The sequence below is a fragment of the Companilactobacillus kimchiensis genome (assembly GCF_001438805.1).
Lineage (GTDB): Bacteria > Bacillota > Bacilli > Lactobacillales > Lactobacillaceae > Companilactobacillus > Companilactobacillus kimchiensis.
This window is the reverse complement of record NZ_JQCF01000002.1, coordinates 57,672-157,681: the sequence shown is the minus strand read 5'-3', so window position 1 is coordinate 157,681 and position 100,010 is coordinate 57,672. Positions and strand designations below refer to the sequence as shown.

The following is a 100,010-nucleotide window of genomic DNA, read 5'->3' as shown; positions in this document are numbered from 1 at the left end:
TTAATTTTAGAGACTTATGTCACAGCCTCTTATTTTTTTCGTATATATAGGTAGTTGACCCTTCAACTGGACCATCATTGTCAGGGACATTCTTAGAACAATGCTAGATATAAACCAAATAGTAAAATAACGACATAAAGTCCCATTTTTCCGGTTAATAATTTTGTACCAAATTGTTTAGAATTACTGATAAAACCTACAATTGCTACGATAACTAAGAGTACTAAGCCCCAACCTAAGAGTCTAATGATCATAAAGGAAACCTCCTAAATATAATTTCAGCTTTTATTGTCGTCGGATTTTGGACATTCATTTTTTAATTGTCTAAATATTGAATAGCATAATTAACTTGGTCAAGTGTAAATCTCTCATCAGTCTGTGAGGTAAGTTGTTCGTATATCCAGGAATAGACACTATACTTATTATATAATTCGGGAAGAAAAAACGCCGATATTCTTATATAATATTTATTTTTATGAAAAACTAATGGATTACTTATGTAAAATACATTAATATGTAATATTATCAGAAAATAAAATCGTTTTCTTGAAAACACTTTCTCTTTTCTGCTATAATACTTGCATTGTGAAAGAACTGCTGGGTATTTTTTCTAATCTAGCAGTTTTTAAATTGAGAGAATGAAATATCAAACGTATTTCAATGAGGGAGTTTTAATTAATGAATGCATTAAATCTATTGATTGGTCTTATGCCAATGATCGGATGGGGACTATTTCCCATTCTTACTGGTAAATTTGGCGGTAAACCAGTTAATCAAATCCTTGGAACAACTTATGGTACTTTGATTTTTGCCATAGTAGTTGCACTTGTTCGTCAGACACCAATGTTAGGTGGCAAAGAATTTCTCTTTACTTTCCTATCAGGTGCTTTTTGGTCATTAGGTCAAATCTTAGTATTTTATGCTTTTTCTGAGATGGGTGTTTCCAGAACTATGCCAATTTCAACTGGTTTCCAATTAGTCGGAGCTTCATTATGGAGTGTCCTGGTCCTTGGTGAATGGGCTAAAGGCAGTGCCAAAATGATTGGTTTCTCAGCGATTGTCCTGATTATCTTTGGTGTTTGGTTGACAACTTTTAGTGAAAAGAAGTTACCTAAAGAAGATGGTGGTTTCAATGCCGTTAAGGGAACAATCTTAGTTGCGTTTGCTGAAATTGGTTACTTAGGTTACTCAGCTTTCCCACAAGCAGTTACCGTTAATGGTTTTGAAGCATTTTTGCCTCAAGCCTTAGGTATGGCAGTGGTCGCTACGATCTTTGCAGTAGTTACGAAGAAGAATCGTTCTGAGAAGCCATTTAAGGCAAAGAGTTCATATACGAATATTATCAGTGGGTTCTTCTTTGCATTTGCGGCTTTGACATACTTGATCTCAGCTCGTCCTAATGTTAATGGATTAGCTACTGGTTTTATCCTTTCACAAATGAATGTTATCATCGCAACTTTAGGTGGTATTTATATTCTGCATGAAAGAAAGACAAAAAAAGAAATGGTCTTTATTCTATCTGGTTTAGTATTAGTTGTTATTGCCGGTAGTGTAACAACACTTCTATAATAAAAAGCAAATTAAAAACACGTTGGAAAATTAATTCCAGCGTGCTTTTTTGTTATATATCAGAGAGTTTTTAAATTGAATTGGTCTATCTTTTACTAATTATACAAAATTGGGAGGATATTTATTTGTACGTAGTATTAATGAGAAAATTATATTTTGTAATGTATATCTAAGGAGTATATTCGCCAGATATTTCTTATCTATCTGACAAGTAGAATATAACCCCAAATGAAATAGGAGTTAAATAATATGCTCAATTATTTAGTATTATAATCACGTAAAGTTGGTGGGGTATAAGTATTGATGAATTGACCAATTTCCGTTAAAGAATCACTAAACAGTAGGGTTTTACGAGTCCTCTCTTCCATGAATCCTCGATCGGTCATGGAATTAAAAAAGCTTTCTAGGTCGTCATAATAATGATTGATGTTGTAAAAGACACAAGGACTGGTACTGTCGCCAATGATTGTCCAAGAGAAGGCCTCAGAGATTTCTTCTAGTGTCCCAGGCCCTCCAGGCAGAGCGATATTTGCGACAGAGTCATTTAACATAGCTTGTTTCCTTTGCGACATATCAGAGACAATATCCAATTTGGATAGTTGATTGTGTGATAGTTCTCGACTAGCTAACTCGGTAGTAATAATCCCGTGTACGAATCCATGATTATTGAGGACACTGTCAGCAACGACACCCATTAATCCGTAACGACCACCGCCATAAGTTAATCCGTAATTATTTTTAACGATCCATTGGCCGAGCTTTTTAGCACCAGTCGTATAAATTTCTTCATTTCCTGTGGACGCACCACAATATACTGCAATGTTTTTCATGATTTTTCTTTCCTTAGATATCAAAATTTGTCTCTCGCTTGAGTCGGCGATAATACATTAGTGATGGTGTATCCAGTGCATCTAGGGCATTTTGTTGATCATCAGAAAGATTTCTCGTACTCAAAGCTAGTAAAATAAAAGTTGTGTAAAGTTTTTTGGGTGCTAGATCAAGTTTAGTTGTATCGCTATCACGTTTGAGATCACGATGTAAGGCACTCACAGTAAGCAGGGGAGTATTAGCACCACGATTACGACTTAAGAATAGATTATCATTATTCCAATATGAACGGTATGGTTCGACATACGCTTTGTATAAATTTAAGAATCTCTCCTCAGCATCATCAAATTTCATTTGCTCAAACTTTTGATAAAAATTTGGTTCCAAGGCATCTTTATAGTTAAAGCCCTTAGAGATGATCAAGATAAGCAATCTGGTGTAGATACTGAGTGGTGCGGCCAAATAATCTGGCAATTTCAAAAAGACCACGGTTGGGAAATCTGATTGTTTAGCGACCGTTACGCTGTTGATGTTAAGCGTGGGAATCTCAGGACTTTTTTTAACGCCAAAGAGGTACTTAAAGTAGACGTTGAGGTTACTGATAACCTTGTTGATAGTGCTAGGACTAAGCTGTAGGTTATCGAGCATAAAGTTTTTGAATAAGCGGACATCCATTTCATGAACATCTTTAATATCTTCCGATATTTTATAATCATTATTGTGTTGAATCGTGTAGGTAAAGAAATCATTAAGTGAATTCATATATTCTGTGTGTGCTTTGGGTGAGATCTGCCGAGTTTTTAAGTAGGCCTCAAAGCCAGATAGATAAGGAATTTTAACCATAGTAGAACCTCCGATACTTATTATACAGTTAGTCAAATTTACTCACAAAAATAAAGTAAAAAAAAGAACCAGGTTGATACCCCCAGCTCTGTTTGAGTTTTAATTAACATTTACGTCTAAAGCAGTTTCCCCAGCAGCAATATTCTTTTCTTCAAAAGTACCCATATCTTTGACCGCATCAGAATTAGTGATAATGGTCATAATTGAAGTAGCCTTTTTGGCAGCTTGAACTTGTGCTAGATCCATAGTAGCCAATTTTTGACCAGCTACAACAGTATCATTTTCTTTAACAAACATTTCAAAAGGTTTGCCATTTAATTCTACGGTATCAATACCTAAATGGAGCATTATTTCTAGTCCATGAGCAGAGGTGATCATTAAAGCATGCTTGGTTGGGAACACGGTACCGATGATACCACCGATTGGAGCAACGATTTCATCACTAGTTGGCATTATAGCAAAGCCATCGCCCATTAATTTTTGTGAGAAAACTGGATCACTGACTTTGTCCAAATGAACCAATTTACCAGTAGCGGGTGAAACAAACTCGTCAATCTTTTTTCTTGAGAATAATCCCATTTTATCTTCCTCCTTGAAATTCTTAGCAAGATACCTCTGTGATGAAATGATCGTTTTTGAAGGTTCGAGGAGAGTTCAAAGGGATCAAAAATTACAGTAAGTTAATTTCACTAATACGCTTACATTTCAAGCGTCAATATAATTATAAGGAATTTATTCTGATTTGCAAGAAACGATATTGCACTTTTTAAGTAGTGGGTAGCATATACTAAGGCTAGACAAAAAGGTGGTGCGAAAGATGCAAACAATTTATTATCATAGTTTTAAAATAGAACAGCATAATTATCTGTTGGGTGCCACCAGTAATGGATTGGCATTTGTTGGTTCTCAGGATGGGGATGTGACGGAATTAAAGCAATTTTATCCTGAGGCGGTCTTAGTTGATAGTAAGGCACAGGTCAATGATTACAGGGTACAATTAGAAGAATATCTTCAAGGTGTTAGAAAAGAGTTTACAATCAAGCAGGATATTACGGGGACTTCGTTTCAAGAGGCTGTCTGGCAACAAGTAGCACAAATTCCTTATGGTCAGGTTAGTAATTATACCAAAATTGCTCAAGCTATCAATCGGCCTCAGGCAATTCGGGCTGTCGGAACAGCAATCGGTAAAAATCCCTTGTTGATGGTAATACCATGTCATCGGGTCTTGACTAAGACGGGGAAGCTTGGTGGTTATCGGGGCGGATTGCAGATGAAACAGACATTATTAAATTTAGAAAAATAGATTTTATCCGGCATGTCTGTTTAGATCAAATGGAGATGCTTTTCTTTTGGAGAAAAAAGTTTTATACTCAATTTAAACATTTGGTGAGTAAACACTCACTCACCTATTTAACGGAGGTCATATCAAATGTATAATACAGTAATTTCATTAAATAGAATTATTAAAAAATTTGGTAAACAAACAGTTTTGAATAATATTAATTTTCAGATTCCGCAAGGACGAATCATTGGCCTGATCGGACCATCTGGAGCAGGTAAGTCGACAATCATTAAAATCATCTTAGGGATGGAGATTCCAGATTCCGGTCAGACAACCGTTTTTAACCAACAGATGCCTAATCGACTGTTACTTGGTAAAATTGGCTATATGGCGCAATCAGATGCCTTATACGAGCAGTTAACGGGGCGCGAGAACCTGCAATTCTATGCAGATATGAAAGCTATTAAGGGACGGGCAGCCAATCAACAGATTCAGCATGTTACCCAAGTGGTCGAATTGACCACAGCCTTAGATAAACGAGTTAGTGGTTATTCTGGTGGAATGAAACGGCGTTTGTCATTAGCAATTGCTCTTTTAGGATTTAATCAGATCTTGATCTTGGATGAACCGACGGTCGGAGTAGATCCAGCTTTACGAAGAAAGATTTGGACTGAGTTACAGAATTTGCGAAATCAAGGGAAAACTATTCTAGTAACCACTCATGTGATGGATGAAGCTGAATTGACTGATGATGTGGCTTTATTACTGGGTGGACAGATCATTGCGTATAATGACCCAGCTAGTTTGAAACAAGCGTATCAAGTAGATTCAATTGAAGATGTTTTTTTGAAAGCGGAGGCGCAGCAAAATGAGAAGAATCTCTATCGCTAAACGAGTTACTAAAGAATTATTACGTGATAAAAGGACCTTGGCTTTAATGTTTTTAGCACCAATTCTAGTATTATTTTTGATGAAACTAGTCTTCTCCGTGAATTCATCCACTGATGTTGATTTAGCAACGGTCAATGTTAACACTAGCTTGGTCAACACTCTTGATAAAGTCAGTCATATCTCAACTAAGCAGTATCAATCTAATCAAAAGGCGCAGCAGGCTTTGGATGACAAAAAAGTCGATGCAGTGATCAATTATCGCAATAGTGACTTTTACGTTACCTATGCTAATACAGATGCTAGTAAAACGAATCTTACAAAAGCAGCTTTGAAAAGTTCAATCATCGTCAATACTACTAAGCAGTTACAGACGACTTTACAAAAAATCCAGGCACAAGTGCCTAATGCACCGGAGAATCGGGTCCATCAGAGTAAAATTCATAATAAATATCGCTATGGGGATGCTGATACCAGTTTCTTTGATAAAATTGTTCCGATCCTAATGGGATTCTTCGTCTTTTTCTTTGTCTTTTTAATTTCGGGAATGGCATTATTGAATGAGCGGACATCAGGAACATTGAATCGTTTATTAGCAACTCCAGTTAAGAGATCAGATATCGTTTTTGGTTATATGCTCAGTTATGGCGGGTTGGCTATTATTCAAACCTTGATTATTGTTCTCTTTACGGTTTGGGCGTTAAATGTCGAAGTGGTTGGTAATATCTTTTACGTAATTTTAATTAACTTCATTCTAGCGTTGGTCGCTTTAGCCTTTGGTATCTTAATGTCGACATTTGCCAAGTCGGAGTTTCAAATGATGCAATTTATTCCCTTAGTTATTGTTCCACAGGTCTTTTTCTCCGGAATTATTCCCTTGGATACGATGGCTAATGGGGTGAAGGTGATTTCGTATATTCTACCGTTGAAGTACGCTGGAGATGCTCTGACTGGCATCGTAATGTCGGGCGATGGCTTGGTAAAAATTTTACCATCGATTGGAATCTTATTGATCTTCTTAGTTGTTTTAACGATGTTAAATATTATTGGTTTAAAAAAGTATAGAAAGGTTTAGAAAAGATGGAAAAAGCATTTGAGGATTTAAACGACTGGTTAACAACTAGTGATATGCCTAATGGTAAGAAAAAGGTTTTGCAAGCAGCTATAAAATTATTTTCGGTTCAAGGATATGATGGAACCTCTACAGCACAGATTGCCGAAAGTTCAGGTATGAGTCAGGCTACCATTTTTAAGTATTTTAAATCAAAGGATGACTTGTTGTTATTTATTATTGATCCAATTATTGAACATATCTTACCAGCTTATGGGAAAAGTTTTACCGAACAGGTCAAACAGAATAAGGCGGATCTGGCAGGAATCGTGCATTTTATCGTTACCAATCGTTTTCAATTTTTAGTACAGAATAAAGATGCGGCTATTATTTTGATCTCACAGGTTTTAATTAATGATAAAGTACGTAATATGTTAATAGATAAAATCATGACAGTTAAAGGGATGTTCCTAGATAATGTCTGGCAGTCATTACAGGACACTGGGGAGATGCGAACCGATATTGAGCCGGTAGATTTTATTAGATTAGTCGTTAGTCAGTTACTATTTTATTTTTTACAGAGTCAGAGAATCCTTGATCATGCTAATGAGCAGCAAATTCAAATGGATTTAGAACAGATCACTAAATTAGTTATTCGAGCCATCAAGAAATAATTTATCTACTAAATCGGTTGTGATATGCTTGTTCTATATTATTTTTAGACTGGAGGAGAGTACTTAAACTTGAATTTAGAAGCTATTTTAAAAGAAGAGTTTGGTTATGATACTTTCCGACCGGGCCAAAGACAACTGATCGAGAAGGTAATGGCCGGTAAGAGGGCTATGGGAATCATGCCAACCGGTGGTGGGAAATCCATTTGTTATCAATTACCGGCTACAATACTTCCAGGAATAACCCTAGTTGTTTCACCTTTGATATCTTTAATGAAAGATCAAGTTGACAGTTTGAACGAAGTTGGTATTCCAGCTACTTATCTGAACAGTACTGTGGAGTGGCACGATCGTGAAGAGAGAATGCGTTATATCGAAAGTGGTGCCGTAAAGCTATTGTTTGTTGCCCCAGAGAAGATTGTTGATGATGAATTTTATAGTTGGCTAACCGCCTTAGATATATCATTGATAGCAATTGACGAGGCACATGTTCTCTCGTCTTGGGGACATGACTTTCGAGATAGTTATCTTAAGATGATCGAACCATTAAAACAAATACCAGGAACTCCAGCTTGGTTAGCGTTGACGGCTACTGCTACCGAACAAGTTCAAGATGATTTAGCTAATATCTTGGATATTACTGATCAGAACATTATCAAAACTGGTTTTGATCGTGATAATTTGGCTTTGAAGATTGAGCGTGGTATTGATAAAACTGAATTTATTTTAAATTATGTTAAATCCCATATCGATGAATCAGGTATTATTTATGCTGGTCGTCGTGAAGATGTTGATAATATCTATAATTTTTTAAAAGATAATGAAGTTAAAGTTGGACGCTATCATGCTGGATTGAGTGATCAAGAACGCCATCAGCAGCAAGAGGATTTTCTATTTGATCGAATTAATGTTATTGTCGCGACTAATGCCTTTGGAATGGGTATCAACAAGACTAATGTGCGCTATGTCCTGCATTTTACTATTCCAGGTACAATTGAAAGCTATTATCAAGAGGTCGGCCGTGCAGGACGTGATGGTTTACCAGCCGAAGCAGTCTTATTATATGCTCCTGTCGATCTACGATTGCATCAGTTCTTTATTGATAAATCCCAGGGTGATGATCAATATAAATTTAGTCTTAAGAATAAATTATTTGAGATGAGTCGTTATGCCGAAACTGAATCTTGTCTGATGAAATTTATTTTAGATTATTTTGGTGAAACCGAGACGAATCCTTGCGGTCGTTGTTCCAATTGTTTAGATGATCGTGAAGTTGTTGATATCACTTCAGATGTTCAAAAGGCACTTAGTTGTGTCGTACGAATGAATCAAAAGTATGGTAAAAAGGTTATTACCCGTGTATTGGTTGGTAAGGATGATATGGCTGATGATTGGCGCCATTTTGAAAAATTATCGACCTTTGGAATCTTTAAAGATAAGACTTTAAAGGAGACTAGTCGTTTGATTGATTTTTTAACCGCTAATGGTTTTTTAAGAAGTAGTGGTGGGGAGTATCCAATTCTATTATTGTCCGAGAAGGGTTCCGCCGTGTTGAAGGGTAAAGTTAATGTAGCTCGTAAGCGAGAGCTTGAACGAGTACCTGCGGCTAAACCAATGGTGGCTGATGGTAGTTTTGATGTTGCACTCTTTGAAAAACTCCGATCTTTGCGCCTGAGTTTTGCACGTAAGCAGGGATTGCCACCATTTATGATCTTTTCGGATAAAACACTCAAGGATATGTGTGTTCGGATACCAACTAATAATGGTGAATTCTTAGCCGTCAGTGGTGTAGGGAAAGTAAAACTTGAACAATATGGGGCAGATTTCATTAATGAAATCAAAGAATTCCAAGAAGCTGAATAGAATTAATGATGAAAGTAGCTATAATAGCTACTTTTTTATATTCAAGGGAAGTTAAATGTTTTACGAAAACATTAAAAGAAGATAAAAACAAATCAAAAGAGAGAAGTTTAACAAAAGCTTGTTAGACTAGGGTGTATGGACCGAAAATAATTGGATGATTTGAAAAGTGGTTAAATATTGGTCTACAAATAGTTGATTTTGAAGTAGGAAGACGTCTTAGAAGGACCTTTAAACGTGATTTCGCGATGAGTTGTTACCCTGAAGATACGAAAACGTTCAATAAATGCGTTTAAAATTGATCAGTTATTAGAATAATAGTATAAATGAATTTAAATGTTTTACGAAAACATCAACAAAAAAAACAATACAAAAGAACAAAACCAACAAATAAGTATAAAATAAAAATATATGACGAAAGGGAGTAAAAAATGAAAAAAGTAGCAATAATTTCAGATATCCACGGTAACTTCACTGCTTTTAAAAACGTGATTGCAGATGCTGAATCACAAAATGTTGATGAATATTGGTTTCTTGGCGACCTTTTAATGCCTGGACCTGGTACCGATTCTATTATGGAGCTACTCAATTCGATTAATACTACCCAAATGATCCGCGGTAATTGGGACGATTTCCTATTTGAGGATATCTTGACGATTGGTCGTAAGTACATTCAAGAGCCCCAAACCACCTACATAGTTGAGCTCATCAAATATGTTTCAGATCACATTGCCCCTAAATACCTTAATCAAATGCAGCAATGGCCAATCTACTCAGAAACCAAGATTAGTGGTTTAAATATCCTTTTGACGCACAATTATCCGGCTCAAAATCATGGTCATGAGCTTTTACCATATAAAAAACAGCAAAATTTCGATAAATTGCTCTTTAATAAACCATATGACATAGCTATTTATGGTCATACACACCATCAACTATTTAGAACCAGTAGCAATGATCAATTAGTCATTAATCCTGGTTCCATTGGACAACCATATACCGCTTGGGATAATTTCAATGCTGACAGACGCGCTCAGTACACGATTATAACTTTTGATGATACTGGTTACGGTGGAATTGATTTTAGAAAAGTTGCATATTCAATTGATGATGAATTGAAATTTGCTGAAGAAAATAATTTGCCATTCTTTAAACTGTATAAAAAAATCTTTACTGATGGCAAAGCATTTACACATAACAATGAAGCTTTGAATAAACAAATTGAAAAATATGACTATAAAAAAGATGTTTTGAAATATTTAGATCAATTAGCTAGATTTAAAGAAAATAGTTCCGAAAATAGTTAGCTTCTTATAATACATATTATGTAACCCTGAATATGAAATTCTCTTTTATTCAGCAAAATCCATATTTTGATCACTACTCTATTTACCTTTCTATAGTTTGATACCCATATAATTCAGTACGCTATTTTTATTACTAGTAACACAAAAGCAATCCATTATGATTAATATCTAATGGATTGCTTTTGTGTTTTTATTAGTACGTCAGATAAAATTGATTAAAAGCAATCTTATTAAAGCTACATGTCTAAATAACAATTGATGAACAATATTACATCTATAAGTATAAAATTACCTCTAACCCGTAAAATTTTAAATATATGTGACTATGAACATATATTGCTAAAAATTCAGAATGTTACAGACTCAAATAGATAATCATTCATCTATTACTACTGATTAAATCCAAGTTGGTGTTCCATAAGTTCCTCTTAATTTCAAATGTCACATCAAAATCATTACCTACGAACTACAGAAATTATTCTGGATTTTGATACTAGAATTAATGACAAACATAATGCAGTCAAGGAAAATATGGTAATACCGATAACTTGATAGTGGAAAGAAATACTTTGAGAGTTCATTGCTTTAGAAATAATCGACAAAATTGCTAATCCAAATGCCCCACCAATTTGGAGCATGACATTGATCATACTAGAACTGACACCAGATAAATTCTGTGCTGTATTCTCCACTGCAATACTGGTAACGGGACTTAAGACTAACCCTTGACGATTCCAACTGTGATCATAGGTAGAGCTACTGCCAGCCAATAATTAAACCCTGTTTTATATAATGATAGGCTACCAAAACCAATGGTTGTTATAATTAAACCAACAGTCATTAGTGGTATACTGCCAAATTTTTTAGTTAAATAACTGACCATATCGGCAGAAATGAAATTAAAGATAGTCATTGGTAAGAACGAAACTCCAACCATGATGGGACTTAGCTTATAGTCGTTTTGCAGCATGAGCGGAGTAAAGAACCAAAAACCAGTGATTGCTGCGGAGTAAGAAAAACGAATAATATATGCCATATTACGCTTAGTTGTTTTAAACAAATTTAATGGCAAAATTGGTTTATCGGTGGTGTACTCGTGATAAATAAAATAAATCAATAATAGTAATCCGATGGTCAATGAAATCAAATGTGAACCAATGCCACTGATACCATTGATGATAAAAATCATTGCCAAACACGAAATAATTGAACCAGTTAAATCTAATCTTTCCTTTCGGATGGTTCCTTTTTGTAAGAATTTCATTGATAATCCAATTAAAATGATAACAATAGGGACATTAACCAGAAACCCCTATCTCCATGACAAAAGAGTGGTTATTCCAGCGCCTATGATAAGACCTAGACTTACACCAATTCCAGACACGGCACCGTACATAGAGATGGCCACTACCCTATTATTTCCAGTGAAGGAATCCATGATAATTGCGAGAGTTGCTGGTGCAATAATAGCTGCCCCAATTCCATGTAGGGCTCTAAAGATAATTAATAATGTGGCCGTTGGCGATAGACCGACTAGAGTCGAACTTATTCCAAAAATCATTAGTCCTAGAATGAAGAGCCTTCTTCTACCGAAAATGTCACCTAATTTTCCGCCTAATAATAAAAGGCTTCCAAAAGTTAGTGCATAGGCATTACTGATCCAAGCTGCTGAGCTTGGATTCATATGTAAAGAACTACTTATTTCTTTTGAACAGGTAAATACAAGTGATGTATCAACAAGTATGATGAAATATCCCATTAGTACAATTATCATTGTTAAAATATTTTGATTTTTTTCATAACTACATATCCTTTAATAATTTATGTAGCTATATTAGTTCTGAATCGGATAATGTGGAAGAAACTCTTTTTTATCAGAGTATTAAATACAATTTACAACCCAAAGGATATTCTTAATATGATTGAATTATCAACCTTAAATATTTTTAATACCGTCGTCGAATCAGGTAGTTTTTCTTCGGCCTCTACCAAATTATTCATGTCCTCGCCTGCTGTGTTGCATCGAATGAATGGTTTGGAAGAATCACTTGGCGTTTCAGTCTTTGTTCGTAACGCGCAAGGAATAACCTTAACCAAACCGGGTGAAGTGCTATATTCTAATTCTAAAAAACTGCTCGAACAAAGTGAACACATTGTGAATATAGTGAAAAAAAGTGCGATGGAGACCAATCTAACAATTAGAATTGGTAGCGCCATAATTAATCCTATTGGTGATTTAAATGGGCTATGGAATCGAATTGCACAACGTTTACCGCAGTATCATTTACAATTTATCCCTCTAGAAAATGAGACATTCAAATTCCCTGATACTTACAATAATATGGGTAAAAAAGTTGACATTTTATTTAGTCCATATGGTATGAATTCAGTTCAGGATAAAATTAATTTTATTGAAGTTGGACGTTACAATTTTACTATTATGATGCATGTCAACGATCCACTAGCAAATAAAAAATCAATAGAGCTTGCTGATTTAGAGGGAGCTAGTGTTAATATGATGCCCATCGGTATGTCAAAGGAGATTGATCATGAAATCAAACGACAGGATTTAAAAATAAACTTAATCAATACAGATGCTCATTACACTATTAATACTTTTAATAGATTTACTGCATCGGGAAAATATTTACTATCCTTAAGTTGCTGGAACAATGTGTTACCTGGATTAATCAACAAGCCATTAGATGTTCCATTTAGCCTGCCCTATGGTTTCATTACCACAAATAAACCTGATGAGAGCTTGAAATTGTTCATCGATATTTTAAAATCTGAAATAAAAAAATAAACATCTTCCCAGGCCTTCAATCATCTTGAGAAGATGTTTATTTTTTTAAAGATCATGTTCAATTTCTCTGATTTTATTCAACATATTGTCGGTACCTGGTTTGCTAATACCAAAGCTTTCCTTGGAATATTTATCAGGCTTGTCAATTATTTTAATTACAAAGTCGGCGATACTAGACCTTGAGATCATGGTTCCCTTAAAGGTTTCACCTTTTTTGGTCAATTCATAGTCGACTTCATCATCATTTGTCATATAGGCAGCTCGGATAATACTGTATTGTAATTGGCTATTCTCGATGATCTTGGCGGCTTTTCTTGTGTCTTCTTTGGATTCATGACCAACATAATTCTCAACCCAAGATCCAAAAGGATCGGGAACTTCGTGGTATAGTCCTGAGCCAGTGATCCAGATAAGTTTATTGGTACTTGAGTCTGACATTGCATCTACAATGTTATGGGCCCACTGTTCCATATTGCCATTCAAATTAGCATAGACGATATCTTGTCCAACAAGGACTTCTTTAAGAAGTTCCTTATCACTGACACTACCTTCAATAATATTTACATTTCGGGCATCGTGTAGCTTATTTAATCTCTGGGAATTCCTTAGAATCAAAGTTAGTTTGTAATCCATATTATTGAGTAATATTTTCTCAACGATTCTAGCAATTTTACCATTAGCACCTAAAATTAATATGTTTTTCAATGGAATTTCTCCTTTATCTAATGAATCGTATATCCACCATCAACTGAAATACCTTGTCCAATAATGTAACTTGCATCATCGCTACATAGGAACAAAACAACTTTTGCTACCTCTTCTGGGTGTGCTAATCTACCGATTGGAATTTCTTTGATAAGATCATCCATAGCGTCTTTTTCAGTGGAATCCATTCGATCGACCATTGGTGTGTGAATAATACCAGGACAAACGGCGTTGATTCTAATACCATCTTGAGCGTATTCAAGTGCACTACTCTTAGTCATTCCTAAAACACCATGCTTTGAAGCGTGATAAGCACTACGTCCCGCAATACCAACTAATCCACCCATGGATGAACAATTAACGATGGCGCCTTTTGATCCCTGTTTGCTCATTTGTTTTAATTCATATTTCATTGATAAGAAGACGCCTTTTAGATTGATGTCCAAAACTTGATTATATTCATCAAGTGAGAGATCTTCAGTTTTAGTTGCTGGACTTTGAATACCAGCATTGTTGTAAGCAAAATCAAGATGTCCAAATTTTTTAACGGTAAAGTCGACCATATTTTTTACGTCGGTTTCATTTGAAACATCGCATTGAAATGATGCAGCTTTATAGCCTTGTTGTACCAATTCTTCAGCTTCCTTTTTAGGTTCATGTCTTCCTGCTAAGACCACTGAAGCACCTGCTTTAGCAAATAAGGTTGCGGCACTCAAACCAATACCAGTTCTTGCTCCAGTAACAATTACTACTTTTCCTGTAAAGTTTTCCATCTTGTTTATCTCCTATTTAATTAATTGAAAATTCATATTTAGATTCCCTGATTTATTTAAGAATGAAAGATCAGAAGTGATGTGTCCTATTTTTTGTAGTTCGTCAATAATTTCACCAGTCTGCTTATAAAAAATCACAAAACTGTGACGTGGTGCCCAATAAGCAATATCTCCTGATTCATAGCTACTAGTTTTCGCCTTTTTTGCTGGCAACTTTTCTGGGAATCGATAAGTCATTTCTCTTGAGTAAAGATTCAACATTTCTAAATTCAATGGGAATCGAGAAATTAATTCTTTTGAAGTATCACTGTCGTTAAAATTGGCATTCAATTCTTTATTGTCTACTGTGATTTTTACTTTAGTCATTAATTTAAACTCTCCTTGTTATTTAGCCTTGTTTTGTAGGATAAACGGTAAATTCATTGATATTAACGTCTTCTGGTTGGTCAATAGCGAAGTTGACTACTCGAGCAATGGCATCTGGTGTAATACCTACTGATTTATAAAGCTTATCCATTCCTTGTTTAGCATTCTTATCAGTGATGTGTTGAAGCAATTCAGTATTGATAGCAGCTGGGTAAACCGTGGCTGTGCGAATATTAGTCTGTTCTTGAGCACTTTCCATTCTGATAACTTCCATTAGATTTCTAACGGCAAATTTAGTAGCTCCATAGACACCAGAGCCGATAAAACTCTTTAAACCAGCGACTGATGATGTAGTGATGATTTGACCATGTTTTTGAGCAGTGAAATCGGGCATTACTGCTGCTACTCCGTTAAGAACACCTTTTAAATTAACATCGATCATGGCATTCCATTCATTGGTTTTTAAGGCACTGATTGGTGAAGTTGGCATGATACCAGCATTGTTATAAATAACATCAATTGCTCCAAACTTCTCTTTGGCTAAGGCTACCAAGGCCTTCAAATCTTCTGGATCAGTAACGTCGGTCACACGATAGGCAGCCTTGCCACCATTATTGATGATATCTTGGCTGATTTGACTCAAACGTTCTTCACGTCTAGCTCCTAAAACAACGCTAGCTCCGTTACTTGCTAAGAGTTTAGCTGTTGCTTCTCCGATTCCTGATGATGCTCCGGTAATTACAACTACTTTATTTTCTACTGACATATTAAATGTTCTCCTTTTTTATTTTGATACTATTAAGTTCTAATAAAACGATGGCTTATCCCATTCAGTATTTGGTTCTACAACACCAATACTTTCTGATTTATAAAGATTGGGATCTAACACAATATCCGTTACTAGTTTCGCCACAGCTTGACGTGTTACTTGAGTACCCTTCATTGGTTGACCTTGTGGAACGACTTGATATTTATAGTTTCCATCTTGGTTATAAAGCCAACTCATTCTTAGAAAAGTATAATCTAGCTTGCTTTGATCAATAACGGCAGCGGCTTTTTTAATTCCGGCATAGTCACCCATCATTTGTGCATTCCATTGACCAAACTTTCCAGCCACTTCATCATAAATACCTAAACCACCAGCGACAATTAATCTTTGAACTTGGTTATCATTCATAGCCTTAACAATATTTTTATTTGCATCAATGAAATGTCCTGTTGCCATATAAACAATATTTTGGTTCTTAATAGCACTTTCCAAATCAGAGATATTGTTCCAATCCCCATCGACTAAGGTTATCCGGTCGTTATTTTGATAATCAGTAAGTCTTTGGCTAGCTCGTCTAGCAAATAAGGTAATCTCTGTATCGGTATTTTCCAATAGCATTGGAATTAGATATTTGGAAATATTACTGGTAGCACCTAATAAAATTATTTTTGTCATATTTTTCTCCTAAACTTTTTGTTCATATCAGATCATTTTTGCTTGACTCGTTCTTGATTACAAATACTAGTATAATAGGATTTGATAATAATAGAAGAATCCAACAATTGATATGGTATTAACTAATGGTTGATACTATCTTGGGGAGTAATAATATGGATATAACACAGTTACAAACATTCGTTAGAGTTAGCCAATATGGAAGTTTTACAAAAGCCGGTGAACAGAGCTTCATCTCAGGAACCGCAGTTATGAAACAGATCAATCGTTTGGAAAGTGAACTTAACCTACAATTGTTCACTCGGACTGCTACTGGTACAAAATTAACGATTGAAGGACAGAAATTTCTTCCTTACGTGAATCAGATATTAAGCCTATTAGATACAGCAATTGAAGAAACTAGAAGAGCTGGCCTTTCAGGACAAAATATCATCACTGTTGGGACCTCGATCCTCCACCCTGCTGATCCATTCATGGATATTTGGAAAAAAATAACTGCACAAATGTCGGATTTTCAAATCCGCATTGTACAGTTACAGGAGGATCTTCAATCGAAGAACCGTGAGTATGCAATGTTAGGTAAAAATTGTGATTTAATAGTTGGAACTTTCGATAATTCAACGTTAAAACAATCATTTAACGCTATTACATTGGGACAGTACGATTTTGGGATTGCGGTTAGAAGTGATAATCCTTTAGCCAGACTTAGTAAAATAGATTTTACTGACTTAAGAAATCAGAAATTATTAAGTGTTCCTATGGGAATCAGTGAAAAAAATGACCAGTTAAGAAAACTTATTAATAGCGAGTATCCAGATATAGAAGTGGTTGAAACAACTGGCCGTTATGATATGAATACTTTTAATCAAGCTGTTGAAGAGAATATTCCCTTAATTACAGTAACACCCTGGAAAAGAATTCATCCAAATTTAGTTTCTGTTCCATTAGAAACTGATATCCATGTGCCATATGGAATACTAACTACTAAGTTTCCTGGAAGCAATGTAGATAGATTCTTACTAGAGCTTTCTAAAATTATTAGTTCTAAAACCTCATTCGTTCACTCCCAAGATATTTCTCATTTTTGAATTTAGCGTTTTGTGATTTCTTGTAACTTTTGTAAATACTGACGTTGTAAATCAATATCATCAGCTCTTTGATCGTAGCTATCAGGTTTTAAATGATAGAAATAACTGCCTGTAATTGAATGATCATTTGTTGTGGCAAGTTTTACTTGTGAGGTATAGCCCATGGTCAAATCGTCTGTTGCCATGCTGCCACCCATTCCAGTTGGAACCCAACCGGGATCAACTGCGGTCACAATTGTATCAGGTAGTTGTTTAGCAAAAATCTTTGTTAATAATAGGACCTGAAGTTTTGATGATGAATAATCTGTTGTACGTGGTAAATTGTTGATGTCTAGTCTTGCACCTTTATGCATTCCCGAACTAACATATACTATGCGCTTGGGCCTGTTGATAAGTGTCGTCAATAAATATGGTGCAATAACGTTAACTTTAAAAGTCAAATCAGTATCAGATGTGCTTACACCAGCATTGTATATCACGGTATCAAACGTCCCTAAATCATTAACCTGATTGGCAATACTGTCCACATCTTTACGATTTGACAAATCTCCAATTACTATATGTTTTGCATTTTGGAGCTTTTTTGAAACATCATTAGCACGTTGTTGATTTCGTGCGTGCAAGGTGACATCATTTCCTGATTCAATCAAATTTTTAGCGGTTAAATATCCGAGTCCTTCTGTAGACCCAGTTATAAATATACTTGTCATTAATTATTCCTCTCTCCTATTTTTGTTTCATTTCTTTAGTTAATTTTGCAAATCGTTCCACAGTTGATGGGTCATGAGGACTAAAGAACAGTGTTTTACCGGTATCTAATTGACTAATCGCGTCCATATCTTCATTTGATAGCTTAAAATTCCAAATATCGAGATTTTGTTGCATCCGCTCCTTGTGAACCGATTTTGGAATAATGATTATCCCGTTTTGAGTTAAAAACTTTAATGCAACTTGAGGACCAGTTTTATCATATTTTGCACCAATTTTTTTCAGTGTTTCATTCGTAAAGAAGTTATTACGTCCTTCAGCAAATGGTCCCCAGGATTCTAAATGAGTCCCGAATTTCTTCAAGTATTTCTTTAGCTCATTTTGTTGATAAAAAACATGTGTTTCAGACTGATTGATTGCTGGAACAATTCTACTGAATCTAACTAAATCAACATATCGGTCCGGCATGAAATTGGCGACACCTATTGCACGAATTTTCCCTTCGTCATATAGGTCTTCAAGTGCTCGATAGGCTCCATAATAGTCACCGTAAGGTTGATGAATCAAAACTAAATCAAGGTAGTTTGTCTGTAATTTTTCCAACGAAGTTTGAATCGATTTTTTAGTGTTTTCATAACCATAATTGGCAATCCATACCTTGGTAGTTAAGAAAATATCTTTACGATCAACCGAACTTTCCTTAATTGCTGCACCGACGGCTTCTTCATTAAAATAAATCTGTGCTGTATCAATCATGCGATAGCCGATATCTAACCCATCTAGGACTGCCATTTTAACATCTTCAAATTTTCCAGCATTAAGAACGCCTAATCCCTCTTGTGGCATCTCAATACCATTATTTAATTTTATTAGCGGAATATTCTTCATTATTGATCTGACCTTTTATATTTGTATTATTTGTTATTACTCATTTACAGGGATTATGGTAACAATTAATTTAGGTATTAAGAAGTGATCAAAATGTTAAAATAGTTTTAACCTGAAGTTAAAACTATATGGAGGTAAGTTCATTGATTGTTCAAATGTATCTGACATTTTTAAGAGTTGCTGAAAGTGGTAGTTTTTCGAAGGCATCTAAAATACTTTTTATATCACCAGTTTCAGTTATGAAACAAATTAACGCATTGGAGAATCAGCTGGGAATCAAATTATTAAATCGAAGCCCGCATGGAACTAGCCTAACTCTAGCGGGTCAACGTCTATATACTGGTATCTCAGTAATTCTGCATGAATCCAATGATATGCTTGAACAGGTCAAACATATTGATAACACAGAAAAAGCAGAAATTAAAGTTGGTGCTTCTATTATGCGACCAGGGACGCCATTGATGAATATTTGGCAAAAACATAATGCCGCATTACAATCTTACAAATTTAGAATAGTTCTTTTTAGTGATGACGATGTCACATTGGATAGTCCCTCAACTCAGCTAGGTACAAACTTGGACTGTATTGTTGGACCATGTGATTCACAAGGTTGGTATGATCATTACAATGTTTTAAAACTGGGTATGGATCCATTTCGTTTAGCAATTCCGCAAAATCATCCGCTTGTAGATAAGAAAGAATTAACATTTACTGACTTACGTGGGCAAACCTTAGTGTTACCTCCAAGAAATGCATCACCCGTTCTGGATAAAATGACGACTGATCTTGAAAATAATCATTCAGATATAAATATTATTCATACATTTAACTTTTATAATACAGATGTTTTTAATCGATATGCAAACTCACGTGATTTGCTTTTAACACGTGACACCTGGAGAAACCTAAATCCATTGATGAAAACAGTTAAGGTAAAGTGGAATTATGCTTCCCCTTATGGGGTTATTTATTCGAAATCACCTTCCCAAAAATTACAATCCTTTATTCAAAAAATTCAAACGATATTATTAGCTTGATTTGGTCGAGATGAATCAAAATACCGATGGTAATATTTTGATGGGTTTGATATAAATGCCATTAAGATCAAGTACAGAATCTTCATTTGATTTTGCTATTAAATTATTTGTGGGAACAGCCATATCCGTTAGAAATTCAAAATACTTAGCTAACTCAAGTGATCATAAAAAATTTGCACTCTTTATTTAAGGTATAGTCAAAAAGACACCTGGTAAGAAATCTCTTATGAGAGTTTTTATCAAGTGTCTTTTTTAAACCAAATTCTTACCACATATTCATTTCAATTACTTCAACTTCTTCTTTCATCGCCCTTTTCATTTCTTTAGCAAAGTTAGCATCAACTAATTTTGTATCTAGTAGAAACTTATAGAGCTTACTCATACTTCTCTGAATGCGTTTAACTTCGCTTATACTACTACCATGCAAATACATCTCACCAACAGCGGCAGCTTCCCGATTAAAAACAGTTATATATCGATGGGCTAAGTATTCATTTAAATATAACTCTAACGATTTCTGATACGATTTGAGCATTTTTTCGGAGTAATCGTCTTGAATACTATCAATGAAACTGGCAATCAGTTCATTATTTAACTTTTGAAATTTTTTTATTCGGTGGTCAACTTCATCTAAGTCAGTTGTAAATAAGTCATTCTTAATTTGAACATTTAGTTGCAGTAATTCATCATGAATTCTTTGAAGCTCTGACATATCTATCTCTTTAGCTTTAGATATTACAGGCTTTTGCCATTTGAAATTATCTGACCGCATGATTTGAGAAATCTCACCTCCAGCAACATATTTTCCTGGATCTAAACCACGTGGCAATTGAGATAGTTTATTAGATAACCAGACTGGATCTGTTTCCCTGTCATTCAAATAAAGTTCTAAAATAGATCCAACATCAGTTAGATGTCCAATTTGACTACGACTAATCGTAGGACCAATTTTCCAGTCTCCAGCTGCTTTAATATATTTATCAAAACTATCTTTAGTTATACCAATATTTTGCCAAATTTCACTTAATTGAGCTTGAAATTTTTCTTCTAAATGCTTTCGGTTTTTGGCATTGATATCGGAGAGTATCACTGTCAAGGTACTGGCATCATGGGTGAAGATGACCATTTTTTTACGCCTATAGATCAAATACTTTGTATGCCAAGAGAATATTGGATTAGCTAACGCTAATTTTTTAGCTTCATCATTGGAATCAACTTTTGAAAAATCTTTAAAAAGAGGTTGTGCTTTTTGAATAGCATTAATAAACATTCTTTACGCTCCTTGATAATAGTTGCATTAATCTTATAGCCTTATTGATTCTTTTTGTGAAATTTTAGCCATTCGGCCAAGGATAGCATAATTTCTTCGTTGTCTTGACTGTTAGTGACACTTAGAATTATCTGTTCACCTTCATCGGTTGAAAAGGTCAGATTAATACCATTTATACTTAAAAATGTTAATCCAGACAATAAAGCAGTTCTCTTATTTCCATCAATAAAAATATGTTTTTTGGTTAATTTCTGAATAATGAAGGCTGCTTTGATCCAAATATTTGGATATAATTCCCGGCCAAAAACTACTTGTTGAGGCTGATTGACTACTAAGTCTAAGCCCTGGGGATATTGGATGCCGATCGATTGACTGTTTGAGCGTTTTAATACTAATTCATTTATTGAAATATACTCTTCTTTTGTCAAAAAAATCATAAGTTTTCAAGCCGTTTCATCAAATCAGCATTTTCATCATATAATTTATTGGCGGTTTTTAGAATGTTAGGACGGATTGTTTCGACTTTTCTAAAGGTTACTTCTTTGCCATCTGGAGAGACAATTTTTTCGAACTTTGTATTATTGTCAGCATCTAAAAATTCACGGTCCTTCTTAGAAATACGAAAGGCATAAGAGTTGCCATTTTTGAACATTTTTACACTTTTGTTTAATTCTTCTGGGTTAATCATTCAAATCATCTCCTTGTGTGTACATTATACGATAATATACATACGTATAGCAATTGATAGCCGTACTCAACTCAATAATGAAGATTTCAGGTAAATTAAAGTTCACAGTGATATGATAATGCTATCTATTGAGGATAAATAGGCTATTTCAAAGTAAATTAATATTAAGAAAGGAACTTTTACCTTGGCATTCAAAACACCCTTAGCTGACCAAATGAGGCCACAAGAATTAGATCAGATGGTTGGTCAACAAGAACTTTTAAAAACTGGACAACCATTGCGACAAATCATTGATCAGCATGTGAATATTCCTCTTATATTATGGGGACCACCTGGTACTGGGAAAACTAGTTTAGCTCGAATTATTGCTAAGCAGGATAACTACCCCTTTGTTTCGTTCAATGCTTCAACTGAAAACAAAGCTAAACTGACTCAAGCAATCGATACCTACCCTTATCAGTCGTTTGTGCTCTTAATTGATGAAATTCATCGGATGACCACAACTTTACAAGACTTTCTACTACCCTATTTGGAAGATGGTCATGTCATGTTGATCGGTTCTACGACCGAAAATCCTATTATGTCAATTGTTCCAGCCATCAGATCAAGATGTCAGATTTTTGAATTTAAGGCTTTAGATGATGAAGATATCAAAATTACTTTAAATCGTGCGGTTAAAGATATCTACAAATTGGACGACAAACAGGTTGAGGCGAAAGCTTTAGATTTGATAGCAATTTCAGCTGATGGTGATCTCAGAGTGGCTTTGAATATTTTGGAAACTCTCCACGCTATCAATACAGATAAAATCACTGTTAAAGACGTCAAAAACTTTGCTCAACAACAACATTTTAGCTATGACAAGCGAGCTACTAAGCATTATGACTATCTTTCTGCCTACTCTGATTCCATGGCAGGTTCTGATACGGATGCCGCACTGTACTATTTAGCCGTTCTATTAAAGAATAATGATTTACCATCCGTTGTTCGGAGATTGCGAGAGATTCCTTATACTTACATCGGTTTGGCCAATCCGGAGCAAGTTACTCAAATAGTAGTCGCCGCTAATCAAGCTGAAAAAGTTGGGATGCCCAAGGCCAAGTATTCATTGATGTTTGCAACGATGTTAATGTGTATTTCCCCTAAGTCGGGTTCATTTGATGAAACTTGGGAGAAACTAGATAAGGATACCGAGCATCCGAATGAACATCCTATGCCTAGTCAATTACGAGATGCTCACTATAAGCACTCAGAGGAAATCACTGGTGGTGGCCTGATGGATAGTCCTTTTGCTATGCCGCGTCAAATTGCCCAACAGAATTATATGCCGAAAGGTTTGGATGGCCGGCAGTATTATTATCCTAAGAATAATGCTAATGAGAAAAAACTAGGCGAACAATATTTAAAATTGCATAAATACATTTATCAAAAAGATTATCCCGAAGAACAAAAATAATAGAGTCCCAATAAGCTATGAAGTATTTGCTTATTGAGGCTCCTTTTAAATACTATTTAACTTTCAATGATTCTCTTAAAAATTCAATCGTTATATCGAATAATGGCTTAAGAATTGCTAGTGACATCAAGGCTAGATCAACAAATAATGTCTTTACCATCCAGGCAACTGACATGTTAGTTGCAAAATGTAAATAAAGTGCTAATAAACCCAGAGAGATTGCCACCAAAGCAAATATATAGATGATTACTAGCCCTATTAAATTTTCAGTCTCAGTTTCTGTACCTTTGTTTTTCATGACGCTTTTCCCCCACGTTTATCATATTTACAAACTAAGTAATTAGTTAAAATGTTAACGCTTACATTATATCATAATATAGGCTTTTACCGACTGAAACGTCACGATTTATTGCCTATTTTAACCATGATTTTTTCAGAATAATCTCTTTGTGGATTCATCACTGGTTTAATTGGTTAGCATTTTTAAGAATGAAAAGGTTTTAAAAAATAGCTTTGTTAAAAACGATGATCTATATACTAATCAGTTATTCAAATGTTGTAATTCATTGTTATACTTATAATCATGAACACATTTCATATGAGGCTTAATTAATGCAAATCAAAGAATTTAATAAGGATTTTATTAAAAATGAGATTAATGAATTTTCAGGACTAACACATATCGGCAATGGGATTAATAACGACATTGAAAACTACTACCATTCGTTTATGGATTGGCTGAATCAAAATGACGTTTTGGAAATAATCGATCAATATGCTAATGTACAGATAAACTTAGATGATGTCACTTCACATGATTTTTTGATTTGGTTATTACATTATGGCGATGTTTATGACAATCTGTTGAGACACTGTCTTGAGATTAATCCAACCCTTGATTATAAACGATATGCGATTGAGTTCTTTAATCTTAGACAGTTACATCCCAAGTTTTCTTTTACAGTTGCCTTATCATCCCAAATGACAATCAAAAAATTTTTATCTGACAATGATTTAGCCAATTTGACTAACCTATTAAATAGTATTCCCGATAATAGCCATAATAGTCACCGTGACTATCAAGCATCTATCGTTGGTAACGAACTATTTGATGCACTGATTAAGCTATCTAACTTTGCGACTGAAAGAATTGAACATATAAATAATTAAACAAGGTTTCATATTTATATTCGAATACATTTATAAAGTTTTGCCTTTTTAAAAGATAATTGTCTTAAATTCACGAGTAATAACAAATGCAATTTTATTAATTTCATTGATATAAGTAATAACTTACAATTAAAATTGCAAAATTTGATTATTATTATATAAAATAATTAGGAGATCTTAATGAGTTATTCAACGATATTATTTGATTTGGATCAAACGTTACTTGATACTGATAAAAATGCTGAAATGGCTTTAAAAAAATTAGCTCTGCCCTTTACTTTTAATTTTGACGATGAAAAGGTTCAGATGTGGCATAAAACGCAGCAAAAAATGTGGAAAGAGTTGGAACAAGGTACTTTATCAAGACAAACATTGATGAATACCCGTTTTGAGCGTTACTTTGATGTCTACAAAATGACAGTCGATAGCAAAGCTTTAGAAATTCAATTCGAGAGATTATTCTTTGCGGAACACGCCCTAATGCCATATGCCAGAGAACTTTTAACTGAACTCGCTCCCACACATGAATTGGTGGTTATTTCTAACGGTACTCGGAAGAAACAGAATCAGATCTTAAAGGATGCCGAAATTGATTCAATGTTTGACAAAGTTTATTTAGCTGAAGAAGTTGGTTATAGCAAACCAGATGTTAATTTCTTTGAAACTGTTACGGATGATTTAACATTAGCTAATTTAAAAGATGCAATTGTTATTGGAGATTCCTTAACTGCCGATATTCAAGGAGCAAATAATTTTGGCTTAGATAGTATTTGGTTCAATCCACATCATCTTAGGCAAAATACTGTTTGTCCCACGTATGAAGTTACTCAATTAAGGGAAATTTTGAATATAATATAAAAAGAAGTATCAATAAACTAATTCTCATTAGTCATTGATGCTTCTTTTTATATAACTATATTTGGTCTATTTCACTTTGCTTAACTAAATCAATATCCGAATTACAAGTATCTTCGAATGAAATATTATTTGCATAATAATTACTATTTTGATACTTTTTCCAATTAGTTTCCAGAATTGGAGATTTCATATTATGTTCTAATATGTTATTAAATTGACCAATCAATTTAGTGTCCTCACGATTTTTTAGGGTTTCAATTATAGCTGATTTTAATAATTGAAAGTCTATATCGTTTTTGTTATGTCGATCAAACATATAGAGGTCGTAATAATCTTTTAATCGTGTATTTAATTCTTGTCTTGATACAATTGTTTCCAATTTTTCAGCCAGAATAGTTTCAATGTTATAAGCCATAATTAAAACGGATTGATCATTAAAAATCATATGGTGTCTATATTCAATTTGGCTTGGGGTTATTACGTCTCCTGTAGAGACGTCAATTTTTACCTCAATTCGGCTGGCATAAACAATTCCTTCGATATGGACTCTAAATCCTGAGTATTCGGCAGATTCACGAATGTCTTCTATTCTTTTGAGTGTTAATTGTATATCGCTATTCTCATTCATATCACAAATTGATTTAAAAACTTTTGAAATTTCATCCCTAGAAACATCTAACCCCTTTATAGAAGTATCAATATCTCGAGTTGATCGTGTATCAATTCCTAACAAGGAAGCTATAAGGAAACCACCTTTTAAAATCAGATTATCTCTATAATCTGATATAGATATGCGCTCAATTAGCTCATCCGACAAAACTTCCTGCATAAGAATTTGAGGTAGAATATGTTCTTGTTGGGCTTTGTTTTTTATTTTGGCTTTGAATTGTTGACCATTAGTAAATCCAAGTATCACAATAATACCTCCATATAGTTTTGGATGGCTTTTTGGACATTAAATATTTGGGCATATTCGCTTAGCTTACCTAAGTCTTTTGATTTCATTTTAGAATACGATACCATAGCTTGCTTAATAGTTTCTGAATCAGATGAATTTCTAGTTCTGACAAGATCACATAAAGTCCGCTCAATATTATAGACCTTAACTAAATGCTGTCCAGGACTGTTGATTTCTTCGATACCTAATGAATAATATGGTTCAATTTGACGTTGAATGTTAATAGGATATTTTTTTAAGGACGAGGAATTATATCCTTGAGGAAAATTCATATCTACTCTGTCAGGAGTACGATCAATCATTCCGTGTAAAAATAGAGACGTATCCTTGTAAAAGATTCCTCGTTTAAATCGGTATTGTAAAATATATAAATCGTCTTCAAAAATGGCTGGATCAATATAAACTCCGCGAGCTACTCTCTCTAAACGTCCAGTATTAACCAGTCGTGTTAATGCCATTGTGGGAATACCTTGATGTTTGGCATCATCCCATGTAATTTGTCCGTTATTATTCTTTAAAAAATCATTAATTACTACGTCATTCATATTTTCACCACCTAGTCTGTTGCTTTCATACCTAATTGTATAATTAAATAGTGTGTATACGCAACACTAAATAAAAAAGTATCAAGAAACTAATTCTCATTAGTTCTTGATACTTTTTTTACTTCTCATTAGAATGATTTTTAAGCCATTCTTTAAAAAATTGTACTTGCCACTGATTAGCTTCAACACCATATTGAAAGGAACTATTGTCAGTTATAGATTAGTTTGTCAATTCCTTTATAGCTGAAGCCAAGTCAGTCAACGGATGACCCAAGACCTTTTCAAATTCAGAATTATCGGCCGTATCTTCCCCATTATTTCCTTTAAGTGTGTATTCCTGATAGCCTTCAGACATGGCCGCTAAATTTTGAGAGATTCCTGATAATACTAAATCAGGAATAAATTCCGACATCTCTACTTCCTTAATATCCAGATATGTTTCCAAAGCCTTTTGAGTTGCAAGTGCTATTTCTCGATAAGTTTTAGGATCACCAGCAAGATTTATAATGTGTCCATAATTTCCCGTAGCAATTACCCTAGCACCAGCTTCAGCGTATTCACGTCTCAAAGCAAATGATAATTGACCTTTTGTTGCAAAGTATGGGAATTGTTGAGTCTTTTTCGCATAATCAAACAAGGCTTGATTAACTTCCATATACCAACTATCTCGTAAAATTGTATAAGGAATGCCTGATTCCTTGATCCATTGTTCAGTTTGTTTGTGATTGATCTCTAAACCAAACTTAGAATGTTCAGGTTGAAAAATACTGGTATAGGCGATGTATTGAACATTGTTTATCTTTGCAGCATCAACTACATTTTTCTGTATCCCTGGAATTGTTGATGATACAAATAATAATCGATCAATTCCCCTTAAGGCCTTAACCATAGAATCGGCATCAGAATAATCCCCGATTCTTACATTAATGCCTTTTTTCTTTAAATTGGCTCCCTTACTTTCACTTCTAACTAATCCAAAGATGTTTGCTTCAGGTGCAAATTTTTGTAGATAGTCAATAGCATAACTACCATAGCCACCATTAGCACCAGTTACCATAATATTCATTTGATTTTGCTCCTTTTTAATTTTTAAATTTCTGTTAGTTCTTGTTTTTTATCTCTAAGAATCATCCAAAAACTAATTAGCAATCCAATTATAGCAATGATCATTAATCCACCAAAAACATTTCCTGCTCCACTAGCAATTGCACTAGAAATCTCATTAATTGAATTTGGATGTTGTGAACTTGCTAAGTAGTTACTCTTAGTACTTGATAAAACAGCCACTGAAATCGATACACCAATGGCACCGATAACTTGCAGCATGGTATTCAAAGTAGCTGAGCCATGTGCATATAGCTTGGGTGGCAATTGATTGAGAGCGTGTGTCTGAGCTCCTGTCCAAACAATAGCAGTTCCAGCCATCAAAGTCATATCCAAAATCATGATTAAAATAATACTGGAATTAGGTGTTAGAGTTTTTAGGAAGAACAGCGTTACAAGCATAATAATAAATCCAGGAATCACCAAAATTTTATAACCATATTTATCAAAGATTTTCCCGCCAAGCATTTGCAAGATTCCATTAGTAGCACTCCCTGGTAATAGAACTAAGCCTGCCAAAAGTACCGTTAAACCAGCTCCTGTTTGTAAGTACATTGGTAAAATGATCATTGTCCCTTGAAATATCAAAACGCAGATCAAAACTAGGATTGATCCTGTAACAAAAATGGGATATTTAAAGACAGATAAGTCTAAAATAGGATTTTCAGTGTTCTGCCGTTTGATGAAAAAGGCTAATGATATTATCCCAATTATTATGGGAACAATAACTATCGGACTTAATAGAGATTCTTCTGTTTGACTTAAGCCAAATACAATTCCGCCAAAGCCAAGTGTAGATGAAATCACAGACAGAAAATCGATTTTTTGTTGATGATTCTCAGTGACATTTATCAAGTTTCTGTATCCAATGAACATCCCTAAGAGAATAAATGGTAATAACAGCCAAAAAATGAAGTGCCAAGACATATATTGAATCAGGATTCCACTGATAGCTGGTCCCATAGCTGGTGCAAATGATAATACCAAACCAAGCGTTCCCATAGCCGTGCCACGTTTTTCCTTAGCAAAGATAACTAAGATGGTATTAGACATTAACGGTAGTAATATTCCCATGCCGATTGCTTGTAAGATACGTGCTATTAAAAGCATACTGAAATTAACCGACATTCCACCAACAATAGTTCCGAGCGTCAAACTGGTTGTTGAAACGAAGAATAGTCTTCTTGTTGTATATCTTTGAATCAAAAGTGCCGTAAATGGCATAATGATTCCTAATGTTAATAGATAACCGGTCGTTAACCATTGTGCGGTGGCTGCACTGATTCGAAAATCGTTCATTAACGTTGTTAAAGCAATGTTTAAGGATGTCTCACTGAACATACCCATAAAGGCACAAATGAGCATAGCAGTAAGAATTCTATTAGCGTGATATTCCCTGTTCATAAAAAAGTCCCCCGTATATTTGATATTTCTAGAATTATGGAATTATAATCCACAATTTATTTTCCAATTATTTTAGCCAAAATTGGGAAATAAGGGATTTATTTAAACTGTAGTTTAGATAGGTCCCCTGTTTTTGATATGTTAAGATTTCACAGTTAGTTAATATCTTCAAATGATGCGATAAAGTCGATGCTGGAATTTGACCCAGGTCATCACTTAGATCACTAGGACAAATTGTTCCACCGTTTATCAAATGCTCTACAATCCTAAAACGTGTTATATCACCCAAAGCTTTATAAATTTGGACTATTTGTTTTTCATTCATTATTAATAACTTTCTATTTAATATTAAGCAGTTCCTGTATTGCTACGGGTAAGTTGGTTAAGGGATGGCCTAAAACTTTTTCAAATTCTGAGGAATCAGCCTGGCTTTCTCCATTATTCCCTTTGGATGTATATTCTTGATAACCTTCAGTTATCATAGATAATTTTGTTGGGATATTAGCTTGATCCATATAATGGATAAAGTCATTCATTGAAGTTTCTTTGATATCTAATTTTTCATTTAGAGCAGTTTGAGTAGCAAGTGCTAATTGACTATATGTTTTAGGATCACCAGCAAGATTAATGATTTCTCCATAATTACCATTTGAGATAACTTGGGCTCCGGCCTCGGCATATTCCCTTTTTAAAGCAAATGATAATTGACCGTTTTTAGAAAAATAGGGAAACGTTTGAGTCTCTTTAGCATAATCAAACAACGCTTGATTGATTTCCATATACCAACTGTTACGTAAAAATGTATGAGGGATACCTGATTCGTTGATCCACTTTTCAGTTTGTTTGTGATTGATCTCTAAACCAAACTTAGAATGTTCAGGTTGAAAAATACTGGTATAAGCGATGTATTGAACATTATTTATTTTCGCAGCATCGACGACGTTTTTTTGAATTCCTGGAATTGGTGACGATACAAATAACAATCGGTCAATTCCTTTTAAAGCTTTAACCATAGAGTCGACATCAGAGTAATCGCCAATTCTTACATTAATGCCCTTTTCTTTTAATTCGACACCTTTACCTTCACTCCTAACTAATCCATAGATGTTTGCTTCAGGTGCGAATCTTTGTAGATAGTCAATGGCTTGACTACCATAACCACCATTAGCACCAGTTACCATAATATTCATATAATGACGCTCCTTTTGTAATGTGTAATGAACAATATAAGGGATGGATTGGTTTTGTACACTAGATGAAAGTGATAAAATATATAAAAACTAGAGATAAATACTTATATATATAAATAAGGAGAGAATATTGGCTCTAAAAAATCAAACTCAATTATTATTTGCTCAACAATTAGAAGAAATGCTAAAAACAATGCCGATGGATAAGGTTCGCATTACAGAGTTATGTAAAAGATGTCATACCATCCCTCAAACGTTCTATTATCACTTTCATGACAAATACGAATTAGTTGCTTGGACCTTTCTTTATGACTTTTCCCAGGTATATGTTGATCAAGCACCTAAATATTCGGTGGAAAGTATTATTGTCAATCTAAAACAGATCAATCAACGGCGGATATTTTATCAAAAGACCTACAATCAACATTCTCAGAATTCAATTGACCAATATATTCAAAAATTTAACATCCAATCGGCCACTGAGGCGGTAGAAAGTTTTTCTGGTCAAGCAATCACCCCACAACAAATAAATAATATTAAATACCATTCATATGGGATGATGGGAATATTCAAAGAGTGGATTGAGGACGAAAATTGTTTAACCATTGAAGAATTGGCTAAATTTCAATATGACCATACTCCTGAATTTTTGAGAGAGGCTTACCAAGCTTACCGTTTTAAAAATTCCAATGTCTTTCTATAGAAAATTGGGATTACACATTTTGTTTTCTATTTGGCTAGTTTTTTGTTTTTACTATTATAGAGAACAATAAAATCCCACATTAACTAATTTTAGTTAATGTGGGATTTTGATTTTAAATAAAGAATTATTCATTTGTATTTTGTCTTAATGGTTAGTCATTAGCATGAACATCAAAGGCTTTAAGCAACATATCCCCAGTACCTGGTGTATCAGGATTATGCATTCCCTTACCATTCGTATCTAAGGCTCTAATAGCATCCATTTCATCAGAAGTTAATTCAAAATCGAAAATGTTTTTGTTGGATTCAATTCGACTTTCATGGACTGATTTAGGAAAGACAATAATGCCCTCTTGGTGTTCAAAGCGAAGAATGATTTGACCAACATCTTTTTGGTATTTCTCAGCAAGTTCATTAAGAGTTGGTTCTTTAAATAATTCCTTATTACCTTGACCAAGTGGTGCCCAGGCTTCCAAGGCAACGTGAGCTTTGGCTAAGATTTGACGAAGCTCCTTTTGTTGGAAATAAGGATTAAATTCAATCTGATTGACACTAGGCATTGTAGCAAATTTTGGAACAAACTTATTCCAAAGTTTAGGTGTCATATTCGAAACACCGATCGAACGAATTTTGCCCGCTGCTTTAGCTTCTTCCAAAGCTTTCCAAGCCTCATCCACTTTACCATAAGGTTGATGGATCAAGTAAAGGTCCATATAATCTAAGCCTAATTTTTCTAGTGAAGTAGCAATTGATTTTTTAGCATCTTCATATGCGTAATCTTGTAGCCAGATCTTAGAAGTAACCCAAATTTGATCACGAGGAACACCACTTTCCTTAATGGCCTGCCCTACTTCTTGTTCATTAAAGTAAGCAACAGCGGTATCAATATGACGATAACCTAATTTCAAAGCATCACTAACGGCCTTATACGTTGAACCGTCAGCGGGAATTTGAAAAGTTCCGAAACCAAATGAAGGAATTTTATTACCATCATTTAATGTAAAGTTTGTAATTTCTGTCTTATTCATATGTTCTCCTTAACGACCTTTTGTATTGTTGAGTTTATTATAGTGCAGAAAAGAATTTAGAAAAATTACTATTTCTGTATGCTGCTATACCCCTACCGTATGCAACAGATTTATCCTAATTTAAGTTTTTTGAAAATGGTGTTCACAATATTGGTCAGATGATTTAGAACTGAATCAGCGGTCAGGAATAAAATAGCGGCGTAACCTATTGCTATTGCTGATATCTTCGTGATTCCAAAGAGATTACCAAAGAAAATAGCTGTAATGATTATTCCAACAATACAACCCCAGAGGATGATATTTCGAAATACATTCAAAGGTCGACTTAATCGGTACAAAACCAGAAATCCAACAGCTGACATTATTAAAACAGTAGCCGTAGAGATATTATCTTGTTTAAGATTGAATAGCTTTCCCGTAAAGACAATCGTTGCAACTACGACTGTATCGGTAATTCCACCAGGAATAGACTGCTGCATAATATTGCTGAGAAAATGGCCCTTAATTTGATGATGATTGGTTTCCAGAGCTAATAAGAATGAAGGGATCCCAATCGTATATAAACTTATCAAAGTAATATGTGATGGTGCTAAAGGATAATTTACGGCAAAAATCAACGTCAATAAAGTCATTGTGAGTGAGAAAATATTTTTAACTAAGAACAAACTGGCAGAACGTTCTACGTTGTTAACGACTTGCCGTCCTTCCTCAACGATCTGAGGCATCTTTGAAAAGTCAGAATCTAGTAGGACCATCTGAGCAGCATGCATTGTGGCGTCGTTTCCAGAGGCCATGGCAATACTACAATCAGCTTCTTTCATAGCCAAAATGTCATTGACACCGTCACCCGTCATCGCAACGGTTTCATCTAATTCTTGAAGCGCTTGAACAAATGATTGTTTCTGATCTGGGGTTACTCTACCAAAGACAGTATATTTTTGTAAGGCTTCTTTATAGTCAGATGGCTCTAACTTGGAAGCATCAATATAATTCTCTGCCCCTTTTATTTTGGCTTCTTTAGAAATGCTGGAAACAGTTACTGGATCATCCCCAGAAATGACTTTAATTTTAACATTTTGTTTATCAAAATATTTGAAAGTCTTTGGGGCACTTGTTCTAACTGGATTTCTAATTAAGATAAATGCGATTGGTTGGACCGGAGCAACTAACTTTGGTTCGGTTAAACTGGCACCGATATATTTACCAAAAACTAAGACTCGATAGCCTTGTTTGGGATAATCAGCAAATTCAGGTTGATATTTTTCGAAATCATCCCGTAAAACCATTTCTGGAGCACCAAAAATGTAAGTTGTGTCATTGAATTTGGCACTACTAAACTTCCAAGCTGAACTGAACGGTATGATATCATCCGCATTGGTAGTTGACTCATTAGTAAAGTAATCCTTCATAGCTTTCATCGTACTATTATCGCCAGGAAAATTATTACAGAAGTCACTAATCAAATTCAATTGAGTTTTTTCTGATAAAGAACTTGCGTGAGCTTTGATGACATCTTGAACGACCATTTTATTTTCAGTGATTGTACCGGTTTTATCAACACAAAGGACACTTACTCGAGCCAAAGTTTCAATGCTCTTTAAACTATGCAAAAGCACTTCTTTCTTGGCTAATCGCATGGCACTCAAAGCTAAGGCCACAGTTGTTAGTAAATATAGTCCTTCTGGAATCATACCAATTAAAGCAGCTTCCATAGAAACGATACTGGACTTGAGCGTATTGCCATTCATAAAGTAACTTTGATAAAACAAGGCTAATCCCAAAGGAATCAAGATAATTCCGACCAAACGAATCAACTTGTTGAGTGATTTCAGCATGGCCGACTCTTCAGTTGTTCCAATTGTTTTGGCCTTGGAAGATAGTTGAGAAATATATGATTCTGAACCAACTTTATTAAGCTGTGCGAACCCATCACCATTGACGACAAAACTACCTGATAATAGTTCAGCATCAATTTCTTTGGTTACCTCATCAGCTTCTCCGGTAAGTAAGGCCTCATTAACTCGAATCTTACCGGCAATTAGTTTAGCATCAGCAGGTATCTGTGAACCAGCATTGAGATGGATTATATCATCTAAAGCTAAATCATCAGTGGGTAATTGGATTTCAGTCCCATTTCGAATAACAGAACTTTTTTCAGCGTGCAACACTTGGAGCTTGGCTAAAGTTCTCTTAGAACGTAACTCTTGGAAAATTGATATAAAAGTATTGAGAATGATAACTGGTAGAAAAGTCAGATCCTTATAAGCTTCAACCAACACCAAGAGAATTGCCAATAGCAAAAAGATAAAGTTAAAGAAAGTAAACGAATTGCTAGTAATTATTTGCAAAGTGCTCTTAGAATTACTCTCTTTAACTTTATTAGTCTGTTTATTTTTGATTCGTTGATTCACTTGGTCTGTATTCAAACCAGATTTTATATTTAAATTATTATTTTCTACCAATTTGCATTCCCCCAACGCTTATCTTGCCTAAAGTCTACCATTATACTGCACTAGTTAGAAAGTTAATCCTTTCAAAATTCAAACGCTTGCTATGACATGTTGGATGAACCATACTTAATTAAATAACTAATATTAAGGTGGGTCTTTTATTAATGGTAAAAGTATATATTGCTGGTAAAATTCCAGCACAAGCTGACCAACTACTTCAAGCAACTGATCTAACAATTGAATCTTACAATGGTAAGGGATTGATCGATGCTAATACGTTAAAGAAAAATGTTTCTGATGCGGATTATTTGATTACTCCACTCTCGACCACTGTTGATCGTGACATTCTTGATCATGCGCCTAAATTGAAGTTGATTGCTAACTTTGGTGCTGGTACTAATAATGTGGATACTGATTATGCACGGCAATTGGGCATCCCTGTAACGAATACACCAAAAGTTTCTACAGTTTCAACCGCTGAATCGACAACAGGGTTAATCATTGCTTTATTTCATCGGATTGCTGAAGGTGACCATTTAATGAGAACAACTGGATTTAATGGTTGGGCTCCCCTATTCTTTTTAGGCCATGAATTATCAGGTAAAACTTTAGGTATTATTGGGATGGGACAAATTGGCCAAGCAGTTGCCAAAAGAATGCACGCTTTTGATATGCCAATTCTTTATACGCAAAGACATCGTTTGCCTGTCAGTTTAGAAACAGAACTGGGTGCTAAATATGTTTCGCAAGCAGAGCTTTTAGAAAAATCTGATGTAGTTTCAATTCACATCCCTTTGAACGCTGATACTAAGCATCTTTTAGGAATTAAGGAATTTGCGCAAATGAAATCAACGGCATTTTTGATCAATGCTGCCCGTGGTCCAATCATTGATGAAGTGGCTTTGGCCAATGCTTTATCTAATCACGTGATTGCTGGTGCTGCTTTGGATGTTTATGAACACGAGCCAGAAGTAGCTGATCAATTAAAGGTTATGAAGAATGTTGTTTTGACACCACATTTAGGTAATGCGACTGTCGAAGCACGCAATGCCATGGCCACTATTGTAGCTAAAAATGTTATCGCTGCCTCTAAGGGAGAAACGGTTAAATATGTCGTTAATGGTGTTTCGCCGATTAAATAATAATTTTTCAAATAAAAAAGATAGCCATTTAGCTATCTTTTTTGTCTGATCAATTCTTGGAAATGGAATTAGTATAGTTTTTAATAAATATGTTTAGTCCCTTAATATCACGGGTAGTCAATTTACCGATTTTGGTAATTTCAGTAATGAGCCCCCTATCTAAGGATACTAATTTTTCAATATCAATATATGGTTGCTGATAACAACCGGCCTCATACCAATCAGTGATCTTATAGTATAGCTTTTTGATGTTATCTGATTTGTTCTGGTATTTAGAGGTTATTTTAAATAATTGCAATTATCCTTCAAGACCAATACTGGACGTCTTTTACCACCAGAATTGTTTTCAAAGCCAATATACATTGTTGCTACATCATTTCTATTCATCTTCAGAATCACTATCTAACCATTTTAAAGCTTCTTCTTTAGAAGTTATCTTATGGACGGGTAGTTTATCAATAGTATTTAACAACTCATTGCCAGCTCTTTCTCTTTCAGTCAATGTTAAATTAACTGGATAAGAATCAGTTGCAACAATACGTTTAAACAACATTGTGATGGCAGAGGTTGGTGTCATCCCCAAATTATTCAAAACTTCTTCAGCGTTATTTTTGAGATTTTGATCGACTTGAATTTGAATGCGAGCTTTTTTAGTTGAGTCATTTTGTTTTTCCATCATAAGGACATCTCCTCAGTACAAGATACTCATTTAGTACTTATATTACAGTATTATATGAGTAGTAATTACAAATAATTAAACAAAGATGGAAAGGTATATCCTGATAAAGTTGGGTCTCCATAGCTCATTTGGTTGGAATATTTTCTATTTTCACATTACACGTGTTCCAATGACAAGCAGTATTGCAATAAGAGCTGTGGATGACAAGAGAAATGCAATAAGATTTTTCTGGGTATGATAAAATTTGTATTTTTGAAAAGTACTATTTTCCAATATTGCCAATAAAATCATCAGGAGTGTCTTATTATCGGTTAGTTCAAGTTTCCAGAAGAAATTTGTAATTGAGTTCATTATTAACCAAATAAGCATAAAAATTATTACGGATTGAAAATTATTGGAATTATCTCTAGTCTTCATATGAATCTCCCTTTATTGATTTGATTCTATTCGAATTGAATTCTAAGATCACCAATTCCCGTTGGCCCCCATTTATATCCCCCTTCTCGTGCTATCATAGTCAATCGATTATAATCTTTCCCAAATAAATCACCTAACTGTGGTTTCTTCAACAAGATTTGAATCGTTATACCATTTACGGTTTTGGCGGCCACAATTGGCGGATACATTCCTTTATTAAAGGCTTTAGCTGCTTTCAATAAAACTCTCAGTATATCAGGATCATTACTTTTATTCTTAACGTCTTCGTACATTTCATCAATTAATGAAAACACTTCATTTGAATAATCTTTCCCCATTGGGTACCTCCATAATTCATTGGCAAGTATATCAAGGCAAAGTTTTTTTAGATACAAATTAATGCAAAAAAGAGTAACAATCATTTTTTGATTGTTACTCTTGGTTTCAAAAGTAAATATTTTTATTAGAATCCACCAAATCCAGCCGGATTGATTAATCCAATATGCCCTTGAGAAAGAGCAATGTTGACCTTACAACTCCTTATTCTTAATAACTATGGTAGATGTAATAATTGTAGCTAAAAGAACTACAAAACTAACAATTACATAATTCCATAACTGACCATTAGTAACCAACTTTAAACTGATTTTCATAGCAGCACTGAAGAAATCAATATACTTCAGCCACGTCCAATTAGCGATGTTATTTAGGACACTGATAATGACTGGGAAAACCACGATAAAAATTGAACCGGCAACATTGGATGACGTTAAAAGTAAAACTAGAATCGCGATTCCAAAAACAATGCTGATGAAAAATGCAATTACAATAGAATTATTAATTGTTTGTGATAAAAGATTGCTCCAGCTAGTTCCGACACTTCTATTACATATCAGACCACTAACGATACTGGTAATAAAATAGATTAGCGTTAGGAGAAAAATATTGATCAACATAACCAGATATTTAGAGATAATAAATTGTGAACGAGTAATTCCGGAGACCAGCGTATTCTTATAAGTCTTTTGACTGAATTCATAACCAATAGTGATAACAAAAATTCCTATAAATAGATAAACTAATAAACTTGATGATAATGTTGCGGCGTTTAACCCATTCTTTAGAGTCCAAATGTCATTGGAATTCAATTTAGCCATCGAATCTCCAGTTACCATAATGCCACCCACTACGTTATTTATGACAATCATAGCAGCATAAAGAATAGTACAAGCAAAAGTTATATAAATTCCCCAAGTATGACTCAGACGATAGAAATCAGTTCTTAATTGATTAAGCATTTTCCTGACCTCCAATCAAGTTAGTATAGTAATCCTCTAGTGATCTTTCCTGTTTGGTCATGCTGATAACCGACACATTGTTCATTACTAAGTGTTTGTTTAGTTCAGAAGAATCAATGTCCAAAGAGTGAATCAGAAGTCTCTGATCATCAATAACTGTAAATTTATTTTGAAATTCAGTATCAATTATTTGAGCAGCCTTAGCAACATTGTCGACTGTTACTAAAAGTCCTGAACGATTGACTTTATCCAATTCCTCTTTAGTTATTTCTTTAATCAGGCGACCATTGTAGATGAAACCAAAGCGAGTCGAAACTTGATAAAGCTCAGTTAAAATGTGACTGGAGATCAGAATCGTGATTTGCTTTTCTTGGTTTAGTTTTAGTAGTAAACTACGGAATTCAATAATACCTGATGGATCTAATCCATTGATTGGTTCATCTAAAATTAAGAGATCTGGTTCCGGTAAAATAGCGATTGCTAAACCCAAACGTTGCTTTTGTCCTAAGGACAGATTCTTGGCTTTGGTATTAACCTTTTTAGTGAGACCAACAAATTTAATAATCTGTTTGACCTTATCTTGATTATTAATACCACGTTGGATAGCAATTAATTTAAGATTTTGTTTAACTGTCAATTTATCAAAGGCTGCTGGAGTCTCAATGACAGAACCAACGTGACGTAATGCCTGTTGATTGATGCTTTTATCAAATAAAGAAATCGTACCTACTTTTAGAGGTGATAATTGTGTAATCAAGCGCATAATAGTCGTTTTACCAGCACCATTGGAACCAATCAGACCATAAATGTCCCCTTTTTGTAAAGAAAAGCTAACGTTATCGATGGCCTTGAATTTCCCAAAATTTTTACTAATATTATTTACTGCTAAAATGTTTTTTGTCATTGTCCTCTTCCCCTCTCTTTACTTAATATTTTAGCTAACAGTTATTAATTCATCTTATAACTAAACATTAATTAATTATTAAATATACAGAACCAAAGTCAGTAATAGGATAAGATTAATTTATCAAGTGGGGTGAGGGCATGAATTCAAAAATATTGATTATTGAAGATAATGAGGATATCCAATCATTACTTTTTGATGTTTTATCGACTAACTATTTGATTTTTAAAGCTGTCGATGGAGTTACAGGGATTAATGAATACAAGAACTGTAACCCAGATTTGATCATTTTGGATTTAATGTTGCCTCAAATAAATGGTGAAAGTGTTCTAAAGTTTATTCGCCAGCAATCACAAGTACCAATCATTGTTTTAACTGCCATTCAAAGTAAAACTAAAACTGTTGATCTGTTGAATGAAGGAGCTAATGATTATTTGACTAAGCCATTTGATGTTGATGAACTACAAGCTCGAATTCAAGTACAATTGCGTAATCAGTCAACTATCAAACCTGATAATTTACTGCAATATGAAGATGTTAGTTTGAATAATCAAACCCATGAAGTCATTGCTGCCACTAAAGAACTAATTCTCTCAAAAAAGGAATTCAGATTGTTACAAATCTTATTGGCGCATCCCCATCAGGTTTTTGAAAAGAGTCAATTATTTCAAGTGGTTTGGCACGAGGAATACCTTGACGGCTCTGACAATACTCTAAACGTTCATATCAGCAATCTGCGTCACAAGTTGCTGAACGCCACTGGAAAAGACTATCTGGTTTCGATTTGGGGTATTGGAATTAGATTTGTCTGAAAGGATCTGGAAATATGTTATTATTTCTGACAATTATCAGTTTGTTCATCTTAGTAATACTGCTTTTGATTGTTCACGATATTATCCGAATCACTAAGGATCTCAACTATATCAATCAAAATGATACTAATGGTGAAGTGACTACTAGTACTAGTTTTCCTATTATTAAGCGATTAGCTTGGGCCTGTAATTTTAATCTGAATAAGATGCATCTCTTAAAAGAGCGGCAAGAAACTCAGAACAAACAATTCAATCGAATGTTAACAAATTTGACACATGATATTAAAACCCCGTTAACAGTTTCAATGGGATATGTGCAATTACTAAATCAAACTAGTACTGGTAAACAGCGCCAGGATTTACAGCGAGTCCAAAATAATCTTGATTCAGTTAATTACTATTTGCATTATTTAATGGATTTTAATTTAATTCAGGAAAAAGATAAGAATCTCAATCTGAAAAAGTTCAACTTATCAGATGTCTTGCAGGAAGAATTATTTAACTATTATGATCAACTAACCAATAAAAAAATTCACGTCAAAATGAGCATCGATCCAAAAGTCTTTGTAATCAGTGATGAAATGATGTTTCGTAGAATTTTTCAAAATCTTATTGGTAATGTTATTAAATATGCTACTGCTGAAATGACGGTTGAACTTACTAAAACTAACAAGATAATAATCATAACTTTTGAGAATATTACTTATGAAAAGATCTCTAACAGTGCCCTCTTATTAAATAGGTTTTATACTGCAGATGATTCGCGAGCCAATCAGAGTGTTGGTTTGGGCCTTAGCATCGTGCAGTCTTTAGTTACTACCTTGGGTGGACGAGTTAAATTACAAACGGATAATAATAAATTTAAAATTCAATTAGTTTTTAAACATTTATATGACATCAAAAAGGATGAAACCAATTAGTTTCATCCTTTTAAATTTTTAATTATTTTTGCTGGTACGCCACCAACTAGGACGTTATCAGGTATATCTTTGGTAACGACTGCTCCACCAGCAATAACCACATTATTACCAATCGTCACTCCAGGCATGATTGACGATTTACCACCAATCCAGACATCATTGCCAATTGTAACAGGAAAACCTTTACCCAAAGAATCACGTCTACCTTGAGCACTCATAGGATGATTTACCGTATAGATATCTACATTAGGTCCAATCATAACATCATTGCCGATATTAACTGGAGCCACGTCTAGAATTGTGAGATTATAGTTACTTAAAAAATTATCGCCAACGTGAATGTTTTGACCATAATCACAGTTAAAGCGACTTTGAACGGAAATATTTTTGCCATATGATCCAAAAATTTCTTTGATTTTATCGGTCTGTTTATCAGGATCGGTTGCCGGAATTTCATTGAATTCCTGACAAAGTTGTGCGGCGATGGCTTTTCTCTGAACTACTTCAGCATCTTTGAAACAATACCATTCACCGTTATCCAATTTTTCTAGTTCACTTTTAGTCATATAAAATTACCTCTTAGTATTTGACGTTATTAGATGCTAATCTTACTTCGACAATTCTGGAATTTTTTGGTTGAGAACAAATACTTACCATTGCTTGTCCAACGTCTTCAGGTGTTAAAAAGCCTGATTGTTTTACGCCCGCTTTTGTACGACCATATCCAACTTCAAAGTTTGTGGCACCGGCATGAGGACAGATGACACAAGTTTTAATACCATCATCAAGCAATTCACGATCTAAGGCTTGGGCTAAACCTCGTAAAGCAAATTTACTACAAGTATAGGCAGATTCGTCTGAATGTCCTTTAATTCCAGTCACTGATGATACCATAATTATTTGACCATCATGGGTTTTTTTCATTTTAGGTACTACTTGTTTTGTGAAGGCAAAGGCACCTCTAACATTGGTATTCATGACTAAGTCAAAGTCACTCATACTGGTATCTTCAATCGACAAGGTTCTACCAATCCCAGCATTATTAATCAAAATATCAATATGTCCAAAGTTTTCCATTGCTAGATCAATGGTTTTGATGGCTGTTTGTTCATCTTTAATATCGCCAGCATAAGAAACCACTTCAACTCCGAACTGTTCACATTCAAGAACTACTTGATGCAATTTTTCATCGTTAAACCCCGTTAGTATTAAGTCACATCCTGCCTTAGCGAAAGCTAAAGCTGTACCTTTACCAAAGCCGGAACTTGCTCCAGTAATAATGGCTGTTTTTCCTGATAAATTACTCATATTTATTTCTCCCTCAAATAACTTTTTGTTTCATCAAGGAATAGTATCGCAAAAACAATTAATTTTATTAATAGTTTTAGTATAAAATGGAGTTAATGTTTAAAGTAAGTTTAATAAATAGTAATTTGACAAACATAATGTTTAATTTGGGAGGAATATATGTCAGTAATTCAATTATTAAAACAAACTACTGATTTTACGGAGACCGATAAAAGAATTGTTGATTTTATTTTGAAAAATTTGGAATCAATACCGAACTTAACAATAACCGAACTAGCTGAGTCTACATATACTTCGCACTCGGCTATTATTAGATTGGCTCAAAAATTACACTTTAAGGGTTATCGAGAATTTAAAAATGCCCTTATAAAGGCGTCAATATTGAAATCAAACCAAGATCAGCAAATTGACAATAATTTTCCCTTTGACGAGAAATCAACCGATAAAGAAATTACTGAAACCTTAGCAAACTTGACTCAGAATACGATTACGGAAACAGTAGCGCAATTAGATACACAGAAGCTTTCTCAAATATGTGACTGCCTTTTAAAAGCCGATAAGATCATGATCTATGGCCAGGGTGATTCACAAATATTAGCCAGATACTTTCAAAATAAATTGGTAAAGCTAAATAAAATTGCAATTATACCAGAGGAGTATCGTGAGGAGGCCTGGAACACTACTAACTTGACCGTAAATGACTGTGCCCTGTTTATTTCCTATGGTGGAATGATGAAGCATTACACTAAGATAATGGAATATTTGAAATCACAGCATGTTCCAATAATTTTGTTAACTGGTAATCCTCAAACCGACTTATTAAGATTTGCAACATATAGTCTAATTACTGATAACAACGAATTAGACTATGCTAAGATTTCACCTTTTTCATCTCAAGTTGGTTTTGAATTTCTCTTGAATTGTATTTACGCTGGCATGTTTAAAAGAAATTTTCGGAAGAATATCGAAACTTTAAATGAACGTCAGAAGATAATTCAAAAAGGTATTTTAGCTGATAATGCATAATATAAAAATAAGACCCCTAATACTAATTGGATTTTTAATCTAATCAATTAGCATAGGAGCCTTATTATTTTACCTAGAAAGTTAAACTTTAGTGTTGCGACGTTGGAAGAACTTAACGATTTCAACGATTAGAATCATCAATAAACCAGCTCCAAGGACAATACTCCATTGTAATAGATTTAGTTCAGTTACGTGGAACAAACTGTTAAATCCAGGGATAAGAATAGTTGCGGCTACCATGATAAATGATGCAGCCACTCCAATATTAAAGACTTTGTTCCTAAAAGGATGTACTTTGAAGATTGATTGATAAGTAGATTTAACATTGAATGCGTGGAACAATTGAATCAAGGCTAAAGTTGCATAAGCCATTGTTAGAGCATCGGCGTGCATAGCGGCATTTCCAGTGTGAACTGGGAACAGAATAGCTAGGCCATAGACGCCAAGTGTGATCAAGCCTTCAAGGATTCCTTGATAGATGATGGAAGAACCAATTCCGCCACTCAAGAAACTCGATTTTCTACCACGTGGTTTACGTTTCATAATACCAGGTTCAGTTGGTTCAACTCCTAAAGCAATCGCTGGAAAAGTATCGGTTGCCAAGTTGATCCAGAGTAATTGAACTGGTAAGAGAATATCCCAACCAAGCAAAGTCATCATGAATAGAGTTAAGACTTCACCCAAGTTAGCTGATAAGAGATATTGAATCGATTTTTGAATATTTGAGAAGACTTTCCGTCCCTCTTCAACGGCCACAATGATTGTCGCAAAGTTATCGTCGGCTAATACCATATCGGAAGCACCTTTGGAAACTTCTGTTCCGGTAATACCCATTCCAATTCCAATATCAGCTGATTTCAAGGCCGGAGCATCATTAACACCGTCACCAGTCATAGCTACGACTTTACCTTTCTTTTGCCAGGCATTGACGATCCTAACTTTATGTTCTGGAGAAACACGAGCATAAACTGAATATTGACCAACCTTTTTGGCAAATTCGGCATCACTCATTTGATCCAATTGCGCGCCAGTGATAACAGCATCGTCATCACCAGGTTTAATAATTCCTAAGCGTCCAGCAATAGCTTCCGCAGTATCTTGATGATCACCAGTAATCATTAATGGTCGAATCCCTGCACTCTTAGCATCCGCCACAGCTTTGGCAGCTTCAGGACGTTCGGGGTCAATCATTCCGATCAATCCAGCAAAAGTCAAATCATGTTCGATTGTTTCAGAATTTACTTCCACTGGGATCTGATCAATTATTTTATAACCCATGGCTAGAACTCTAAGAGCCTTTGTGGCCATAGTTTTATTCTGGTGGAGAATCTCATTTTTATCGTTGTCGTTAAAATCACGAATGTCATCAGGTGTTGCTTGAATATGACTTACACGTTGTAACAACATGTCAGGAGCACCTTTGACAGCTACTAAAAATTTACCATTATTCAATTCATGAATTGTTGACATCAGTTTGCGTTCTGAATCAAAGGGAACTTCAGCTATTCGGGGTTCTTTTTTTAATTCCTCTTCAACTTGATAATTATGATCAAATCCAAACTGGACTAAGGCTGTTTCAGTTGGATCACCAAGTAAGACACCGTCATTTTGAATCTTAGTATCATTGGCGAAAGTCATGATTTGGAGAACTTTGTCAGAACCAGAAATATCAAGTGAAGCATCTTGTAACTGACCGTATTGATAAACTTTTTCAACAGTCATCTTATTTTGAGTCAAAGTACCAGTTTTATCAGAAGCTACAATATCCGTGCTACCTAATGTTTCAACAGCCGGTAATTTTCGTACTAAGGCCTTCCGTTTTGACATGCGGGTCGTTCCAAGTGCCAAGATAATAGTAACGATTGCCGGCAAACCTTCAGGAATAGCGGCGACCGCCAATGAGATAGCGACTAATAACATATTGATGACCAATTCATTCATTGGCAGTCCTTCAGGATTATTGAAAATACCCACGGCAAAGATGATGGCTGCGATGGCTAAAATTAACCAAGTTAAAACCTTACCTAGTGAGTTCAAATTATCTTGTAAAGGTGTACTAGTTTCTTCAGCGGAATTGATCATCCCGGCAATCTGTCCGACTTGAGTGTTCATTCCAGTTCCAACAACGATACCAGTACCACGGCCATAAGTTACGTTACTATTCATGTAAGCCATGTTCTTACGGTCGCCAAGAGGAATATCCTCATTGGTTAAAATGTTGGCTGATTTCTCTACCGGAACCGATTCACCAGTTAAGGCTGATTCCTCAATTTTCATTGAAGCTGAGTCCAGTAAACGAATATCGGCCGGAACTACATCTCCAGCTTCGAGTAAAACCAAATCACCAGTAACTAGATCTTCACTACTGATGGTTTCTAATTCACCGCCACGTTTGACATGTGCTTCTGGGGTCGACATTTCTTTCAAGGCGTCGATAGCTTCCTCAGCCTTGGATTCTTGGAAAACACCGAAGATAGCATTGATAATAACTACGGCCAGAATTAACCCAGCATCAGCCCACTCCTTTGCCAAGACACCTGAGACAAAGGCAGCAATCAGTAAAACAATGATCATAAAATCTTTGAATTGATAGAGAAAACGTTGGAACAGATTCTTACGTTTACCTTGAGCCAGCGTATTAGAACCGTTCTTGTCTAACCGTGCTTTCGCCTCTTGGTCGGATAACCCCTCTTTAGTAGTATCAAACTGCTTTAATAACGTTGCTTCATCTAATGCGTAATCACGTGCTTTCAATAAAAACCCTCCTCTTATTCTGGTATAAAAAAAGACCTGCACACTTAATAAGCGTACAAGTCTCACTAATTAAGACAAAACCAGACCGTTAGGTCTTGCTGACGATTTTGCCACAGGTTAACTTCTGCAAGTTACTCCCTTGTCTTTGAACAATATTATAAATGATATGGAATTTGAAAGCAATATCTTATTCCTCATCAGTCAACTTTTTCCATTCTTCCATAGAAAAAGTTTTAATTTGATTATTTTTTAGTTGCTGCAAGGATTCCTCAAGATATTTTCGGTTGGTACTATTTCCCAATACATAGAGATTCTCTTGCCAAAATCGATATTCCTGTTCTGATATGAGGACTACGTTTTGTTTATTTGGTCTGTTAATGATCAAAGCTTCTTGATTATCAATTACCTCATCTGCAAGTTTATTAAAATTCTTACTCGCATCTATTGAATCAATTTTTTTTGCTGCCATTGTTTTATCCTTATTAAATAATTGCTATTTGATTTCCAAATTATAACACCAAATATTCGATTGATGCTATCCGTAATAGTAGATTGCTCCTTAATAGTTGTGAAAACGGCTATATGCTGAGAGACGTATTCTATGAAGACGAGACTTACACTTATCCGTTTTAAAAACGAACTTGACATTAGAATCAATATTCGCAAAATTGGGCCTTTTTCATCAAAAACAGGGGTTATTTGTAAGAAATAGCCCCTGTAAAACATTGACGTATCAGTCCTAAAAAATTACAATATATTGATAGGGTCTATTTATATAATATACTAAAAAATAGTACCCACTTTGGAGGACCTATGAAACAGTTAGTTTTGCCAATAAAAGACACCAATGTGCTAAATGAAGTTAAAAATACCCTTCTTCGTAATTTTAAATACGGTCGTCGCAACTATACGATTTTCCAAACTGGTAAAGCAACCTTGTTACGAGTCTCAGATGTGATGGCTTTAAAGTATAGTGATGTTTTCGATGACTATGATGACATTAGAAAAAATGCTTATATTCACGATAAAAAAACGGGTAAACCAAATACTTTATATTTAAAGCCCATTAAACGTGATCTCTTGATTTATCAAACTTGGCTTTTAGAAAATCATATTAAATCTGAATGGCTCTTTCCATCAATGCAACGACCTGATCGCCATGTATCTGAAAAACAGTTTTACAAGGTTATGTCTAAAACTGGTGACCTACTTAATATTAATTATTTGGGGACGCACACTATGAGAAAAACTGGTGCCTATCGAGTCTATATTCAATCAAACTATAATATTGCTTTGGTTATGAGATTATTGAATCATAGTAGTCAACAAATGACTTTAGCTTACTTGGGACTAGATCAAGAGTCACGAGAACAGATGCTAGATCAAGTAGATTTTGGATAAACAAAAAGAACTAATATCATAATTTAATACGATACTAGTTCTTATTTTATTTCATTAATTTTGAGATAATTCATTTTGTTGGATCCAAGCATTAGTACCGATACGATACATTTTAATCCAAGTTGTCGGATTAGTAGCACGTCGGTCAACGACCCAATTAGAATTGGCAGTGACCGTATGTCCAGTATAATTACCATTGTTATCATAAATCTTGGCATTAGTTGTAGCTCTTACAGTTGTACCAGCTAGGAAAGTTGCCCATGGTAAAGCATCATTAGCTGAAACAAAAGTATCATTACTTACATGATAATAGAAACCGCCATCAATAATGGCAATGACATCAGCAATCCAAGATGAATTTGGTGCTAAAGACATATCGGTACGTTTGTTACCATTTCTATCATAGACGGGAGTCTGTTGATCCTTGGTAGTTACACCACCTCTAATATCAGCAACGGCGTAATTATCTCTAGAAGTATAATCATCATTAGTCCGGTTAGTATCGGCTATATCATATTTTGATACATTAGCATAGTCGTTTTCGTTAGTTAGATAATAAGCATAAATATCACTGGAATTATACTTACTGTGTGATGCTTGATCATTACCCATTTCTTGTGAGAAATAAACCATCCCATTAGAAGAAATGCTGACACCAATACCGACATAGTCAATATATGGATTCAACATGTTCTTTCTGTGACCGTAGTTGGGTTCTGGATCATACATTTCACTATAAAATTCATGAGTGATCTTTTGGGCAATAGTAGTTGGATCAGTTGTTCCTAACATTGAATAAGGCATTTGAGCAATATTTTCTTCAGCATCCAAATAATAAGGATACATATTGGCTGAATTCCAACCGGCATGGTTATCAACGCCGGTATTAGTAAAGCTGTCGGTTCTTGATTGGGCATAATTATTAAGCGCACCTACTGATGAAAGTGCTGTTAAACCATTTTGAGCACGGAGACGATTCAATTCTGTTAGCATGGCTGTCTTAACTGCACTAACGTCGATACTGTTATACGTGGACTGAGTGGTAGCAGTATTATTGTTAGTAGTATTAGTGCTATTGTTAACAGTTTTGTCAGTTGTTGAAGTAACAACTTGATTATTGGTATCACTACTATTATTAGTAGCGGTAGCTACATTAGTATCATTTTTGTTAGCGCTTGTATCAGTTGTTGAAGTAGCTGTAGAATCATTGGTATTAGCAGTTACATCAGCATACGCAATGTTCCCTCCTAAACTTGTTGCCAGAAGTGCACTTGCAGCTACTAAAATAGCTGCTCTCTTAGTTTTAGAAAACATGATACTCCCCTTTTCATATGGAAATAATGGTTATATTCATTTTAACTCATTGATATCATTAATAAAGCATTAATTATAATAAATATTTTATATTATTTCGGAAAAATAAAAAAGCCTTTCGGCTTTTATTAGGATTTATCAAAGTCTCGGATCCAGGCAATTGCCAAAGCACCCTTCCCCAAATGAACCCCAATTACTGGTCCAAAATATGAGCGATCTAAAGTCGCATCTGGATATCTTTCGTGTAATTCGTCAGCCCAACGATCACCGGCTTCAGGATCGTCAGCATCAAGCACTAACAATCTTAAAGGATGAGTCGCATTTTCCATTGCAATGGAAAGCTTTTCTTCAGCTTTTAATTTAGCTTTTTTCATTGAGCGAACTTTATCATAGGCCACAATTTTATGACTATCATTGTCAAATTCTAGTAAAGGTTTAATATTTAAGACAGTACCAATTACAGCAGAAGTATTGGATAATCTTCCACCCTTAACTAGATTCTTCAAATCATCTACAACAAATGATTCGCCAATAGAATTTCTTAAGACATCTAATCGATCAATTATTTCAGTTTCAGTTTTACCTGCTTGGGCCATTTTGGCGGCTTCTTGAGCTAAGTAACCCATCAAACGAACAGTGATATGTGAGTCGTAGACAACAACATTAATGTTATCGATCATCCGGGCAGCACTCTTTAAATTATTAACAAACCCAGAGATTGTGCTTGCCAAATGAATCGATATTACGGTATCATAGCCTTCTTTAGCCAATTTATCGTATAGATTTATCATCTCACCAACTGAAGGTTGGGCCGTTGAAGGTAATTCTGGTGCTTTTTGTAATAATTCATAGAATTCAGATGTAGTAAGATCAATATCTTCACGATATGTTTTGTTATTAAACACTACTTCTATTGGCACAACTGTTATATTATATTTATCAACTATTTCTTGTGGCAAATAAGATGTACTATCTGTTACAATGGCTATTTTCATAAGTTTATCAATTCCTTGTTTGGTTACGTATAATGATGGTATAACCATTAATTATATCATATTCAACCAATTTTAAAATTGTTACAGAATAAAAGTTTCAGAAATTATCGTGTCATTTTAGAAAGGAAACCAATTATGTCTTTTGACGGAATGTTTACCCACGCTATGGTAAACGAATTAAATCAGAACCTCAGCGGTGGTCGAATCAGTAAAATTCAACAACCATTTGCTAACGAATTGATTCTTACAATTAGAAGCAATCGTAAGAATCGTCAGTTATTGTTATCGGCTCACCCATCCTATGCTCGAGTTCAAATAACAGATCAACCCTTTGCTAACCCTGCAAAACCTTCTACCTTTGTTATGTCTTTAAGAAAGTACATTACTAGTGCTATCGTGCAGGATTTCAAACAATTAAATAATGATCGAGTAGTTTCAATCGATCTTTCGGCTAAGAATGAATTGGGTGATATTCATGATTATATTCTAACCATCGAGATCATGGCTCGTCACAGTAATATCTTCTTAATCAATAAGGAAACAGGTAAAATTGTTGACCTAATTAAACGAGTTTCACCAGAAAATAATAGTTTCCGTGGACTACTACCAGGAGATGACTACAAGTTACCGCCTGCTCAAAATAAAATCAATCCATTTTCAACGAATAATGAAAACCTTAAGGGTTTATCAGCTGGAGATATTCGTCAGAAATACGAAGGAATTGGATTAGATACTTCAGCGGAGTTAGAACAATATATTGCTAGCGGTAAAACGTTGGATGATTTCATGGATGCGTATCAAAATGGACTTCATCCTAATACAGCCACTTCGAATGACAAGCACAAATTAGGCTTTTTCCCAGTTGCTTTTGTCAACACAACTACGAAAGCAAATACTTATACCAATCTTAGTGAGCTTTTGGATAATTATTATGTTGATAAGGCTCGTTTGGATCGTATCGAACAACAAACTAAGAGTATTACCCATCGTTTAGATATTATTTTGAAGAAAGATAAGTCTAAGGTCAAAAAACTGAATAAGCAGTTGAATCAAACTGATGTGATGGCTAAATATAACCTTTATGGAGAACTTCTAACGACTTATATGTCTAAAATCGAACGTGGTTCAAGTTCAATTACATTAACCAACTACTATAATAATGAAGATGTCACGATTAAGTTAAACCCTGAGTACTCACCTTCGCTTAATGCTCAAAGTTACTACAAAAAATATCGTAAATTACAGAATTCAATTCCACATATTAAGGAACAACTGGAAATCACGACTAATGAGGTCAATTACCTTGAGTCAGTTTTAGCATCTCTGGAATATGTAGATATTGAAGATGTTGATGGAATCGTCGAAGAATTAATTGATTCTGGTTATATCAAGAAAAAGCGTAAGAATGCTCCTAAGAAGCGTAAGAAAAAGCTTGGCGAAAATTTCCAATCATCAACCGGAGTTGAAATCATTGTTGGTAAGAACAACCTTGAGAATGATCAATTGACTATGAAATTATCACAAAAGAACCATTATTGGTTCCATGTGAAAGATATTCCTGGATCACATGTTATTTTAAAAACTAGTGAACCCGACGAACAATCAATTACTGAAGCCGCAACTATTGCTGCCTATTACTCTAAGGCACGTGATTCTAGCAAAGTTCCAGTTGATTACGTACAAATCAAGAATATTCGGAAACCTAATGGAGCTAAACCTGGTTTTGTAATTTTTGAAGGTCAAAAAACAATTCTAGTTGACCCAGATCGTCAGCTAGTTGCTGGTTTGAAGGAAAATAAATAGTAGAGATTTTTATTCCAGATTAAGTAGTGCTTTGATTACTGAATTCTGTTAATGAAAAAATATATTTTTAAATCAAAAATCCCGTATTAACTGAAGTAGTGAATATCAGTTAATACGGGATTTTACTATTCTTAAATTAATGACCTTTTTTGTTATTTTTCACTTTTTCGTAATTCATCTAATTTGGTTTGAATCTCTTCTTTGTTGAGTAACTTATAACGTTTATCATCAATCGTTAACAGATAACTCTCATCAAAGTTATCAAAAATCTTCTCTAATGAAAGATCATCATCAATCTTATTACCTAGAAGCAATTTGACCAAGGTATCGATCACATGCACCGAACTGGCCAATTCATGGCGAATGATGTCCGTTGTCATACCCCGATACTTTTTAGTAACTAGCCAATGATCATGATTTTTAACCATTTCAAAGTTATAAATATCAACATGATGATCATCCTCTAATTCCTGAGTAATCAAGGATGCAATCTCTGCTCGATCTTCAGCGCTCATAAAGTTATTAACTGAACTGATCTCATAAAGATGCTTATCCCGTTTAGCTTGATAGATAACCGATGGAGCCAAGTAGTTTTTACCATCGCTGACGACCATTACTCTAACTGAGGTATCGCCTTCTAAACCAATATTTTTGATTTCTTGAGCACTGAATCGGAAAACCCGTTTATCCTCGTCATCAACCAAATTCTTAGAGAGATCAATAATGTTTAGAATACTTTCATTCTTAATAAGTCCCAAACTTTTGATTTCCATATGTGGATCATCAATTTCAACTACCTTCCGCCGCATGGATAATGGTGCATTCCATGGTTCGCGTCCAATAATGATTGGTTCCAAACCATTCTGATCAATTGATTTAGCCAGTTGGAACAAAACAAATTGTCTGATCATGATATCAGTCTTTGAAGTAATTATCGGTGTACGAACAATGATTTTCTTTCGATCACTTAACTCTAATTCATTACTAATACCACTGGTAACAAAGTAGTTATGGTTAATATATTCATTATTAGCTACTGAAACGGCGCGTTTATTCTTAACGACTGTTTTAGTAACAATGTCGGGGCTGTCCAGCAATAACTTACTGTGACCAACCCCTTTCACACCCATTTCCACCATTCGTTCGACATTTTTACCATCAATTTCGCCTTCACGAATGATCAGACTATTGTCAATGATATTTTGTAAAGCGGCCAAGTAAGGTAAATTGATGCCAGTGATCTCTGAAAGAACTGGTTTTTCAAAATTCCGCCGCATTGCTTCTAGCAAAACATCTAACATCCAGTTAGTGGGATGAATGATTTTTTCAAAGAGTTCATCATCATCTAATTTGCGAAGTTCATTGTAACGTTCAAAGTTATTATTTAATTTGTCGTTTAAAACACCCTTATTAAGAACCTCTTCTAAACTAAATCCGTTGACCATAATACTAGAATCCGAAGTTTTACTAGGTCCCAAATACTTTTGTCCAGGAGTCTTCCATTGAGGAAAACGGGAAGTTAAATGATCAACAAAGGGCTCTGTGGCACCATTAAAGGAATTCCCCGCGTCTAATTGTAATTTATCCAGGTGATAACCCAAACATAATTCGGCGACCACTGTCGCAATAGGATAACTTGTTGCGTACTCCAAGAATTTAGTTTCTTCACTCAATCGAGGAATAAATTCTGTAATATATGATTCTTTAGTTTCATGGTTATATGCAAAATGAACTGTACAAATACCAACAATATTAAATGAACGAACTAATTTAATTGAATAATTTCTTAATTTTTGTAGTTTGGAATCATTCAAGGAGATGGCCGGTGAAATTAAATTAGAATCCAAATGATGGACTCCAATGGGTTCGATATCTTCAATAGTTCCAATCAAAGATGAATTATCATAGCGGTCACGGACGATAGTGAAAGAATATTCACTAAATCCACGAATACTACGTTCGATTTCAATCTTGGTATCGGAAATATCTTCCAGTGCCATAAAATTATCTAATTCGAATAGATTATTAATATTGGTCCAACCGCTAGAATGACGATTTGAATAGCGACGACGTGCAATAATTGGGAAGCCAATAGCTCGAATAAAGTTATAAATTTCCTTTTCATCATCGGATGAAATGAACTTAATAACTGGTAAATTAGCCTTGGTTAAACGTTTGATGAATAGCTCACGTTTAAATGTTGCCAGAGAAGCCGCAAAATTAGCTCCTAAGACCCTGACACCGCCAATCTTACCATTCAGACTAGAAACAATTCCTAAAGCGTTTCGGTCCCCAACAGTGGGAAGAATAGCATCGGGATGGTTCTGTTGAATAAATTTCAAAACATTGTCACCAGTAACTTTTTCAACAACGATTTTGTCATAAAATGTCCCTGAAGATAAAAGTGAGGTTGGATCTTCAACAATAATAGAAATTTTATATCCTAATTGATGCAAAATGTCGACCGTATCATAGAGCGCTGTCGATAGGTCAACGTTTTTATCACTACTGATTGGGCCGATAATTAAAATAGAGTGAACATCATCTAATTCCATTGACTTCTAGCCCCCTCTTGCTTTTTAGCTGATTCAACTAAGTCGATAAATTCATCAAAAACATAATAACCGTCAGTTGGTCCAGGGGCAGCTTCGGGCTCAAAAAGAACACACATGATTGGCAAATACTCATGGCGGATTCCTTCAATAGTTCCATCGGCCACACAGACATTAGTCACAATAAAATCAGAAGCACCGATATATTTTTGATCAAGTGTATATGAATGGTTATGGTTGACAAAATCTATCTTGCCACTGGCAACTTCCTTAACAGCTAGTGATGATTCGTGATGTGGTTCCTTAAGTTTTTCAATTTGACAATCATTGGCTAAAGCAATCAAAAGATTTCCCAAACCTATACCCAACAATGGGTATTTTTTTTGTAAAATTTTAATAGTTTCGAGAGTTCTAGGCAAATCCTTAGGGTCACCAGGTCCATTTGAATAAATGATTCCATCCGGATGGAGACTTTCGATCTCTTCAGCTGTTGAATTGTAATTAACGATGATTGAATTACAATCACGGTAAGATAATTGGCGCAAAATTGAGTATTTTAATCCTAAATCAACGATAACGATTTTTAGTCCCATATTGGGATTTGGATATGATTGTCGCGTTGATACTCGCTTAACCAAATCAGGTGGCAAAACTAAAGCTTTGATCTGATCAATAGCATGTTCGTCGTGAGTATCCATAATACTAGCCTTCATCTCACCATGTTCAGCGATATGCTTGGACAAAGCTCTAACGTCAACATTTTTAATGCCAGGAATCTTTAAACCAGTGATCCAATCCTCAAAAGAAACTGATCTATCTACAGTTGATAAGCTGGATGATCCAATCACAACCCCTTTACATTGCGAGTTGATTGATTCATAAAAATCACGATTGATGCCCGAGTTACCAACAGCAGGTATCGTAAAAGCGAGAATCTGTCCTTCAGTATCTGGGTCTGTAACAGACTGTTCAATTCCTGTACGGTTATTTGATATTACCAACTGTCCAGTAGTAATGATAGAAGACCCAAAACCTTCACCAGGAAAGACAGTTCCATCTTCTAAAATTAAATAACGTTTCATCTACAGCAACTCCTCAAAATATTAATTATTCGATTTCGATTTTGTCTTCCCCATCGATTTCTTTCATTGATACTTTGATCTTTTCTTTTTGAGAAGTTGGGATATTTTTACCAACGAAGTCGGCTCTGATTGGTAACTCACGATGTCCACGATCGACCAATACAGCTAAAGAAATTTTCTTAGGACGTCCAGCACTCATCAAAGCATCCATGGCAGCGCGAATGGTTCTACCAGTATATAAAACATCGTCTGTCAAAATAACATGTTTATCATTTATATCAATATCTAATGGTTCCGCTTTTATTTTAGAAATATCTGTTTCATCATGTGTTTGATCATCACGATAAGGTGTAATATCCAATTCAGCAACGGGGATACTGATATTTTCTAATTGTTTTAAGCGAGATTCGATCCGATGTGCCACAAAAACTCCACGTGTTTTAATACCTACCAAAACAAGATCCTCAATTCCCTTGTTTCTTTCAATAATTTCGTAAGTGATACGAGTCAAAGCTCGAGTCATTGTTTGACCATCAATAATTTCTTTAGCCATAATATTCCCTACTTTCAAAAAAGCACTCACAAAGTGAGTGCTTAACTTTTTTTATAATCGCACACAATTCTATTTTTAGATTATAGCACGACTTTAGACGTGTCAATGACGTAAATGTGTCAAAGTATCCTGAAAATTCTTAGGTGGTTCAACTGAGAACTCCATCCACTTATGAGTTCGAGGATGTTCAAAACCTAAGGTTTCTGCATGCAAGAATTGTCCCTTACCGGGTAATGTGTGTTTAGGTCCATATAGGGGATCTCCAGCAACTGGATGTCCGATGTATTGCATATGAACTCTAATTTGATGTGTCCGACCTGTTTCTAGCTTCAACTTAAGGAGCGAGTAATTTTCAAATTGTTCTAAAACTGTAAAATGAGTCACAGCATGGCGACCACCTTCAACGACAGCTTGTTTCTTTCGGTCATTTTTTGATCGAGCCAATGGAGCTGTGATTTTACCAGATTTTTCTTTGAAGTTTCCATGAACGATTGCTAAATATTCACGGAGATTACTTTTTTCCTTTAGCTGCTTCATCAATGATTGTTTAGCTAAATTATTTTTAGCTATCATCAAAAGTCCAGAGGTATCCTTGTCGATTCGGTGAACGATACCTGGTCGAATAACATCGTCATCGTTAATCTGACAGTGATAAAGAATGGCATTGACCAAAGTTTTATCTGGATGACCGGCAGCCGGATGCACTACCATCCCTTGTGGTTTATTAACGACAATAACATCGTCATCTTCATAAACAACTTCAATAGGAATATTCTCTGGAATTGCTTTGATAGGTTTCTCTTCAGGAACATTCACAAGAATCTTATCACCAGTAGTTAATTTATAGCCATTCTTACTGACTGCTTGACCATTAACCAAAATGGCACCATCTTTAATAAAATTTTGAACTTGAGATCTAGTCAATTCCTCGACCTGCTCACTGACAAAGGCATCTAAACGTCCTTTTTTTGTTTCATTATATTCTAAATCAAAAGAATTATTTATTATTTTTCTCACCTGCTAATTGAATAATCAAGGATCCGATAATTAATACTACGCCAATGGTAATATAAGTATCGGCCAGATTAAAGATTGGGAAGTTGATGAAATCGAGATTAAACATGTCAACAACAAAATGTCTGGTAAAACGATCGATAGCATTACCAACTGTCCCCGCTAATAAGAATATCAAAGAAAATCGATAAAGATAATCTTTTTTATCAGCTTTAACAAATAAATATACTAAAACAACTACAGCAATGATTGTAACTAGATAGAAGAACAACATCTTTCCCTCTAGCATACTCCAAGCGGCACCAGTATTTGTAATATGCGTAATTGACAAAATACCGGGAATGAAGTCATGGACACTCATTGTAGCAATATTATTAGTTACATAATATTTAAGACTCTGATCACCAACAACTAGAACTGCAAAGAGCAGCCAATAAATCAACTGCACTAGAATAGTCCTCCAATAGTTCCCTCATTATCAACGTCCATTCCTAAAGCGGCTGGTTTCTTAGGTAATCCTGGCATAGTCATTACATTACCAGTTAACACGACGACAAAACCGGCTCCTAGCTTAGGTACAATATCAGTTACATGAAGTGTGAAGTCACGTGGTGAACCAAGTCTTTTAGAATCATCACTCAATGAGTATTGGGTCTTAGCGATACAAACTGGTAAATCGTCCCAAGCATTGTCTTTCAAAAGTTTAAGTTGATTACGAGCCTTTTTGCTGTATTCAACATTGTTAGCACCATAAATTTCAGAAGCAATTGTAGCAATCTTAGCCTCAGTTGTTTCTTCATCCTCGTATAGACGAGTGTAGTTAGCTTCTTTTTCAGTTGCTTTGATAACAGCTTTAGCCAAAGCTTGACCACCTTTACTACCATTATGATGAATTTCAGCTAATTGAACGTCAACACCGACTTCATCACAGAGATTCGTCAATAGTTTAATTTCATTATTAGTATCAGTAGCGAATTTGTTGATCGCAACTACAACAGGAATATGATAATAGCGCATGTTATGAATATGACGTTTTAAGTTTTTAAAACCAAGGTTTAGAGCGTTCAAGTCTTCGTTTTGAATATCAGCTAATATTTGACCACCGTTATATTTCAAAGCCCTGACGGTTGCAACAATTACAATTGCATTGGGTGCGTGGTTGAGCTTAGGAGTCACGATGTCCAAGAATTTTTCACCACCAAGGTCAGCACCAAAGCCTGCTTCAGTGACAGCATAGTCACCAAGTTTCATAGCTAATTTAGTAGCTAAGATACTGTTACATCCATGCGCAATATTAGCAAATGGACCACCGTGGATAATGGCTGGAGTATTTTCAAGCGTTTGAACTAAGTTAGGCTTCAAGGCATCCTTTAAAAGAACAGTGATAGCACCCTCAACATGTAAGTCACGAACAAAAATAGGCTTTTTATCATATGTATAAGCAATTAAGATACTAGAAATACGTTCTTTCAAGTCATCAATATCTTGTGCCAAACAAAGGACCGCCATTAATTCACTGGCAACGGTAATTTCAAAATGTTCTTCACGAGGAACAGAATTAAATGGTCCACCTAAACCAATAACGATATTTCTTAAAGCACGGTCATTAATGTCCAAAGCACGTTTCCAAACAATTCTTCTGGTATCAATGTTTAAGGCATTACCCTGGTGAATATGATTATCGATCAAAGCAGCCAAAGTATTAATAGCACTAGTTAGGGCATGCATATCCCCTGTAAAATGAAGATTGATATCTTCCATTGGGACAACTTGGGCGAATCCACCACCAGTAGCACCGCCTTTCATTCCCATAACAGGACCTAGTGAAGGTTCACGTAAAGCTAAAACAGTCTTTTTACCGAGAGATTGTAAAGAATCTGCCAAACCAATCGCAACGGTAGACTTACCCTCACCTGCTGGAGTTGGATTGATCGAAGTAACAAGAATTAATTTACCATCGTCATTTTCGTCCATAGTCTTAGTAATACTACGACCAGAGAACTTAGCTTTATAATGACCATATGGTTCAATATCATCTGGTGTTAAACCAATCTTGTTAGCAATTTCGTTAATATTTTTCATATTATCGTGCTCGTTTATTTGAGCAATTTCGATATCACTTGGAAATGACATTGCTTTCACCTGCTTCTTTTTTAATTATATTTAAAATTCCCTTTGTAGAAGTAACCTTAAATGGGAAGAAATCACGATTACTAAAATCGAATTCCATTGTCCATTTATTATTCGCCTTAATACTTACATTCGTGTTTTTGAAAACACGTGTTTTATAATATGGTTCTTTGATGATCACTTGGCCTTCTGTTATCCTAACCCAAGAGTTAGCGATAATATAAAAAACATAGATTGCATCAATGATCCAAATTAAAAAAGGAATGAAACTGAACGACATGATCTCCAGTTGTAAAATAATTCCCAAACATGCAAGACTTAACGCAATCGACCACATGATAATTCCCCATGCGCCAGCTGGTTGAACAAAATGTTTCTTTGACATAATTTCTCCTGAAAGGTTCAAAATAATATGATTAAATTGTACACCGATGCTGGATTAAATACTAATTTAAATCTAGCCGTTGTTTCCTATGTAATAAAGCTTAATAATCAAATTTATAAAGAGGCCATTCCTCAAAATAATCAAGACAATCACTACTTAGAGTTCTTGGCATTAAAAATTGCTTTACAAAAAATTATAGAAAATAACTGGAATGATGAGATTATTCTCATTCATTCAGATAGCCAAATTGTCATTGATAGTTTGGATAAAAATTATTCTAAACATTATCAACCGATATTAGACGAAATATTAACGGAATTACAGAGTTTTCCAAGTTATTTTGCTAAACACATTGCTGACAAGGATAATCGGGCGGCACATGCGTTGGTCCATCAAAAAATGTTGAATTTGCGAACGCACGGTCATAAATAGTTTCTGAATTTTCTAAATTGTGCTACGATAAAAACGTTTTCAATTCACTTGAGGAGGTTTTCTTATGTATTACGTTGTAATGAAAGATCGCGATATTCGTGATAACCTAGCCACAGAACAATATTTGATGAATAATGTTGAATTCGATGAACCATTAGTGCTCTTTTATATTGAAAAACCATGTATCATCGTTGGTCGAAATCAAAATACTATTGAAGAAATAAACAGCGATTATATTAAAGATAATAATATTACTGTAACTCGTCGTATTTCTGGTGGTGGTGCAGTCTATCAAGACCTTGGTAATCTCTGCTTCAGTTTTATGGTTGATTCAGACGATAAGAATTTTGGTGATTTTAAATCATTTACCCAACCGATTATTGATGCACTTCATAAAATGGGCGCCACTACCGCAGAAGTATCCGGTCGAAATGATCTTTTAGTTGATGGGAAGAAATTCTCCGGTAATGCCATGTATTCTAGAAATGGTAAAACATTCTCTCATGGAACTCTTTCACTTGATGTTGATCTTGATGTTCTAACTAAAGCATTACACGTACAAAAGGATAAGATCGCCTCAAAGGGTATTAAGTCGATTCGTAGTCGGGTAACTAATTTACGTCCTTATTTAGCTCCTGAATATCAAAATTTGGATACTGAAGGTTTTCGTGACAAATTACTCTTAGAATTATTCCATGCAAATAGCTTGGATGAGATTAAAGATCATGAATATGTCGTTTCAGCAGCTGAACAAGCAAAAATTGATAAGATCAAAGAACAATATTATTACAATTGGGATTGGGTCTATGGTAAATCCCCTGCTTTTACTGCTAAACAAAGAAAACATTTCGATATGGGAACTGTTGATATTCGTTATAATATTGAGAACGGTAAAGTTGGCAATATTGAAATCTATGGTGATTTCTTTGGTATGAAAGATGTTAATGATATTAAACAAAAACTATTGAATGTTAAATTCGATCGTGATGAAATATTAAAGGTTTTAAATCAATTTAATCTAGACGACTATTTCAAAGGTATTCCAGAAAAAGAATTAGGCAAATTATTCACTCCCTAACTTGAATTTTTACAAATAAAAATGAGCCGAGAAAAATAATTCTCGACCCATTTTTTATTTTTGGTATGATTATCCCTAATGAGGAGATAAAAAATGATTAATGAAATAGTATTAAACAAGAGCGTAAAGTTGATTGATGTCCATTCAACTGAGGATTTGGATGACGATGACCGGACCACCCTAATTGAAAAATATGCCTTAACCAATGAAATTCTCGATTATGCCGATGATGAAAACGAACGAGCCCGTTTTGAATACGATGAAATAACCAACACTTATTTGATAGTTTATAATGCTCAAAATGAAAATAATCAAACTACCGATATTTCACAGCGGGTTTTACCAATATCCTTCGCTATCAAAAATGATCAATTATTTCTCTTTACCAATGATGCTACACATTATATTAAAGACTATATCCTAGCTGCTAAAATTCATTTGAAAGAATCTTCTCAAAATGAAACTTGGGAATATATTTTTAATACTTTTGATCAGATATCCAGTGACTATAGTGATCAGCTTAGTGAAACTGATGTAAAACGAAATAAAATTCAAAAATCAATCAGAAAACATCACTCTTCAGAAAGTCAGATTCTTGATTTAGCTGATTTAGAAGACCTGACCACCTATATGGGTACTGCTATCAATGGTAATTTTACCGTCATTAAACAGTTGGAATTGATCTCATCAGGTAACGTTCAACCATTGCATCTGACTAAAGTTGGACGTGAACACATGCATGATTCATTGATTGAAATTGAACAAATCAAAAATCAGGCCGATTTAAGCTCCGATATTATTGATCGGATTTCTAATACTTATAACAATATTTTAAACAACCGAACAAATACGACCATGAAAGTACTGACAATTTACACAATTGTTCTCAGTATTCCCACGATCGTATCGGGTTTTTATGGGATGAATATGAAATTGCCAGTTGCTGATAAACAGTGGTCCTGGGTCTTTTCATTAATAATCACCATACTTATTATCTTAGTCATCCTCTGGGATCTGCACCGTCGAGACAGTCTCTAGTGTTTTCTTTTAGCCCAGTATTGATAAAGATCAGTTCTTAATGAACCATTATATAATTTACGTTTCTTAGTTGCGAGTTCGCCATAAGCTTTTTCGAATTCAACATCACTAGTTAGAATATATTTATTCCATGTGGGAGCAGTTGAAAAGACTTCTCCCATTTCTTTATATAATTTTCTAACTCCAGCCATATCACTCATACGTTGACCATAAGGAGGGTTGGAAATGATTGTTCCGTACTCGCCTTCGATCTTCAAATCTTTAATAGCAACTTGTTTGAATTGAATATCGTGTAGTACACCGGCATCATGGGCATTAAGTTTGGCAACGTCAATCATTGAGCCATCAATATCACTAGCACGAATATCTAAATCGATATCCTTAACACCAGCATCGGCTTCTTCTTTAAGATTATCGATGATTTGGTTATCGAACCAATCAAAACCTTCAAAAGCAAAATGACGTTTGATACCAGGAGCAATATTTTTAGCCATCCGAGCAGCTTCGATTGCAATTGTACCAGAACCAGTTGTTGGATCCATGAATGGATCAGCTTCGGGATGCCAAACAGTCAACATGATCATTGCAGCCGCAAAGTTTTCCTTCAAAGGAGCAGCACCGTGTTCAATACGGTAACCACGTTTGTAAAGAGATTCACCAGTTGTATCGAGGGTTATTTCTACGATATCTTTGTGGATTCTAGTTTCAATTTGAAAAGTTGCGCCAGTCTCAGGTAAACGTCCACGACGCATGAAGACATCAGCCATCTTATTAACGATGGCTTTTTTGGTGATGGCTTGAATATCACGTTCTGAATGCAATTGTGACTTGACAGTTCTAGCTTTAATTGGGAAAGCTGCGTTCAATGGTAACCATTTGTCCCATTGAATTTCATGAACTTTATCAAATAATTCTTCAAAAGTAGTTGCTTTGAAAGTATCAATTAAAATCTTGACACGATCAGCACTTCTCAACCAAAGATTAGCTTTCGCAATATCTTCAAATTCACCGTCAAAATAGACTTTACCATTTTCGGTCTTTGTCTCGTATCCCAAATTTTGTAGTTCTTTTGCGGTTACAGATTCAAAGCCGCTTGACATAGTCGCAATTAATTTCATATTGCCCCTCTTGAGTTTTAATTTTTTGTATAAAAAAAGGACGAACAAGTCGTCCCTCTGCCTTGATAAATTCCTATAAGCCACGTTTTGTTCATGTATTAGATTGGCCACCTAATACAGTTAGTAATCATCTATCTACAATTAAGCCTTCACAGTAGATTCATTTCTCGTTGTGAAGCGCCCCTACCAAAGTTTGGGTTGCCCGCTTGCGGGGTTTACCTCGTTCCACCATTGCAATTTCTCACAATACTACGTCTCTGTGGCACTTTCAAGCTAGTAACACATAGCCGAAGCCTTAGTGCTTTCACTGCCGTTACCAAAAGGTACCTTGGCTTATTGGGCCAAGCACAAACACTGCAAGCCTCTCAGCTCGCGCGGGCGTGGACTTTCCTCAGCCTAGATAACTAGACCGCGATTACTCGTAATTTACCAACTCAACTAGTATACACTAAAACTGATTGAAATTGTTGTTATTATTAAAATTATTTTGATTTTGATTCGAACCATTGTTCATAGGGTTTCCTTGTGGGAATCCATTTTGGTTCTGGTTAGGATTTTGATTAGGATTATTGAACCCATTATTCATGGGTCTTTGTTGTTGGTTTTGTTGATTCATGCGGGGACTACTGATTTCAGTATGACCGCTCTCAATACCATCATGGTTATTCATGTTATTAGGTACAACAGCTGAGGCAAATTGTTTAGCCTCATTATTGTCAGGAACACCATTGGCGAAATCATGACCAAAGACACGCTTTTCAAGATTTGAGATACGTCTTAAAACATCATAGTTAGTTGAAGCTTCAGCAGTAGCACTAGTAGTAGGCTTTTGTTGAGGTCTCATTCTATTATTTTGTTGTCTTGGTTGTTGAAAATTTGAGGCAGTATTACCTGCACCAGCATTACGGGCTTGCATCAAACGTTCATTCTCTGATTTCAAATCATTGATCTCATTGGAAAATGTTTCGTAGTCCTTGATAATTCCATCCAAAAATTGATCAACTTCAGTAGGATCATAACCACGCATTTTAGTTTTAAATTCTTTTTGCAAAATGTCATTGGGTTGATAATTCAAAGAAAAATCATTACCATTACCATTTACTTGCTGATTATTCATTCCATTCATATTATTCATTACTAAACACCCCAGTGTTAATTATTGTCGATTTATCTTATATCTTAACTATCATATAACATATTAGCAAAATCTTGCATAGAATCAAAATCAATTAATTCTAATTGATAGTCATTACCTCGATCTTGATAGGACTTCATTGCTTCATAATCATACTTTGGTTTACCACCGTTATCAGGGTCATAAAAAATCAAGGCGCCATCAGTATGTTTTAGCATAAAATTCTGCCAATCTTGCAGTTGCCTAGCATTATGATAACTCATATTGGAAGTTTTGTTGACATAGTCGGCATTTCTTAAAAAAACATTTAACAATCGTTGATTGTTTTCGTTCCATTTATTACCAAATTCATCAAAGGGCAACATTACTGCATGCTTAATATTATAGCCTTTTTTCTTAACTTCTTGTACAGCTTTTCCGATAATTTGTTCAACGCCCATTTGGGCTCCTGTTAAGATCCATTCAGTGCCATCTTCAGCATAATTGATAATTCTTTGTTCAAAAAAACCTTGAATTACTTTAACTTTAGGGTCATCATCTTTAAAAATACCCAACTCATAAGAGCGGTATCCAGTTACCCATAAATTTTTGATCATAAAGAATCTCCCCCATAATTAATATCTTTGCCATCATGGTATAATTTGCACAGTAGGAGTTGATATTTTGAAAATAAACTACCCCGATGGGCAAATCTTTAATCACCCATCGACTCCTTCACCTCAGTCATCTAGCGCCAAAAAGAAACTCCTTTTTGGTGATCGTGGAATGACTCTGGAGGAGGAAATTAATGAAAGTAACAAGTATTATCGTAGTCACGATATTGCCGTGATTTACAAAAAACCAACGCCAATTCAGATTGTTAAAGTCGATTATCCTAAACGTAGTCGTGCTGTTATCAAGGAAGCCTACTTTAAGCAAGCCTCTACCACAGATTACAACGGCGTTTATAATGGACAATATGTTGATTTTGAGGCTAAGGAAACTAAGAATAAAAATACTTTTCCATTAAAGAACTTTCATCAACATCAAATTGATCATCTCCAGATGTGTCAAAAGCAAGGTGGTATCTGTTTTGCTATTATAAAATATGTTACCTTAAAACGCTATTTTGTTACACCGGCTGACCTACTGATTGAACACTGGAATGCTCAAAATCATGATGGTGCCAAATCAATACAGCTCAAGGATATAATCGAGGGATCCATCGAAATCAAAGCCAATTACAATCCTACTTTACCTTATATTGATGCTATTCAACAATTAATCGAAAGTGGGAAGGAGAAATAATGAATAATAAGAATACCAGTATATTCACTTTCAAAAATATTTTTAAATGGATTCTGTCCATTATGGCTGTTTTAGTCGGAATGTTTTTGTTCGTCTTTATATATTATGCTTTTAGTGCCCCAACCGTTAGTCAAGAAAATCTCCAAAGTGGTGGTTCATCTACTATTGTTGATTCAAGTGGCAAACAAATTGCTTCATTAGGCGACAACAAAAGAAATTACGTTACTATCGATAAAGTTCCTCAAGAAATGGAGGATGCGGTCGTTTCAATCGAAGATAAAAACTTTTACAATGAACCACTTGGCATTGATCCTGTCAGAATTGCTAAGTCTGCAGTCAACAATGTTACTAGAGGTACTCTGCAAGGTGGTAGTACCCTAACCCAGCAACTGGTTAAGTTGACAGTCTTTTCGACTGATACTAAAGATCAAACTTTTAAGCGTAAGATGCAGGAAGCTTGGTTGGCAATGCGTGTCAGTCAAAAATTCTCTAAGCAACAAATTCTTGAGTTCTATATGAATAAAGTCTATTTAAACAATGGTATTTACGGGATGGAGACTGGTGCTAAGTATTATTACGGCAAGACTTTAAAACAGTTGACCCTTCCCGAAATGGCTGTGCTGGCGGGATTACCTAATGCACCTAGTAACTATGATCCCTACACACATCCAACCGAATCGAAGCAACGTCGTGATTTAGTCATTAACTCGATGTATGAAAATAATAAAATCACTAAGGCTCAGGCTAACGAAGCAATCAACACACCGATTGATTCAGGGTTACAGCCATATAAGAAAGTAACTAATAGTAATAATAATAAACGGATTATTTCTGATCCATATATTAAAGAAGCAATTACTGAAGTTAAGAAAAAAGGTTTTGATCCGTATCGAGATAATCTTAAGATTACCGTTAATATGGATTATGCTGCGCAGAAACGTCTTTATAATATCGTTAATTCTTCTAGCTATGTCCAATTTCCTGATCAGAAGATGCAAGTTGGTGCGACAATCGTTAATCCTAACAATGGTAAAGTCGTTGCTATGATTGGTGGTAGAAATCTCGGTGATATTCAATTTGGATTGGATCGTGCCGTTCAGACGACTCGTAGTAATGGTTCAACCATGAAACCTATTTTGGATTATGGCCCAGCCATTGAGTACCTCAATTGGTCAACCTATCACCAAGTCGAAGATACGCCCTACACTTATGCAGGAACAAACATTGCTTTAAAGGATTGGGATGAACAATACGAAGGCCAAATGAGTATGCGTGATGCCTTAGTAAATTCCAGAAATATTCCGGCAATTAGAACTCTATCTAATGTGGGACTTCCTCAGGCAAAGAAATTTGCTACTAGCTTGGGAGTAAATTCTGATAAGGTCAAAGTTTTATCTGATGGTATCGGATCAGAAGTTTCTTCACTTCAAGGGGCTTCTGCTTATGCGGCTTTCTCAAACGGTGGAACATATTACAAACCATATTATGTTTCTAAAATTGAAACGGCTGATGGCTTAACTCACAATTACAGTAAATCTGGTAAACGTGTCATGAAAAAGTCAACAGCTTATATGATTACCGACGTGCTTAAAGGTGTGCCAGCTACTTATGCAACATATGCTAATATCTCTGGTCTACATCAAGCCGGTAAAACTGGTACAACTAACTATGCTGATGAAGCCATTGCTGTTAACCCTGCTTTAAGTGGAACAGCTAAGGATTCATGGTATAACGGTTATACAAAGAACTATTCGATCAGTGTTTGGACCGGGTATGATACTCCGAATGAAAGTGGTATTTCTTCAACCTACCAAAGTGTTGCTGGTAAGATCTACAAAGCAGAAATGAGTTACCTTGCTAGTCAAACCAACAGTAATCCTAAGTGGAAGAAACCAAGCTCAGTTGAAGAAATGATGATTCGAAAAGGTGGCTCAACAACACCGATTGTGGCATCACCAAGTGCTAGTTCTTCAACATATACCAAGGAACTATTTGTCAAAGGACATGCGCCATCAAATCCTTATAAGACATCAGATTACACGACAAGTAGTGCATCTGGTTCAAGTAGTAATCAAGTTACAACCAATAATCATTCAAGTAGCACTTCTGAATCAAATGATTTGGAAAATGATACAACGACTGATAATACTGAATCTGGTACAGGTTCAAATAATAAACAAACGACTGACAATAATGAAACTACTAATTCTAATAACTCTACGACTATCAACAATAATGGTGGTTCAACAAGTAGTAATGAGAATAATGGTAATTCTTCATCTAACGGTAATACCAATACCGGCAATACGACTGGTAACACTGGGAGTACCGGTGGCACAACTGGAAATAATTCTGGATCAACTGGAACAACCGGTGGTGGTTCAACTGGGGGTACTGGTGGCACAACTAATGGTGGAGCAACTACCAATGGTTCTTCATCAGGTACTGCTCAATAGCAAAAAGACTATTTTAAAATTAAATTTTAAAATAGTCTTTTTTTTTGTTTAAAAACACGATTAAATGTTACTTCCATTTTCTTTGATGATTTTTTTATACCAATCAAAACTATCCTTTTTGATTCTACGCATATCTTTAATATCAGAATCAGATCGATCTACATATACAAAACCGTATCTTTTTTTATACCCTTGATGTGTAGAAACAAGATCCTCAAAGGACCAAGGACAATATCCAATGATATCAACGCCATCTGTTAGTGCTAACCTAGTCTGAAGAAAATGTTGTTTAAAATAATCAATTCTATACTTATCATGGATTTTACCGTCTTCATTCAAACTATCTTCACCTCCAATACCATTCTCAGTAATAATTATTGGCAGATTATATCGGGAATATATTCTTCTTAAGGTAGTTCGCATCCCCACAGGATCAATGATCCAATTGAACTTGGTCATCTTAAGATTATCATTTTGTGCAGATCGATAAACACCCTCTTCACCTAACATTACTTGTTGATCGCCATTACGTGGCTGGCAATCATGTCCATCGTTTTTAGCAGCTTTGACAGTAGCAGTGGCATAATAATTAATTCCTAAAAAATCAGGCTTTGATTTACTAATTATTTCCATATCACCAGGGTAGATGGTCGGAGCATAACCTTTTTCCTGTAAATAGTTCCAAACTAGAGCATTATATCTTCCATAAACAGCCATATCTAGATAAAGCCAGCATCTAATGCTTTCCCAATTATCAGCAGCAATTACATCTTCCGGTGCCGAAGTTGCTGGATAAATGGCAGTAATATTAGGAGCTGGTCCAATCTTACCGTCTAAAATCATTGAATGGCAAAGATCCATAACTTTTGCTGAAGCAACGAACATATTATGATTTTGTTGATATAATTTCTTTTTAGATGGTAATTCAGCATCAGCTGGATACACAGCATTGGGATGATTGATCATAACATTTTGTTCATTGATAGTTAGCCAGTATTTGACTCTATCACCAAATCGATTAAATAGTAATTTAGAATAATCAATAAAATCCGCAATTGTTTGTCGGTCATTCCAACCGCCTTTTTTATAAAGAGCAAGTGGGAGATCAAAATGAAACAAGGTAACAATGGGTTCAATATTATTTTTGACAAGTTCGTTGATTAAATCATCATAAAACTTAAGACCGGCTTCATTAATTTTTCCAGAACCGTTAGGTATCACTCGACTCCATGAGATAGAAAAGCGGTAAGCCTTCATTCCTAACTCATTCATCAAACGAATATCCTCTTTGTAGTGATGATACATATCACTAGCAATTTTAAAATCTGTATTCCCATTCTCGGGCAAATGTAAATCTTGTACAGAGAGCCCCTTTCCATCTGTATCGTAAGCCCCTTCAACTTGATATGCTGAAGTTGAAGATCCCCATAAGAAGTTATCAGGAAATTCTTTTAATTTTTTATAATACATATTATGTTCCTCCGATTGATTATAGAGCCGGTTCTAATAGTGAATTACCAGAATTTGGTTGATTGGAATTTATTTTAATGGTTTTGTATTTATCAGAATTAGTAATAATTACCATAGTCTCCGTTGAATATCCTGATTCTTTAATTTTGGCTATATCAAAACGAATCAATTCAGTACCAATATCAACATGGTCTCCTTGAGTAACGAAACTTTCGAAATATTTTCCATTGAGATCCACTGTATCAATTCCAATATGAATGAGAATTTCGGCTCCGCTATCACTGATAATTCCAATAGCATGTTTTGTTGGGAATAAGGTTGAAATATTTCCAGATACAGGGGAAAATACTTTTCCTTCAGATGGTTTGATGACTACGCCCTTGCCTAAGGCTCCTGAAGAAAATACATCGTCACTAGCCATGCTTAGAGGAAACACTTCTCCCTCAACAGGAGCGCTAATGATCAGTTTCTCATTATCAATTGGCAACTTAGTATCTGCATTTTTTTCATATTTGAAACTAAGAAAATATGTTAATAATCCAGTAACAACAACTGAAATCAGAATGGCAATAATGATATTAATAAAAAATGTCATAGTATTATTACCAATGTAAAGTAGAATGGCTGGTAATCCAGATGAGCCGGTGGCAAATCGATGAGTATGTGTCAGACCAGCGTATAAACCACCCAATCCACCACCAATCATAGTGGAAACTAAGGGGTACTTTTTTGGTAAACTAACTCCGTAAAGAATCGGTTCAGTAATCCCCATATAGGCAGTAATAGAACCTGAGGTTGCTAAAGTTTTAGTTTTAGGATCTTTGGTTCTCCATGCAACAATGGCACCCGCTGTAGCTTGGGCCATGTTTGAACAAACACATCCAGGTCCGAAAATACTATCGAATCCCTTGGAGGCCATTTGCATAATACCAAGAGGAGCTACAGCATTATGAAGACCGAACATAACCATAATTGGCATAAAGGCACCTACAATAACAGACGGAGCCCAACTAGCATTGGTACTCAGAAAAGTAAAGAATATAGCTAAGTAGTTACCTAAGAAACTTCCAATTGGTCCTAAAATTGAAAATGCCAGAATACCCATAATAATAAATTCCAACATTGGGACAAAGACTAATTCAACGGCTTGAGGAATAACCTTATGCAAAAATTTTTCTACATATGATTGCACGAAAATAATTAGAATAATTGGAATAACTGAGTAAGCATAGCTTGTTAATGATAAGGGAATGAAATCAAATAGATGTACTGGTTTTCCTGCAGTGACCATTTGTGTCCACGTTGGATTCAACATCATTGCAGCAATACCAATAGCCATAACTGGGTTACAGTTTAATTTTCTTGCTTCTGATGAAGCCAAAAGAATTGGCAAAAAGACAAAGACTGTATCGGCAAACATATTTAGAACGATATAGGTTTGTGATTGAACAGTTGTTATTTTGAAGACAATCATTAAAGCTAATAAAGCCTTGACCATTCCGGCTCCAGACAACGCAGGAATAATCGGTTGAAAGGTACCAGATACGAAATCAATTATCTTATTTCCCATGCTAACCTTTTCAAGTGGCTTTTTATCATTCTTGTTATCTCCAGATACATCAATGAATTTTTCCACTTCTTCAAAAACATCCGCAACATTGGTACCAATCACTACTTGATAGACGCCAGCCTTTTCAAGTGTCTGAACAACACCGTCTAAATCATTTAATTCCTCTTTCTGGACAATGGAATTATCTTTTAGATGGAAACGTAATCTAGTTTGGCAGTGATATGCATCTGATACATTTTCTTTTCCACCGATATACTTGACTATTTTTTTTGCAAGTTGATTATATTTTTTCGTCATAATTGTCTGCTCCTAAACATCTCGTTAGTTATCGAATCAACAAGGTTAAGATAGCACGAGCTAGTAACCGCTTACAATAAACCTGTGGATTATGAATCAACATTTCATAATCAAACGATAGAATATAGATATTTACGAAACAAAGCGAAACAAAAAGGAACACCACATCAATTACCTTGACGTTGGTATTCCCTTATTTTTCCAAATTATCATTGATTCTTTCTTTTTCTAATAACCTGCCGCTATTCAATCGATATTGTTTATTCTTTTCATAATCAATTTGAAAGTATAAAGAAAATAAAAGATTGAGAATATAAATAATTGATATTTCAGTAGAAAAATTTTCTATTTTAGTATATATCCGTTCATGGGATGTCATATTTATTATATAATTAGCTCTTTTACTCAAATAACTATCACTATTGCTGGTGATTGCCACTATAGGTGTTTTAGAAATACTAAATAAATTAATATGATTGACCGAGGAACTCTTAATACTGCCTGAGTAAGAAATGACAATTGCACAGTCAGATTTAGAAAGTGATCCGGCCATCAACCCCATTTCTCCATCTTCTGCAATTTCTATATGTCGTCCAATACTCAACATTTTTCTCTGAAAATTTTTGGCGATAAAATTATTGGGATTCGAAGCAAAAATAACTATTTTATTAGATTCTTTTAGTAATCTTACGATTTTTTCTAAATTCTTAACATCAAGGAATCTAACGGTATCTTTAACACTCTCTATATGTAAACTTTGAATTTGATTGATTATATTCAAAGTTGAATCTGATGGATTAAATGGATAGTTTACATCAATGTTTTGTGAAATATTATCCTCATACAATATTTCATCACTATATTTGTTTATAAATTCTCGCCATCCCTCAAAACCTAAGGCATGTGCAAAGCGAACTACGGTTGCTTTTGAGGTGAAAGTTTTCATAGCAATTTCATCAACAGTTAATGCTGCTATATTTTTGCGATTATTCAGAACAAATTGACCAATTATTTTTCTTGAGTTATTGGAATTAGAAATCATTTTTTCTATTTCAAATTTTAATGACACATTTCAAACCACGCTTTCATTTATAAATAGTTATATTATTACAATTAATAATAATCTTTAATAAATAAATTATAACTATGAAAAGCAAAAAATCATCTCCGACTATTCACTTCAGAGATGATTTTTTATTTTGATTCATTTTCTTGATTCAACTTATCACATTCGATAATTAATTGATTGGTTTCTTTACTAGCCTCTAATTTCATCGAATATTTGCGACCATATTCAATCATCGTGTGATGGGCCTGATGTAATTCTTCAGGTTTCATGACACTAACAATTTTCTTTTCTATTTGTAAGGGATTAGCCTTTTGATCAACAAAATGTAGTCGCTTGGAAATGGCTGATACGTGTGTATCAACGGCAAAGGTTGGTTGCTCGAAGACATCGCTCAAAACAACATTAGCCGTTTTCCGACCAGCTCCTGGTAAAGCCATAATGCCCTTTCGTGTTTCTGGTACAACATCATTTAGCTCTTCATGGACGATCTGAGCCGTTTTAATAATGTTTTTAGCTTTATTATGGAATAGTCCAACGCTCTTGATTATTTGTTCTACATCGCTAATATTAGCTTTCATTAGGTCCTTTGGTTCCGGATACTTGGAAAACAGTATTGGTGTTACTTTATTGACCGAAACATCGGTCGCTTGGGCACTTAAAATCACTGATACCAAGTATTGAAATGGAGTTCGTGTATCTAATGAGGGACCAACTGGTCCAATGTCTGTTTCCATCTGATGAATAGCCCAGACAATTTGTTCATCTTTTAACATTAATATCCCAGCTTCTTTCGACGGTCTTGAAGTTGCTCCGCTGACTTTATATTACTCTTTTCCCAACTGATTAAAATACGATCCATATATTTCAATGAATAAGCTTGGTTTAAGACTGATTCACGTAGAGCTAGATCGATTAACTCGATACTATAATGATCATCTTCAATCCATTGATGGATCTGTTCTTGTTCAATCGGAGATAGAGGTCGACCAAATTCAACCTCAATTTTTTTAAACAACTCTTCGGTATCAGACATCAACTTATTTTGTTGATTAGATTGACTTTCCTGATCTAACAAATTTTTGATGCGATGATAAATTGGCGTTAAGGAATATATATCCCGTTGTTGATGATGATCGATAATAGTTTTTAACTCAATGATTCCTAGTTTGATCAGACCTTGAATGATGGTGTAGATACTAGATTCATCCATCCCTGTATCATTGGCCAAATCCTTAGCCATCGGAAAAGTTATACCCTTTTGAGCATACATTGATAATGCCAAATATATAACTAAATCCTTTTCCGTCATTCCCAGTTTATGATAATTTTGCAAAATTAGATTATCGATACTTGTACTGCCACTATTGACGAAAGTATTAAATAATTCATCGTTCATATTAATTACTCCAGCGAATAAAAAAAGCCCGAGAAATTTGGTGATCTCGACTTTTTTTAAGATAAATTTTTAAATATTATTGATAATTTGAATACTCTTACCCGTTCTAAAATCAACCAGATTATAACCAATGCTACCATTTTTCTTTTGGAAAGCTACTTCCCAAGTTGGCTTGTCTTTATAAACACCTAAATTGATGTGTAAGATTTTTTTGGCATTGTATCGTTGGGCTGTCCCAGCAATAACTGTTTGACGAACGGGAGCATTGTTTTTATTGATGACTTCAGTTTTACCACTTTTAGCATTAATAATAATGTAGCGATATTTGTCACCCTTAGTTAAACCACCCACGGAATAATATTGCTTTTGACGAGTATAGTTACCAAAATAATCTGGTTCAACTATGCCCGCTTTTTCCTTAGCAATATCATTAGCTTGAGATTTGGCACTCGAATAAGGTGCAAATGACATGTTCAAATAGGTTAAGACTGAAACTATCGCTAATGCAATCAAAGATATGGTCAATAAGACTTTTGTGCTTCTACTCATAATACGTCCTTTTTTTAACTAACAAAAATAGTATAGCAATAAATCACCTAATTCAAAAACTCATTTATATCTTTTTTAATTAAATCCATCTTCTCATTGATCACAGGTAAACCCTTTGGTAATGAATCTAGAATTGTTTTACCGTAACTCTTAGTTAAAATACGATTATCTAATAATAAGATAACCCCACGATCACTTGGCGTTCTGATCAAGCGACCCAATCCCTGACGCAATTGTAAGATTGCATTGGGTAATGAGTCAACTTTGAATACATTCATATCTTGTTGTTTTAGAATGTCTTGCTTGATTTTAACATCAGGTTGTTCAGGCGATTCAAAGGGAATTCTAGTAACTATCAAGATCTCTAAAGTTTTCTTAGGGAAATCGACCCCTTCCCAAAATGAATTAGCACCTAAAAGAACTGAACGACGACCAATAGCAAAACGCTTCTTGATTTTTTCGTTCGAGCCAGTTACTCCTTGTGCTAGAATCTCCCATTTTTCCTTGACCTTAGTATCCATTAAGCGCTCATAAACCTTGCTCAAAGTATTAAGTGAGTTGAAGAGAATCATTGTCTGATGATCCAAATTATCTAGAATATCTACGATATAGGATGTCACCATGTCAAAATACTCATCGCTGTTAAGCGTTTGAATATCAGGCAAAGTAGATGGTAAATAAATCTTACTATTTTTCGAAATACTATTAGTATCAGGTAAAATGACCATCTGATTGATCTGATTTTGGCTTAATTGCGTGTCTAAAATAAAATGTGAAAAGTCTTTTTGAATTGTTATGGCTGCCCCGATGGCAAATATTTGGCTGAATCGATCAGTCGTTTCTTCAATTAAATTTTGAATGTCATATTGACGCCAACTGAGTTTCAAAGTCTTGGGATCATAGTAGTCCCGCATATCAATTTGAACGCCAAATTTATTATCGGAACTTTGAAGTGCCTGAAGCAACTCATCTAAATTTTTCAAAACAGTTTGTAACTTACTATTCTCAATCGTTAAATTAGAGATGATTTTTGACAATTCAACCGAAATAAAATTCTTTTGGAAATTGTATTGATCAAACAATGTTTCAACACGATTGGATATCAAAGACAATTCCACAATCAAATCTGACAACAGTTCAATTAAATCAGAGTTATCTTTGCCAAATTCATTGCTACTATCCAAGATTGATACAAATTCCTCACGGTCTTTGAAACGAACCTTATTGCGGACATAGTTGCCAAAAATGTTGTATTCCAAACGTTCCATCAATTCATCGACGGCTTGAAAATGAGTCTCCATTCCCTGCAGATCTTGATAGTTCCACAATTGTGTGGTTACTTCAGTAAAAGCATAGCGGAGCGTGACTCGGTTTTGATAAAGAATGTCGCTGATTTTTTTGACATATTCATTCAATTGTAAGAAATCAATGGTTGGTGAACTAGCATCCCTTAAACTACCGGCGAAGTGATTAGCCTCATCAATAACTAGATACGAGTTGCCACCCCAATATTGACTATCTAAATGACGTGATAAGAATGATTGATTAGTTACTAAGATTTTTGATTCTAAGTAACGATTTTGTTGATAGAGCCAAAAATCATCATTACTGAAAATTGTATTTTCCTTTGGCTCACCACGATGACGAATAATACTAAAAATCGGACTGTTGTAATTAGTTAAGTGTAATTCACTCAAGTCCCCGGTAGTCGTCATTGTTAACCAAACGATAATCTTCATTTTGAGGATTGCCGTATGACTATGCAACCGATAATTATCAAGTGCTTCATAGAATCGATCTAAGTCGATAAAATTATAACTACTTTTGACGATTTCAGCATGGTAATTGTTGTTGGTCACTTGATTTAACAGTGGAATGGATTGTTCAACAATTTGTTGTTGTAAGACTTTGGTCGTTGTTGCAATCACTAACTTTTGATCACTATTGACCAAATAGGACAATGGCAAGAGATAACCAAGGGTCTTACCAGCACCAGTTGGAGCTTCAATTAGATTCCACTTTTTAGTTGTATCACGGTGTTGACTAGTTTTATAAATGTTATCCATCAATTTAGATTGATTGACCCGATAATCCAAAATACCATCTAGCAACTCTTTTTTAGCATCCCGAGTTAAGGGATATTTGGTAGTATGATCAATTTGTTCACTGACATGAAAGTTTTTCTTACGTAAAACTAAACCATCCTTCTCATAGAGATAAGCTGGTAATACTTCAGTTCGAGAATTCTTTTCACGTTCTTCTAAGACCGTCTTAAAGACTAGCTCAGTTTCGCGGAGAGTATTTTTCCCAAATTTGGATAACATTCGTAAGGTTTCCAGTGGTAACTGTTGAACCCTCTTCAGAATGATTAAAAATAATTCGGCAGTTACATGAGCATCACTATTCGCGCTATGCGGATTTTTGTGAACAATGCTTAGATAATGCGTTAAATCTTGCAGTTTATAACTGCTAATGGTTGGAAAGAGAATCTGCGATAATTCAACAGTATCGATAGCTTTGACATTAAGTTGATTCATGCCGATACGTTTAAGTTCTCGATTTAAAAAGGTCAAATCAAAATTCACATTATGTGCAATAAAAATTCGATTTTTTAAAAGTTTAAAAATATCAGGTGCAACTTCTTCAAATGTTGGTGAATCCTTGACATCTTCATCACTCAACCCTGTTAGAGCGGTAATTCTACCAGGAATTGGTACTTTAGGATTAATCTTTTGGTCATAAATATGTGTAATTTCACCATTTTCGATAAGGGCACAGCCGAATTGAATTATACGCCCGTTGTCGTGCCAATTAGAATTGGTCGTTTCCAAATCAACAACAGCGTAAGAATTTTTCAAATCATTCACCTCTCATCTTTTAATTTGCGAGAAGATCAACAGCTTTGTCCATCTTCAAGAAATAAAGATATTTACCCACTACAGGTTTGTTCTTAATTACAGAAATAGCTTCTGCATATAAATTGACTTGTCCGGAATATTTGGTTTTTAATTCCTCCAAATTTTGACTAGTAGCATGATCTGTTTTGTAGTCAAAAATAATTATTCCATGATCTAATTCAATTACACCATCAATAATACCATGAACTAATATTTTATCGTTAGTGGAATAGTCTTTTGCAGTGTTTTTAAACAATCTTTTAGCTGGCATGAGGATCGAACAAGGAAATTCACGGCTAACACTCTCGTGATTAGTAATAATTATCTGTCCCAATTCACTTTGATAAAAATTGACAAGACTTTGACAATCAATTTTTTCAGCTAATTCAGCAGTTAATAATTTTTCATTCACCAAATCTTGAACAAGTTCTTCAACATCAGTTAACTCTGGGGTTTTAGTCAGATTCATTTTTTGTAAAACTAGATGGGTTGCACTACCAACCTCGGCATTAGTGATCTTCTTTGATTTAGTTAGAAATTGTGGTTTAGCAAAAGATCCTAAATTATAACGAGCTTTGTCATCAATCAAATCTTCAGCCATACTTTCTTCATCTGGATCGGCAAACAACCCCTTGATTTCAGAAACAGACTGATAGGCAGTCGTGTCAACAGCTTCCTGATGTTGATACTTGAAATCTAAAATACTGTTCACAGTTTCCTTAAATCGTTCATTTAATTCAACTGGAGTTGTTTTAGGAATAATAATGTTGGTTGTTTCTAAACTGCCCGCTTGGATTGGAATTAGTTTGAAGCGTAGTTGTAAATTTTTGTCATAATATTCTTCAGCATCAATTTTGGATAAGGTACTCATTCCCACTAGATCTTGGAAATTTTTAGCCTTAGTTCGGGCTGATTCATTGATCAAGTTTTTATCATCTAATTTGATATCATCCCAGCGTTTGAACATAGCTTCTTGGTCGTTAGTGAAACCTAACATGATCAACTTTTGTTTAGCCCGTGTTAAGGCAACATATAATAAGCGCATTTCTTCTGAAATAGTAGCTAATTTCTTTTGGTTACTGATGATTCCTCTTTGAATAGTTCGATATTGTAGTCTGGTATCAGTGTCCGCAAGAGTGATACCAATACCCTTTTGAGCGTCAAAAACGGTCCCTGAATTAACATCCAACATATTAAAACCATTAGCCATATCCAAATAAATAACAATTGGGAATTCCAAACCTTTGGAACCATGGACAGTCATTACTTTAACCGTATCATCATTAGCTTCGATACTATTAGGTTGTGATAGATCCTTATCAAGCTCTTGCATTCTTTGAATAAAAGCAATGAATTGGTGCAAACCTTTAAAATTATTTTCTTCATAAGAATTGGCACGTTGATAAAGAGCATGTAAATTGGCAGCCCGTTGTTTACCCCCAGGCATTCCCGAAACATATTCCAAAAGTCCAGTTTCTTGGTAAATTTTCCAAATTAAACGAGCAATACTGTTTTTATTGGAAAAATCACGATAGTTTTCCAATTGTAATAAGAAGGACTTGAGTTTGTTTTGAAGGTGTTCGTCGGAATCTTCGGAAACTAAATAGGCTTGAACAGCGGTGTAATAGGTATTACGTTTGTCGGCTAAACGAATCTCAGCTAACTCTTCTTCGTTCATTCCGACAATTGGTGAACGGAGGACCGCAACTAGTGGAATATCTTGATATGGATTATCAACAATATTCAACATGGCCATCATAATTTGTAATTCGGTCGTTTGGAAATAGTTTTTAGCATCAGTCACCATTACGGGGATGTTGTCTTTGGAGAAGTAAGAAACGATATCCGTATTATTACTACGTGTTCTTGATAGGATTGCAATATCGGAATATTTTAAAGGTCTTATTTTATCAGCATCATCTTCAGCATCCATCTTGCTATCATAAATGTTAAATCCAGAATCAATCAATTCGTGAATTCTTTTAGCCGCAGCGCTGATCAAGGTTTGACGTTTGGTTAATTCTTCCTGGGAACCTTCAGTTTCATTGGTGATCTCAGTATCATTTGAAAAACTAGTAGAAGCATCTTTAGGTAAGGAATAAATATTAAATTCATTCTCTGTATCAACTGTTTTGGGAAACTTAGTTCCCGTAACTAATTGGGCCTTCTCATCGTAATCAATATCACCAATTTTTTTATCAAAAATTCGTGTGAATATTTGGTTAACAAACTTGTCAATGGCACTAGATGACCGGAAGTTCATTGATAATTGAACTAATTCATTGGGATTATCGGACTTTTGAAATTGATCGTATTTTTCCGTAAAGAGTCGTGGTGCTGCTTGTCGAAAACCATAAATTGATTGTTTGATATCACCAACCATGAAACGATGATTGGTTTCACAAGATAGCAGATCAACAATTCTTTCCTGCATTTCATTAACATCTTGGTATTCATCGATCATTAACTCATCAAATTTACCTTGGTAATATTCTTGAGCAATTTTATGACCATCAACTTCACCAGTTAAAATATCAACGGCTTTGTGTTCGAGATCATTAAAATCAAGTACATGACTACTAGCTTTTAAGTCCGCAAATTTTTGCATAAACTTACGTTCAACTTCAACTAATTTGAGAATCAATTGTTGTGCTATCAATAATGATTGATTAACTTCGTCCTCTGATTTCAAGAAATAATCTTCATATAATTTATTCCGTTTAGCATTGAATTTAGTCCCATTATCTTTAGCAGCTTCCATCAAATCGGTATTTTCACCTTCTAGGTCAGCCTTTTTGATAGAGATTTTTTTCACTTTTTTACCATCATCATCAAGTAATTCAAATTTATTCAAATCTTCTCTGATATCCTGATAACTCATAACCTGCAAATTAACTTCTAAATCATCAAGCTTACTAGCTCGTGTTTTAAATACTGGCATATAAGTTTGTGCGAAGCTATCCTCATTGGCTAAGTCAATCCCTGCATCATTGATCTCTTGTAATTCTTGTAGGCGTTGCTTAATTTGAGGTAAAAAGTCAACTTTATAAAAATCAGATGTGACAAAAGAATCTTCAAATTGATATTTTGTTACTAAACCATCTAACCAGGTTTCAGTATCACGGTTGGTAATAGCAAAATCATAGGTTTTGAAGATAACGTCCTTTAGGCCATCATCAGACCGATCATTGGTAAAATTACCCGTCAAATTGATAAAATCGTCATCATTTTTACTGTAGTAATCATCCCGAACTAAACTATAAGCTTGTTCTTGAATAATTGATTTTTCAGTATCATCGCTCAACAGTCTAAAGTTAGGATCTAAATCAATCACATAGTAGAATTTTTTGATCACGCTCAAGCAAAAGGCATGTAGAGTGCTGATATTAGCCATCGGCACCCGAAAAATTTGTTTTTGCAGATGCTTTTTGATTGCTGGATCTGTAGCTTGATTGGCAGCTTTTTTCAAAGCAATCAAGAGTCGTTCTTTCATTTCTTGAGCAGCAGCTTCAGTGAAGGTTGCTACCAATAAATTATCAATATCTTCTGGGTCATGGTCAGCATCACCTTTTAATTCACGAAGAATTCGTTCGATCAAAATAGTTGTTTTACCAGAACCAGCAGCCGCAGATACTAAAATGTCGCGTCCACGAGTCTCAATTGCTTTAACTTGATCATCAGTCCATTTAGGCATTATTCTTCACCCCCCAAAACCTTTTCAATTTTATCTAATACATCATTTTTATTGTAATTAATAATATCGTGGTATTCATTTTCTGGTAACATCGCATCAAATTCAAAAATCGAACGATAGTCACTGTATTGCAAGGCCGTCAATTTTTGATAACGGTAAGGATTCAGATTTAATTTACCAGAGTAAATTTTTTCACCTGCGTTACGAATCAAATGATCATTATATTTGAGGATCATGGCCATTTGCTTATCATCGATTACGTCATTTTTACCGAAACTGACTACGGGGGATCTAGCGGTCCTTATATCCTTGGCAGTTCGGGCATCTTTGTCGAAGTTATCTAATAATTCTTCATCATTCAACAGAAGTCCTTGTAGTTTAAATTTATTGAGGATTTTTTGTTCCACAGGCACGCTGGATTTTGTTAGACGAACAAAGGGATTAACAATATGTTCATAGAGTGCCCCACCGATCTTAATATCGGTTTCAGGAGTTTTAAATAACTCTAAGTTTTGATTCAAATCTTGAATATAAGTTGGCATTTGCATGGTAATTCCGTCTAGAAACTGTGGGAAACTGAAATTACGTTCACTGGACTTATAATCAATAATAGCTAAATAAGTCATATCGGCTAAAGTCATTTCATCAATACGATCGATTTTTCCACGAACGTTGATATCATGGCCCAATGCCACATCTTTATAGACCAATCCCTTCAAATCAACTTGTTCCATGCGACCAAATGTAACTTCGGATTTCTTCGGTACAAATTTATTACGACGATATTGAATTTTCATATTTTTAACTAATTGAACTAAGGTACTTTGTAGTTTAGTTGAAATATAGAGCATTCTGGCTGATGAGTTGAAAATTTTATTCTCTGGTAAACTAACTTGCTCCTTGAATAAATCAACTACCAAATTGGTAATTTCTGTATCATCAAAATCGACGAGTTTTTGGTCATTTGTATTCAAATACTTAACTAAACCATCCAAAACAGCATGGAAAATTGAACCGGTTTGGGCAGGAGTAATCTCAAATAATTGTCGAGGGTGTATTCGCAAACCGTACTTCAAAAAGTATTCATATTCATTCATATAGAAAGTCTCTAATTGTGAAATAGAAATATTCAAGTTCTTTTCATATAGAGCATCGACTGTTTCCGGTCTGAGATCATAAGGCTTATTTTGATAATCTAAGGAACCCAAAGCAAAGTCAGTTGTTTCTGGTGCCTGTTGTGTTAAACGATTTTTAACATAATTCCAAGTAGCAGGAATATCTTGTTTTCGATCAATCGCTGCTCGTGAGACTCGAATCAAGTAATTTAGGGTTGAAGTTTTGGAACCAACATACTCTAAAACATGACTATAATTTTGATCGTCATCCGGATCATCAACCAAAGGACTGGCTAATTTATCCTCAATGTTCAAAGCAAAGTGTTCTTGAATTCGTTTGACATAACTAGAAATCTCAAGTTTTTTATTGTCCTCAGTTAAATTAGGATATGTAAAAATCAATCTCTTTGAACCAGTAGTGAAGGTAATGTCATGTAAGAATGGTTCAGAATTATTAACGATTTCGTCTGACTCCTTCAAGAACTTACCTTCGCTCAAATTCTCATTCAAGAAACCTCTTTCGTCGTCAGTGACCAGATTATTAGAAACGGTTGCCCCAGGCATATTGTTGGTCGTTGAGCCTAAAATAAAGGTAATCTTTCGGTTATTAGGTTGAATCATCCCGATTTCGGAAATACTGACCGCATCTAAGGTTGAAGGAATTTGCGAATAAGTGGCACTTTCAAAGGCTGCATCCAAAATCCCAATAAAGTCATTAGAATCAAATTGTTGGTTGCCAAAAACAGTGACGTATTCGTCTAAAATTTGATTAAAAAGACTAACAATCTGTTCCGGTTGGTTAGCCAAAGTTAGATTTTTTTGAATGGTAGCTTGTTGTTGCCACTTTAGTAAGACTTCAAAAACGCCATTCTTTGTTAAAAATTCATAGAGTGCAGTGGCACTGTCAGTTGAGGTGGCGCTATCGTCAAGAAATTTGTCCAATTTTTGAGAAATTGTTTTTACAAAATTCTTAATAAGGTTAATCTGTTGATACTCTTGAATCCGAACTTGATCTTGCTTTTGGTCGAATTTAACATTTGGTTTAAAGTTATCCCCTAACCAATTATGCTTAGTGAGTCCATTAGCTAAAGCGTAGTTTTCGGTTAAATCGACTGCCTGTCGGAAACCAATAATGTCATCTTTAAATTCAACTGGAATCAATAATTCAGTACGTAACATTCCGATGACATCGTCTTCTTGCATCCCTTTGTCATGAATCGCAAATAATAAATCAATCAGACGTTTGAAAGGATGATTAGCCATTTTCTTTTGTAGATCAATAAAATACGGAACTTCATTGTTTTTCATAAATGACTCAATGAAAGAACCATATTCCGATAAGTTACGAGCCACAATTAAGAAATCGTTATACCGATAATCTTTTCGGGCCACCATTCGACGAATATAAGAGCTGACTGCTGAAACTTCAGTTTGTTTGTCAGTCGCTTTCCAAATTTGAACGTTATTCTTATCATCTAAAACTGATTTTTTAATAGCACCAACACCGCTGGATTGAATCCAATAATCCTCTAATATGGCTAAATCACTATTAATTCGCAATTTGTCAGCAAAATAACTATGAGTTGCCAGCTGTTGTTGTGTGGCGAAGTCATGTAATTGTTGATATGTGGAGATTGGTCGATAAAAAAAGTCTGACTTATCAGTTGAATTCAAACTGGACTTCTCTAACACTAAAGAAACGTTTAAATTACCACTATTTAAAATCATAGTTTTAACCAGATTCAATTCCGTAGCGGTAAAAGTTGAAAAACCTTCAATATAAAAATGATATTCGGAAGTTTTAATTTTTTGATTAAGAAAATCAGCTAAGGAATTCAATTGAAAGTCATTAGTATTGTATGCTTGAATTTTTTGTAAATAATCACTATAGATCAGATTAAGCTCTTGGATCTTGTCGGCAAAAATTCCATCACCGTTGTTATCCAAAACAGCTTCAATATCATCTGGTTGAACTGCCCCGTTCAAAAATTCATTGAATTGAGAAATCATTTGATCAATAAAGCCTGGTTTGTCGATCATTCCACGGAAGATTTTTAAATCTGCTTTGTGTGACTGAACAATTTCCTTCAGTAACATGGCCGATTTAGTTTGCGTTAAGGTTTCAACGTTATAATCGCTACTGCTCCGTAAAAAATACCAAGCCAAACGTGAAAACGAAAATGTTTGAACGTTGTTGGTAGCAATCAATTTATCCCCACCTTTATCAAAGGATTTGAGAATATTAATTTCTGATTCGAATTTTATATGATTCGGCACCAAAAAGAAGAACTGACCATTTGGATCTTTCTGATAATCCTCTTGGAACAGTTCCATCATTTTTTGATGATGATCAAATTGGTTTTTACCCAGTACAAAATTTAATGTCATTTTTCTTCACCCGCAAAAATTCTATCATAGTTAATAGTCATAAAGTGGAAATCGAGACGATAGATGTATAAAATAAGAGATTAGAGAAACTGAGGTGAGCATGTGCTTAAAGGAATAGGTAAAAGTCACGGAAAAACTATTATTATGGGAGAACATGCGGTAGTTTATGGCTACCCTGCTTTTGCAATTCCCCTGCTTAGTACACCCGTAATCGTCAAAATGAAACAGAGTTCTGAGAACTCATTAATTTCTAAATATTATGCTGGAAAAATCACTAAAATTCCGAACTCTTTATCAGGTGTTCAGAACTTAATTGATCTCTTAGACCAAAGATTAAATCAGCAACAAGCAAAATATATGATCAGTATCGACAGTGGGTTGCCAATTGAACGTGGTATGGGTTCGTCAGCGGCGATTGCAGCCGCCATTACTCGAGCATTTTTTGATTTTTTTGAACAAAAACTAGATCATCAAACTTTGCTTGATTATGTTAACCATTCGGAAACTATTACCCATGGAAAAGCCAGTGGTTTAGATGCTTTGACTGTTAGTTCAGAATATCCCATCAAATTTGGTAAGAACGTTGCTCCAAAACACTTTACGTTTAATTCGGATGGCTTTATTGTCATTGCTGATTCTGGTGTCAAGGGTCGAACCAAAGAAACCGTTGCTGATGTTCGACAAATGTTTGATCAAGATCAGGTAAAAATTGGTGCCTACCTTAAACAACTTGGTGATTATGCTACTCAAGCTAGTAACTATCTGACTGAAGGTAATCTCAAACAATTAGGATTGGTCTTCTCCTTAGCAAATGAAATTTTGACTAAATTAAATTTAGCAATACCAAAAACAGACAAATTAATTGAAGCAGCCAATAATGCTGGTTCACTCGGTAGTAAAATTACTGGTGGTGGACGTGGCGGTTGTATTATCTGTTTAGCCAGGAATTTAAAAAATGCACAAATGATTCAAAAAGCACTGATTAAAGCTGGTGCCGAACAGACTTGGATTCAACCATTATCCATTTATGCGGAGGATACAGAAATTGACTAGGACGGCACGTGCATTTACTAATATTGCTTTAATAAAATACTGGGGTAAAAAGAACCAACAATTAAAGCTTCCCTACACAAATAGTCTGTCGTTGACTTTGGACAGATTCTATACGGACACTAAGGCAACTATCATTACTGCTGATAAAGACATTATCTATTTAAATAATCAGCTATTGGATGATCAACAAAATAAACGAATTTCGAATTATTTGGATGCGGTCAGAGAATTCTATTCATTTAAGGATCATTTTCAAATCAATTCCATTAACCACGTTCCAACTTCAGCTGGTTTTGCTTCTTCAGCTTCGGGGTTTGCTGCTTTAGCCGCTGCAATTAATGAAACCAAACAATTAGACTTGAATCGTCGAGAATTATCGATTTTAGCCCGTAATGGTTCAGGATCTGCCAGCCGTTCGATCTATGGTGGTTTTGTTGAATGGATTGCAGGACATGATAATAAATCATCATATGCAGTCCCGATTGACGAAACGCCAGATATTGATTTAACATTACTATCAGTGGTTATAAACAAGCACAGTAAGAAAATTTCCTCAACCATTGGAATGGAAAGTAGCGTCAAAAGCTCCCCTTTTTATCCAAATTGGGTTACACTAGTGACTTCAGAGATAGAAGAAATTAAGCAAGCAATTGCTATAAAAGATGTTCAAAAAATTGGTGAAATTGCCGAACACAATGCGATGAGTATGCATGCTTTGACACTTTCGGCTGATCCTTCATTTACATATTTTGAACCAGAGACCATTCAAATCATCCAATTGATTCAAGAATTACGTCAAAAAGGAATTTTTGCGTATGCTACAATTGATGCCGGTCCCAATGTTAAAATAATATGTACGAAGGAATCGCTTTTAAAGGTTCAAACATACATTGAACAACAATTATCGAATGTTACTACCGTTGTGGCCAACATTGGCTCGGGTATCCAATACATCTGATATAAATTGAAAGGTATGATATTTTTGTCTACAGGAAAAGCACCTGGAAAATTATATTTGGCAGGAGAATATGCTGTTGTTGAAACAGGATTCCCCGCTGTCCTTACTTCAGTAAATAAATACGTTACTGTTACCGTCAATCAGACTCAAAATGGCGGTACGATCCAATCCAAAAATTTGAATAAAGAATTGATTCATTGGAATCGCCAAGGAACTCAATTGGTTTTTGATGATTCCGAAAGTCAATTACAATATATTTTGGCCGCTATCAAGTTCGTTGAAAAATACGCTCTTGAATGTGATGTCAAATTAAAATATTACGATCTTTTAGTAACTAGTGAACTGGATTCTCAAGATGGTAAAAAATACGGGCTGGGTTCATCGGCTGCAGTCACAGTTGCTGTGGTAAAAACCCTAGGTGATTTTTATCAATTAAATCTTTCGGCGATGGATATTTATAAAATATCCGCTATCTCCCACTTATCTGTCCAAGGGAATGGTAGTTTGGGCGATATTGCTGCCAGTGCCTTCGGTGGAATCGTTGCTTATTATTCGCCTGATCGTAACTGGATCTTTAATATGATCAGAAATCACAGTATTACCGAAATCCTATCTCTAGATTGGCCTCAATTAAGAATTCAAAGCCTTAATTTACCAGATAATTTAGAACTTACCGTTGGTTGGACCGGTTCGCCGGCTTCAACTTCTATTTTGGTGGACCGAATTGCTTTGACTAAGGCCCAGAAAGTTGATAAATATCAAAACTTTTTACGTGCTAGTCGCCAAAATGTTGAACATTTAATTACTGGATTTAAAACTAATAACTCTACATTGATTAAAGAAATGTTCAGTAAATATCGTGATCTTTTAGCTGATTTAGCCGATTTTAGTGATGTCCATATTGAAACTGAACTATTAACGAAGCTCTGTGATATTGCTGAAAAATTAGGTGGCTCTGCAAAGACCTCAGGTGCCGGTGGCGGTGACTGTGGTATTGTTTTGAGTGATAAAACACTTGATATTACTGAATTAAAAAAAGAATGGCAAAAAGTTGGAATTACACCCTTAACCTTAAAAATTGGAGACACGATTGCCCATGCCTAAACAGGATGAACAAATGCAACGTAAGGTCGAACACCTTTTCTTGGCTGAAAAGTTTTTTACTGATGAAGCTTATGCTGATTTTGATAACATTCGACTCCTGCATAATGCCCTACCTGAATTGAGTTTGAACGAGATTGATCTGTCAACAGATTTTCTGGGACGAAAGATGGCACTGCCAATTTATTTCAATGCTATTACTGGTGGGTCTAATCCATCAACAAAATTTAATACGGAACTTTCTAAGTTGGCTCGTCAGCTGGATATTCCTGTTTCTAGTGGTTCAATGGGTGTCTTTTTGCGGCTTCCTAATGAAACCAGCGATTCATTTACCGTCCTCCGAACTAATAATCCTGATGGGTTCGTCATCGCAAATGTTTCCGCTAAGGTCAATGCTCAACAAGCACAGTCAGCTATTGATCTATTAAATGCTAATGCTCTGCAAATTCATCTTAACGGGATTCAAGAATTGGCCATGCCTGAAGGTGATCAAGAATTTTACTGGTTAGATAATATCAAAGAGATTGTTGCTAAGGTCAATGTTCCGGTAATCGTTAAAGAAGTTGGTTTTGGTATTTCACAAAACAATCTAGCTGACCTATATAAAATTGGCGTGAGGAATGTTGATATTTCTGGATTCGGTGGTACCGACTTCGCTCAAATTGAAAGTGCCAGAAATCATGAATTGGATTTAACTTATTTAGATCAATTCTCACTTTCAACAGTAGAATCATTGTTGGAATCATTGCCCTATCAAAATAGACTGACTATCTTTGCCTCAGGTGGTATTAGAACACCAATGGATGTTATCAAAGCATTGCGTCTTGGCGCTAGTGCTGTCGGTATGTCAGGATTAGTGCTTCATCATCTGCAAAAGTATTCACTCAGTGAGACTGAAATTTTCTTTGCTGAGTTTATCAAACAGCTTAAATTGATTATGGCTGTTATTGGTGCCAAATCAATCGCAGACATCAAAAAAGCCCCCATCATTTTCGATGAGCGCTTAATAAATTATGCTAATCAACGTAACATTACTCTAACGTCTTAATCCTTTGGGATAGACGTTTTTTATTTGCTGATTACTGTAACGTCCCCAACTGAATAATTTACCTTGATATGATAAGCCAATCCATTTGTTATCAAAATTAGGACGATCAGTCAGAATTACGGATTCACCATGTAAGTATATTTCAAACTGGGCTTGATCAAGTTCGAAATCAGTCTTTAATTCCTCAGGTTTGAGTGCCAATATCCAAGCGATATCGGGCTCAAACCTATTTTTTTTGAATTCGCCTAATTTCAAACCATTTCTCAAAATATGTAATCCCTTAAAGCGACTATCTAAACTAGCTGCCTGGTATAAGAAATCGCTGATTTTAAGCCAATTATTCTGTGACAAGTTAGCTAGATTTGCCTGGGCAAATTTTTGAACATATTGAAAGTCATCCTTCTTCAAACCATCACTGATTTGTCGTTCTTTTGGTTCTTCTAATTCTCCATCTTTGACTAGTTTACACATAAAATGTCCTTCGCCATTAAAACGATCGGGAAACATTCGTAAAGTCTTAGTCAGCTCAGAATTATTATTGCCCCATTCTGGTCGACCATCTTCCATTCCTGGATATTTCTTTATTTCTTCCAAATGCATGTCAGGATATTTTTCTAAGAACCAGGCAATATTTTGTTCATTTTCTTCAGGTGAAAAGGTACAAGTTGAATAAACCAAGGTTCCCCCATTATTCAACAACTTATAGGTTGAATCTAAGATATGTTTTTGACGATTAGCACATTGTTCCACATAGTCTAACGACCAATATTTGACAGATTCAGGATCTTTACGAAACATTCCCTCACCGGAACAAGGAGCATCAACTAAAATCTTATCAAAGAACTGCTCAAATTTCTTTTCAAAATCTTTGGGTGAATTATTAGTTACGACTGTGTTAGTGATCCCCATTCTTTCAATGTTTGAAGACAATACTTTAGCACGCTTAGCATTTATCTCATTGCTAACTAAAAGTCCCTGAGAAGCCATTTTTGAAGCTATATAGGTCGTTTTGCTTCCAGGTGCAGCACAAAGATCTAATATTTTATCATTTCCAGTTGCATCCAATAGCTCCGTTACATACATCGCACTTGGTTCCTGACTATAAACGTAACCTGACAAATGATCAATTGAATTACCATTGATATCACCATAGTAACCGATATTACTATACGGAATAGGATTATCCAATCCATACGAGACATTTTTATAGTTAGCTTTTAAAGGGTTCAAGCGAAAGGCTTCTTGACTATTTTCTTGAATAGCTGCAAACAACTCATCTGCGCGTTCTCCCATTAAATTACGATACTTTTCCTTAAAGTCATTGCTTAAATCGACTTTCATTAAATTACTCACTCCGTTTAACAAAGAATATTTGTGATAATCCAATTAACATAGTCGTTAAAATGGAAATTATCATGAATAGATTGAAAGTACTGTGACTGATAATCGCAATCTTCCAATTTACTGCTGCGAAACCTGCTGCGAATGGTACCAAAGTATAAATTAAATATCTGATCATTAATCCATTACGATAATTATTCTTTAAATCACCAGTCAGATTTGATCGAGAAAGATCAAATTTTAATGGTACCAGAATATAAAAATCTACGGCCATGATCAAGAAGAACAATAAGACGATTCCAACTAGGTAAAGTTCCCCATTGTTGCTAGTTTCAACGTTAGCAAAGTCATCAGTTTGTGGAATGTACTTATGCATCGACTTAACATGTAAAACCTTTTTGATTTTATTCAAACTTTCCTTGTTGTAAGTTGCCCGACCATCCAATACTGTTGTGACCTGATTCAAATGATATTTAGATTGTGGCTGATTGGGTGACAGTGATACTAAAGTTTGAGAATTCAAGATATCTGCTCCGTCAAAACCAACGTTTCCAATAACTGAAATATAACGGTTATCCACTTTAATGTAAGGTTGGCTCTGCGGTTTGTATGGTTCAATTTCTGAAGTCTTACCTTGAATTGCAAATGGTATCTGTGACGTAAAATCATCAGTTGAGAAATAACGTCCTGAAGTGATTGGCAATTTATTAATCTTACCATGGCTATAAATATAACCAATATCACTATTACTTTTCTCAAAAAAGATCAATTGATAACTCGAAATTTTTTTCGTATTATCAAGCTTTTTAACGACGTTCACCAAATTCTTTTTAGATTTAGTCCGTAGTACGACTGCTTCTTCACTCATACCTAAACGATTCATTGTATTGTTGTACTTAATAGAGTCACTCTTAGAGATAGCAACTCCTGTCAACAAAACGACTAGGAAAATGACAATACTTGAAATTATTTTTTTCATAAAAAATTCACCTATAATTTTGTCTTACTGCTATCTCATTTTACACTAAAGCACCAAACAAGGCTGAAACAATTTTGCTTGTTTCAGCCTTGTTCTCTATTTAACCAAATATAGTTGATCGTGTACTAAGTCATAACGAGAGTAAACTTGATTAACCCGTTGGATTCTTGGGTCATCGACCAATTGGGCCGCATCCCAGAATTCTTTACTATTGGTGGCGCCATATTTTTCGCCGATCACCAAAAAATTAATATCCATTTCTCGAATTTTTTGTAAAACTTTGTAGTCAATGTCTTCTCGATCAGGACTCCATGCTAATAGCACATTATCGACTTTTGAGCCATACTTCTCTAGGGCTGAAATAGCATCTAAAGATTCCACAGCAGTTGTTTTTAAATTACCAGTTTGATTATACTGTGACCAACTTAAATCGTCTGTACAATATGTTTCAACGTCTAAATCACGCAATCCTTTGGAAAGGTAGCCATTTCCCGCCATCAATTCTAAAAAGCTCTGTTCAGGAAAGGCCAAACTAAGTTCCTGTACAAAATCTTGAGTAATGGTTGCCCAATAACCAAAACGTGTCTGTAAATAACTTCTAAAGTCACCTAAATTCTGATCAAATTTTTCTAAATGAGTCGTCATTGCTTGAAATTCTATCTCATTAAGTGCCGTATTATTTTCCATAAAAGAAGTGATTTCTTTTTCAGACAGCTGAAATTGAGGAAAATGATATTTTGGTAATTGATTATCCGTTAAAGCCAAACAAATTCGTTCCATAAATTTGATTCGAGCATTAAAAGCCATTCCATTTGGTAAAACACTTGTATCTTGTCGTAATCCATCTATATAATTCATACTTTACTCCCAGAAAAAATTTACCGATATTTAGATATCTCTCGAGAATTATCTTACTAGAATTTATTCTAAACTTAAAGCTATTCCACCCGCTGTTGAGCTAGAAATCGATTATTTTTAAGATTCCTTAAAATTTTTCTCTGTAAAATAAGACTATTATTTCCAATAATTCCGAAAAAGTGTAATATCTTAGTTAGTACATGTACGAGGTGAAATATGGCAGAAAATAATAGAAGACGACAACCCCAAAAGGATGAAGAAAGTGGCTGGCAATTCTGGTTACAAACCATTGCGTTAACAGTCGCAATCTATGCAGTTTTCTTTCTTGGGTTTAAGTTTATTCTCTCGAATGATAAGGTTTCAGGACCATCAATGCAACCAACTTTCGAAAATGGAGATAAAGTAATTGCCGCTAGACATTCAAATATTACTCGTGGCGATGTAATCGTTTTGAAAGCACCTGATGAACCTGGATCATTTTATATCAAGAGAGTTATCGGATTACCTGGTGACACAGTCGTTTCTAAGAACAACAAGATTTATGTTAATGGTAAACTGTTCAAAGAAGACTTCCTCAAAGCTGGTAACAAAGTTAAGGAACCTGATACTAGTCTTTATGCGGGTAAGCCTTACAGCTATACGTATAATTTCACTTTAAGTCTTTTAGCAAAGAACTCGCCTGAGTGGCAACAACGATACAAGAGTTCTTATCTAAAGAAAGTCGAAAAGACTAATAAAGTTCCTGCTGGTACCTATTTTGTAATGGGAGATCACAGAACAGTTTCTAAGGACAGTCGTATTATTGGTTTCATTGATAAGAAGAGTGTTATTGGTGAAGTCAAGTGGCGCTACTGGCCATTAAATAGATGGACGATCTTTTAGAATTTGAGTTATACATAACTTATTGGAGGGTATTTTCATGGAGAAACCAAATATCGCAGAAATGATAATTCAGTACGAAAAAACTAAGGATATGACTGATACACAATTTGCTTTTGAGAGTCATCTTCCAGTAGAACGAGTTCACAATTTGAAGTCTGGTGATTATGAACCCACTGCTGCAGAAGAAAAAGCAGTTTTAGAATATCTAAAACTACATCAATAAGCCTTATTGATAATTTGTCATAAAATTAATAGAGTCCTATCTGAAGAGAATTTAGACAGGACTCTATTTTTTAATTATTTTTTTAAATATTCATAAATGGCTGGATCATGAAAATAAATAAAGCAGCCCTTAATACCGCGCTTGAGCAAAACATTGATCGAATTTAAAATAATTTGTTTCTTTGATGTTGTCAAATTGGCGATATCATTATCATGCCGCTTTTTAAAGGCTTCTTGATCTTCATATTTATCAATATCAACCTGAATTTTATTTGAACCTGCATATGTTACCGATGGTCCAATTATTACAGCCACATACTGTAGATCAAATCCTTGAACCGTATAAATCGAGCCAATCTCATTGATAGTCTCTGGCTTTTGCGCCCAAGTTATGTTGGAATAGTTATACTGATCCCAAGGTAGATGAAATTTTCCTTCGGTGACATAATGTTTCTTACCATCAAGCGTCGAAGGATAATCAGCTGTGGAAACAATCCGTGACTCTCCTAGTTCTTTATTTTTGGACTTTAAAGTTTGGTACATTGTTTCGGCATTCTGATAGACTCGAAAATCGTATTTGGTATTAAGCGTTAAATATTCCGGATTGATTTTCTCAATTGAATCCAATTCTTGTTTGTTAGTTAAATCATTGATCCAATTAAGAATCCGTTGGGGCGCCTGCATTCGCATTTGAGTTTTTAAGGTGGACTTTGTATAAACTACATTTAGTTTATTAATTATTTGATCTAGCAAGGATTGAGACCAGTAGCTCTTCATCTTCAGGACTTGATGTTCGTCAAAGACTAATATAACGACTTTGCTGAGTTTAATAATTTCTTCTAATTGGTTTTTCTGTGTGAAATTATTATAATGGTCACTTTCACTTAACAGTAAATGTGCTTCATCAATTACAACAACATCAGCTGTTTTATTTAATTTATGGAGTCGATTGATAAAAGTTGTTGGACGTAGAAACCGATTTTTACGCAGACTATCAAACTGCCCAGCGTTCTCCCGATAAACTTTTAATAGTTCTGGATGATTGACTAAAAAATAATTATCCAATGAATCCTTTTGAGCATCTTTTTCAAGTGCTAGAAATAGTTTTGTTAAAATAACACTTTTTCCAGTACCAGCATCACCATTTAATTGAAAAACTGATTTTTGTTTGTTGATTAATCCCTGTGTACTAAAAGATAGAATTTTATCAAAAATCTCCTGTTGTTCTTTTGTTAGGTCCTTATTGGGAAAAACTGATTCTAACATATTTTTTATCTCCAAACTAAGTTTTGCTGTGAATATTGTATCAGTTGTAGTTTCATGTTTTTTTTGTTTGTTTTTATATGTTTTCGTAAAACATATATTATTACTAAAGCCTGCTACTGATCCAATAAAAAAAAGCCTATCGGCTTCAATTATTTTTCGTCGCTTTTTAAAACCCCACCAACAGCATAGTGTTCTTTAGCCATTTCATTCAAAACAACGTGAACATGTTCAGCTGGAGCGCCTGTATTCTTAACAATGGCTGCAGTTACATCCTTGACCATACCTCTTAATTGTTCTTCTGAACGGCCAGCAATTAAATCAATGTGTACTAATGGCATAATAATTCTCCTAACTACATTTTAATATCATTATTATACCAAAACTATCTTTCCATAATATCAATTCACTAGGATTTTATTGAAAACATTGCTTATACTTAGGTTAGATTTTATTTTTGTTTTTATTAAATAAAGTTTTCGTAAAACATTTATATACACGAAAGAAGCTAATAACATGAAAAAACTAATTATGATTGGTGGCCCTACTGGTGCTGGAAAATCCACATTGGCACACGCTTTAACTCTAAAATTACCTAATTCAGCAATCTTAAATGGCGATTGGTTGTGGCAGCTCTCTCCCCTAACAGTCAATTATGAAAATAAAAAAATGATTTTAACGAATATACAGTTTATCTTAAATTCATTCATAAATAATTCTCAAATCGATCATATTATCTTCTACTGGCTCCTAGATGAACAAAAAACAATTGATGATATTACGGCCGATTTAAACTTGAAAAATGTAAAGACCATTCCAATTTCACTACTACCATCAATGAAAAACCTAATTGTCGATAAAGAACCTACTGAAATTCAAGCAACATTGGATCATTTATTGAAATTTCAAGGTTTATCAACCATCAAATATGACAGTTCGGATAAATCCGCTGAAAATATTGCTGATGAAATAATTGAACAGCTTTAAATTTAATCAAGTGCCCTTTTTATAATCGGATTAAGTATTCGATTTACTCCTTAGGTTACATAACTTTTTTTATCGGAATATAGTTCTGATTAGTCCTGATATCGTTCTGATGAATTTTTTCTCTTAATAAAAAACATTTAATCATCAAATAACTGTAAAATGTAAGAGTAATAACTAAAAATAATTGAGGTGTACTATGGTTGAAATATATATTGTAAGACATGGTGAAACTGACACTAACTATGAGGGGAAAATCAATGGCTCTGCAACTGATCTAGACCTAAACAAACGTGGCCAAACACAAGTTGAATATCTGAAGAATTATATTAATATTGAACAATTTGATGAAATTTTTTCAAGCCCTTTAAAACGTGCCTATCAAACGGCCGAAATATTAAATCAGCAAACTCATAAAATCAATATTGACAATCGACTCAAAGAAATTAATTATGGTTCTTGGGACGGACTTCCTGCCGATAAAACTAAAGCCGAACATCCCGATGGATTTGATGAAAATAATTATATTGCCGAAAACTACATCAAATATGCTGTTAATGGTGAATCCTATGATCACGTTTATCAAAGAATCAACGATTTTTTGACTGATATGGCTAAAAAAGGTGGTAAAAAAATCATGGTCGTCTGTCATGGTTTTATCACACGCTCGTTCGTTAAACTCGTAACCAATACTCCCGATATTACCGATATTGTTGAACCAGACAATGCCAGTGTCACCAAACTCGAAATCAAACCCAGTGGACATTCCTACTTGAAATATTACGGACGTTTAGACAATATTTAATTCACTTAACAAAAAATGCTTAATCACTCAGAAAAGTGATTAAGCATTTTTACTTTATTCCAAATTATTATATGCATCAGTTGCGTCAGTATCTAAGGTCATTTCTTCACCACTGTTAGCTTCATAAACTTTGCCATCATTACCTAAAATGATAATGTGCGTAATTGAGCCGTCATCAACATCCCAAGAAACTTGATATTTTGCTGAGACAGTTCTATCAGAATCACTTATTTCGAAGTTATGACCATTCCCTTCTTCGACATGATACTCACGGTCCGAATCGAGATCAATCATATTTTGATCAGCTAGAAAACTTTCAAAATCATCGGCCGAATCTAGATAAAATTTAAAATCCGAATCATCATCTGAATCTTTTACTGAAATTCCACGATTATGTTCCTTAGCATTATCTGAATCAGAATTAGTATCAACTATATTTGATAAATCGCTTTGTTGCATTGTTGATTCAATGGTACCGACATTATATTTTTTAATCCATTCATCATAATTAGGCGTACCCGTGACAGTTCCATAATCTAACATATCAGTCATCGTTAAATATTGGCTGTTCGTCAATAAATGTAATTTGTTATTCTTAGTAAATTTAAATACAAACTTATTCGGCAAAGAGTTTGCAGCAATATAACTTTGATAATGTTTTTTACCTAAATTAAAAATTGTACCTTCGTATAGATTTGTTTTCTCATAAACAAATAGGGTCAGCTTTTGATTTTCAAGTTTGTACGTCCCCGTAAAAACAGCTAAACTTCCGCCCTGGTCCAATCCATTATTATAATCTGAAGACCCACCATACTTCCAAATAAAGTTACTGCCTTTAAAAGCAATCCCGTTTCCCATCAAATCGGTTGCTGGACTCATAAAACTACGCCTAGATAACTTAGCATATTTATGATCATATCTTTTTTGATCATTATTAAGAAAACTATTATAATCGTTGATTTTCACTTTAGTAGTTGGTCGTAGTTTATTTGTTGAATTGCTCATCAAATATTTTTTCTGAATCTTCAATTCCAGATTGGGATTCTTAACAACTGTTTTAACCATCTTGGTAGGAATAGCATTGTTATTCATGTCCTTTTTAGTTACAAATCCCTCATCCATAGCCTTTTTGACTTGAATCAAAATCTTCCTTTTGCTAATCGTATAATCTCCTGACATGACCTCTCTCATCCACAAATGTTCTTCACCAGAATACCAACTTGTCGCTACAACTGCCCTATTGTCATTAGTAAAGTGTACCGACATTGTTTGCATTTTATTATCGTCAGAAGTAACAAATTTTCCCGAAAAACTGTTATTTTTAATTACTAAATCCCCTTTATTATCAGTCGAGCTTTTTTGACTACATCCTACTAAAATAAGGCAGCATAATAATATTACCCCTAAAACTTTTATAACTTTCTTCATATCTATCCCCTTAAGCCATGTGTCTATATAAATAATTTTATAATAAAAATTATATCATTGATTTTTAAATTCAATCAAAAAAAACACTGAACCAAAATAGATTCAGTGTTTTTGATTATTACTTACTAAACGATACATAATATGTTTTACCATCTTGGTTATTTTCGCCTAATGATATGTTCCAATAACCATTAATTAACTTAACTTTCATACCAGTAGCCATAGACATCAGTTTATAACCATTATCTTTAACTCTAAATGACGACTTAGCTTCTTTATCTTGACTTGGATCAGCAATTCCAAATAATACTTGATTACCATTATTTATTCTTGTTACCGAAATTGGATTATCAAATTCCATATCCATTATTTTAACTTCACTTTTCTTGAAAATATTAACTCCAATATTATTATCAAAACTTACCGCCTGTGCAACATCATCATTTTTAATAATTGACGGATTAATCGACATATTAAATTCGTTAAAGTTTGTATTAGGATATGTTACATAATTATAAGTATCATTATCATCTACATGATTTTTATAAATTTCCAAATACTTTCTCAGATATTCATTTTCACTCTGTGCTTTATTAATTTCTGACCATGCACCTTTACGTTCGACCAAATCAAGATTAATATTCTGTGGAGTTAAAAATTTATACCCCATTGATTCACCTGGCTTACTAGATTCTAAAAAGATTGATTTTACATCATTTAATTGATTAGCCTGATTCAGTTTAGGATCAAATACTTTTCCGTTAACATACACAGTAAATTGTGCGTCATTTGATAGCTTGCGATTATCAATAATCGTACGTGCATTGAATTTTGATTTATTTTTAATTGAACTTCCCAAAGAAACTACTGAATCCTTAGTAATGAACCATGACTTGTGGGCAAATAAATTACCATCATTATTACTAAAGTCCATTGCAATAGAACCAACATTTCCTATGGATCCAATATTCCCAATGGTAGAACCACCAACAAAACTTGTTGATGCTGCTTTTGCGCCTGAACCATCCTTTTGAATTGCATCTGTTTCAGTTGTACCTGGCATTTTATATGGATCAACAGTTGCCCAATAATCATCATTAAACTGATTTAAATCATTATTATAAATATATAGCATTCCATCACCAGTATACCAACCATGAATATTCTCACTATTAAGTGATTCATAACGTTTTATTCGTTTTGATGACAGATTGATTGCCACTGCATAATCCTTTGTACTGTTTTTCAAAAGTATTTTATCCATTACTGAAAAATTAGTCAGTACATCTGGTTGATAATCATTTGCCACAATTGCATCGTCATTCATTATCTTTTCAATCAGAGCAATGTCACGATAATTGGTAACTTGTTTGATATATGTATCATAATTACTTCCAAAACTTAACCAATACTTTATCAAGCTTTGATATTTCATTTTTTCAGCCTTTGGCAAAGTATCCGTAACTCTTACGATTGATGCTATTAAATCATCGGCCGACACATTGGATTGGAAAACTCCTCTAGAAATGGCACGACCTCTAACATAATCCATCGTATTGCCTTTATAAATAAATGGGGAAAATCCCTTATCTATCCAAAAGTTAACTGATTCCATTGACTCATTACTCAAAGCGTAAGGTGTACCTTGAACTACTGAAATCAATTGAGAAACTCCATCCATTAATACATTACCATACGATCCGTTATACCCCACATTTTCATGTTGAATGAACGATCCATCAGCATAAAAGCCTTCACCATTATTAACTATAGGGAAAACACGATCCAATGCAGACAAAGCCTTTCTCAATCCAGCGTCATCTTTTTCTAATAAGGCCTGAATAATTTTCACTTTACTAATATCTACTTGATTGGCACCAGTAACCTCTCCTTTAGACTTAGAGTTAACACTACCTCTAAAGAAATAGGGATCTGGAACAAACTTTGAAATTGCATCCATTGGACCCTTGATTTGTTCCTCTGTTAGATAAGGATACATTATTGTTACAATATTATTTATAAATTCTGGTGACCCTATCTCCCAATCCCACCAATTGCCATAAGCCTTAATATTAGCGTTATATTTATTTTCAGTCATCCAATTAAAACCAGTGACAACATCATTGATCATTGTTTTATTTTGATAATACTTTGAACCTGGATTAGCAGTAGCTATTGCTAATGCCTGTAAATTCCTATAATCGGTCGTCACATTAGCCGAGGCAGTCAATTCCTGTGCACCACTCCATAAATTGTCCTTAGTACCACCAGTTTTATTCATATTATTCCATAATTGTGTAACCTGTTCATCCTGTTGAAAGCTAATTTCATTCATTGCATGATTTGAACTATCGTAATAATCCTCACCTACAACCATATCTTTCCAAGTCTGTAACATTTGATCATATGAATCATTATCAGTTGATTTGGTTTGTAAAGGTGTCTTATCTGCTGACTGATTATCATTTCTAGTAACCTTAGAAGCTTGAATATCAGTCGTAGTAATTGGGTTAATTTTTGAATTATTGACAGAATAACTAGATGCAGTTTGTAATGATCTATTCTGAACATTGTTTTGCTGATTTTTATTCAAATCTTCATTTTGGTTACTACTTACTGTGTTCAAATTATTATTAGTTGATATTTGATTATCGCTATTTTGAATTACTTCCT

Annotated in this window: 94 protein-coding genes, 1 other RNA gene and 1 pseudogene (1 of these 96 only partly in view); 33 read left to right on the top strand and 63 right to left on the bottom strand. The window is 34.7% G+C overall.

Annotated features, from left to right (window positions below; all coding sequences use genetic code 11):
• Window positions 1-92: 92 nt before the first annotated feature.
• Entirely contained in the window at window positions 93-254 is a 162-nt protein-coding gene (locus IV57_RS13110) for a hypothetical protein (protein ID WP_157051885.1), read from the bottom strand.
• Window positions 255-678: 424 nt separating this feature from the next.
• Here IV57_RS13110 and rbsU point away from each other — a divergent pair, with 424 nt between their 5' ends.
• Complete coding sequence (rbsU, locus tag IV57_RS02350) at window positions 679-1,569, top strand: ribose/proton symporter RbsU (protein WP_057879883.1); 891 nt, start codon at window positions 679-681, stop codon at window positions 1,567-1,569.
• A 257-nt stretch (window positions 1,570-1,826) separates the two neighbouring features.
• Here rbsU and IV57_RS02345 read toward each other — a convergent pair whose 3' ends face one another.
• The 3 genes from IV57_RS02345 to IV57_RS02335 all read right to left on the bottom strand — a co-directional run bounded on the left by IV57_RS02345 (window position 1,827) and on the right by IV57_RS02335 (window position 3,819).
• Window positions 1,827-2,399: an LOG family protein gene (locus tag IV57_RS02345; protein ID WP_057879882.1), complete on the bottom strand. Its 573-nt coding sequence runs from the start codon at window positions 2,397-2,399 to the stop codon at window positions 1,827-1,829.
• A 13-nt stretch (window positions 2,400-2,412) separates the two neighbouring features.
• Complete coding sequence (locus IV57_RS02340; protein ID WP_057879881.1) at window positions 2,413-3,240, bottom strand: site-specific integrase; 828 nt, start codon at window positions 3,238-3,240, stop codon at window positions 2,413-2,415.
• Between the two features lie 99 nt (window positions 3,241-3,339).
• Window positions 3,340-3,819 (bottom strand): PTS sugar transporter subunit IIA, encoded by a 480-nt coding sequence (locus IV57_RS02335; protein ID WP_057879880.1) that lies wholly within the window; start codon window positions 3,817-3,819, stop codon window positions 3,340-3,342.
• A gap of 238 nt (window positions 3,820-4,057) precedes the next feature.
• Between IV57_RS02335 and IV57_RS02330 the strand changes: the two genes are divergently transcribed.
• From IV57_RS02330 to IV57_RS02305, 6 genes are all read left to right on the top strand, one after another.
• On the top strand, window positions 4,058-4,543 hold the full coding sequence (locus tag IV57_RS02330) for a methylated-DNA--[protein]-cysteine S-methyltransferase (RefSeq protein WP_083488868.1): 486 nt from the start codon (window positions 4,058-4,060) through the stop codon (window positions 4,541-4,543).
• Between the two features lie 126 nt (window positions 4,544-4,669).
• On the top strand, window positions 4,670-5,413 hold the full coding sequence (locus IV57_RS02325) for an ABC transporter ATP-binding protein (RefSeq protein WP_057879878.1): 744 nt from the start codon (window positions 4,670-4,672) through the stop codon (window positions 5,411-5,413).
• Entirely contained in the window at window positions 5,391-6,485 is a 1,095-nt protein-coding gene (locus IV57_RS02320) for an ABC transporter permease (protein ID WP_057879877.1), read from the top strand. Before IV57_RS02325 ends, IV57_RS02320 begins: the two co-directional genes overlap by 23 nt.
• A gap of 5 nt (window positions 6,486-6,490) precedes the next feature.
• Window positions 6,491-7,135 (top strand): TetR/AcrR family transcriptional regulator, encoded by a 645-nt coding sequence (locus tag IV57_RS02315; protein WP_057879876.1) that lies wholly within the window; start codon window positions 6,491-6,493, stop codon window positions 7,133-7,135.
• 69 nt (window positions 7,136-7,204) lie between these two features.
• A complete protein-coding gene (recQ, locus tag IV57_RS02310) occupies window positions 7,205-8,995 on the top strand; it encodes a DNA helicase RecQ (protein WP_057879875.1) in 1,791 nt (596 codons plus the stop codon).
• A gap of 428 nt (window positions 8,996-9,423) precedes the next feature.
• Window positions 9,424-10,299: a metallophosphoesterase family protein gene (locus IV57_RS02305; RefSeq protein ID WP_057879874.1), complete on the top strand. Its 876-nt coding sequence runs from the start codon at window positions 9,424-9,426 to the stop codon at window positions 10,297-10,299.
• A gap of 455 nt (window positions 10,300-10,754) precedes the next feature.
• Here IV57_RS02305 and IV57_RS13105 read toward each other — a convergent pair whose 3' ends face one another.
• Genes IV57_RS13105 through IV57_RS02295 form a run of 3 tightly spaced genes read right to left on the bottom strand, consistent with a single transcriptional unit; the run spans window position 10,755 to window position 12,058 of the window.
• Window positions 10,755-11,069 (bottom strand): MFS transporter, encoded by a 315-nt coding sequence (locus tag IV57_RS13105; protein ID WP_157051884.1) that lies wholly within the window; start codon window positions 11,067-11,069, stop codon window positions 10,755-10,757.
• The gene (locus IV57_RS02300; RefSeq protein ID WP_057879873.1) at window positions 11,018-11,563 is read right to left on the bottom strand and encodes an MFS transporter; all 546 of its coding nucleotides are present in this window, start codon (window positions 11,561-11,563) and stop codon (window positions 11,018-11,020) included. Before IV57_RS02300 ends, IV57_RS13105 begins: the two co-directional genes overlap by 52 nt.
• 48 nt (window positions 11,564-11,611) lie before the next feature.
• Window positions 11,612-12,058: an MFS transporter gene (locus IV57_RS02295; protein WP_162261206.1), complete on the bottom strand. Its 447-nt coding sequence runs from the start codon at window positions 12,056-12,058 to the stop codon at window positions 11,612-11,614.
• Window positions 12,059-12,217: 159 nt separating this feature from the next.
• Here IV57_RS02295 and IV57_RS02290 point away from each other — a divergent pair, with 159 nt between their 5' ends.
• Entirely contained in the window at window positions 12,218-13,105 is an 888-nt protein-coding gene (locus tag IV57_RS02290; RefSeq protein WP_057879871.1) for a LysR family transcriptional regulator, read from the top strand.
• A 45-nt stretch (window positions 13,106-13,150) separates the two neighbouring features.
• Here the strand turns inward: IV57_RS02290 and IV57_RS02285 are convergent, their stop codons facing one another.
• From IV57_RS02285 to IV57_RS02265, 5 genes are read right to left on the bottom strand one after another with little or no spacing between them, the layout of a single operon-like run.
• Window positions 13,151-13,810, bottom strand: a complete 660-nt coding sequence (locus IV57_RS02285) for an NAD(P)H-binding protein (RefSeq protein ID WP_057879870.1) — start codon at window positions 13,808-13,810, stop codon at window positions 13,151-13,153.
• Window positions 13,811-13,827: 17 nt separating this feature from the next.
• On the bottom strand, window positions 13,828-14,583 hold the full coding sequence (locus IV57_RS02280) for an SDR family NAD(P)-dependent oxidoreductase (protein WP_057879869.1): 756 nt from the start codon (window positions 14,581-14,583) through the stop codon (window positions 13,828-13,830).
• 12 nt (window positions 14,584-14,595) lie between these two features.
• Entirely contained in the window at window positions 14,596-14,949 is a 354-nt protein-coding gene (locus IV57_RS02275; protein WP_057879868.1) for a cyclophilin-like fold protein, read from the bottom strand.
• Window positions 14,950-14,971: 22 nt separating this feature from the next.
• Window positions 14,972-15,715 carry an SDR family oxidoreductase gene (locus IV57_RS02270; RefSeq protein ID WP_057879867.1) on the bottom strand — a complete coding sequence of 248 codons (744 nt, stop codon included), beginning with the start codon at window positions 15,713-15,715 and terminating at the stop codon, window positions 14,972-14,974.
• A gap of 39 nt (window positions 15,716-15,754) precedes the next feature.
• On the bottom strand, window positions 15,755-16,393 hold the full coding sequence (locus IV57_RS02265; protein WP_057879866.1) for an NAD(P)H-binding protein: 639 nt from the start codon (window positions 16,391-16,393) through the stop codon (window positions 15,755-15,757).
• A gap of 155 nt (window positions 16,394-16,548) precedes the next feature.
• Between IV57_RS02265 and IV57_RS02260 the strand changes: the two genes are divergently transcribed.
• The gene (locus tag IV57_RS02260) at window positions 16,549-17,481 is read left to right on the top strand and encodes a LysR family transcriptional regulator (RefSeq protein ID WP_057879865.1); all 933 of its coding nucleotides are present in this window, start codon (window positions 16,549-16,551) and stop codon (window positions 17,479-17,481) included.
• 2 nt (window positions 17,482-17,483) lie between these two features.
• Here the strand turns inward: IV57_RS02260 and IV57_RS02255 are convergent, their stop codons facing one another.
• The gene (locus IV57_RS02255) at window positions 17,484-18,191 is read right to left on the bottom strand and encodes an SDR family NAD(P)-dependent oxidoreductase (protein ID WP_057879864.1); all 708 of its coding nucleotides are present in this window, start codon (window positions 18,189-18,191) and stop codon (window positions 17,484-17,486) included.
• Between the two features lie 16 nt (window positions 18,192-18,207).
• On the bottom strand, window positions 18,208-19,068 hold the full coding sequence (locus IV57_RS02250) for an aldo/keto reductase (RefSeq protein WP_157051886.1): 861 nt from the start codon (window positions 19,066-19,068) through the stop codon (window positions 18,208-18,210).
• A gap of 152 nt (window positions 19,069-19,220) precedes the next feature.
• Here IV57_RS02250 and IV57_RS02245 point away from each other — a divergent pair, with 152 nt between their 5' ends.
• Window positions 19,221-20,114 carry a LysR family transcriptional regulator gene (locus IV57_RS02245; RefSeq protein ID WP_057879862.1) on the top strand — a complete coding sequence of 298 codons (894 nt, stop codon included), beginning with the start codon at window positions 19,221-19,223 and terminating at the stop codon, window positions 20,112-20,114.
• A gap of 265 nt (window positions 20,115-20,379) precedes the next feature.
• Here IV57_RS02245 and IV57_RS02240 read toward each other — a convergent pair whose 3' ends face one another.
• Genes IV57_RS02240 through IV57_RS02230 form a run of 3 tightly spaced genes read right to left on the bottom strand, consistent with a single transcriptional unit; the run spans window position 20,380 to window position 22,072 of the window.
• Window positions 20,380-21,384, bottom strand: a complete 1,005-nt coding sequence (locus IV57_RS02240) for a DUF6933 domain-containing protein (protein ID WP_057879861.1) — start codon at window positions 21,382-21,384, stop codon at window positions 20,380-20,382.
• Between the two features lie 41 nt (window positions 21,385-21,425).
• Window positions 21,426-21,821 (bottom strand): type II toxin-antitoxin system death-on-curing family toxin, encoded by a 396-nt coding sequence (locus IV57_RS02235; protein ID WP_057879860.1) that lies wholly within the window; start codon window positions 21,819-21,821, stop codon window positions 21,426-21,428.
• Complete coding sequence (locus IV57_RS02230) at window positions 21,818-22,072, bottom strand: hypothetical protein (RefSeq protein ID WP_057879859.1); 255 nt, start codon at window positions 22,070-22,072, stop codon at window positions 21,818-21,820. The genes IV57_RS02235 and IV57_RS02230 overlap by 4 nt, the downstream gene beginning before the upstream one ends.
• A gap of 184 nt (window positions 22,073-22,256) precedes the next feature.
• Between IV57_RS02230 and IV57_RS02225 the strand changes: the two genes are divergently transcribed.
• Window positions 22,257-23,528 carry a replication-associated recombination protein A gene (locus tag IV57_RS02225; protein WP_057879858.1) on the top strand — a complete coding sequence of 424 codons (1,272 nt, stop codon included), beginning with the start codon at window positions 22,257-22,259 and terminating at the stop codon, window positions 23,526-23,528.
• A 52-nt stretch (window positions 23,529-23,580) separates the two neighbouring features.
• Here IV57_RS02225 and IV57_RS02220 read toward each other — a convergent pair whose 3' ends face one another.
• The gene (locus tag IV57_RS02220) at window positions 23,581-23,826 is read right to left on the bottom strand and encodes a hypothetical protein (RefSeq protein ID WP_057879857.1); all 246 of its coding nucleotides are present in this window, start codon (window positions 23,824-23,826) and stop codon (window positions 23,581-23,583) included.
• A gap of 314 nt (window positions 23,827-24,140) precedes the next feature.
• Between IV57_RS02220 and IV57_RS02215 the strand changes: the two genes are divergently transcribed.
• Entirely contained in the window at window positions 24,141-24,698 is a 558-nt protein-coding gene (locus IV57_RS02215) for a hypothetical protein (protein WP_057879856.1), read from the top strand.
• Between the two features lie 180 nt (window positions 24,699-24,878).
• On the top strand, window positions 24,879-25,556 hold the full coding sequence (locus tag IV57_RS02210; RefSeq protein WP_057879855.1) for a YjjG family noncanonical pyrimidine nucleotidase: 678 nt from the start codon (window positions 24,879-24,881) through the stop codon (window positions 25,554-25,556).
• Window positions 25,557-25,611: 55 nt separating this feature from the next.
• Here the strand turns inward: IV57_RS02210 and IV57_RS02205 are convergent, their stop codons facing one another.
• The 6 genes from IV57_RS02205 to IV57_RS02180 all read right to left on the bottom strand — a co-directional run bounded on the left by IV57_RS02205 (window position 25,612) and on the right by IV57_RS02180 (window position 30,757).
• Window positions 25,612-26,472: a nucleotidyl transferase AbiEii/AbiGii toxin family protein gene (locus IV57_RS02205; RefSeq protein ID WP_057879854.1), complete on the bottom strand. Its 861-nt coding sequence runs from the start codon at window positions 26,470-26,472 to the stop codon at window positions 25,612-25,614.
• The gene (locus IV57_RS02200; protein ID WP_057879853.1) at window positions 26,469-27,059 is read right to left on the bottom strand and encodes a type IV toxin-antitoxin system AbiEi family antitoxin domain-containing protein; all 591 of its coding nucleotides are present in this window, start codon (window positions 27,057-27,059) and stop codon (window positions 26,469-26,471) included. Before IV57_RS02200 ends, IV57_RS02205 begins: the two co-directional genes overlap by 4 nt.
• A gap of 220 nt (window positions 27,060-27,279) precedes the next feature.
• Complete coding sequence (locus tag IV57_RS02195; protein ID WP_057879852.1) at window positions 27,280-28,125, bottom strand: NAD(P)H-binding protein; 846 nt, start codon at window positions 28,123-28,125, stop codon at window positions 27,280-27,282.
• 23 nt (window positions 28,126-28,148) lie between these two features.
• Window positions 28,149-29,567, bottom strand: a complete 1,419-nt coding sequence (locus IV57_RS02190; RefSeq protein WP_057879851.1) for an MDR family MFS transporter — start codon at window positions 29,565-29,567, stop codon at window positions 28,149-28,151.
• 67 nt (window positions 29,568-29,634) lie between these two features.
• Window positions 29,635-29,892, bottom strand: coding sequence for an ArsR/SmtB family transcription factor (locus tag IV57_RS13495; RefSeq protein ID WP_057879850.1), 258 nt, complete (start codon window positions 29,890-29,892; stop codon window positions 29,635-29,637).
• A 13-nt stretch (window positions 29,893-29,905) separates the two neighbouring features.
• Window positions 29,906-30,757 carry an NAD(P)H-binding protein gene (locus IV57_RS02180; protein ID WP_057879849.1) on the bottom strand — a complete coding sequence of 284 codons (852 nt, stop codon included), beginning with the start codon at window positions 30,755-30,757 and terminating at the stop codon, window positions 29,906-29,908.
• A gap of 130 nt (window positions 30,758-30,887) precedes the next feature.
• On the opposite strand from IV57_RS02180, the gene IV57_RS02175 reads away from it, so the two are divergent.
• The gene (locus IV57_RS02175; protein WP_057879848.1) at window positions 30,888-31,460 is read left to right on the top strand and encodes a TetR/AcrR family transcriptional regulator C-terminal domain-containing protein; all 573 of its coding nucleotides are present in this window, start codon (window positions 30,888-30,890) and stop codon (window positions 31,458-31,460) included.
• 151 nt (window positions 31,461-31,611) lie between these two features.
• On the opposite strand, the gene IV57_RS02170 is transcribed toward IV57_RS02175, so the two are convergent.
• Together IV57_RS02170 and IV57_RS02165 are read right to left on the bottom strand one after the other, a co-directional pair.
• The gene (locus tag IV57_RS02170; RefSeq protein WP_057879847.1) at window positions 31,612-32,487 is read right to left on the bottom strand and encodes an aldo/keto reductase; all 876 of its coding nucleotides are present in this window, start codon (window positions 32,485-32,487) and stop codon (window positions 31,612-31,614) included.
• Window positions 32,488-32,597: 110 nt separating this feature from the next.
• Window positions 32,598-34,949: an HAD-IC family P-type ATPase gene (locus tag IV57_RS02165; protein WP_057879846.1), complete on the bottom strand. Its 2,352-nt coding sequence runs from the start codon at window positions 34,947-34,949 to the stop codon at window positions 32,598-32,600.
• Window positions 34,950-35,101: 152 nt separating this feature from the next.
• Here IV57_RS02165 and IV57_RS02160 point away from each other — a divergent pair, with 152 nt between their 5' ends.
• Window positions 35,102-36,079 (top strand): 2-hydroxyacid dehydrogenase family protein, encoded by a 978-nt coding sequence (locus tag IV57_RS02160; protein WP_057879845.1) that lies wholly within the window; start codon window positions 35,102-35,104, stop codon window positions 36,077-36,079.
• Between the two features lie 379 nt (window positions 36,080-36,458).
• On the opposite strand, the gene IV57_RS02150 is transcribed toward IV57_RS02160, so the two are convergent.
• The 4 genes from IV57_RS02150 to IV57_RS02130 all read right to left on the bottom strand — a co-directional run bounded on the left by IV57_RS02150 (window position 36,459) and on the right by IV57_RS02130 (window position 39,377).
• Window positions 36,459-36,758, bottom strand: coding sequence for a type II toxin-antitoxin system RelB/DinJ family antitoxin (locus IV57_RS02150; RefSeq protein WP_057879843.1), 300 nt, complete (start codon window positions 36,756-36,758; stop codon window positions 36,459-36,461).
• Between the two features lie 443 nt (window positions 36,759-37,201).
• Complete coding sequence (locus IV57_RS02140; RefSeq protein ID WP_057879841.1) at window positions 37,202-37,513, bottom strand: bacteriocin immunity family protein; 312 nt, start codon at window positions 37,511-37,513, stop codon at window positions 37,202-37,204.
• 192 nt (window positions 37,514-37,705) lie between these two features.
• A complete protein-coding gene (locus IV57_RS12940; protein ID WP_083488864.1) occupies window positions 37,706-38,473 on the bottom strand; it encodes an ABC transporter permease in 768 nt (255 codons plus the stop codon).
• Entirely contained in the window at window positions 38,466-39,377 is a 912-nt protein-coding gene (locus tag IV57_RS02130; protein ID WP_057879840.1) for an ABC transporter ATP-binding protein, read from the bottom strand. The genes IV57_RS12940 and IV57_RS02130 overlap by 8 nt, the downstream gene beginning before the upstream one ends.
• Before the next feature lie 140 nt (window positions 39,378-39,517).
• Between IV57_RS02130 and IV57_RS02125 the strand changes: the two genes are divergently transcribed.
• Window positions 39,518-40,189, top strand: a complete 672-nt coding sequence (locus IV57_RS02125) for a response regulator transcription factor (protein WP_057879839.1) — start codon at window positions 39,518-39,520, stop codon at window positions 40,187-40,189.
• 14 nt (window positions 40,190-40,203) lie between these two features.
• On the top strand, window positions 40,204-41,109 hold the full coding sequence (locus IV57_RS02120; RefSeq protein ID WP_057879838.1) for a sensor histidine kinase: 906 nt from the start codon (window positions 40,204-40,206) through the stop codon (window positions 41,107-41,109).
• Between the two features lie 2 nt (window positions 41,110-41,111).
• On the opposite strand, the gene IV57_RS02115 is transcribed toward IV57_RS02120, so the two are convergent.
• Both IV57_RS02115 and IV57_RS02110 read right to left on the bottom strand, forming a co-directional pair.
• Window positions 41,112-41,675, bottom strand: coding sequence for a sugar O-acetyltransferase (locus IV57_RS02115; RefSeq protein ID WP_057879837.1), 564 nt, complete (start codon window positions 41,673-41,675; stop codon window positions 41,112-41,114).
• A gap of 13 nt (window positions 41,676-41,688) precedes the next feature.
• Window positions 41,689-42,417: an SDR family oxidoreductase gene (locus tag IV57_RS02110; RefSeq protein ID WP_057879836.1), complete on the bottom strand. Its 729-nt coding sequence runs from the start codon at window positions 42,415-42,417 to the stop codon at window positions 41,689-41,691.
• 159 nt (window positions 42,418-42,576) lie between these two features.
• Between IV57_RS02110 and IV57_RS02105 the strand changes: the two genes are divergently transcribed.
• Complete coding sequence (locus IV57_RS02105) at window positions 42,577-43,443, top strand: MurR/RpiR family transcriptional regulator (RefSeq protein ID WP_057879835.1); 867 nt, start codon at window positions 42,577-42,579, stop codon at window positions 43,441-43,443.
• Window positions 43,444-43,524: 81 nt separating this feature from the next.
• On the opposite strand, the gene IV57_RS02100 is transcribed toward IV57_RS02105, so the two are convergent.
• Window positions 43,525-46,197, bottom strand: a complete 2,673-nt coding sequence (locus tag IV57_RS02100; protein WP_057879834.1) for a cation-translocating P-type ATPase — start codon at window positions 46,195-46,197, stop codon at window positions 43,525-43,527.
• A gap of 187 nt (window positions 46,198-46,384) precedes the next feature.
• Complete coding sequence (locus IV57_RS02095; protein ID WP_057879833.1) at window positions 46,385-46,666, bottom strand: type II toxin-antitoxin system Phd/YefM family antitoxin; 282 nt, start codon at window positions 46,664-46,666, stop codon at window positions 46,385-46,387.
• Window positions 46,667-47,010: 344 nt separating this feature from the next.
• Here IV57_RS02095 and IV57_RS02090 point away from each other — a divergent pair, with 344 nt between their 5' ends.
• Window positions 47,011-47,598, top strand: a complete 588-nt coding sequence (locus IV57_RS02090; RefSeq protein WP_057879832.1) for a site-specific integrase — start codon at window positions 47,011-47,013, stop codon at window positions 47,596-47,598.
• A gap of 54 nt (window positions 47,599-47,652) precedes the next feature.
• Here the strand turns inward: IV57_RS02090 and IV57_RS02085 are convergent, their stop codons facing one another.
• Together IV57_RS02085 and IV57_RS02080 are read right to left on the bottom strand one after the other, a co-directional pair.
• Window positions 47,653-48,912 (bottom strand): CAP domain-containing protein, encoded by a 1,260-nt coding sequence (locus IV57_RS02085; protein ID WP_057879831.1) that lies wholly within the window; start codon window positions 48,910-48,912, stop codon window positions 47,653-47,655.
• A 128-nt stretch (window positions 48,913-49,040) separates the two neighbouring features.
• Window positions 49,041-49,907 carry a DegV family protein gene (locus IV57_RS02080; RefSeq protein WP_057879890.1) on the bottom strand — a complete coding sequence of 289 codons (867 nt, stop codon included), beginning with the start codon at window positions 49,905-49,907 and terminating at the stop codon, window positions 49,041-49,043.
• 135 nt (window positions 49,908-50,042) lie between these two features.
• On the opposite strand from IV57_RS02080, the gene IV57_RS02075 reads away from it, so the two are divergent.
• Window positions 50,043-51,710, top strand: coding sequence for an Rqc2 family fibronectin-binding protein (locus IV57_RS02075; protein ID WP_057879830.1), 1,668 nt, complete (start codon window positions 50,043-50,045; stop codon window positions 51,708-51,710).
• 152 nt (window positions 51,711-51,862) lie between these two features.
• On the opposite strand, the gene IV57_RS02070 is transcribed toward IV57_RS02075, so the two are convergent.
• From IV57_RS02070 to IV57_RS02040, 7 genes are all read right to left on the bottom strand, one after another.
• Window positions 51,863-54,265, bottom strand: coding sequence for an ATP-binding protein (locus IV57_RS02070; protein ID WP_057879829.1), 2,403 nt, complete (start codon window positions 54,263-54,265; stop codon window positions 51,863-51,865).
• Window positions 54,256-55,344, bottom strand: coding sequence for a carbamoyl phosphate synthase small subunit (locus tag IV57_RS02065; protein ID WP_057879828.1), 1,089 nt, complete (start codon window positions 55,342-55,344; stop codon window positions 54,256-54,258). The genes IV57_RS02070 and IV57_RS02065 overlap by 10 nt, the downstream gene beginning before the upstream one ends.
• A gap of 25 nt (window positions 55,345-55,369) precedes the next feature.
• Window positions 55,370-55,897 (bottom strand): bifunctional pyr operon transcriptional regulator/uracil phosphoribosyltransferase PyrR, encoded by a 528-nt coding sequence (gene pyrR, locus IV57_RS02060; protein WP_057879827.1) that lies wholly within the window; start codon window positions 55,895-55,897, stop codon window positions 55,370-55,372.
• A gap of 102 nt (window positions 55,898-55,999) precedes the next feature.
• Window positions 56,000-56,902, bottom strand: coding sequence for an RluA family pseudouridine synthase (locus IV57_RS02055; RefSeq protein WP_057879889.1), 903 nt, complete (start codon window positions 56,900-56,902; stop codon window positions 56,000-56,002).
• Window positions 56,895-57,359 (bottom strand): signal peptidase II, encoded by a 465-nt coding sequence (lspA, locus tag IV57_RS02050; RefSeq protein ID WP_083488862.1) that lies wholly within the window; start codon window positions 57,357-57,359, stop codon window positions 56,895-56,897. The genes IV57_RS02055 and lspA overlap by 8 nt, the downstream gene beginning before the upstream one ends.
• The gene (locus IV57_RS02045; protein WP_057879826.1) at window positions 57,359-59,044 is read right to left on the bottom strand and encodes a formate--tetrahydrofolate ligase; all 1,686 of its coding nucleotides are present in this window, start codon (window positions 59,042-59,044) and stop codon (window positions 57,359-57,361) included. The genes lspA and IV57_RS02045 overlap by 1 nt, the downstream gene beginning before the upstream one ends.
• Entirely contained in the window at window positions 59,028-59,426 is a 399-nt protein-coding gene (locus tag IV57_RS02040; RefSeq protein ID WP_057879825.1) for an EbsA family protein, read from the bottom strand. Before IV57_RS02040 ends, IV57_RS02045 begins: the two co-directional genes overlap by 17 nt.
• 27 nt (window positions 59,427-59,453) lie before the next feature.
• On the opposite strand from IV57_RS02040, the gene IV57_RS02035 reads away from it, so the two are divergent.
• The 3 genes from IV57_RS02035 to IV57_RS02025 all read left to right on the top strand — a co-directional run bounded on the left by IV57_RS02035 (window position 59,454) and on the right by IV57_RS02025 (window position 61,974).
• Window positions 59,454-59,858: a reverse transcriptase-like protein gene (locus IV57_RS02035; protein WP_057879824.1), complete on the top strand. Its 405-nt coding sequence runs from the start codon at window positions 59,454-59,456 to the stop codon at window positions 59,856-59,858.
• 64 nt (window positions 59,859-59,922) lie between these two features.
• Window positions 59,923-60,936: a lipoate--protein ligase gene (locus IV57_RS02030; protein WP_057879823.1), complete on the top strand. Its 1,014-nt coding sequence runs from the start codon at window positions 59,923-59,925 to the stop codon at window positions 60,934-60,936.
• 93 nt (window positions 60,937-61,029) lie between these two features.
• Window positions 61,030-61,974, top strand: a complete 945-nt coding sequence (locus IV57_RS02025) for a magnesium transporter CorA family protein (RefSeq protein WP_057879822.1) — start codon at window positions 61,030-61,032, stop codon at window positions 61,972-61,974.
• On the opposite strand, the gene IV57_RS02020 is transcribed toward IV57_RS02025, so the two are convergent.
• From IV57_RS02020 to IV57_RS02010, 4 genes and pseudogenes are all read right to left on the bottom strand, one after another.
• On the bottom strand, window positions 61,971-63,092 hold the full coding sequence (locus IV57_RS02020; protein ID WP_057879821.1) for a THUMP domain-containing class I SAM-dependent RNA methyltransferase: 1,122 nt from the start codon (window positions 63,090-63,092) through the stop codon (window positions 61,971-61,973). The genes IV57_RS02025 and IV57_RS02020 overlap by 4 nt on opposite strands.
• Window positions 63,093-63,163: 71 nt before the next feature.
• An RNA gene (gene rnpB, locus IV57_RS12935) (RNase P RNA component class B) lies at window positions 63,164-63,519 on the bottom strand.
• 279 nt (window positions 63,520-63,798) lie between these two features.
• Window positions 63,799-64,209, bottom strand: a pseudogene (gpsB, locus tag IV57_RS13490) (cell division regulator GpsB); the annotation flags it as partial.
• A gap of 62 nt (window positions 64,210-64,271) precedes the next feature.
• Entirely contained in the window at window positions 64,272-64,823 is a 552-nt protein-coding gene (locus IV57_RS02010) for an SLOG family protein (RefSeq protein WP_057879820.1), read from the bottom strand.
• A 67-nt stretch (window positions 64,824-64,890) separates the two neighbouring features.
• On the opposite strand from IV57_RS02010, the gene recU reads away from it, so the two are divergent.
• Window positions 64,891-65,514: a Holliday junction resolvase RecU gene (recU, locus tag IV57_RS02005; protein WP_083488861.1), complete on the top strand. Its 624-nt coding sequence runs from the start codon at window positions 64,891-64,893 to the stop codon at window positions 65,512-65,514.
• Entirely contained in the window at window positions 65,514-67,970 is a 2,457-nt protein-coding gene (locus IV57_RS02000) for a PBP1A family penicillin-binding protein (protein WP_057879818.1), read from the top strand. The genes recU and IV57_RS02000 overlap by 1 nt, the downstream gene beginning before the upstream one ends.
• Window positions 67,971-68,030: 60 nt before the next feature.
• On the opposite strand, the gene IV57_RS01995 is transcribed toward IV57_RS02000, so the two are convergent.
• The 9 genes from IV57_RS01995 to IV57_RS01955 all read right to left on the bottom strand — a co-directional run bounded on the left by IV57_RS01995 (window position 68,031) and on the right by IV57_RS01955 (window position 84,415).
• The gene (locus IV57_RS01995; protein WP_057879817.1) at window positions 68,031-69,440 is read right to left on the bottom strand and encodes a glycoside hydrolase family 1 protein; all 1,410 of its coding nucleotides are present in this window, start codon (window positions 69,438-69,440) and stop codon (window positions 68,031-68,033) included.
• 19 nt (window positions 69,441-69,459) lie between these two features.
• The gene (locus IV57_RS01990) at window positions 69,460-71,307 is read right to left on the bottom strand and encodes a beta-glucoside-specific PTS transporter subunit IIABC (RefSeq protein ID WP_083488860.1); all 1,848 of its coding nucleotides are present in this window, start codon (window positions 71,305-71,307) and stop codon (window positions 69,460-69,462) included.
• A gap of 193 nt (window positions 71,308-71,500) precedes the next feature.
• Window positions 71,501-72,376 carry a MurR/RpiR family transcriptional regulator gene (locus tag IV57_RS01985; RefSeq protein ID WP_057879816.1) on the bottom strand — a complete coding sequence of 292 codons (876 nt, stop codon included), beginning with the start codon at window positions 72,374-72,376 and terminating at the stop codon, window positions 71,501-71,503.
• A 125-nt stretch (window positions 72,377-72,501) separates the two neighbouring features.
• Window positions 72,502-73,149, bottom strand: coding sequence for an endonuclease III domain-containing protein (locus IV57_RS01980; protein ID WP_057879815.1), 648 nt, complete (start codon window positions 73,147-73,149; stop codon window positions 72,502-72,504).
• Window positions 73,149-73,772: a DnaD domain protein gene (locus IV57_RS01975; RefSeq protein ID WP_057879814.1), complete on the bottom strand. Its 624-nt coding sequence runs from the start codon at window positions 73,770-73,772 to the stop codon at window positions 73,149-73,151. The genes IV57_RS01980 and IV57_RS01975 overlap by 1 nt, the downstream gene beginning before the upstream one ends.
• Window positions 73,773-73,841: 69 nt before the next feature.
• On the bottom strand, window positions 73,842-74,321 hold the full coding sequence (locus IV57_RS01970; RefSeq protein ID WP_057879813.1) for a cell wall elongation regulator TseB-like domain-containing protein: 480 nt from the start codon (window positions 74,319-74,321) through the stop codon (window positions 73,842-73,844).
• Window positions 74,322-74,368: 47 nt separating this feature from the next.
• The gene (locus IV57_RS01965; RefSeq protein ID WP_236704302.1) at window positions 74,369-77,188 is read right to left on the bottom strand and encodes a helicase C-terminal domain-containing protein; all 2,820 of its coding nucleotides are present in this window, start codon (window positions 77,186-77,188) and stop codon (window positions 74,369-74,371) included.
• Window positions 77,189-77,198: 10 nt separating this feature from the next.
• Window positions 77,199-80,912 (bottom strand): helicase-exonuclease AddAB subunit AddA, encoded by a 3,714-nt coding sequence (gene addA / locus IV57_RS01960; RefSeq protein WP_057879811.1) that lies wholly within the window; start codon window positions 80,910-80,912, stop codon window positions 77,199-77,201.
• Window positions 80,912-84,415 carry a PD-(D/E)XK nuclease family protein gene (locus IV57_RS01955; RefSeq protein WP_057879810.1) on the bottom strand — a complete coding sequence of 1,168 codons (3,504 nt, stop codon included), beginning with the start codon at window positions 84,413-84,415 and terminating at the stop codon, window positions 80,912-80,914. The genes addA and IV57_RS01955 overlap by 1 nt, the downstream gene beginning before the upstream one ends.
• A 102-nt stretch (window positions 84,416-84,517) precedes the next feature.
• Between IV57_RS01955 and mvk the strand changes: the two genes are divergently transcribed.
• The 4 genes from mvk to fni are packed head-to-tail and all read left to right on the top strand — an operon-like array spanning window position 84,518 to window position 88,575.
• Window positions 84,518-85,468: a mevalonate kinase gene (gene mvk, locus IV57_RS01950; protein WP_157051883.1), complete on the top strand. Its 951-nt coding sequence runs from the start codon at window positions 84,518-84,520 to the stop codon at window positions 85,466-85,468.
• The gene (mvaD, locus tag IV57_RS01945) at window positions 85,461-86,426 is read left to right on the top strand and encodes a diphosphomevalonate decarboxylase (protein WP_057879809.1); all 966 of its coding nucleotides are present in this window, start codon (window positions 85,461-85,463) and stop codon (window positions 86,424-86,426) included. Before mvk ends, mvaD begins: the two co-directional genes overlap by 8 nt.
• A 24-nt stretch (window positions 86,427-86,450) precedes the next feature.
• Window positions 86,451-87,530 (top strand): phosphomevalonate kinase, encoded by a 1,080-nt coding sequence (locus tag IV57_RS01940; RefSeq protein WP_057879808.1) that lies wholly within the window; start codon window positions 86,451-86,453, stop codon window positions 87,528-87,530.
• Window positions 87,523-88,575: a type 2 isopentenyl-diphosphate Delta-isomerase gene (gene fni, locus IV57_RS01935; RefSeq protein ID WP_057879807.1), complete on the top strand. Its 1,053-nt coding sequence runs from the start codon at window positions 87,523-87,525 to the stop codon at window positions 88,573-88,575. Before IV57_RS01940 ends, fni begins: the two co-directional genes overlap by 8 nt.
• On the opposite strand, the gene IV57_RS01930 is transcribed toward fni, so the two are convergent.
• From IV57_RS01930 to IV57_RS01920, 3 genes are all read right to left on the bottom strand, one after another.
• Window positions 88,564-89,916 (bottom strand): RsmF rRNA methyltransferase first C-terminal domain-containing protein, encoded by a 1,353-nt coding sequence (locus IV57_RS01930; protein ID WP_057879806.1) that lies wholly within the window; start codon window positions 89,914-89,916, stop codon window positions 88,564-88,566. The two genes, fni and IV57_RS01930, sit on opposite strands and share 12 nt — an antisense overlap.
• A gap of 4 nt (window positions 89,917-89,920) precedes the next feature.
• Window positions 89,921-90,895: a hypothetical protein gene (locus tag IV57_RS01925; protein ID WP_057879805.1), complete on the bottom strand. Its 975-nt coding sequence runs from the start codon at window positions 90,893-90,895 to the stop codon at window positions 89,921-89,923.
• Between the two features lie 96 nt (window positions 90,896-90,991).
• Window positions 90,992-91,753: a hypothetical protein gene (locus IV57_RS01920; protein ID WP_057879804.1), complete on the bottom strand. Its 762-nt coding sequence runs from the start codon at window positions 91,751-91,753 to the stop codon at window positions 90,992-90,994.
• A gap of 216 nt (window positions 91,754-91,969) precedes the next feature.
• Here IV57_RS01920 and lepB point away from each other — a divergent pair, with 216 nt between their 5' ends.
• Both lepB and IV57_RS01910 read left to right on the top strand, forming a co-directional pair.
• On the top strand, window positions 91,970-92,635 hold the full coding sequence (lepB, locus tag IV57_RS01915) for a signal peptidase I (RefSeq protein ID WP_057879803.1): 666 nt from the start codon (window positions 91,970-91,972) through the stop codon (window positions 92,633-92,635).
• 37 nt (window positions 92,636-92,672) lie between these two features.
• Entirely contained in the window at window positions 92,673-92,858 is a 186-nt protein-coding gene (locus IV57_RS01910; protein ID WP_057879802.1) for an LBP_cg2779 family protein, read from the top strand.
• A 74-nt stretch (window positions 92,859-92,932) separates the two neighbouring features.
• On the opposite strand, the gene IV57_RS01905 is transcribed toward IV57_RS01910, so the two are convergent.
• Window positions 92,933-94,123, bottom strand: a complete 1,191-nt coding sequence (locus IV57_RS01905) for a DUF2075 domain-containing protein (protein WP_057879801.1) — start codon at window positions 94,121-94,123, stop codon at window positions 92,933-92,935.
• Window positions 94,124-94,272: 149 nt separating this feature from the next.
• Window positions 94,273-94,461, bottom strand: a complete 189-nt coding sequence (locus IV57_RS01900; RefSeq protein ID WP_057879800.1) for a 2-hydroxymuconate tautomerase — start codon at window positions 94,459-94,461, stop codon at window positions 94,273-94,275.
• 175 nt (window positions 94,462-94,636) lie between these two features.
• On the opposite strand from IV57_RS01900, the gene IV57_RS01895 reads away from it, so the two are divergent.
• Together IV57_RS01895 and IV57_RS01890 are read left to right on the top strand one after the other, a co-directional pair.
• The gene (locus IV57_RS01895; RefSeq protein ID WP_057879799.1) at window positions 94,637-95,107 is read left to right on the top strand and encodes a nucleoside/nucleotide kinase family protein; all 471 of its coding nucleotides are present in this window, start codon (window positions 94,637-94,639) and stop codon (window positions 95,105-95,107) included.
• Window positions 95,108-95,303: 196 nt separating this feature from the next.
• Window positions 95,304-95,909: a histidine phosphatase family protein gene (locus IV57_RS01890; RefSeq protein WP_057879798.1), complete on the top strand. Its 606-nt coding sequence runs from the start codon at window positions 95,304-95,306 to the stop codon at window positions 95,907-95,909.
• Window positions 95,910-95,963: 54 nt separating this feature from the next.
• On the opposite strand, the gene IV57_RS01885 is transcribed toward IV57_RS01890, so the two are convergent.
• Complete coding sequence (locus tag IV57_RS01885; protein ID WP_057879797.1) at window positions 95,964-97,337, bottom strand: hypothetical protein; 1,374 nt, start codon at window positions 97,335-97,337, stop codon at window positions 95,964-95,966.
• A gap of 118 nt (window positions 97,338-97,455) precedes the next feature.
• Window positions 97,456-100,010: the 3' portion of a polysaccharide lyase 8 family protein gene (locus IV57_RS01880; protein ID WP_057879796.1), read on the bottom strand. 163 nt of this gene lie beyond the right edge of the window; only the last 2,555 of its 2,718 coding nucleotides appear in the window; its start codon lies off the right edge, out of view — the gene reads right to left on this strand; the stop codon is at window positions 97,456-97,458.

Bases quoted from the DNA above. Each gene is read 5' to 3' on its own strand.
- IV57_RS02195 (WP_057879852.1), bottom strand. From the start codon at position 28,125: ATGAATATTATGGTAACTGGTGCTAATGGTGGCTATGGTAGTTATGCT.
- pyrR (WP_057879827.1), bottom strand. From the start codon at position 55,897: ATGGCTAAAGAAATTATTGATGGTCAAACAATGACTCGAGCTTTGACT.
- IV57_RS02190 (WP_057879851.1), bottom strand. From the start codon at position 29,567: ATGAACAGGGAATATCACGCTAATAGAATTCTTACTGCTATGCTCATT.
- IV57_RS02230 (WP_057879859.1), bottom strand. From the start codon at position 22,072: ATGATTAACCCAGAAGAATTAAACAAAAGTGTAAAAATGTTCAAAAAT.
- IV57_RS02340 (WP_057879881.1), bottom strand. From the start codon at position 3,240: ATGGTTAAAATTCCTTATCTATCTGGCTTTGAGGCCTACTTAAAAACT.
- IV57_RS02200 (WP_057879853.1), bottom strand. From the start codon at position 27,059: ATGAATGACGTAGTAATTAATGATTTTTTAAAGAATAATAACGGACAA.
- IV57_RS02020 (WP_057879821.1), bottom strand. From the start codon at position 63,092: ATGAAATTAATTGCGACTATGTCAAGCGGCTTTGAATCTGTAACCGCA.
- IV57_RS02105 (WP_057879835.1), top strand. From the start codon at position 42,577: ATGTCAGTAATTCAATTATTAAAACAAACTACTGATTTTACGGAGACC.
- IV57_RS02280 (WP_057879869.1), bottom strand. From the start codon at position 14,583: ATGGAAAACTTTACAGGAAAAGTAGTAATTGTTACTGGAGCAAGAACT.
- IV57_RS02335 (WP_057879880.1), bottom strand. From the start codon at position 3,819: ATGGGATTATTCTCAAGAAAAAAGATTGACGAGTTTGTTTCACCCGCT.
- IV57_RS02325 (WP_057879878.1), top strand. From the start codon at position 4,670: ATGTATAATACAGTAATTTCATTAAATAGAATTATTAAAAAATTTGGT.
- IV57_RS02125 (WP_057879839.1), top strand. From the start codon at position 39,518: ATGAATTCAAAAATATTGATTATTGAAGATAATGAGGATATCCAATCA.
- IV57_RS02130 (WP_057879840.1), bottom strand. From the start codon at position 39,377: ATGACAAAAAACATTTTAGCAGTAAATAATATTAGTAAAAATTTTGGG.
- IV57_RS02295 (WP_162261206.1), bottom strand. From the start codon at position 12,058: ATGGGATATTTCATCATACTTGTTGATACATCACTTGTATTTACCTGT.
- IV57_RS01990 (WP_083488860.1), bottom strand. From the start codon at position 71,307: ATGACGAAAAAATATAATCAACTTGCAAAAAAAATAGTCAAGTATATC.
- fni (WP_057879807.1), top strand. From the start codon at position 87,523: ATGCCTAAACAGGATGAACAAATGCAACGTAAGGTCGAACACCTTTTC.
- IV57_RS02290 (WP_057879871.1), top strand. From the start codon at position 12,218: ATGATTGAATTATCAACCTTAAATATTTTTAATACCGTCGTCGAATCA.
- lepB (WP_057879803.1), top strand. From the start codon at position 91,970: ATGGCAGAAAATAATAGAAGACGACAACCCCAAAAGGATGAAGAAAGT.
- IV57_RS02300 (WP_057879873.1), bottom strand. From the start codon at position 11,563: ATGAAATTCTTACAAAAAGGAACCATCCGAAAGGAAAGATTAGATTTA.
- IV57_RS01910 (WP_057879802.1), top strand. From the start codon at position 92,673: ATGGAGAAACCAAATATCGCAGAAATGATAATTCAGTACGAAAAAACT.
- addA (WP_057879811.1), bottom strand. From the start codon at position 80,912: ATGCCTAAATGGACTGATGATCAAGTTAAAGCAATTGAGACTCGTGGA.
- IV57_RS02160 (WP_057879845.1), top strand. From the start codon at position 35,102: ATGGTAAAAGTATATATTGCTGGTAAAATTCCAGCACAAGCTGACCAA.
- IV57_RS13110 (WP_157051885.1), bottom strand. From the start codon at position 254: ATGATCATTAGACTCTTAGGTTGGGGCTTAGTACTCTTAGTTATCGTA.
- IV57_RS02070 (WP_057879829.1), bottom strand. From the start codon at position 54,265: ATGGAATTAGATGATGTTCACTCTATTTTAATTATCGGCCCAATCAGT.
- IV57_RS02150 (WP_057879843.1), bottom strand. From the start codon at position 36,758: ATGATGGAAAAACAAAATGACTCAACTAAAAAAGCTCGCATTCAAATT.
- IV57_RS01975 (WP_057879814.1), bottom strand. From the start codon at position 73,772: ATGAACGATGAATTATTTAATACTTTCGTCAATAGTGGCAGTACAAGT.
- IV57_RS02260 (WP_057879865.1), top strand. From the start codon at position 16,549: ATGGATATAACACAGTTACAAACATTCGTTAGAGTTAGCCAATATGGA.
- IV57_RS02220 (WP_057879857.1), bottom strand. From the start codon at position 23,826: ATGAAAAACAAAGGTACAGAAACTGAGACTGAAAATTTAATAGGGCTA.
- IV57_RS02255 (WP_057879864.1), bottom strand. From the start codon at position 18,191: ATGACAAGTATATTTATAACTGGGTCTACAGAAGGACTCGGATATTTA.
- IV57_RS01925 (WP_057879805.1), bottom strand. From the start codon at position 90,895: ATGAAAAAAATAATTTCAAGTATTGTCATTTTCCTAGTCGTTTTGTTG.
- IV57_RS02240 (WP_057879861.1), bottom strand. From the start codon at position 21,384: ATGTTTATTAATGCTATTCAAAAAGCACAACCTCTTTTTAAAGATTTT.
- IV57_RS01890 (WP_057879798.1), top strand. From the start codon at position 95,304: ATGGTTGAAATATATATTGTAAGACATGGTGAAACTGACACTAACTAT.
- IV57_RS02090 (WP_057879832.1), top strand. From the start codon at position 47,011: ATGAAACAGTTAGTTTTGCCAATAAAAGACACCAATGTGCTAAATGAA.
- IV57_RS02315 (WP_057879876.1), top strand. From the start codon at position 6,491: ATGGAAAAAGCATTTGAGGATTTAAACGACTGGTTAACAACTAGTGAT.
- IV57_RS02330 (WP_083488868.1), top strand. From the start codon at position 4,058: ATGCAAACAATTTATTATCATAGTTTTAAAATAGAACAGCATAATTAT.
- IV57_RS02010 (WP_057879820.1), bottom strand. From the start codon at position 64,823: ATGATCAAAAATTTATGGGTAACTGGATACCGCTCTTATGAGTTGGGT.
- IV57_RS02110 (WP_057879836.1), bottom strand. From the start codon at position 42,417: ATGAGTAATTTATCAGGAAAAACAGCCATTATTACTGGAGCAAGTTCC.
- IV57_RS02095 (WP_057879833.1), bottom strand. From the start codon at position 46,666: ATGGCAGCAAAAAAAATTGATTCAATAGATGCGAGTAAGAATTTTAAT.
- IV57_RS02140 (WP_057879841.1), bottom strand. From the start codon at position 37,513: ATGGGGAAAGATTATTCAAATGAAGTGTTTTCATTAATTGATGAAATG.
- IV57_RS02120 (WP_057879838.1), top strand. From the start codon at position 40,204: ATGTTATTATTTCTGACAATTATCAGTTTGTTCATCTTAGTAATACTG.
- IV57_RS13495 (WP_057879850.1), bottom strand. From the start codon at position 29,892: ATGAATGAAAAACAAATAGTCCAAATTTATAAAGCTTTGGGTGATATA.
- IV57_RS02275 (WP_057879868.1), bottom strand. From the start codon at position 14,949: ATGACTAAAGTAAAAATCACAGTAGACAATAAAGAATTGAATGCCAAT.
- IV57_RS12940 (WP_083488864.1), bottom strand. From the start codon at position 38,473: ATGCTTAATCAATTAAGAACTGATTTCTATCGTCTGAGTCATACTTGG.
- IV57_RS02305 (WP_057879874.1), top strand. From the start codon at position 9,424: ATGAAAAAAGTAGCAATAATTTCAGATATCCACGGTAACTTCACTGCT.
- IV57_RS01885 (WP_057879797.1), bottom strand. From the start codon at position 97,337: ATGAAGAAAGTTATAAAAGTTTTAGGGGTAATATTATTATGCTGCCTT.
- rbsU (WP_057879883.1), top strand. From the start codon at position 679: ATGAATGCATTAAATCTATTGATTGGTCTTATGCCAATGATCGGATGG.
- IV57_RS02235 (WP_057879860.1), bottom strand. From the start codon at position 21,821: ATGATTTTTTTGACAAAAGAAGAGTATATTTCAATAAATGAATTAGTA.
- IV57_RS01955 (WP_057879810.1), bottom strand. From the start codon at position 84,415: ATGACATTAAATTTTGTACTGGGTAAAAACCAATTTGATCATCATCAA.
- IV57_RS02180 (WP_057879849.1), bottom strand. From the start codon at position 30,757: ATGAATATTATGGTAACTGGTGCTAATGGTGGTTATGGTAGTCAAGCC.
- IV57_RS02000 (WP_057879818.1), top strand. From the start codon at position 65,514: ATGAATAATAAGAATACCAGTATATTCACTTTCAAAAATATTTTTAAA.
- IV57_RS02115 (WP_057879837.1), bottom strand. From the start codon at position 41,675: ATGACTAAAAGTGAACTAGAAAAATTGGATAACGGTGAATGGTATTGT.
- IV57_RS02215 (WP_057879856.1), top strand. From the start codon at position 24,141: ATGCAAATCAAAGAATTTAATAAGGATTTTATTAAAAATGAGATTAAT.
- IV57_RS02035 (WP_057879824.1), top strand. From the start codon at position 59,454: ATGATTAAATTGTACACCGATGCTGGATTAAATACTAATTTAAATCTA.
- IV57_RS02265 (WP_057879866.1), bottom strand. From the start codon at position 16,393: ATGACAAAAATAATTTTATTAGGTGCTACCAGTAATATTTCCAAATAT.
- IV57_RS02080 (WP_057879890.1), bottom strand. From the start codon at position 49,907: ATGAAAATAGCCATTGTAACAGATAGTACATCTTATTTGCCACAAGAA.
- IV57_RS02270 (WP_057879867.1), bottom strand. From the start codon at position 15,715: ATGTCAGTAGAAAATAAAGTAGTTGTAATTACCGGAGCATCATCAGGA.
- IV57_RS01900 (WP_057879800.1), bottom strand. From the start codon at position 94,461: ATGCCATTAGTACACATTGATTTAATTGCTGGCCGTTCAGAAGAACAA.
- IV57_RS01920 (WP_057879804.1), bottom strand. From the start codon at position 91,753: ATGAATTATATAGATGGATTACGACAAGATACAAGTGTTTTACCAAAT.
- IV57_RS01970 (WP_057879813.1), bottom strand. From the start codon at position 74,321: ATGAGTAGAAGCACAAAAGTCTTATTGACCATATCTTTGATTGCATTA.
- IV57_RS01995 (WP_057879817.1), bottom strand. From the start codon at position 69,440: ATGTATTATAAAAAATTAAAAGAATTTCCTGATAACTTCTTATGGGGA.
- IV57_RS02320 (WP_057879877.1), top strand. From the start codon at position 5,391: ATGAGAAGAATCTCTATCGCTAAACGAGTTACTAAAGAATTATTACGT.
- IV57_RS01905 (WP_057879801.1), bottom strand. From the start codon at position 94,123: ATGTTAGAATCAGTTTTTCCCAATAAGGACCTAACAAAAGAACAACAG.
- IV57_RS02210 (WP_057879855.1), top strand. From the start codon at position 24,879: ATGAGTTATTCAACGATATTATTTGATTTGGATCAAACGTTACTTGAT.
- IV57_RS02170 (WP_057879847.1), bottom strand. From the start codon at position 32,487: ATGAATAAGACAGAAATTACAAACTTTACATTAAATGATGGTAATAAA.
- IV57_RS02045 (WP_057879826.1), bottom strand. From the start codon at position 59,044: ATGTCATTTCCAAGTGATATCGAAATTGCTCAAATAAACGAGCACGAT.
- IV57_RS02065 (WP_057879828.1), bottom strand. From the start codon at position 55,344: ATGAAACGTTATTTAATTTTAGAAGATGGAACTGTCTTTCCTGGTGAA.
- IV57_RS02025 (WP_057879822.1), top strand. From the start codon at position 61,030: ATGATTAATGAAATAGTATTAAACAAGAGCGTAAAGTTGATTGATGTC.
- IV57_RS02030 (WP_057879823.1), top strand. From the start codon at position 59,923: ATGTATTACGTTGTAATGAAAGATCGCGATATTCGTGATAACCTAGCC.
- IV57_RS01895 (WP_057879799.1), top strand. From the start codon at position 94,637: ATGAAAAAACTAATTATGATTGGTGGCCCTACTGGTGCTGGAAAATCC.
- IV57_RS02075 (WP_057879830.1), top strand. From the start codon at position 50,043: ATGTCTTTTGACGGAATGTTTACCCACGCTATGGTAAACGAATTAAAT.
- IV57_RS02085 (WP_057879831.1), bottom strand. From the start codon at position 48,912: ATGTTTTCTAAAACTAAGAGAGCAGCTATTTTAGTAGCTGCAAGTGCA.
- IV57_RS01980 (WP_057879815.1), bottom strand. From the start codon at position 73,149: ATGTTAAAAGATGAACAAATTGTCTGGGCTATTCATCAGATGGAAACA.
- IV57_RS02040 (WP_057879825.1), bottom strand. From the start codon at position 59,426: ATGTCAAAGAAACATTTTGTTCAACCAGCTGGCGCATGGGGAATTATC.
- IV57_RS02345 (WP_057879882.1), bottom strand. From the start codon at position 2,399: ATGAAAAACATTGCAGTATATTGTGGTGCGTCCACAGGAAATGAAGAA.
- IV57_RS01930 (WP_057879806.1), bottom strand. From the start codon at position 89,916: ATGAAAGTCGATTTAAGCAATGACTTTAAGGAAAAGTATCGTAATTTA.